We start from the raw sequence: 115,343 nt of genomic DNA on the forward strand, positions 1-115,343 counted from the left end.
CCAGCCACTCCACGCCGGAATCTTTCATCGGCACCGTCGGGTCGAGGCCTTTGATGACGGCGAGGGAGATCACGGCCTGGCGCTTTTCCTTGAGCAGTTCGATCAAACGCTGCTGCTCTTCGATCAGCGCATCCATACGGGCGGTTTCATGGTCGAGGAAGCGGGCGATTTGAGTTTGTTCGAATAGCTCGGGCGCTGCGATCTTAAAGTTATTAATCACATCAGTGGGCACCCGCTTAAGCCCCCCAGCACCGATCATGCTGGAGGTGCAAAAGCTCATATAGCTGCCTTCTTGCACGCGGTAAAAAAGATACTCCGTATTAACACCCTTAAAGGGTCTGAGTACGTTGATTTCGCTTGAGCCAAACCCAATGCCATTGGTCAACCCCTTGGCAATCGCAACATTCATGTTCTCGAAGCAAGGCGTGACCTTGGCCTGAAGTACGTCTCCGTCCTCGAAATAGGTGTAGCCGCCAATAACCTCTTCGATGGGGCGCTCTTCGTCCAGCTGAACAACACCAGTTTTCAGCTTCTCCATGGGCACAAAGCTGCATAGCTGCTTAGTATCACCAGCGAAACCTGATTTCCTCGGATTGAGTAATGCGAGATGCTTTATAGGCATCAACTTCCAATGCTCTGGCACCTCGCCTAGCCACTCCACCCCGGAATCCTTGTACGCCGGATACTTCAGAACCGCACTCAGGCTTTCCCTGCCCTCGCCCCGCGGGTCAACGGCTACGCCGTTGTACAAATGTGCTCCCGACAAATTTGTCATGCCGACAGCCCCTCAATCATCTGCTTGATACGGTCAGTGCAGGCTTTCAGTTCGCTATCGATCTCGGCCAGTGGGCGCGGCGGCTGGAACACATAGAAGTGGCGATTAAAGGGAATCTCGAAACCGACAATGCCGACTTCGCCGTCCAGCGCATCGGTCTTACTTTCGTCGATCCAGGCATCCGGTACATGGGGAATAACTTCGCGCTGGAAGTAGTCATATACCGATTCGCCCAGCGGCACGTTCTCGTTGTCGCGCAGGCCGGTGTCGGCTTCGGGCTGGCCCTTGGTGGTGCAGATATCCGCCTCGGGGTCGCGTTCGCTCAGGGCATTGAGCACGGCTTTTAGCTCCGAAGTGCCGAGGCTGACGCTATGCGCGGCAAGGGCTTTTTTCAGCTGTTTGCTGAACTGCTCGCGGTTGCGGTGGAGCACGCTGGCGTCCATCGCTTGCAGGGCTGTTAGCAATCGCTGCTGGGTGGTGGTGTCGAGTTTCTGCAGGGCTTTTTCTTCCAGCACTTTAGCAAGGCGCTCGGCGCTGGTTTGGAAGTTCAGGCGCAGCGGACGCTCGACGATGATACGCCGGTAGCCGAAGGCATCGATGGGGAAGATTTTGCTCTGCGCGGTTTGCTCGAAGCTGCCATACAGGCGTACCAGATCTATGATTTGATCTTCAGTGATGTACTGACGCTTGCTGCCCAGCGACTTGCGCATCTTGGCGTAGTGCTGGCTGCCGTCGATCAACTGCACTTTCCCCTGGCGCGCAGCGGCCTTGTGGTTGCTGAGTATCCAGACATAGGTGGCGATGCCGGTGTTGTAGAACATGTCAGTCGGCAGCGCGACGATGGCTTCGACCAGATCGTTCTGCAGCAGGTAGCGGCGAATCTCCGACTCACCCGAACCCGCACCGCCGGTAAACAGTGGCGAGCCGTTGAGGATGATGCCGACGCGCGAGCCACCGTCGCGTGGGTCACGCATCTTGCTGACCAGGTGCAAGAGGAACAGCAGCGAACCGTCAGACACACGCGGCAGGCCTGGGCCGAAGCGGCCGTCGAAGCCTTTGTGGCTGTGCTCGTCGGTGATCTGCTTCTGCACCTTCTTCCACTCCACGCCGAACGGCGGGTTGCTGAGCATAAAGTCGAAGCGCTTGTCGGCCAACTGGTCGTTGGACAGGGTGTTGCCGAGCTTGATGCTGGCCACGTCCTGGCCCTTGATCAGCATGTCCGCCTTGCAGATGGCGTAGGACTCCGGGTTGAGTTCCTGGCCGTGCAGCGACACGCTGACCTTCTCGCTGATGGACTGGATGTACTCATCACCCTCAGACAGAAAGCCGCCGGTGCCAGCGGTTGGGTCATAGATGGTGACGATGCTGTTGGGCGCGAGCTTGTGGTCCTGATCGGTGATCACCAGCGAGGTGGTGAGGTGCACGATATCGCGCGGGGTGAAGTGCTCCCCGGCGGTTTCGTTGGAGCTTTCCGCAAACTTGCGGATCAGCTCTTCGAAGATGATGCCCATACCAAAGTTGCTGATGAACTCGGGGCTCAGATCCGTGGCGGCGAATCGCTGCACCACCTGATACAGCAGGTTGGCGGTTTCCAGTTGCTGAACGAAATCTTCAAAGTGGAAATGCTCAAAAATCTCGCGAGCATCCTTACTGAACGCCTGTACGTAGCTCATCAGATCGGCGGCGGTCTGGGTATCGGACAGCGTCCCAAGGGTCAGCGGCGAGCCATTGAAGAACTGCTGACCGGCAGCGCGGAGCAGAATCATCTCACGCACTTGGTCCGGACGGCCTTCCTGAGCGAAGGTTTGTTTGATCACCTCATCCTTGGTCGATGCGAGCACGCACTCCATGCGCCGTAACAGGGTGAATGGCAGGATGATGCGACCGTATTGCGATTGTTTGAAGTCACCGCGCAGCAGATCGGCAATGGACCATAGAAACGCTGCCGTCTGGGAATGATTTTCCGTGTTCACGCAATAACTCCTTGGAGTACGGGCAAAAACGCAAGTTTACCCCGTAGTGCTGGCAGCCGGTCACAGAACCGACGGCCTATTTTCACTCTGCTCCCAACAATCAAAAATGCTCAAACCGCACTCGAACGTGTCGCAAGCAACGACATGTCTGGCGCAACGTGGCCTCGAAATCGGTTTTTTGCAGCCTATGCAGTGGTTAGCCAGCAAGAAATTGATTCGCCAGCCTAACCATTTGAGTAGCGAGTTCTAAAGCAACTCATCGTCGTCATCTGTTGCGCATTCATTACTCGCGCCCTTTCGCTGGCCGGGAGAGTCGTCATTGCCCACCATGTGTTGTCACAGCGCGCGCCTGACGAATACCTCCTAGTGCTCAGTTGTCATCTGCTGTCGTTCTAACGCTGCCGCCATAGCACATTATGAACTGTGGAGACCCTGTACCCATCAAGCGGCAGCGACGACACCTACTCACGACACCTCTTCACAACGCCAACTATCTTGTACAAAGCTCGTGAAAGACCTGAAACCCAGTATTCATGCGGGTTACAGAGACAACACCCCTTCACGACACCCCTTCACAACGCCAATTATCTTGTACAACGCTCGTGAAAGACCTGAAACCCAGTATTCATGCGGGTTAAAGGGACAACACCGCTTCACGACACCCCTTCACAACGCCAATTATCTTGTACAAAGCTCGTGAAAGACCTGAAACCCAGTATTCATGCGGGTTACAGAGACAACACCCCTTCACGACACCCCTTCGCTCAGATCGGCAGATCACTCTATGGGAGGTGAACCGTCAGACTCCCATAAGTAATAGATGGGAAGTGAGCATGTTTTTTTTGAAACGTGTCGCGGAGCGGATATGAGCGGTGCGCTGGTCGCTTTGGAACTTAGTCCCCCAAGAGCCGACGGAACGCATTTCAGGAGGATAAAGTCCTTGGGATTGGCACGGCAGATGAGAAGCTATATTCAGTGCAAATTTTCAGCCCAGAAGGAGCAAGACATGGACTCAATTGAGCTACTGGTTTATGCGGTCATCGGCGTGGTCGGCACGCTGGGAGTGGCTGCGGTGATTGGCTACAAGATCGCAGATCATCTCGATAAGAAGCATCACACCGACTGATTTTGCTGCACATCGGCAGATGCGCATGGTGGTGGCTTGGGATTCACCAATGCTCGGGTAACGTTCAGGCATGTGCCAAGTCCAGCAGGTTCACGTCATGAGCAAAGTTAAATGCCAGTGCTGCAAGAAGATGATGGTTCCAAAGGTGGTCACTAGCGCGCCGTTCTACATCAATGGAATACCCGTGGGCGGCCGTGACCCGGAGTCGTCCGTATGCCCCTTCTGTCTGTCGCAGAAGTGGATGCTCACCGAACATCAGGCTCTGGCTGCCGGCAAAGCCAATGCCGAGTTCCACGGCATAATGGTGCTTGCCTTGGTGAATATCGTTGCGTTCGCCCGTTTCGGCGAACTGGTGGGCGGCATTACGCTTGCGGTGTCAGTCGCAAGCTTTCTCCTGCGCGCCAGAATTATCAGGGTATTGCTACGGCGCCTGGGCCGTTAGACGAGCCAGCACATTCCAGGCGACCGGAATGCTACCCAGGCGGCGAATACAGCCTGGGTAGAATTCGTAAAGGATGTCACTGCTGCTCGACAGTGCGCAAAACTTCGTCGCTACTTGGTCACTTCATCGCGGGTTAAGCGCAGTGGTGGTACTGAACCCTGTATGGCGAGCGGTTGCCCTGGCCAGCGCCAAGCAGTTCAGCAACGCGCTGATGTAGCCCTTTTCAGGCGGACCTTTTTAAACACCGGAAAATTTTACCCCTCCTAAGGGAAAGGTTGGCCGTTTGAACTGGCCCTGGGACACCATATAAATCAAGGCCTCCAGCAATTTATGTTTTTCTCGCTTAGCACTCATGGGTGCAGGGCGGGTGCAAGTGCTAGGGGCTTGGGCGTTTATCGACGCTTTTTTCGTTTCGGTTTCGGCGGGACTGGGCGGTTACTCCTTGGGCCAGGATCAAATTTTGATTTAAGGCCTTGTCGTGCCGCTGCAGTATCGGGGAACGCTGCCGTCATCAGATCCGTGGCTTTCTCTAGGGTATCTGCGCACAGGTCTAGCATCGTCGACAAATATCCTTTATCCGTGTCGTTTTCTAATCCCGTACCTCGTCCATTCGGTTCCATTCGGAAAAAAGAAATTGGTAGTACGTGTGCGTATTGAGACAAGAGATCCCAATATGCGTAAAACGTCGTCTTTTCCCAGCCAGCACGTACGAGCATTTCGTCTCTGGTTGGAATCATTAGGTTGTCACCTGACAAGCACCGTTTCTTAACCTGTGGGGTTAGGGTTTGGAACCACGGATTACTGTTTAATCTTTCTCTCAACTCCTCTGCTTGCTGTTGCAAGCCTTCGAGTCCTCCATCGGCTCCGATATTGCTCAGCATTTTTATTCTTCTCATGCAGTCGTTGAGATACATGACGTTAATTCGTACCGACCATTCCTCCCGGCTCTCTGGTTCCTCTACGATGTATAGAAATAGGAGATACCCTTCAATAATTGCTCGGCTATGACCAGCCGCAACCCCAAAATCCCATTGTTCAAAATCTGCTCGCACCCATCTTGAGCGGGGGACGGCCGAAATTATTGCGATCGCATGGTTACACAGCCTGGCGAAGACATAGGTTGAGTGGCCTAAATGCGGTTCTGCCATTTGCACGCCAATCGACTGGCTGACAGCAACGGCTTCACACGTCGCGAGGTCAAACTTCTTCAGGGAATCGTTGTACTGCTTATTGAGTTCAATCTTTTCTGCAGCGTTCAGCTCTGCGTCCATCGAAAAACCGTCCTTTTTCATGATGTTTTTGTGGCTACAAGCTGGCGATGTCGCGAATGCGAAGTACGGTGGTGGTGGAGCAGTTCGCGTGCCTTGCTGTGGCGCGGATGCCCAGACCCGCGCCAAGCAGCTCGGTCACGCGCTTGTGCAGGTCAGCGTCAACCGGACGGCCTTGATACTTACCAGCGGCTTTGGCCTTTTCAATGCCCTGGGCCTGGCGCTCGCGGCGCTGCTCATAGTCCTTGCGTGCGATCGCGGCCATCATCTCCACCAGCATCGAGTTGATCGCTCCCAGCATCCGCCCGGTGAACTCGTCGCCCTTGGTGTCCTGCATTCCCTGATGGCTGGTAGGCAGGTCGAGCGCAACGATGCGCAGGCCCTTTGAATCGATCGCAGCCTTGAGCTTTTGCCAGTCCTCCACCGGGAGGCGGGAGAGACGGTCTATCGACTCCACCAGCAACACGTCACCCTTGCGGGCATCCTTGAGCAGGCGCATTAGCTCAGGCCGGTCGGCTGTAGCACCGCTGGCGTTCTCCAGGTACAAACTTGCAATGACCTTGTTATGGTCGCTGGCGAACTGCTCAAGCGACGCCCGGGCACGGCCGGCGTCTTGCTCTTCGGTGGAGGCTCGGAGGTATGCGCGGATAAACATGATGGGTGCCTGTATCAGTTAGGGCGTTCTACTAATACTGTTGCACTATGGGTGTTACTTATCAAGCGAAAAGCACGGAAAAGGCAAAACAAGCCTGTATCTGGATAGGCATACCCAAAAAAGCCGCAGGTAAGCGATCTGCCACGGCGATACAGTCCTGCAGATCTATTTCCCTACAAAGTAGAGCGCCCTGCCCTCATTAAAGATTGCCGCAGGGATCGAGTTTTTCCTCAGCCGCTGGCCAGGGTGGTAGATGTAGATCCACTCAGGCAGGTGTTGCGATGCAAGCAGCATGGCTTGCGAAGTCGTCATGTCGTTCTTGTAAGCATCAAGGGTGAACTGGTTGTCACGTACGAAGATCGGCCCGAAGCTAAGTGGCGATTTCAGAAAGCTCGGCGATTTAGCAACCTCATCACTATATGGAATCGGACGCTCAGCATAGCTCTCTGCCAGGGATGCATAGGCGAGATGATGACCATCAGGATATTTACCGGTTTGCATTGGCAGCTTCGATAAACCATTGGCAAAAACTCTCTTGCGAGCTTCTTCGACCTTACGCAATACGAGAGCAGATGCCTCCTCCGGCGAGCTTGCCTGGTCAACTGGCACCCACGCGACAATCTGGGTTGCGCGCGCCGGATTACTCGTCCCACCCAACAACATTAACCCCATGCCAATTCCCGCTGCTGAGCCACCACTCAGTCCTTTAGGTGGTAACACGAGGCCAACAGCGATTAACCCGGCGTCCCCAACTACAGCTCTAGGACTGCCAGCAGGACTCACCCCGCGGGCTGCCCCTGACAAACTGAGCGGAACGTCACGCTGACCAGAAATACCCATGGCGGTCAGAACGTGCATGGCATCCGACCACTTATCCCTCGGCACATCTTTCGGTTCAAGGAGCACGCCCGTTGCCTCCGGCGTGCTGGAACAGCCAACCAGAAAAGCCACTGCTCCTGCCAGCAAACCGACTCGGATCGTTTTTGATCTATTACCCATGGCGCCACTCCCTGTTCTGATTGCCACAGCTTACGAAGGCTTTTAGGAAACCCAATGGCATAAGCCTACGAGCTATGCCGACTTGGGATTTCCATGCCCTGGCATAGCGTGTCATGCAACCCCATGCATGCGGAGCACCACCATGGAATTTCGTCACCTCGAAAACGGATTTACGTTCCCACCTATAGCACCGAACGGCCGGACTTACGCCGTACCTGTCACACAGGAAAACCAAGTAGAAATTTTCTGCCTGACATCTGAAGGCATTGTTGCGCGAGGCGTTAAGGCCAGCTGGGATGCGATTACGGGCGTCTATTACGACGACGAGTGCTGGGAAATCATCATGCCGAATTACATCGGGAGGGAAATGCATTTTCGTCGGAGCGCGCCCTGCGGAATCGTCGAAGACGGCTGCGAAACCCTCAAAACAAATATCCAAGGATTTGCAATTTCAGTTTGCGTAATGAACCGCATTTTATACGAGCAGAAAAAACTGCAGCAGCGCTGAGGTAACACTCAAGTTTTTCAGGGCTGCTGGAATCGCATCATATTGAAGATGCCCGTCTCCTTGGGAGGGATTTTTCGCCTTTTTGATTTCCGGCGCTTTTGTTGCGTGAAAGCGAAACACACAGCTAGTAACCACCCGTAGCCTATCCGAGTAGCTCAAAGGAACTCGGAAAATGAAGCACCAAATAATTAAACGCTGCGTGTACATGTACGAACTCACCGACAAGTCGAAAGACAACGATTTTCCAGCAAGCCGGAGTAGACGAGCGGTTGCGCCCCATTGGCGGCAATCGCAAACCCTGACCAGTCAGAAATAACGTCACATGCGCTACGTGACCGTCAGGAAATTCGCCAGCGAGTCTGGCTACACAGAAGACGCGATCCGCTCAAAGATCCGTGATGGTGTTTGGCGGCTCGGTGAGATATGGATCAAGGCGCCGGATGGCCGGACGCTTCTCGATGTAGAGGGATATGAATCATGGGTAGAGGCGGGAGGGGAGTTCGGGCGGTCTCCGATACGAGTATCGAAATCACGTTCATGTATCGGGGCGTCAGGTGCCGCGAGCGGATCACGCTCAAGCCCACCGCCACTAACATGAAGAAAGCCGAGCAGCATAAGGCGGCGATTGAGCACGCAATATCGATCGGCACATTCGACTACTCCGTGACGTTTCCGGGATCTCCCCGGGCGGCGAAGTTTGCGCCCGAGGCATCCCGCGAGACTATCAACGGCTTCTTGACCAGGTGGCTAACAGCGAAGGAGAAGCACGTCGCCAGCAGCACCTTCGATGGGTATCGGAAGCTGGTCACGCTGCGGCTGATCCCGGCCATTGGCGACACGATGCTGGTTGATCTGAAGCGAAAGGCCGTGCGCGACTGGCTCGACACCCTGGAGGTGAGCAACAAGACGCTCAGCAATATCCAGAGCTGCCTGCGCTCTGCGCTGAACGATGCCACCGAAGAGGAATTGATCGAGTTGAACCCGCTGGCGGGTTGGACCTACTCACGCAAGGCCGCACCACTGAAAGACAATGATGTCGATCCATTTAGCCCAGAGGAGCAGCAGGCTGTGCTGGGCGCCCTCTCCGGACAGGCGCGTAATATGATTCAGTTCGCCCTGTGGAGCGGCCTTCGCACTAGCGAACTGGTAGCACTGGACTGGGGCGATATCGACTGGCTGCGTGAAGAGGTGATGGTGAGCCGCGCAATGACTCAGGCCGGCAAAGGGAAAATCGAGACCACCAAGACTGCCGCCGGACGCAGAAGCGTGAAGTTGCTCCGGCCCGCATTGGAGGCGCTGAAAGCGCAAAAGGCACACACATTCCTAGCAGACAACGAGGTCTTTCAGAACCCCCGCACCCTGGAGCGATGGGCCGGCGATGGGCCGATTCGGAAAACGATGTGGGTTCCGGCGATGAAGAAGGTCGGCGTTCGATATCGACGCCCGTATCAAACCCGCCACACCTACGCGTCCATGATGTTGTCGGCAGGCGAGCATCCGATGTGGGTGGCCAAGCAGATGGGACACACGGATTGGACAATGATCGCGCGGGTGTACGGGCGATGGATGCCATCGGCTGACTCAGCAGCAGGAAGCAAAGCAGAAAAACTGTGGAGTGCTGCTGAAAGTGAATTAATTTTGACATTCAAACCATAAACGCTGTAGCGTAAAAGGCCGAATATGGTGGTCCCGAAAGGACTGTCAATTGCAATGAAACTGCATAAAGAGAAACTTAATGAACTACTCGAAATTCTTCCATACCGAATATGATGAACAAGCGCCAGTTGGAAAAATTGGGCGCGGCTCTCACTACTCAGTCCTCAGTACGCTACAGCTCCGTGACGAACACCTCAACTTTTTGGACGAAACCAAAGTCCAGCGCATTGGCGTGATTTGGGATGAAGATCACGACACACGAATCATCGAAGTTTTAGAGCGCGCCTTAGTTACCGGAATTCTTTCCCCTGTGCAATTTATTGGGGAAAGAAAGGGTGGCGTAACTATTATTGTAGACAAGAATAACGCTCAAGCTAAAGGTGCAGACTTTCTCCGCAAATGGGAGAAAATATGCATGAGTGTTGACTGTGACTCTTGGGCATTCAATGTTGAGACAATTGAAAGCGACACCGGAATGATCATTCATACGTCTAACGAGCGGATCAAAACCTACTTGACCAACATTGATAACTTGTGGTCCATAGGGCTTTCTGATCATTACTATGACCCTCAAGTGCCTCCAATGGTCCTAGAATAGTAAAAATTTCGGCTGCTGAAGTGAAGACTCAAAAATTCAACTCAGAAATCGTAACGTTTAAAGGCCAAAACAAAGAAGCCCAGCACAGTTAGCTGGGCTTCTTTTTATCCTTGGCAGCTACTTTTCCTTCCTGCTTAGGCTTGCCGTACAGCCAGTATGCAGCAATACCGTATAGCCCCAAAACCGTTGCAGTGGTGGAGGTAATAAAAGCAATAACAACAGTATCAGAAAGCTTAAAGGGTATGTATTTATAGCCATCATAAAGAGGAGTAAACCATTGCCCGAATCCCTGCAATAGCACGACCGCTAATATAACAAAAATCCACGCAAGCGCCAGAGCGAGAAGAAACTTCGAATGAGACATCCGCATGCCATGAATATCATCATCATGCTTACGCTTCTGATCTTGATCTTCGTTATTAGCAAAAGCCTGCGCCTCACCGGCAATAGTAGGGTCAAGAAGTGGGGATTGGGATGGCGTAGAAGATGGGAGAAATTCACTTTTCCCTTGGTCTTCGTTCTCAGCAAAAGCTAGTGCTTCACCAATAATATTTGGGTCAAGCAGTGGAGATTCAGAAGATGTTGAAGATGGCAGGAATTCGCTCGATGACACTTTAGGCGAACTCCCGCCTGTATCGTCTTGACTCATAGCATAGAGTGGGTTGGCTGAGCCAAGATCCAACGATAGAACCCTTCAATCATATCGTTAGAGATCACAGCGTTTTGCCCTTGATTACTCCAAGTTACGCTCCAAGGCGTACCAGGTTTATGAGTAGCAGCCGACAATGTCACTCCGTCTGCCCGGCCATATATACCAGCGACTTGTTTCATTATGGCCCGCTCTGTCGGATCGAAATTCTCGACAGGAGCAGACGGAACATGCGTTACTGGCGAAGAGCGGAAATCTCTAACAGCCTGATAAACGCTGCGCACTACTGGGCCGTACTGCCAAGCCTGTACGGGCTCGTTTATCAACGGCACACCATGCTTACCAAGCATATAACCGTGCGCTATGTAGACGAGCTTCAGTAGCTGCATAGGCGTTACAGCAGGATCCCCAGCCTCGCGGCATTCGTTAAGGATTTGCTGGGCAACTGCACGCGCATCTCTACTCATCGTTTTGCCCTCCTTGTGGTCTAGCTAGATATCAAAATGAGGCGCGAGTCTGCCGAAGTCAAGCGAGAATGTCAATTTCTCCTTGACACCTTCAGCATGGCTCGTTCCTGCCTAGAATTATAACAAAATACTGTACATACAGCCAGCACTATCTTTCCAACAACGCCATCAGAATAGGTTACGAACGGTTTTGTAATGGCAGCAAAATGACAGCTTTAGCGCTATAAGCTACGGAATACGAGAGCTAGACGGGGGTTCAAATCCCCCCGGCCCACCAATTCGAAGCATCGACAAAACCCGAGTGCGGGTTTTGTTGTTTCTAGGGTTTGGAAAGCCCGACAGGACGGACCTTCGGAATTTTCCTTCAAGCTATCGCGCCATTGATGAACTGGCGCAACCCGCGCCACAACGTTAATTTTCTCGAGTCGCTGCTCATCAGCGACCGGCTTTGACAGGCCGAAAAGTGTAACCTTTCACCCCGCTTGATAAGACGGCATGCTTGACGCATTCCGCCTAGTTCATGGCGGCTGTGCGTGGGGCATCTTCGGGTGCGCCGGGTTCCTACACTTCCGGTCTGTCAACCCGCGTACAGCTGCCTCCCATTCCTGTTTGACAGCAGAGGGCGGTAGCTCCTTAAACAGTGTGGGAGCTTCATCATGAAAAAGATCACCCCCAATCCCCCCTCCGCAACCCTCTTCACAATCGCTCCGGATATCACCTCCGAAACCCTGCTGATCCAAGCCAGCGAAACCCTCGCGTCACTCAACGCCATGACCACCGATCTGGCCTTCGAACTCGACGGCGCCCACCGTCACAAGCTGCTGGCCACCCAGCAGCTGATCATGCTGGGCGAGTTGTTGGTCGAGCGCGTGCTGGTCCTCACCCAAGACACACAAACATTCCAGTAATAAAAAGGCCGAGACGCGTTCAGCGACTCGGCCTATTGCTGTCCGTCTGGAATCCGCCCGCACTTCCCATTACCCTGACCGCCTCTATCAGACAACCGGAAGTCCGATACCCGTGCTGAAGCCCCTCGTCGTTCTCACCCTCGCCTGCGCCCCAGTGCTTGCAACCGCCGCCGACCTCGCTGGCGTCTGGACGGGCACTTTGGGCAAATCCGCGATCACCGTCTGTTTCAACGGCGCCCACGGCGCCAATGGCAGTTACTACTACCAACGTATTCTCACGCCCATTCAGCTGACTCAGGCCAATGCCAGTGAGCCGTGGGTGGAAGAAGGGCAAACCGGCTTCTGGCAGTTGGACGACCCGCAAGACGACTCGCTGACCGGCACCTGGAGCAAATCACTGGCTGGTAAAAGCCTGGCGTTGGTGTTGAAACGCGCGGACGCCGACGGGTGCGCGAGCGACACCTACAACCTTCCTCTTGAAGCCGCGCCGCCTGCGGTAAAGGTCGAGAAGAAGACCTTCGCCGAGCATGCCTATCAAGTAAAGACCCAAGGTGGGCAGGTCATCCTGAAACTTGAAGGCGACGGGGAAGCGATCGATAAGATCAACCGCGACCTCGCGCGCATGGCCATCAATCCAGAGGGCCAGACCGACTTCTACCGGGAGCGACGCAACTCACTGGACCAGAATGGCGGCACCACGACCAGCGAGATCACGGTGGAGCCGTCGTACTGGTCAGCGCACTGGATCACTGTGCGTTTCTATCGCTGGTCGGCGGGCTACGGGCGCGGTGGAATCAGTTGGGGCCTGCACAGCTGGAACCTGCAAACCGGCGAAAAGGTCGACCCGTGGACGTGGCTGGGAGGCCGCGAGCAATGGGACAACCCCTACTCGGGCCAAGTCAAACTGCCTGCCCACTTCAGCGCGTGGCTGGCCAAACAGACCACCACCGACGAAGGGTGCCCGGCGGTGACCAGCTATTCCACGTTCGATTTGAGCTTCAACACCCAGGGCCTGCAACTCTCGACACCCGCCCAAGGCGACGGCTGTGACAACGAGCTGAGCTTTACCTGGGAGCAACTGGAGCCGGTGCTCTCGGCGCAAGGCAAGGCCGCAGTCCCCAGTTTGAAGGCCCCGTGAGGGTCTGGGTGCACTTTAAAAAAATCCGACACTCGTTCACGAAATATTCAGAAACGCCGACGGATACTAGCCAATTGCAATGACCGTTCCCCCGGACGGTCCTCCTGCCTTGGTAGCCAGAACCCATGACGCGTCCCGCTCCTTTGCTGTTGCTGCTTGCTGGTCTGTTGTTCTTCTTTGCCTTGGGCAACCATGAGTTGCAAGGCTCCACCGAAGCTCGTGTGGCCGGGATCGCCATGGCCATGCACCTGGACAACAACTGGGTGGTGCCGCAGTTGTTTCGCGAGCCCTTCCTGGAGAAACCTCCGCTGAGCCTGTGGATCGACGCCGGGGCGATTCGCCTGTTTGGCGGGACCACCTGGGCGGTGCGCCTGGCTTCGGCCTTTGCCGGGTTGTTCAGCGTGATGCTGCTCTACGGCATGCTGCGCACGTTCGGGCGGCCGAAGACGCTGGCGTTCAGTGCCGCCTTGATCCTCGCGACCATGGCCAGTTACTGGGGCAATGTGCGCGGCGTGGGTGAGGACTCGTTACTGACCCTGGGCGTCACCACCGCGCTGCTGGCGTTCTATCAGGCGATGCGGCCCGAATCCGAGCGTCAAGGCGGCAACGCCTGGCCCTGGGCCCTGTTTACCGTGGGGATGGTCATCGCCACCTTGAGCAAGGGCGTGCTGGGCCTGGCGATGCCGGGTATCGTGATCTTCGTGTACCTGGCCAGCACCAGCCTGATGGACAAACGCCTGCGCATAGGCGACTGGCTCAAGCCGGCCTTCTTCACTTTGCTGGCGCTGATACCGTTGATGATCTGGCTGGGGTTCCTGTTCCAGCGCGGCGGCATGCAGGCGGTGGGAGAAGTGTTGTGGACCAACAGCGTCGGGCGCTTCAGCGGCTCGTTTGTCGAGGCGGGGCACTATGAGCCGATTTACTACTACATCGCGAAGCTGCCCGAGGCGTTCCTGCCCTGGAACATCCTGGTGTACCTGGGGCTGTGGCATTTCCGTAAAAGCCTGGTGCGCAACCGTTACCGCCTGTTCTTCAGCGTGTGGCTGGTGGCGCAGTTCACCCTGCTGACCTTCGCGTCGAGCAAACGCACGGTGTACTTGATGGCGCTCACGCCAGCCGCCGCCGTATTGGCGGCAGAATATGCAAGGGTCCTGCTGGAATGGCTCAAGACCCACAAACCGGGGTTGTATAAACACCACACCAGGCTGGTGGGCGGCGTGTTCACCCTGGCCGTCGCCTGCTACCTGATAGCCGCCTTCTGGTTCGCGCCCAAAGCCGACGTGCGCCAGTCGTTCGTGCCGCTGATCAGTCAGATCCAGGCACTGCAAGCCGAAGGCAAGGAGGTGGTGTTGTTTCAGCCCAATGAGCGGATTGCCGGCGCCAGCGTGTTCTACACCCAGGCCTACCTGCCGATCCTGCAGACCGAAGCCGAGCTTCAGCGCTTTTTGACCGCCAGGCCCGGCAACGTTGCGCTGCTGGACCACACCAACGATTTAACCACCAAGGTCACGGTCATCAAGGAGATGGCGATCAACCGCCAGCCTTACTACTTCATCGAGCAGTAAGGCCGGCGCGGGGCATCAGTGCTTGGTGACCTTGTCCAGGTAACCCATGGCAAACGCCGAGACCACGAAGGTCATGTGGATGATCACGTACCACATCAGGTGTTGCGGATCGACGTTCTTGGCGTCCATGAAGATGCGCAGCAGGTGGATGGAGGAAATCGCCACGATGGACGCCGCGACTTTCATCTTCAGCGACGAAGAGTCCATGGTGCCCAGCCAGTTGAGCTTTTCCTTGTTGTCGTCGATGTCCAGCTGCGAGACGAAGTTCTCGTAGCCGGAAATCATCACCATCACCAGCAAGCCACCGACCAGGGCCATGTCGATCAACGACAGCAGCACCAGGATCAGCTCGGACTCCGCCATCGAGAACACGCTCGGCAGCAAGTGAATCACTTCCTGGAAAAATTTCAGCGCCAGCGCCAGCAACCCGAGGGACAAGCCGAAATAGATCGGCGCCAGCAGCCAGCGCGAGGCGTACATAGCATTTTCGATAAAGCGTTCCATTGGATCTCACACAGCTTGGCTAAAAATGGCGGCGAGTATACCAGCCGCTACCAAACACCTGTAACCGCGAGAAAACTGACCTGTGCGGCATCTGTAAGAGAATTTTTCTGCTAGTGTCGAGCCCATCAACTCGGCTCCATGACGTCGGACAGGAAGAATTCAGATGATGGATGTGCGATCCCCCTTGGCCAGTCTCGGCCTGTGCGTGGCATTGCTGCTGGCCAGCGGCTGCTCCCCCAGCGATGAGCAGAAGCAGACCACCCTCGAAGAGAAAACCGCAAAATTCGAACACTCCCTCGACAGCATCCAGGACCCCAAACTGCGCGATGCCATCGCCGACCTCGGCGGTTCGCTGCTGTTGCTGGAACGGGCGCGGGTCAAACTCGCGACCAAGCCCATCGAAGCCGAATACGGCGAAGACAGCCTGGCCCTGCTCAAGCATTACCCCACGCCACAGGCGCTGGTGGACACCTACATCAATGGCCTGTTCGTGCTGCGCAAGGCCTCGCACTCCGACTATCTGACGGATCTGCAGCCGGTCTTCCCGTTCAATTTCAACACCCCCGAGCAATTCCCCTTTCCCCATGGCCTGGAGTGGCAGTCGGTCACCTTGAGCAACAACAAGGTCGTGCCGTTTCAGCCCGAATGGTCGGAAACCGATCCAGGCATCCAGCTGAGCCCCAGCAGCTCCAACCTGACCAACCCGGATGACCTGACGGTGACCTACCCGTTCATCGATGGCATCGAGACAGAAAACAAAAGTCAGCCGCAGCCGGTCCGCCTCAAAGGTACGGTGGAAGTGGTTGCGCCGGGCAAAGTGCTGACGTTCGACCTGTCGAAAAAGGACGTGGGCCACAAGCGCACCGAAGGCAATATCACGGTCAACCTGGTGCTTCTGGAAAAAAACTACGCCGAGATCGAGCTGACCAACAGCCAACCGCTGGCGCCGGAAGTCGGCGACGAGTCGCCCAACCCCCTGCTGGTGCAGGCACGCGACAGCACCGGGCAATTCCTCACACGCTCCGGCTCAATCAACGAAAGCGCCGCGCAAGTCGAGTTCTATGAGAAGCAACTGGCCGAGATGCAAAAGCAGAAGGCCTGGTCGGATGCGTTTGAAAAACAGCTGACCGACGAGCAGAAAGCCTTCGAACACAAGCAGACCAGCCATTACGCCAAGGTGTATTTCAACGGCCTGATCGACAACCTGCAGATCAACGTGCTGGATTTCTCCACGGCCACGCTCACTCGCAAGGACCTCGACCTGCCGGTTCAGCGCTTCGACAAGAACAGCCTGGAAAAGACCGTCCAAGCCTTGCCCATGCCGGTCACCGTGTATGACGACGGTGCCGCCAGCTGGCTCAAGGACGCGACCATGACTGAGGATCAACTGAAAAACAGCGTCACCATCAGCCAGTCCGTCGAAGACGCCAGCGCCGCACATATCGTGTTCGACCATCCGTTCACGTTCAATGACGACCTGGTCGGCAGCGAGCGTAACAGCAGCGAATCACCGGTAACTTTCTTCACCGCTGACGACAAAGGTGAACGCGGCGAGCCGATCGAGTTGCCTACCGAAGCGTTTGAACTGAACCCGGCGCGCGGCACCCTCACCTACGACCTCAACCTGTTCCCGGAAAACCCGGCGTACGTGGTGGGCTCGATTCCGCTGTTTTTGGCCACCATCCAAAAGGCTGAGATTGACGTCGCCAAGCTGCCCAAGGGGCTGTCGCTCAAGGACAACGCGCTGATTGTCGACCAGAAGGAATTCCCCGCCGACAGCTGGCGTTTCTACGCCAAGGACGCGAGCGGCAACTACCTCAAGGAAATTCTCGGCGTGAGCCACCGCGCCGAGGAATACGGCACGGCGATGTTTGACGTGCATTACTTCTACGGCCAGCCCACTGCGCTGGAAAGCTACCAGCGTACCGACCTGAGCACCGTGCAGTACGGCTTTGAGGTCAAGTTGGACAAGCCCGAGAGCAAGTAACCCGGCTAGAGCGCCAGGCGCTCGTGCCCACCGTTGAGTTGCCGCAGATGGGCCTGCAGGTGCAGGCACCAGATCTGCGGGTCATCCGCCAGTTCATAGCCGTGCAGGGTCAGGCTTTCGACAATCGATTGCAGAATGGTTTCGGCGACGAAGGGCCCATGAAACGGGCCCTGGGACTTGATGGTGGAGGGCTGCTCGCCAGTCATTCCGGCAGCAAACAGCAGGATCCACATCCCGTTATCCCCCGCGAGAGGGCGAATGGAGCATTCGATACGGGTGACCAGGCCCAGGCATTGGCGGGTAAGGCAAAGGTTGCGCGGCATGGCGGCGACCCTCGGTAGATCGGTGTTCAACCTCAGCCGATGGCGAGGCTGTTTCTATCCAGCGACTCCTGTGGATATCCCTTGATCAGAGAATAGAATAAAACCAGTGCAAACCAAGGTTGTAGGGACCAACGGGCGTTGGGCCTCTATAGACGAGTCAAAAATGTGGCGATTTTATCGGTGTCCCAAGGCACCGTTGTTCCCATGAGGAAGCTAGTGTCGAGCTTTAGCGAGGCTGCGAAGGCGGTGGTATTGCTGGCATTTTCTGCGCCTGAGACATCGCTTTCGCAGCCTCGCTAAAGCTCGACAGCTCCTACAGGGGGTTGGCGGTGTCGGCCTGATTTCAATCCCCTGTGTGATCGCAATATCCGACGCGACGAAGCCCAAGTGTAGGAGCTGTCGAGCCCCGGCGAGGCTGCGAAGGCGGCGGTATTGCTGACATTTTCTTCGCCTGAGACACCGCTTTCGCAGCCTCGCTAAAGCTCGACAGCTCCTACAGGGGATTGGCAGTGTCGGCCTGATTTCAATCCCCTGGGTGATCGCAATATCCGGCGCGACGCAGCCCAAGTGTAGGAGCTGTCGAGCCCCAGCGAGGCTGCGAAGGCGGCGGCATGGCTGGCATTTTTCTTCGCCAGGCACACCGCTTTCGCAGCCTCGCTAAAGCTCGACAGCTCCTACAGGGGATTGGCGGTGTCGGCGTGATTTCAATCCACTGGGTGATCGCAATATCCGACACGACGCAGCCCAAGTGTGGGAGTTGTCGAGCCCCAGCGAGGCTGCGAAGGCGGCGGCATTGCTGGCATTTTCTGCGCCTGAAACACCGCTTTCGCAGCCTCGCTAAAGCTCGACAGCTCCTACAGGGGATTGGCGGTGTCGCTCTTACTTCAATCCCCTGGGTGATCGCAATATCCGGCGCGACGCAGCCCAAGTGTAGGAGCTGTCGAGCCCCGGCGAGGCTGCAAAGGCGGCGGTATTGCTGGCATTTTTCTTCGCCAGGCACACCGCTTTCGCAGCCTCGCTAAAGCTCGACAGCTCCTACAGGGGATTGGCAGTGCCGGCCTTATTTCAATCCCCTGTGTGATCGCAATATCCGACGCGACGCAGCCCAAGTGTAGGAGTTGTCGAGCCCCGGCGAGGCTGCGAAGGCGGCGGCATTGCTGGCATTTTCTGCGCCTGGCACACCGCTTTCGCAGCCTCGCTAAAGCTCGACAGCTCCTACAGGGGATTTGCGGTGTCGCCCTTACTTCAATCCCCTGGGTGATCGCAATATCCGGCGCGACGCAGCCCAAGTGTGGGAGTTGTCGAGCCCCAGCGAGGCTGCGAAGGCGGCAGCATTGCTAGCATTTTCTTCGCCAGGCACACCGCCATCGCAGGCAAGCCAGCCCCCACATTAATCGCGCGCCAACAGGACAATCAGGTCGGCTTGGCTTCGGCCAAGGCCTGTTGCGCCAACTCCTTCTCCGCTTCTTTCAAGTCGTCTTCACTGATCATCTCGGCAATCGCACGCAACCGCTCGACCACGCGCGCATTGACCGTACCTTCCGGGAACTGGCCTTCTGTGTCCGGCTCACCGGCGTCCTCGCCCACCAGCAGGCTCAGCGCTTCATCCGCCTGGCGCACTGCATAGATGTGGAATTGCCCATCGCGCACGGCCTGCAAGACCTTCTCGTCGAGCATCAGCGTGGCGACGTTGGCCTGGGGAATGATCGCGCCCTGTTCGCCGGTCAAGCCGCGGGCTTCGCACAGGCGGAAGAAGCCTTCGATCTTCTCGTTGACCCCACCCACCGCCTGCACTTCACCGAACTGGTTGATCGAGCCGGTGATCGCAAAGCACTGCTTGAGCGGCGTCTTCGACAACGCCGAAATCAAGGTGCAGGCCTCGCCCAGCGACGCGCTGTCACCGTCCACGTAACCGTAGGACTGCTCCAGCGCGATACTCGCGGAGATCGCCAGCGGGAATTCCTGGGCATAACGGCTGCCCAGGTAACCGGTGAGGATCATCACGCCCTTGGAGTGGATCGGCTGCCCGAGGTTGACCTCACGCTCGATGTCGACAATGCCGCTGCCGCCCGGGTACACCGTGGCGGAAATCCGCGCCGGCACGCCGAATGCCGAATCCCCCACTTCCAGGACCGTCAGCCCGTTGCACTTGCCGACCGCCGCGCCAGCGGTGTCGATCAGGATCACCCCGGCGAGCATGTCGTCGAGAATCCGCGCCGACACACGTCCCGTCCGCGTGGCCTTGGCCTTGAGCGCACGTTCGATGTGGCCGGCATCCGTCATCTCGTCGCCGGCCAGGTGCCGGATAAAGTCCGCCTCGCTGACCAACTGGAACAAGTCGCCAATCCGCGCCGACAAGCGCCCCTGGTGTTCGGCCAGTCGGGCGCTGTAGGTGGCCAGGCGCGCAACCGCGTCGGAGGTCAGCGGCGCCATGCCCTCTTCCGAGGTGCGGGTCTTGAGCAACTGGGCAAACTGCTCCAGGCTCTCGTCGACCATCGGGATGTCCTCGTCGAAATCCACCAGTACCCGGAACATCTCCTGGAAGTCCGGATCGGCGTCCTGCAGCGCGTAGTACAACTGGCGCGAACCGATGATGATCACCTTGACCTGCAACGGGATCATTTGCGGGTTGAGGGTCACGGTGGCCAGGCGCCCCAGCTCGCCCAACGGCGATTCCATCTTCAGCTTGCGCGACTGCAGCGAACGCTTGAGGGCGTCCCATACAAACGGCTCGCCGAGCATTTTCTCGGCTTCCAGGATCAGGAAGCCGCCGTTGGCCCGGTGCAAGGCGCCCGGGCGCAGCTGGCGATAAGTCGTGTACAACGCGCCCTGGTCGGTGCTGTATTCGATACGGCCGAACAGGTTGTCGTAGGTCGGGTGCGGCTCGAATACCACCGGCGCGCCGCCGTTGACCGGATGGCCGACCACCAGGCTTGGGCAGTACTGCTCTTCCAGCAGTTTGCGCGCCTGGGCGTCGGTCTTCGCGTCGTCGACCAACTGCTCGACCACGGTTTTGAGCAGGTACACCTGCATGGCTTGCAGGTAACCGCAGACCGCGGCGTTTTCCGCGTACTTTTCCGACAGCGGTGCGAGCAAAGGCTGCAGCGCCAGGGTGATGGTTTCTTCGTTGAACTGGCGCAGCTGGTTATTGGACTCGCGCTTCCACTGCGGCAGGCTCGCGAGTTCTTCGTTGAGGCGCTCCTCCAGCTCGGAAATATCCGTGTGGAAGCGCTCGCGATCGGCTTCCGGCAACTGCGAAAACTCCGCCTCGTCCAGCGCCTTGCCGTCGAGCATCGGGGTAAACGCAATGTTGGTGCTGTCACGGTACAGCGCCACGTCCTTTTCCAGGGCCAGGCGCTCGATCACGTCCAGGGCCTTGTCGTAGCGCTGGTTGAAGGCACGGTCGATGGCGCTTTTGCGCTGTTGATAAGTCGGGTGCTCGAACACCGCCGGGAAGGTCGCGACCAGGTTATCCACCAGGCCATTGATATCGGCAATGAACGCAGCCGCCGCGCCGCCTGGCAATTCCAGGGCACGCGGTTCGCGCGGCTCATCGAAATTATTCACGTAGACCCAGTCCGCCGGGGTCTGCAGGCGCTTGCCTTCGGCTTTCAGGTAGCGTTTGACGAACGAAAAGCGGCCGGTGCCCGGCTCGCCCATGACAAACACGTTGTAACCGGGGCGTGGCATGGCCACACCGAACTGCAAGGCTTCAACCGCACGTTCCTGGCCAAGCACACCGCGAAAGGGCTCCAAATCATTGGTGGTCGAGAAGCTGAACTGTTCAGCGGAGAAAGGGCGAGTCAGCGCTTCGGGCGCTAGACGCAAGCTGGCAGCAACAGGATCAGGCATCGGGCTTCCTTACATCAGGCGGGGCAGATGACGGCATTCTGGCTCCCGGTTACGCGCTATGGCAAGGCGCGCCTGTGGGAAAGCATAGACGCGGGATGCGTCCTACAAAAAAATCGCGACAACGCTGATTGTTTTATAAAAACACACGGAACCCTTGGAACGTGCCTAAACTCCAAACTGCGCGGGTTGGACTAATAACCGATCCCTAGGGCGCTACGAAGTGCCTGAACCCTTGTCCATTGGTTTGCACACAAAGAGAACAAAGCTATGAAACGGATCCTTCTTGGTACTCTCTTCACCGTTGTCTCCCTCAATGCCATGGCTGAAGCACCAGGTGGCCCGAACTGCGGTTGGGGCAACATGCTGTTTGAAGGCCAGCGCGGTACTCCAGCGCACTTCCTGGCTTCCACCACCAACGGTACCTCCGGTAACGCCACCTTCGGCATGACCTCGGGCACCAACGGTTGCAGCACCAACAGCGCCCTGACCTACGGCGGCAAATCGTGGATTGCCATGAATGGCATGATGAACGAGCTGTCCGAAGACATGGCCAAAGGCAATGGCGAAGCACTGACCACCTACGCGGTGGTACTGGGCGTTGCACCGGAAGATCGCGAGCACTTCGCGGCCGTTACCCATGAGCACTTCCAGCAGATCTTCAGCAAAGCTGACGTGACCGCTGACGACGTGCACAACAACACCCTGGCTGTACTGAAAAGCGATGCCCGTCTGGCGAAATACGCAACTCAGGCTTAAGCTCGACCCGCCCGCGCCTCTCGAGGCGCGGGTTTTAATTTTTGGACCCGCCCCCCTTTGGGTCTCACTTTATCCGACTTAAGTTGCCCCTATGCTCAAACGCTTTGCCTGGCTGGCACTCTTCGCTTGCGCCCCGCTGTTCGCGGCCCCGCATCTTGATGATCAACGTTTGCAGCAATTGGCCAACGACCCGTTCTGGTTGTCCCTGGGCCACTACGAAGCCGGCAAGATCAGCGGCTGGCGCAGCTATGTCAGCGACAAGAAGTTCTTCCTCGCCCCCGATGGTGCCCACCACCCGGACGCGGAACTCAAGGCCACCGTCGAAGCGCTGTACCTGCCGGCCAGCCTCGGTGAGAAACACGCCCAATGCGTTTACCCCGCACGTACCCGCTGGCTCAAGGATCAATTGCACCTGACCGACCTGCCCGCCGTGGACTGCAAAGAATTCAAGCAATGGTTCAAGGACGTCGCGCCCCACAGCGCGGTCATGATCTTTCCGGCGGCGTACCTCAACAGCCCGTCGTCGATGTTCGGCCACACCCTGCTGCGCATCGACCAGGCGGATGTGCAAAGCAACAACACCGCCCTGCTCAGCTACGCGATCAACTTCGGCGCCTACATCGAAGGCTCGGACAACAGCATCCTCTACGCCTGGAAAGGCCTGATGGGCGGCTACCCCGGCCTGTTCGCCCTGGTGCCCTACCAGGAAAAACTCTCCGAGTACCGTAGCCTGGAGAACCGTGACCTGTGGGAGTACCGTCTGAACCTGACCCAGGTCGAGACCGAGCGCATGGTCGAACATGTGTGGGAACTCAAGCAGATCCAGTTCGACTACTTCTTCTTCGACGAAAACTGCTCCTATCGCCTGCTGGAACTGCTGCAAGTGGCGCGCCCTGGCCTGCGCCTGACCGAGCAATTCCCGCTCACGGCCATCCCCACCGACACGGTCAAAGCGGTAAAAGATGCGGGCCTGGTCGAGAAAATCGACTATCGCCCCTCCCGTGAACGTGAACTGCTGGAGCGCGCCAAGCCGCTGGACAGCGACGAGCAGCAATGGGTATTGAAGGTCAGCGACGACCAGAAACAATTGCAGGAGCCCGCCTTCAAAGCCCTGCCCCGTGACCGACAAGCCTTGATCATCGACGCCGCCTATCGCCTCGGCCGCTACCGTGCCAACGGCCTGGAACGCGACACCGAACGCTCCCAGCGCAGCTTCGAACTGCTGCGGGCGATCAACCAGAACCCCGCGCCCGACCTGAAAATCGTCCCGCCTGGCTTGCCGGAAAACGGCCATGAATCGCGCACCTGGCAAGCCGGTATCGGCACCCGTGGCGACAAGGCGTTCGGTGAATACGGCCTGCGCATGGCCTACCACGACCTCAATGACAACGCCGAGGGCTTCCCCCTTGGCGCGCAGATCGAGATCCTGCAGATGAAACTGCGCCAGTACGAAGGCAATCACTGGCAACTGCAGCAACTGGACCTGGCGACCATTCGCTCGCTGACACCGCGCAATGCCTTGCTGCAGCCGTGGTCATGGCAAGTCACCGGCGGCCTGGAACGCGTCCCCGGCAAGCACGACGACGAAACCCTGGTCGCCCACGTCAACGGCGGCGCCGGCGGCACCTGGCAACTGAGCGACGACATGCTCGGCTTCGCCCTCGGCACCGTGCGCGTGGAACACAACAACGACTTCAGCGAAGCCATCTCCCCGGCAGCCGGTTTCAACACCGGCGTACTGTGGAAAAACCCGCTGGGCAACCTGAGCCTGGAAGCCAAGGGCGATTTCTTCACCAACGGTGAAGTGCGCCGCAGCCTCAGCCTAAACCAGCAGTGGGAACTGTCCCGCAACCTCGGCCTGCGCCTGAGCGCCCAGCGCGAGTACAGCCACCTGTCGACGCCGGTCAATGAAGTGATGCTCGAAGTGAAGTGGTATCACTACTGACCAGAAGCTGGCGATGATCAAAATGTGGCAGCCGGGCTTGCCCGCGATAGCGGTGTATCAGCAACGGCCCGGCTGACTGACCCACCGTCATCGCCGGCACGTTTTGGATTCGCCCACGTCTTTCTCACCTCCCTTTCACACCTCCCCGACAAATCCCCTTCTAGACTCTCCCTATCAGCCGTGAAACGGCCAGGGAGTACGCCATGTGGCGGTATGCGCTAATGCTGTGTGCGGTGGTGTGGCTGGCGGGTTGCCAATCCACTCATCAGGAGTTGTTGGCCAAGGGTTATCCACCGGCGTTTGCCGACGGTTTTGATGATGGCTGCAGCAGTGGTCGCCAGGCCGCTGGGGTGATCACCGGGGAGTTTCGCAAGAATGTGCCGCGCTACTTGAAAGACCGCCAATACGCCGAAGGCTGGGAGGATGGTTTTCGTCAGTGCAAGGCCATGCGAGAGAACGAAGAGTTGCGCGACTACAAGGACAATCACTGGGATGACCGCGAACGTGCGTGGCAGCAGGAGAAAGACAAAGACGCAGCCAGGGCGTATCGCTCGCAATAGGTCTGCGTCGACCTTACCGGCGGATACGCAGAGCGTGGGAACGATCGTGCGGCGAACATGGCCCAAACTCCATAGGAGGAGCATGTCATGAGCCGAGCTTTCGTAAACGAAGATAACGCTGCCGCCCAGGCCGACCAGCCGGTGGAGCGCCAGATCAGCGAGCAACCCAATCGCCTCACCGCGCAAGGGTTGGCGCAGTTACAGGCCAAAGTCGCGCAGTTGCAGCACGAATACAGCCTCGAATCTGCCAAAGACGATAAGCAGCGCCAGGCGGATCTCGAGCGCGATCTGCGCTACTTCAATCAGCGCGTGCAGAGCGCCCAAGTGGTGCCACCGGCCAAGTCTACCGACAAGGTGCAGATCGGCAATTGGGTCACCTTTGCCAACGAGCAGGACGAGCAGCAGCGCATCCAATTAGTCGGTGAAGACCAGGCCGACGCCACCGCCAACCTGATCAACTGGGGCTCGCCGCTGGGCCGCGCGTTACTCGGTGCCCAGGTCGGCGACGAAGTGCTGTGGAAGCGCCCCGTCGGTGACCAGTTGATCGAAGTGCTGGTGATCGAACCCGAGGCCTAGACGATGCCTTGCGCGAGCATCGCATCGGCGACTTTGACGAAGCCCGCGATGTTCGCGCCCTTCACATAGTTGATCCGACCGTTTTCCTCGCCGTAATGCACGCAGGCATGGTGGATCGACTGCATGATGTTGTGCAGCTTGCTGTCCACTTCACCGGCAGTCCACAGCAGGCGCATGGCGTTCTGCGACATTTCCAGGCCGCTGACGGCCACGCCGCCGGCATTGGACGCCTTGCCCGGCGCGAACAGAATGCCCGCCTCGATGAAGATATCCACCGCCGCCAACGTGGTCGGCATGTTGGCGCCTTCGGCCACGCAGATGCAGCCGTTGCGCAGCAGGGTGCGGGCCGCTTCGGCGTCGAGTTCGTTCTGCGTGGCGCAGGGCAGCGCGATATCGCAGGCCAGCTCCCAAGGGGTCTTGCCTTTGCGGAACTCCAGGCCAAAACGCTCGGCCAGCTCGCTGATACGGCCGCGCTGTACGTTTTTCAGTTCGAGCAGGGCTGACCATTGCTCTTCGGTCAAACCGCTTTCGGCGTACAAGGTGCCTTCGGAATCGGACAGCGAAACCACCTTGCCGCCCAGATCCATCACCTTGCGCGCCGCGTATTGCGCCACGTTGCCGGAGCCGGAAACGGCCACGCGCTTGCCTTCGACCCGCTGGCCATTGCGCTTGAGCATTTCCTCAGCGAAGTACACACAGCCGAACCCGGTGGCTTCCGGGCGGATCAGGCTGCCGCCGTAGGTCATGCCCTTGCCGGTCAGTACCGAGGTGAACTGGTTGCTCAGGCGCTTGTACTGCCCAAACAGAAAACCGATTTCACGGGCGCCCACGCCAATATCGCCGGCCGGCACGTCCACGTCGGCGCCGATATGGCGGTACAACTCACTCATGAAGGCCTGGCAAAAGCGCATGACTTCGGCGTCGCTCTTGCCCTTGGGATCGAAGTCCGAACCGCCCTTGCCGCCGCCCATGGGCAAGGAGGTCAGGGAATTCTTGAAGGTCTGCTCGAAGGCGAGGAATTTGAGTACGCCCAGGTTCACCGACGGGTGGAAGCGCAGGCCGCCCTTGTAGGGGCCGATGGCGCTGTTCATCTGGATGCGAAACCCGCGATTGACCTGGACCTTGCCATGATCATCCACCCACGAGACCCGGAAGGTAATCGCGCGCTCCGGCTCGCAGATGCGCTCCAGGATGCCCGAGGTCAGGTAGTGGGGGTTGGCTTCAAGAAACGGCCACAAGCTGCGTAGGACTTCTTCTACCGCCTGGTGGAATTCCGGCTGGTCGGGGTCGCGTTTCTTGAGGCGCGAAAGGAAGGATTCGACAGATTCGATCATGGAGAAGTCTCGGCAAATTGATTGTTTTTAAGGGAGATTGAGCCGGACATTAGCAATTCATGCTGCACCTGAAAAGCGCAAGATGTCGCTTTTGTGAATTTAAATGGTGCATTGGATATAAATAAATCGGCTTTTTTGCACCAAGAAAGGGATTTCAACCTGAAGCATGCACCAGCCTTTAAACCGCTATCGCAGGCAAGCCAGCTCCCACATTTGACATGTGTTCCCACTTTGGAATGCGGTCGAATGTGGGAGCGGGCTTGCTCGCGAATGAATTCAACTCGGTGTGCCTGAGTAACACGCAAAAAAAACGGAGCCCGAAGGCTCCGTTTTTTTAAACCAACCCGAATCAGGCCAGTTTTTTGTGCCGTACACGGTGCGGCTGGGCAGCAGCATCGCCCAAGCGCTTTTTACGGTCGGCTTCGTACTCGGTGTAGTTGCCTTCGAAGAACACCGCTTGGGAGTCGTCTTCGTACGCCAGGATGTGAGTGGCCACACGGTCAAGGAACCACCGATCGTGAGAGATCACAATGGCGGCGCCCGGGAAGTCCAGCAGGGCTTCTTCCAGGGAACGCAGGGTTTCAACGTCGAGGTCGTTGGACGGTTCGTCGAGCAGCAGGACGTTGCCGCCCTCTTTCAGGGTCAGGGCCAGGTGCAAGCGACCACGCTCACCACCGGACAGGTCCTTGACGAACTTCTGCTGGTCGCCGCCCTTGAAGTTGAAACGACCGACGTAGGTACGCGACGGGATTTCATAGTTGCCGATGCGGATCTGGTCGGAACCGTCGGAAATCTGCTGGAACACCGTCTTGCTGCCGTCGAGGTCGTCGCGGCTCTGGTCAACGCAGGCCAGCTGCACGGTTTCACCGATCTCGATGCTGCCGGAGTCCGGGGTTTCCTTGCCCATCAGCATGCGGAACAGCGTAGATTTACCCGCACCGTTACCACCGATAACGCCGACGATCGCGCCTTTTGGCATCGAGAACGACAGGTTGTCGATCAGCACGCGGTCGCCATAGCCTTTGGAAACGTTCTTGAACTCGATGACCTTGTCACCCAGGCGCGGACCGGCCGGGATGTAGATCTCGTTGGTTTCGCTGCGCTTCTGGAATTCCTGCGATTGCATTTCTTCGAAGCGTTGCAGACGTGCCTTGGATTTGGACTGGCGGGCCTTGGCGCCTTTGCGCACCCACTCCAGTTCTTCCTTCATGGCTTTTTCGTGGGCCGATTGCTGCTTGGATTCGGCCGCCAGACGGTCGGACTTGGCTTCCAGCCAACCGGAGTAGTTGCCCTCGTAAGGGATACCGGCGCCACGGTCGAGCTCGAGGATCCAGCCGGCGACGTTGTCCAGGAAGTACCGGTCGTGCGTGATCGCAACCACGGTGCCCGGGAAATCGTGAAGGAAGTGTTCCAGCCAGGCGACGGAATCGGCGTCCAGGTGGTTGGTCGGTTCGTCGAGCAGCAGCATGTCGGGAGCCGACAGCAGCAGGCGGCACAGGGCCACACGGCGCTTCTCACCACCGGACAGGTGTTCGACCTTGGCGTCCCACGCCGGCAGGCGCAGCGCATCGGCGGCGACTTCCAGCTGGCGCTCCAGGTTGTGACCGTCGCCGGCCTGCAGGATGGCTTCGAGCTTGGCCTGTTCGGCGGCGAGCTTGTCGAAGTCGGCATCCGGTTCAGCGTAGGCGGCGTAGACCTCATCCAGGCGCGCCTGGGCGTCCTTGATCACGCTGACGGCCTCTTCGACCACTTCACGCACGGTCTTGGCCGGGTCCAGCTGCGGCTCCTGCGGCAGGTAGCCGATGTTCAGTTCGGGCATCGGGCGAGCTTCGCCTTCGAACTCGGTGTCGACGCCGGCCATGATTTTCAACAGCGTGGACTTACCCGAACCGTTGAGGCCGAGCACGCCGATCTTGGCGCCGGGGAAGAAGGACAGCGAAATGTTTTTCAGGATTTCCCGCTTCGGCGGAACAACTTTTCCCAGCCGATGCATGGTGAAGACGTATTGAGCCATGGTGAACCTAGCGTCAGTGACTGATGAATTGAGCGGGCGAAGCCCGTGCCAGGCCATGCGCCGCGCGGGCCGTTGACGGTAATCAATGCCTGCGTGCGGAAAAAGCCTGAATGTCTGGGGCTGGAACGCCCCCGCGTAACCGGCAAAGCTACCTGAATGCGCTGGGCCAGTCCAGCCAGGCGGGGCTGGCACTTTGCCACAAGTCAAGGCATGCTAGCCGCCCTCCGGGCGTCCGGCTTATAGTGCACGTCGCGCGCCAGTCCAGCCAAACCGCAGGATCACAGCTTGTCCAAAGTCACGCCGCCCACTCCCCTGCGCGCCGCTCATATAGCGCCGGGAGCGCCCCTGCACGGCACCCTCAAAGGCGCGTTGGCGACGCTTGTCCTCATGTTGCTCGCATTATTGTTCTGGCAACTGCTGGACCAGTTGCAGCAGAACCAGAAGAACCAGCAGCAATACACCATCGACTACAGCGCCGACCTGGCTGAGCAGATCAGTCTGAATATGGGCCTGAGCGCAAAAATCGCCCTGAACCTGCTGCCGATGGTCGAGCCACCGCGCGACAGCGAACAGCAACAGGCATTGATGCGCACCCTGCAACGTTCGCTGCCGGAACTGCGCAGCATCGCCCTGCTCGCCCCCAGCGGCGCGATGATCAGTGACAGCGCCAATGACAGCCAGGACGGTCCCTGGCTCGAAGAACTGGTGCAGCGCAGCCACGCCCAGTCCTACTACCTGAGCAACAACAACGACGGCGCCATCATCTATCTATTGCTGCACCAGCCCAGCGGCGGTTCCAGGATGTACTGGGTGCTGCGCCTGGCACCCAATTACCTGACCAGCCTCACGCGCCAGGACGGCCAGGGCCAGCGCCCCATGTGGGCCATCGAGAACCGCATCAACCACCGTGTCATCAGTCGCGACAGCGGCATGCCGGCCCAGTGGGCCAGCGCCCTCACCCCCGACGAGTTGAATAAAAGCGTGCTGGTCACGCCCCTGAGCAAAAGCGACTGGCAATTGCGCGGGCTGTTCGACCGCACCGCCGTGCTGGAACAACTGCTGCCGGCGTTCATCGGCAAATGCCTGCTGGGCCTGGCGTTTTCCCTGATCCCGGTGATCGTGCTGCTGAACATGCGCCGCCGCCAGCGCCAGGTGCATGAGGGCCGGCGGCGCTACCAGGATATTTTCGAAGGCACCGGCGTGGCCTTGTGCGTGCTGGACCTGTCGGGCCTGAATGCCTGCTTCGACCGGGCGCAGCTGCAGACCCGCGAGCAGCTCAAGGCCTGGCTGCAGGACAACCCGCTCGAACGCCAGCAACTGCTCAAGGAACTGCGCATCACCGAGGTCAATCAGGTCGCGGTGCGCCTGTTGAATGTCGGCTCCTGCGAAGAAGCCTGGGAGCGGCTGGTCGATGATTGCCCGCGCAACGCCACCTCCATCGGCTACCAGATACTCGAGGCCGTGCTCACCCAACAGCACCAGCTGGAGCTGGAAATCCAGCTCAAGGACGTGGCCGGCAACGAGCAATACCTGTGGCTGGTGATGCGCCTGCCCGAGCAACAGGATGATTTCAAGGCAGTGATCCTAAGCATCAGCGATATCACCAGCCGCAAGCTGATCGAATTGTCGCTGGTGGAGCGTGAAAGCTTTTGGTCGGACGTGGTGCGCACCGTGCCCGACCACCTGTATGTGCAGGATGTGATCAGCCAGCGCATGATTTTCAGCAACCACCACCTGGGCCACACCCTCGGCTATAACAAGGCCGAACTGCAGCAAATGGGCGAGTACTTCTGGGAAATCCTGCTGCACCCCGAGGACGCCGAGCATTACCACGACTTGCGCCAGCAACAACGCGAGATCGGCTACACCACCCAACTGCAATGCCAGCTGCGCTTTCGCCATCGCAATAACCAGTGGCGACGCTTTGATATCCGCGAGCAGGCCCTGGCCCGGGACAAGACCGCGCTGGTCACGCGCATCATCGGCGTGGCCAAGGACATCACCGACCAGATCGAAGCCAGCGAATCCCTGCGCGACAGCGAACAACGCTACCGCATGCTGGCCGAAAGCATCAGCGACGTGATCTGCTCCACCGACAGCCAATTGGCCCTCAACTACATCAGCCCGTCGGTCAACGCCGTGCTCGGTTACGACGTGGAATGGGTGTTCAAGAACGGCTGGCAATCGATCATCGCCAACCCGCAGCAATTGACCGGCATCTACAGCCTGGTGGAACAGGTCAGCCGCGCGCTCGGCGATCCCGAGGCGCTGAACCGGCTGCGTGATGAAATACAGACCCAGCTGTTCCTGTTCGACTGCCTGCGCGCCGACGGTCGCAAAGTGCCGATCGAACTGCGCCTGGTGCTGGTATGGGACGAGCACGGCGCCTTCGAGGGCATCCTCGGCGTGGGCCGTGATATCAGCCAGCAACGCCGCGCCGAAAAAGACCTGCGCATGGCCGCCACGGTATTCGAGCACTCCACCTCGGCGATCCTGATCACCGACCCGGCCGGCTATATCGTGCAGGCCAACGAGGCGTTCAGCCGGGTCAGCGGCTACGCGGTGACGGATGTCCTCGATCAGTTGCCGAACATGCTCACCGTCGACGAGCAACAGGAAGCCCACCTGCGCTACGTGCTCAAGCAACTGCACCAGCACAGCACCTGGGAAGGCGAAGTCTGGCTCAAGCGCCGTAACGGCGAGCATTACCCGGCCTGGGTCGGCATCACGGCGGTGTTCGACGACGAAGGCGACCTGGCCAGCTACGTGTGCTTCTTCAGTGACATCAGCGAGCGCAAGGCCAGCGAACAGCGTATCCACCGCCTGGCGTACTACGACGCCCTGACCCACCTGCCCAACCGCACGCTGTTCCAGGACCGCCTGCACACTGCGCTGCAGTCGGCCGAGCGGCAGAAGTCGTGGGTGGTGTTGATGTTCCTCGACCTCGACCGCTTCAAACCGATCAACGACTCCCTGGGCCACGCCGCCGGCGACCGCATGCTCAAGGAAATGGCGACCCGCCTGCTCGGCTGCGTGGCCGAAGACGACACCGTGGCACGCATGGGCGGCGACGAGTTCACCTTGCTCCTGCAACCACGGGTCAACCGCGAAATGGCGCTGAACCGCGCGATCCACGTGGCCGAGCAGATCCTCGCCAGCCTGGTCAAGCCGTTCGTGCTGGAAGGCCGCGAGTTCTTCGTGACCGCGAGTATCGGCATCGCCTTGAGCCCGCAGGACGGCAACGAACTGAGCCAACTGATGAAGAACGCCGACACGGCGATGTATCACGCCAAGGAGCGCGGTAAAAACAACTTCCAGTTCTACCAGGCCGACATGAACGCCAGCGCCCTGGAGCGCCTGGAGCTGGAAAGTGATCTGCGCCATGCGCTGGACCAGAACGAATTCGTGCTCTATTACCAGCCGCAGTTCAGCGGCGACGGCAAACGCCTGACCGGCGCCGAGGCCCTGCTGCGCTGGCGCCATCCGCGTCGCGGGCTGGTGCCACCGGGCGACTTCATCCCGGTGCTGGAGGAATTGGGCCTGGTGGTCGACGTGGGCGACTGGGTGATCAGCGAGGCGTGCCGCCAGCTCAAGACCTGGCACCAGAACAAGGTCCGCGTGCCGAAAGTCTCGGTGAACATCTCCGCGCGGCAGTTCTCCGACGGCCAACTGGGCACGCGCATCGCCACCATCCTCAAGGACACCGGCCTGCCGCCGGCGTGCCTGGAGCTGGAGCTGACCGAAAGTATCCTGATGCGCGAAGTCAACGAAGCCATGCACATCCTCGACAGCCTGAAAAACCTCGGCCTGAGCATTGCGGTAGACGACTTCGGTACTGGCTATTCGTCGCTCAACTACCTCAAGCAATTTCCCATCGACGTGTTGAAAATCGACCGTACCTTCGTCGATGGCCTGCCGTCCGGCGAGCAGGACGCACAGATCGCCCGGGCGATTATTGCCATGGCCCACAGCCTGAACCTGGCAGTGATCGCCGAAGGCGTGGAAACCCATGAGCAACTGGATTTCCTGCGTGAGCACGGCTGTGACGAGGTGCAGGGCTACCTGTTCGGGCGGCCGATGCCGGCGAATCGGTTCGAGGCGCAATTCAGCAATGATGCGCTGTTCATGTTCGACTGAAACCCTCAGGTGATGCGGATGGCCTCTTCGCGAGCAAGCCCGCTCCCACATTCGACCGTATTCCACCTGAAGGAACCCGATTGAATGTGGGAGCGGGCTTGCTCGCGAAGGCGCCCGAACAAACACCACCTATCCCCAGATGAGCCCCGCTTGTCCGCGACATGATGTCCTTTCATATGCCATCTAAAACCCATTGGGTTAGAATGCCCTCCTTTTCTGCCCCCGATCCTTGAGGACCGCCATGTTCAGCCGTGATTTGACTATTGCCAAGTACGACGCCGATCTCTTCGCCGCCATGGAGCAAGAAGCCGTGCGCCAGGAAGAGCACATTGAGCTGATCGCTTCGGAAAACTACACCAGCCCTGCGGTGATGGAGGCTCAAGGCTCGGTTCTGACCAACAAGTACGCCGAAGGCTACCCAGGCAAGCGCTACTACGGCGGTTGCGAGTACGTCGACGTGGTTGAGCAATTGGCCATCGACCGTGCCAAGGAACTGTTCGGCGCCGATTACGCCAACGTCCAGCCACACGCCGGCTCCCAGGCCAACAGCGCCGTGTACCTGGCCCTGCTGCAAGGCGGCGACACCATCCTGGGCATGAGCCTGGCCCACGGCGGTCACCTGACCCACGGCGCCAGCGTTTCCTCCTCGGGCAAGCTGTACAACGCCGTTCAATACGGTATCGATGCCAACGGCCTGATCGACTACGACGAAGTCGAGCGCCTGGCGGTCGAGCACAAGCCAAAAATGATCGTGGCCGGTTTCTCTGCCTACTCGCAGATCCTGGATTTCCCACGCTTCCGTGAGATCGCTGACAAAGTCGGCGCCTACCTGTTCGTCGACATGGCTCACGTAGCCGGTCTGGTCGCCGCTGGCGTCTACCCGAACCCAGTGCCTTACGCTGACGTCGTGACCACCACCACGCACAAGACCCTGCGCGGTCCACGTGGCGGCCTGATCCTGGCGCGCGCCAACGCCGACATCGAGAAGAAGCTGAACTCCGCCGTATTCCCGGGCGCCCAGGGTGGCCCGCTGGAGCACGTGATCGCAGCTAAAGCGATCTGCTTCAAGGAAGCGCTGCAGCCTGAGTTCAAGACTTACCAGCAACAAGTGGTGAAGAACGCCCAGACCATGGCCAGCGTGTTTATCGAACGCGGCTTCGACGTGGTTTCCGGCGGTACTGAGAACCACCTGTTCCTGCTGTCGCTGATCAAGCAGGACATCTCCGGTAAAGATGCTGACGCTGCCCTGGGCAAAGCCTTCATCACCGTGAACAAAAACTCCGTGCCGAACGACCCACGTTCGCCGTTCGTCACCTCCGGCCTGCGCTTCGGTACTCCGGCGGTGACCACTCGTGGCTTTAAAGAAGCAGAGTGCAAGGAACTGGCCGGCTGGATCTGCGACATCCTGGCAGACCTGAACAACGAAGCCGTGATCGACGCGGTCCGTGAGAAGGTCAAGGCCATCTGCAAGAAGCTGCCGGTCTACGGCGCTTGATTGCAGTTGCTTGAATGAAAAAGCCCGGCTCAAGAGCCGGGCTTTTTTGTGGCTGATCGTTCCCACGCTCCGCGTGGGAATGCCTCTTGTGACGCTCTGCGTCACGCTTTGGGACGCGGAGCGTCCTGACCCGCATTCCCACGCAGAGCGTGGGAACGATCAGGATTGGTAAACCCGTGCAAACCCTTCGCGGATTTTGTCTTCGGGCAACTCATCGGCAATAAACACAATCACACTCTCGCGCACCTCGCCCTCGGCCCACTCGGTGTCCCAATCGAACCCGTAGAGCTTCAGCACGCCCTGGAACACCATGCGCCGGTCCTCTCCGGCAATGTTCAGCACGCCCTTGTAGCGCAGCAGCTGCTTGCCGTGGTCTTCCAGCAGCTCATTCATGAACTCACTGAGGCGGTCGATATCCAGCGGATGCTCGGTGCGCAGCACCAGGCTGGAGATACGGTCGATGGACGGCGCCGCACTCACCGGGCGCAGGCTCATGCCGGCGTTGAGGTTGAAGCCGCGGACATCGAGCAACTCGGCCAGGTCGATGGCGCCATGGTCCACCACACGAATCGGCGCGCGGCGGTTGATGCGGGTCAGGCGCTCGCTGAGGGCCTCGAAGGTGGCGTCGTCCACCAGGTCACGCTTGCTCACCAGCAGGCGGTCGGCAAAACCGATCTGGGCCTGGGCGATGGTCTGGGTCAGGTGGTGCTCGGCATGCGCCGCGTCCACCAGGGTGATGATGCCGTCGAGGATATAGCGCTCGCGCAGTTCTTCATCGATAAAAAAGGTCTGCGCCACCGGCGCCGGATCGGCCAGGCCGGTGCACTCGATCACCAGGCGGTCGAAGACGATCTCGCCACTGTCCAGGCGTTCCAGCAGCAGGTACAGGGCTTTGGTCAGGTCGGTGTGGATGGTGCAGCACACGCAACCGTTGGACAGGGTCATGACTTGCACCGGTTCTGTACCCAACAGCTGGGTATCGATTCCGGCGTCACTGAATTCGTTTTCGATCACGGCGATTTTCAAGCCGTGCTCGGCCTTGAGCAGATGGCGCAGCAAAGTGGTCTTGCCGGCGCCGAGGAAGCCGCTGAGGACGGTGACGGGGATGGGAGAGGACAAAGACAGTTCTCCTGATAACTGAAAGAACACAAAACAAATGTGGGAGCGGGCTTGCTCGCGAAGGCGGTGTATCAGTCGAAGTATGCATCAACTGACAGACCGCCTTCGCGAGCAAGCCCGCTCCCACATGGAGTCACCGCCAACCCGGGTACCGGGTTAGCAGCACTTAGGCCCACCCTTGCCACCGTAACGGGCTTCCTGGCGCTCCCGGAAGAACGCCTTGTAGTCCATCACCGGTTTGTCCGGGTGTTTGGTTTGCATATGCTCGACGTAGGTGTCGTAGTCGGGCATGCCGACCATCAGGCGCGCGGCCTGACCGAGGTATTTACCGAGGCGACTGATGTCATTGAACATGGCTGCAATCCTCGTTTACGCGTCCGGTACGGCCTGGAACGGGGCTTCTTTATCCGTACGTTCCTTGTTGCCCCAGGCGGCGACGCCGACCTTGAGCGCATAGAACAGGATGCTGAATACCACGAACAGGAACAGTGCTGTCAGCGTTGCGTTGGTGTAGGCGTTCCAGATCACGTGCTGCATCTGGTCGACGCTCTTGGCCGGGGCCAGGATCTGGCCGTTGGCCAGCGCATCACTGTACTTCTTCGCCAGCGACAGGAAGCCGATCGCCGGGTTGGCGTCGAACAGCTTGATGAAGCCCGCGGTGGTGGTGCAGATCAGCAGCCATACGGCCGGAAGCATGGTCACCCAGATGTAGCGTTGGCGTTTCATTTTGATCAGTACAACGGTCGCCAGCATCAGCGCGATACCCGCCAGCATCTGGTTGGAGATACCGAACAGCGGCCACAAGGTGTTGATGCCGCCCAGTGGGTCGATCACGCCCTGGTACAGCAGGTACCCCCACATCGCCACACAACCGGCGGTGGCAATCAGGTTGGCTGTCCACGACTCGGTGCGCTTGAGCGACGGCACGAACGAACCCAGCAGGTCCTGCAGCATGAAGCGACCGGCACGGGTGCCGGCGTCGACTGCCGTGAGGATGAACAACGCCTCGAACAGGATTGCAAAGTGGTACCAGAACGCCATGGTGTTTTCACCCGGCAGCACACTGTGCAGGATCTGCGCGATACCCACGGCCAGCGTCGGTGCACCGCCGGCACGCGCCAGGATGGTGGTCTCGCCGATGTCATGGGCCACGGCCTGCAACGCCTCAGGCGTTATCGCAAAGCCCCAGCTGCTGACGGTTTGCGCCACGGTCATCACGTCACCGCCGACCACAGCGGCCGGGCTGTTCATGGCGAAGTACACGCCAGGCTCAATCACGGAAGCCGCGACCATGGCCATGATGGCCACGAACGACTCCATCAGCATCGCGCCGTAGCCGATGTAACGGGCGTTGACTTCGTTATCCAGCAGCTTGGGCGTGGTGCCCGAGGAAATCAGCGCGTGGAAACCCGAGACCGCGCCACAGGCGATGGTGATGAACAGGAACGGGAACAGGCCGCCCTTCCACACCGGGCCGGTGCCGTCGATGAACTGGGTCAGGGCCGGCATTTTCAGCTCTGGCATGGTGACCAGGATGCCGATCGCCAGGGCGATGATGGTGCCGATCTTGAGGAACGTGGAGAGGTAGTCACGCGGCGCCAGGATCAGCCATACCGGCAGTACCGCCGCGACGAAACCGTAGCCGATCAGCATCCAGGTGATCTGGATCCCGGTGAAGGTGAAGGCTTTGGCCCAGGTCGGGTCAGCGGCAATCTGCCCGCCCAGCCAGATCGAGCCCAGCAGCAACAGCACGCCGATGATCGAGATCTCACCGATGCGGCCCGGGCGGATGTAGCGCATGTATACGCCCATGAACATCGCGATCGGGATGGTCGCCATGACCGTGAAGATGCCCCATGGGCTCTCGGCCAGGGCCTTGACCACGATCAGCGCCAGCACCGCGAGGATGATGATCATGATCAGGAAGCAGCCGAACAGCGCGATAGTCCCCGGAATGCGGCCCATCTCTTCGCGAACCATATCCCCCAGGGAACGGCCGTTGCGACGGGTGGACAGGAACAGGACCATGAAGTCCTGCACCGCACCGGCCAGCACCACCCCGGCAATCAGCCACAGGGTGCCCGGCAGATAGCCCATTTGCGCCGCCAATACCGGGCCGACCAGCGGACCTGCACCGGCAATCGCCGCAAAGTGGTGACCGAAAAGGATGTGTTTGTTGGTCGGCACATAGTCCAGACCGTCGTTGTTGAGCACTGCGGGGGTGGCCCGCCGTGGATCGAGTTGCATCACATTGTTAGCGATGAACAGACTGTAGTAACGGTATGCAACCAGGTAGATGGCCACAGCAGCGACCACAATCCACAAGGCGTTGATCGCCTCGCCGCGGCGCAAGGCCACTACGCCCAGGGCGCACGCTCCTACAATTGCCAGCACCAGCCAGGGTAGGTGGCGTAGCAGGCTATTATTATTTTTCATTTTTATATTCCAGCCAGGGTGGACAGAAAGGACAGCCATCCCGAGTTTAGCGCTGTTGGCCTCAAAGACCACCCCCCTACATTGGTCTAGAGCCTTGCAACGGCAAAAAAAGCACAAATAAAAGCCCAATGATGGCGCAGGGCTACAATCCCCTTATCCACAGAGGGTTTGACCATGAGTGAACAGCCGTCAGATCGCCGCCGTTTCCGGCGTATTGCCTTCGATGCCAGGACCACCATTGCACAGGCCGGCTGGAATTGGCCGGTGCAACTGGTGGATTTGTCGCTCAAAGGTTTGTTGGTGCAACGCCCTGATGACTGGCGGGGCAATCGCGCAGAGCCGTTCGACGTCGAGATTCGCCTCGATCCACAGGCGCATATAAAGATGCAGGTCAGGCTGGCCCATGACGATCACGGGCAGTTGGGGTTTGTGTGCGAGCACATTGACCTTGATTCGATCAGCCACCTGCGGCGGCTGATCGAGTTGAACCTCGGTGATGAGGAGGAACTGCACCGCGAGTTGGCGGCACTGCTGGAAACCTGACCGTTCGTGCAGACCTGCATAACGGAGTGTCTGCTAATGATATGCAAGCTGATGCACCGCTATCGCAGGCAAGCCAGCTCCTACATTGAACAGGGTTGCCAGTGGGGTCAGTGCTTACTCGAACAACGCATCCAACGCCTGTTCCAGTCGGGTCACGCCGATCACCTGCAATCCTGGCGGCATCTCCTTCGGGGCATTGCCCTTGGGCACGATGGCGCGCTTGAAGCCGTGCTTGGCGGCCTCCTTCAAACGCTCCTGGCCACTGGGCACCGGGCGAACCTCGCCCGACAGCCCGACTTCACCAAACACCAGCAGGTCATGGGGCAATGGCCGATTGCGCAGACTCGACATCACCGCCGCCATCAACGCCAGGTCGGACGCTGTCTCCAGCACCTTGACCCCACCGACCACGTTGAGGAACACGTCCTGGTCGTGGGTCGGAATGCCGCCATGACGGTGCAAGACCGCCAGCAGCATCGCCAGGCGGTTCTGGTCCAGGCCGAGCGTGACGCGACGGGGGTTGGCCAGGTGGCTGTCATCCACCAAGGCCTGGACTTCGACCAGCATCGGTCGAGTGCCTTCCCACGTGGCCATCACCACACTGCCAGGGACTTCTTCCTGGGCACGGGTCAGAAAAATCGCCGATGGGTTGGAGACTTCTTTCAGCCCGCGGTCAGTCATGGCGAACACGCCCAGCTCATTCACCGCGCCGAAGCGGTTTTTCACTGCCCGCAGCAAGCGCAGGCGACCGTCGGATTCGCCTTCGAAATACAGCACGGTATCGACCATGTGCTCCAGCACCCGTGGCCCGGCCAGGGCGCCTTCCTTGGTTACGTGGCCGACCAGGAAGATCGCCGTGCCGCTTTGCTTGGCATAACGCACCAGCAGCGCCGCACTTTCGCGCACCTGGGATACACCACCCGGCGCTGATTGCAGTTGCTCGGTGAAAATCGTCTGGATCGAGTCAATCACCATGACCTTGGGTTTTTCGATGCGGGCCGTGGCGATGATGCTTTCGATGCAGGTTTCGGTCATGACCCGCAGTTGGTCCTGGGGCAACCCAAGGCGGCGGGCGCGCATGGCCACTTGCTGCTGGGATTCTTCACCCGTGACGTACAGCGCCGGCATGCGGCTGGCGATGCTGCACAGGGTTTGCAACAGGATGGTGGATTTGCCGATGCCCGGGTCACCGCCGATCAGCACCACCGAGCCATCCACCAGGCCGCCGCCAAGTACGCGGTCGAGCTCGCCGGACGCCGTGGAGAAACGCGGGATTTCCTCGACGCTGACTTCGGCCAGGGTCTTGATCTGTGCCTGCTGCCCAGTCCAGCCGGCGCGGCCGGTGGGGGCTGCGGCGCCGCCGCTTTCGATCATGGTTTCCGTCAGGGTGTTCCACGCACCGCACTCGGTGCACTGGCCGGCCCACTTGGGAAAGGTCGCGCCGCACTCGGTGCAGCCGTACATGCGCTTGGCCTTTGCCATTTGAGAACCTCCAACCGAAAAACCGCGATGATAGCTCAGCGCGACGCCGGGGTCCGGATTTCACCGCTGGCCAATCGTGAAGCACTGTTGCCGGCCGGGTCTTCGGCGTCGAGGTTGGCGCCCTTGGCCTTCAAGGCATCCAGCAGCTCGACGCGCTTGAACAGCCCGGCATACATGGCCGCCGTCTGCCCGGCGCCGTTGCGTTGATCGGGATTGCAGTCGGTGGCCAGCAGGCGCTGGGCAATTTTCAGCTCACCCTTGAAGATCGCGCCCATCAACGCGGTATTGCCACGTTTGTCCTGCACGCAGGCATCGGCGCCGGCCGCGAGCAGGCGCTCCACGTAGGCGCTTTCGCCGTGGTAGGCCGCCAGGATCAGCGCGGTGTAGCCCTTTTCATCCTGGGTGTTGAGGCTGTAGCCGGAATCGATAAAGGTGTCGAGCATGTCGAGGTCGCCACGGCGGGCAGCGTCGAAATAGTAATCCTGCAGCTGCGCCTGGAGCGCGACGGGATCATTGGCGGCGGGCTGCTCGGCCAACACGTTCAGCGACCAGCAGGCCAGCAGAGCCCATAAGAAGGTACGCATCATTCAATCCTCTGCGTAACCCTGCAGGCGCCGGCTTGCCGGTGATGGCGGCGTTGAATACGCCATCGCCGGCAAGCCGGCGCCTACGGGGGGGTGCGTGGTTAGTCGGTGAGTTTTTCCGCCAGCGCCTTCACGCGTGCCAGGTCACCCTTGGCAACTTTGGCCACACCCGTGCCGTACTCCGGGTCGGCCTTGTAGAGGAACGACAGGATGATGTGCTTGCTCTCGTCATCGGTGGTGGCCAGGGAGCCGCCGAAGTTCTCGATCAGGTCCTGGCGCTCTTTCTTGCTGTAGGAGCGATACAGGTCGCCGGCTTGCTTGAAGTTCTGCTCACGCTGGATCTTCGCCTGCTGGGTGCTGCCCGACAGGGCCGACTGGCTGTAGCGCGCGGCTTGCGGTTCTTCACGTGGCAGCAGGCGGCTTGGCTGGTAGTTCACGCCCGTGGAGGTCTTGCCGGCATTCATTGCGCCGTCCTGGTTGCCGTTGTTGACGGTGACCCGTGGCGCGTTGATCGGCAATTGCAGGGCATTGGCGCCCAGGCGGTACATCTGTGTGTCAGCGTAGGAGAACACCCGGCCTTGCAGCAGGCGGTCCTCTGACGGCTCGATGCCCGGCACCAGGTTGGACGGGGCCATGGCCACCTGCTCGGTTTCCTGGAAGACATTGGCCGGGTTGCGGTTCAGCACCATCTGCCCGACTTTGCGCTCCGGTACGCCCGGCCAGATCTTGGTGGCATCCAGCGGGTCGAAATCGAACTTGGCCAGGTCCTCAGGCTTGAGCACCTGCACGTACAGGTCCCACTTGGGGAAATCCCCTTTGTTGATATGGGTGACCAGGTCATGGGTCATGTGGCTGTAGTCACGGCCCTGCACGTCGACGACCTGCTTGGGATCAAGGTTCTTGAGGCCCTGCTGGCTCTTCCAGTGGAACTTGACGTAGTGCACTTCGCCCTTGGCGTTGATCAGCTTGTAGGCGTGCACGCCATTGCCGTCCATTTCCCGGTAGCTGGCCGGGGTGCCCGAGTCGGAATACAGCTCGGTCAGCGTGCGCGTGGACTCTGGCACATGGGAGAAGAAGTCGAAGCGGCGAGAATCGTCATCGAGGTTGGTGCGCGGGTCCGGCTTGAAGGCGTGGACCATGTCCGGGAACTTGATGGCATCGCGGATAAAGAACGTCGGGAAGTTATTGCCAACGAGGTCCCAATTGCCCTCGGCGGTGTAGAACTTGGTGGCGAAACCGCGCGGGTCGCGCAGGGTTTCCGGGGAGTGGTTGCCGTGCACCACAGAGGAAAAACGCACGAACACCGGGGTGCTTTCGCCAGCGGCGAAGACCTTGGCCTTGCTCAGGTCGCTGAGATTGTCGGTCACCGTGAAGGTGCCGTGGGCGCCCGTGCCACGGGCATGCACGACGCGCTCGGGGATGCGCTCGCGGTCAAAGCGTTGCAGCTTCTGGATCAACTGCACGTCCTGCAGCAGCACCGGGCCATTGGCGCCGGCGGTCTGCGAGTTCTGGTTGTCGCCAACGGCAGCACCGTTGTCGCGGGTCAGGTTGGCGGCTTGCACTGACAGCGAAAGCAGGCTGGCGGTCGCGACTACCAGCGCATATCGCGCCGATAGAGGCCGGCGGCTCATTGAGTTCTTCATCGAGGTGTCCTCTGGTTTTTTTGATGCACATTCAGTTGTGCTTGCCAGAGGCTAGTGACCCGAGCACCAGAAGATAAATAGAAAAGCCGCACTAACCCGATTGAAAAAATAGTGTGGTAAGCCACTGATTTGGCGAGTATTTCGCGCGCGATTGGTGGCACTTTGCAAACTATTTGCGATTTAATGTGTCGATAAAAACTAACAGTGTTAACGGTTGTGTCAGGCAAGCCCGCTATGACTGACTTACACTGGGTTCCACCCTTCTCATCTGTAACAAGGAATAACCTATGGGCGTGATCAGTGAGTTCAAGGCCTTCGCGGTCAAAGGTAATGTGGTCGATATGGCCGTCGGTATTATCATCGGCGCCGCCTTCGGCAAAATTGTTTCCTCGTTTGTAGGCGACGTGGTGATGCCGCCACTGGGCCTGTTGATCGGCGGCGTGGACTTCGGTGATCTGGCGATAACGCTCAAGGCTGCGCAGGGTGACGTCCCCGCGGTGGTACTGGCCTATGGCAAGTTCATCCAGAGCGTGGTCGACTTCCTGATCGTTGCGTTTGCGATCTTCATGGGCGTAAAGGCGATCAATCGCCTGAAACGTGAAGAGGCCGTGGCACCAAGCCTGCCGCCGACGCCTACCAAGGAAGAGGTCTTGCTGGGCGAGATCCGTGACCTGCTCAAGGCACAGAACGACAAGCCGCTTTAACCGATAAGGGCTGTGTCAGAGGCGCCTGTTGCAGGCGCCTTTTTTATTACCAGTAGTTTTCCACTGCCACCTGGCCCGGGCGCCGGCTCAAGCTCAATTGCAGGTCGCGCTGCTTGAGCAACTGGCGAGTGTCATCGACCATCTGCGGGTTGCCGCAAATCAGTACACGGGAATGCTCAGGCGTCAGCTCGACCCCGGCCGCGCGCTCCAACTCGCCGTTTTCGATCAGCGTGGTAATGCGCGCGTTCAAGGCGCCGGGATGCGGCTCGCGGGTCACGATCGGAAGGTAGGTCAGTTTGTGCGCGTACTCGGCGAGGTACTCACGCTCGCCCAGTTCGGAGATCAGCACCTGATAGGCCAGCTCCTTGGCCTCACGCGCGCTGTACACCAGAATGATGCGCTCGAATTTCTCCCAGACTTCGAAATCCTGCAGGATCGACAAAAACGGCGCCACCCCGGTGCCGGTCCCCAACATCCACAAATCACGGCCATCGACAAAACGGTTCAACGTCAGGAAACCCGTGGCCTGGCGCTCGACCATCAGGGTATCGCCCACTCGCAGGCGGCTCAGTTCACTGGTGAATTCCCCGCCAGGCACCACAATCGAGAAGAAATCCAGGTGCTCATCGAACGGCGAAGACACCACGGAATAGGCGCGCCACACCGTGCTGCCGTCGGCCTTGGTCACCCCCAGACGTACGAACTGACCCGCCGTGAAGCGGAATCCCGGGTCGCGTGTGGTGCGCAGCGTAAACAGGCTGGGGGTCAGCGATTGCACGTCGAGCAAGGTCTGGCGGGTAAATTTCTCAGCACTGGCCGTCATGGGAGGCTCCGTTCTACAGGAGCCCTAGTGTCCCTCAAAGTCGCGCGCGGAAACACCGGTGGTTTGTAGTGGAATCCCATGCGCACGCAAGTATGGCTATCTAATAGCATCACTAATCAATTGGCTATTAAGCCCTTTCCCGACGTTACAAACGCACCACAACTTGTGCGTGACACAATCTTCAACCCACTAAAAAACCGCAAGAAATTTATTCAGCGCTGGGAATGAGTTGCAATAATCGAATAAAAAATCTCAAGCACCGCCCGTCAATAACCAAATTTTCATCTTGCCTTGCAGGCCATGTCCTACACTCATTTCCTGCGGCGTAGGGAGTCCAGGACGTATCCCCAGTCGCGCAGAACCTCATGGAGATTCACCAATGGTTAACTGGCGTAATTCAAGACTTCCCAAGCTGGAAGGCGAGAGCGAAACCACCAGTCTTTTTGACCTAGCCGTCAATCACACCTACGCACTCGGCTTTCAGTACTGCTCATTTACCATGACTTCGCAACGACCTGACACTCAGGCGAAGCCCATTTGCATCAACAACTATCCGGAGGAATGGAACAAACTGTATAACCAGGCCCGCTTCTTTGAAGTTGATCCGGTCGTTAAACATTGCAAAACTTGTGTATTGCCCCTGGTCTGGGAGGAAAAAACCTTCAAGGATTCCCCCTCCCTCTGGTCCCTGGCCCAGACATGTGGCGTGAACCTGGGCTGGACTCAAGCCGTGCATGATTTCCAGGGCGTGTTCAGCATGCTCACCCTGGGCCGCGGCAAAGGTGCGGTCAGCCCGGAAGAATTGTATGAAAAGGCCGGCCAGGTACTCTGGCTGTGCCATGCGCTCCACACGGTCGTAGCACAGACCTACACCGACACCGCAACCAGCAGCCCTGCGAGCAAACTGACCCCACGGGAAACCGAAATCCTCAAGTGGTCGGCCATGGGCAAGACCGCCGCGGATATCGCTACCATCCTGTGCCTGTCCGAACGCACGGTAGGCTTTCATATTTGCAGTTGCTTCAAGAAGCTGGGCGTCAACAACAAGATTGCCGCCGTGCTCTGCGCTTCGAAAGCGGGGTTGTTTTAAGCGCGGCTGAGACTACGCATGTAATCCCCCCTGAAAAAAGTAACATTTGCGGCAAATGTCTGAGTGCTGAGCGACCCTGCCGGGGTCCTGCCCGCCGTTCACTCAGACCGTTGTGCAGGCCACTGCCCGACGCCCATCGATTACCCAGAGCCTCCCCGCCATGCCCCTGCTCGACACGCCCTTCGCCCAGCTCGATCTGATTCGCCAGCCAGAACAGCACAACGATCCGCTGCAAGCCTTCGACGCGGCCGACGAGTACCTCCTCAGCTACCTGGCCGAACAGCAACCCGGCGCCGCGACCCGCGTGCTGGTACTCAATGACAGCTTCGGCGCCTTGGCCGCCAGCCTTGAAGGCCAGGTGCAAGTGACCTCCAGCGGCGACTCTTTCCTCGCGGCCCAGGGCCTCGGGAAAAACCTGGTGCGCAACGCCAAGGCCTTCGATGCGGTGCCGTTCATCCCCGCCAGCCAGCTGCCAGCAGGGCCCTTCGATCGCGTGCTGATCCGTGTACCCAAGACCCTCGCCTTGCTGGAAGAGCAACTGATCCGCCTGCAGGGTCAACTGGCGCCGGGCGCCGAAGTGATCGCCGGGGCGATGGTCAAGCACCTGCCACGCGCGGCCGGGGAAATGCTTGAGCGTTATATCGGCCCCATGCACGCCTCGCTGGCCGTCAAGAAAGCCCGGCTGTTGATCGCCACCGTTGCGGAGCGTCCGACAGCAGTCTCGCCCTACCCCACCCGCTACACCGTGGATGCGCCGGCGATTGAACTGCTGAACCACGCCAACGTGTTCTGCCGCGAAAGCCTGGACATCGGCACCCGCGCTTTCCTGCCGCACCTGCCGAAAAGCCTCGGCAGTGCCCGCGTCGCAGACCTGGGCTGCGGCAATGGCGTATTGGCCATCGCCAGCGCACTGCAAAACCCTGACGCGCAGTACACCTTGGTGGACGAGTCCTACATGGCCGTGCAGTCGGCGCTGGAGAACTGGCGCGCCGCCCTCGGCGAGCGCGACGTCAACGTCCGCGCCGGTGATGGCCTCGCTGGCCAGGAACCGCAGTCCCTGGATGTGGTGCTGTGCAACCCGCCGTTTCACCAGCAGCAGGTGGTGGGTGACTTCCTGGCCTGGCGCATGTTCCAGCAGGCGCGCGAGGCACTGGTGGTCGGCGGCGCCCTTTATATAGTCGGCAACCGTCATCTGGGTTACCACAGCAAGTTGGCGCGGCTGTTCAGGGGTGTCGAGCAAGTGGCGGCGACCCCGAAATTCGTGATCCTCAAGGCGCGCAAATAAAAAAACCCTGCCGATCTCGCGATGGGCAGGGTTGAAAGCCGGGCCGCAAGGCCCGGATCGGGATGTCAGTGGGTGGTCAGGCCGGCCGCATTCATGAACATGCGCATCAGGCTGGCCACGACAAACAGGGCCAGCACGCTGCCGGTCCAGATCATCGCCAACCACCCCAGGCGCCGCCACAGCGGCTGTTTCTCGGCCTGTTCAATCTCGTGCAACGAAGGCTTGCCGGACATTAAACGCCCCTCCTAGTGATAACCGTCTTCGTGGGTGACCTTGCCGCGGAACACGTAGTAGCTCCAGAAGGTGTAGCCCAGGATGAACGGGATGATGAACAACGTGCCGACCAGCATGAAGCCCTGGCTCTGCGGCGGTGCAGCGGCATCCCAGATCGAGACCGACGGCGGGATGATGTTCGGCCACAGGCTGATCCCCAAGCCGCTGTAGCCGAGGAAGATCAGCACCAGCGTGAGCAGGAACGGCGTGTAGTGCGCATTACGCGCCACCGCACGGATCAGGCCGTACATGGTCACCAACACCAGGATCGGCACCGGCAGGAACCAGAACAGGTTCGGCAGGGTGAACCAGCGCGAAGCTATTTCCGGGTGCGCCAGCGGCGTCCACAGGCTGACGATACCGATCACCGCCAGCACCACGAACGCCAGCGGCCGCGCCAGGTTGTGCATCTGTTCCTGCAACTTGCCTTCGGTCTTCATGATCAGCCAGGTGCAGCCGAGCAAGGCATAGGCCACGATCAGCGCCACACCGCAGAACATCGTGAACGGTGTCAGCCAGTCCAGCGAGCCGCCGGCAAACTGGCGATCCACCACCGGGATACCGTCGATAAAGGCGCCCAGCGCCACGCCCTGGAAGAACGTCGCGGCCAGCGAGCCACCGATGAAGGCCTTGTCCCACAGGTGACGCTTGTGGTCCTTGGCCTTGAAGCGGAACTCGAAGGCCACGCCCCGGAAGATCAGCCCGATCAGCATCAGGATCAGCGGCAGGTACAGCGCGGAGAGCACCACCGAATAGGCCAGCGGGAACGCGCCGAACAACGCCGCGCCGCCAAGTACCAGCCAGGTTTCATTGCCGTCCCAGACCGGGGCGACGGTGTTCATCATCACGTCACGGTCGACTTTGCCGGGGATAAACGGAAAGAGGATGCCGATACCCAGGTCGAAGCCGTCCATGACCACGTACATCATGATGCCGAAAATGATGATCACGGCCCAGATCAGCGGAAGATCAATACCCATCTCAATTCCCCTTGTGCTGGATGTGGGCGTGGTCGTCATCGCTGCCATCATCGGCGGCAGACAACGGACGGGCCGGTGTGCGTTTCTGGCCAGGCCCACCGTGGGTCGGCTCGGTGCCTTCGTGGGTCACAGGGCCCTTGCGCACCAGGCGCATCATGTAGCCCAGGCCCGCGCCGAACAGCGCGAAATACACCACCACGAACAACACCAGGGTAATGGTCATCTGCGCCAGGCTATGCCCGGAGGACGCATCCGCCGTGCGCATCAAGCCGTAGACGACCCACGGCTGACGGCCGATTTCGGTGGTGAACCAACCGGCGAGAATCGCGATCAGCCCGGACGGGCCCATCCACAGCGCCAGGTACAGGAACGGCTTGGACGTGTACATCTTGTCGCCACGGCGCAGCCACAGGCTGAACAGCCCGGTGAAGATCATCAGGAAGCCCAGGCCGACCATGACCCGGAACGACCAGAACACAATGGTCGAATTGGGGCGATCCTCAGGCGGAAACTCCTTGAGCGCCGGTACCTGCTTATCCAGGGAGTGGGTCAGGATCAGGCTGCCCAGATAGGGAATCTCGACCGCGTACTTGGTTTTCTCGGCCTTCATGTCCGGCCAGCCGAACAGGATCAGCGGCGTCGGTTCGTTGCCGATATTCTCCCAGTGGCCTTCAATCGCAGCGATTTTCGCCGGTTGATGCTTGAGGGTGTTGAGGCCATGGAAGTCACCGATCACTGCCTGGATCGGCGCGACGATCAGCGCCATCCACATTGCCATCGACAACATGGTGCGGATCGCCGGGTTGTCCTTGCCGCGCAGCAAATGCCAGGCCGCCGAGGAGCCGACGAAGAACGCCGTGGCCACGAAGGCCGCCGTGGCCATGTGCATCAGGCGGTAGGGGAAGGACGGGTTGAAGATCACCGCCAGCCAATCGGTGGGGATCACGCGGCCGTCGATGATTTCAAAGCCCTGCGGCGTCTGCATCCAGCTGTTGGAGGCGAGAATCCAGAACGTCGAGATCAACGTACCGACGGCCACCATCACCGTGGAGAAAAAGTGCAGCTTGCGCCCCACCTTGTTCCAGCCGAACAGCATCACGCCGAGGAAACCGGCTTCGAGGAAGAACGCCGTGAGCACTTCATACGTCAGCAGCGGGCCGGTGACGGCGCCGGCGAAGTCCGAGAAGCGGCTCCAGTTGGTGCCGAACTGGTAGGCCATCACCAGGCCGGAGACCACGCCCATGCCGAAGTTGACGGCAAAGATCTTCGACCAGAAATGGTAGAGGTCACGGTAGGTGTCGTTATGGGTCTTGAGCCACAAGCCTTCCAGCACCGCAAGGTAACTGGCCAGGCCGATGGTGATCGCCGGGAACAGGATGTGGAACGAGATGGTGAATGCGAATTGAATTCGGGCGAGATCTAGCGCCTCCAAACCGAACATAAGTCTTCCTCTGTCAGGTAATACCGGCTGCTGGCGGGAGCCTGCACCCACTGCCCCCACGGATATGGAGTCTGGCGAATTTCAATTCGTTTCTTTTTTTAACCAACCACGCAGGGAATCTGGCCTTGCGGCCGCCAGACCGATGCCCGGGCGGACATTGATCTGGATCAAGCATTGCTGAAAGAGTAGTCCCATTTTGAGGATTGAACTGTGTGGTCTTTTGCCGCGTGACAGACTGCCTCAGCGCAGTTCCTGCAACCATCTGTTACAACTTGATGATAATCTCGGCCCTCCCCCGGCCCTGACCAGAATTCCCGATGCCTAGTGAACCCGCGTTGCTGTTGCGTCACCACCGCCCTTTCATCGCGTTCTGGCTGGCACGGATCTTTACCGCCAGCGGTTTCCAGATGCTCACCGTGGCCATCGGCTGGAACCTCTACCAGCTGACCGGCAATGTGCTGGACCTGGGTCTGGTCGGGCTGGTCGAGTTCGTACCACGCGTGCTGTTCATGCTGCATACCGGGCATGTGGCCGACCGCTATGAGCGGCGCAAGGTCGCCGCCATCTGCCAGACCGTGCAGGCGTTGATCGCCCTGTCCCTGGCCATCGGTGGCCTGACCGGCAACGTCACCCGCGAGATGATCTTTATCCTCGCCTTTCTGCTCGGCGCCGCACGCTCCTTTGAAATGCCCACCACCCAGGCACTGCTGCCGAGCATCGTGCCCAGCGCACTGTTCCCGCGCGCCGTGGCCTCGTCGCAATCGGCCCAGCAACTGGCGACCATCGTCGCGCCGGCCCTCGGCGGTTTGCTCTACGCGTTGGGCAGCGTGTGGGTGTATGGCCCTACCGTGGCCCTGTACCTGATTGCCTGTGTGCTGACCCTCAACCTGCCCGCCCGCCAGACCCCGCTCAACAAGGGCAAGGCCACCCTCGATTCGCTGCTGGCCGGCATCCGCTTTATCCGCAGCCGCCCGGACATTCTCGGGGCAATTTCCCTGGACCTGTTTGCCGTGCTGCTGGGCGGCGCCACCGCTTTGCTGCCGGTGTTCGCCAAGGACATCCTGCTGACCGGAGCCTGGGGCCTGGGCCTGCTGCGCTCGGCACCGGCGGTGGGCGCGTTGTTGATGTCGCTGTGGCTGGCACGGTTTTCGGTGGATCGGCATGTGGGCCGCGTGATGTTCACTGCCGTCGGCGTATTCGGCGTGGCGACCATCGCGTTCGGCCTGTCCACTTCGTTCTGGTTCTCGCTGGCAGTGCTGGTGGTCCTGGGCGCGGCGGACATGATCAGCATGGTGATCCGCGCCTCCTTCGTGCAGCTGGAAACCCCGGATGAAATGCGCGGCCGCGTGAGTGCCGTCAACGGCCTGTTCATCGGCGCATCGAATCAACTGGGCGAGTTCGAATCGGGCATCACCGCCCACTGGTTCGGCACCGTGCCCGCCGTGGTCATGGGCGGGGTCGGCACGCTGGTGGTGACGGGGACGTGGATCAAACTGTTCCCGACCCTGGCCAACCGCGACCGCATGCATGTGCCGGTGGAGGAAACCAAGCCATAAGCCGGTTGAAAAACCGTCAATGTCGGCGCTGGCTTGCCTGCGATGGCGGTGTCTCAGCCACTATATGATGGGCTGACAGATAGCTATCGCAGGCAAACCAGCTCCCACATTTGCTCTTCTGTGGTCCGAAGACCGGGTTACAGCACCTTGTCCAACGTGATGGGAAACTCCCGCACTCGCTTGCCGGTGGCATGGTAGATCGCATTCGCGACCGCCGCCGCCACGCCGACAATGCCGATCTCACCGACGCCCTTGGACCCCAGCGCGTTGACGATCTCGTCGTGTTCTTCGACGAATATCACCTCAATCTCGCCAATATCGGCATTCACCGGAATGTGGTACTCGGCCAGGCTGTGGTTCATGTAGCGCCCCAGTTGATGGTCGACCTGGGTTTCTTCATGCAGGGCCATGCCGATGCCCCATACCACGCCACCGAGTATCTGGCTGCGCGCCATTTTTGGATTGACCACGCGCCCGGCCGCAATCGCACTGACCACGCGGCTGACCTTGATAGTGCCGAGGTCTTCATCCACGCGCACCTCGACGAACACCGCCGAATGCGTGGCAGTGCTGTAGCCCTCACGTTTTTTGTCCGGCTCACTGTCGACCTGGGCTTCCAACGCCGCTTCGCCACTGTCCTTGACCAACTGCGCCAACGACACGCTCACGTCACCGGCGTGCAGTTGACCGTCTTCAAACCGCACCGACTGCGCCTGCGTGAATACCGGGTAGGTCTGCCGGGCGATGGCCAGCAACTGGGCATTCAAGGCTTCGCACGCTTGCTGCACCGCAGTGCCCACCGAGGACACGGTAAACGAGCCGCCCTGCAACGGCGCCGTCGGCAATGAAGAATCACCGAGCAGAAAACGCACGTCGTCCATCGCCACGCCGCTGGCCTGCGCCGCGATCTGGGTCATGACCGTGTACGTACCCGTGCCGATATCAGTGGTGGCGCTGCTGACCGTCAGCTTGCCCTCGGCATCGAGGCGGGCCTTGGCGCTGGCCTTCATCTGCAGGGCCTCCCACACGCCACCGGCCATGCCCCAGCCGATCAACTGGCGGCCATCGCGCATGCTGCGCGGTTCCGGGTTGCGCTGGCTCCAGCCAAAACGCTCGGCGCCATCACGGTAACATTCGCGCAGGGCTTTGCTTGACCAGGGTTTGTCGTCGTTCTGATTGCGCTCGGCGTAGTTGATCAGCCGCAGCTTCACCGGGTCCATGCCCAAGGCGCACGCCAGTTCGTCCATGGCGCACTCCAGGCCGATCACGCCCAGAGCCGCGCCAGGTGCGCGCATGTCCAGCGGGGTGAATACGTCCAGTGGCACCAACTGGTAGGTCAATTGCACGTTGTCGCAGTGATAAAGCATGCCGCTCCACTCCACCACGTGCTCGCTGAAGTCTTCGAAACGTGAGGTCTGGCCAATCGCCGTATGCCCCAGCGCCATCAGGCGGCCATCTGCCGCCGCGCCCATCTGCAAACGCTGCAAGGTGCGTGGGCGGTAGCCGAAGGTGAACATTTGCTGACGCGTCAGCGTGACGCGCACCGAGCGCTTGAGCGCCAGGGACGCCATCACCGCCAGCGGCAACTGGTACTGCGGGCGCAGGCCGGATCCAAAGGCACCACCGACGAACGCGGCAAAGATGCGCACTTGGCTCTTGTCCAGGCCGAAGACTTTTTGCACATAGGCCTGGCAGTTCTGCGGGCCCTGGGTCTTGTCGTGGATATGCAGGGTGCCGTCCGGCTGATACAGCACGGTGCTGGCGTGCGGCTCCATCGGGTTGTGGTGTTCGATGGGGGTGCTGTAGTGCAGGTCAAGGCTCACGGCGGCGCCGGTCCATTCGGCCTGGAAATTACCGCGTGGCTTGGGCGGGGTTTGCGGTGACGGATGGGCCTGCTCCTGCTGGGCCAACAAGTCGGTTTCGAAGGTTTCGCTGGCGTACTCGATCTGCACCAGCGAGCCGGCATGCCGCGCCAGTTCGAGGTTGTCGGCGATCACCAGGGCCAGCGGCTGGCCGCTGTAGAGCACACGGTCGTTGTACAGCGGACGAAACGGCGAGCCATCGGCGGCATCATCGTCGGCGAAGGCATCGTCATAGCTGGCGAGTCTGGGCCGGTTGCGGTGATCGAGCACCATGACCACGCCCGGCAGCGCCAAGGCTTTGGAGGCGTCGATGTTGACCACGCGTCCTTTGGCGATGGTGCTGGAGACCACACTGCCATGCAGCAGGCCAGCCTCGGGAAACTCGCCGGCATAGCGCGCCTGGCCGGTGACCTTGAGCAGACCGTCGACACGGTCCAGGGGTTTGCCGAGAGCGGTCATGGGCGTTCTCCGGCGACGGCGGCGTCGCTCAGGGCGCGGATGATTGCACGGCGCGCCAATTTGATCTTGAAGCCGTTGTGTTCCAACGGCTCGGCGTCTTGCAGCAGGGCATCGGCGGCGTTGCTGAAGGTTTCGCGGCTGACCGCCTGGCCGATCAACGCAGCTTCCACCGCGCGATCCCGCCACGGTTTATGGGCCACACCGCCGAGGGCCAGGCGCGCGTCGACGATCCGGTCACCGTCCAACTCCAGGGCTGCGGCGACCGAGACCAGCGCGAAAGCGTAGGACGCACGGTCGCGGATTTTCAGGTAGTGACTGTGACGCGCCAGGTGGTCGGCGGGCAGCTCAATGGCGGTGATCAGTTCATCATCGGCCAATTGGTTATCACGCTGCGGCGCATCGCCGGGCAGGCGGTGGAAGTCGGCAAACTCGATGACCCGCGCGCCGCCACGCCCCTCCACATGCACCCGTGCCTCCAATGCCGCGAGGGCCACGCACATGTCCGACGGGTGGGTGGCCACGCACTGGTCGCTGGCGCCGAGGATCGCATGGATACGGTTCAAGCCGGTGCGCGCCGGGCAACCGCTGCCGGGCTCGCGCTTGTTGCAGGGCACGGCGGCGTCATAGAAGTAATAGCACCGGGTGCGCTGCAGCAGGTTGCCGCCAGTGCTGGCCATATTGCGCAATTGCGGCGAGGCACCGGCGAGGATCGCCTGCGACAGCAACGGGTAGCGCGCCTCGACCAGCGGGTGCCAGGCCAGGTCGGCGTTGCTGACCAGCGCGCCGATGCGCAGGCCGCCTTCTGCGGTTTCTTCAACACCCTGCAACGGCAGGCCGGTGATGTCGATCAGGTGCTCGGGGCGCGTGAGGTTTTCTTTCATCAAGTCCAGCAGGTTGGTGCCGCCGGCGATAAAGCGCGATGCGGCGCTGCTCAGGTGCACGGCCTCGTGCACATCCGCAGGCTTGCTGTAATGGAAGGGGTTCATGACTGATCTCCCCCGGCGCGGCAGCGGGGCAACGCGTCTTCGATGGCATCGCGAATATTGGTGTAGGCGCCGCAACGGCACAGGTTGCCGCTCATCAGTTCCTGGATCTGCGCGGTGTCGTGGGCACGGCCTTCATTGGCCAGGCCGACAGCGGAACAGATCTGGCCAGGGGTGCAGTAGCCGCACTGGAAGGCATCGTGCTGGATGAACGCTTGCTGCATCGGGTGGAGCTGGTCGCCGTCGGCCAGGCCTTCGATAGTGGTCAGCTCGGCGCCGTCGCACATCACCGCCAGGGTCAGGCAGGCGTTTACGCGTTTGCCGTCGCGCAACACGGTGCAGGCGCCGCATTGGCCGTGGTCGCAACCCTTTTTGCTGCCGACCAGATCCAGTTGCTCACGCAACAGGTCGAGCAAGGTGGTCCAGGGCAACACGTCCAGCTGGCGGTCCTGGCCATTGAGGCTCAGGCGTATGGAGTGGCTGGCGAACGGTTGGGCCGCCGCGCCATTGGGGTTCGCGCTCATAAACACCTCACGGGTTGGTGTACATCCGCGGCGTTCAGGAAAGTCGCCGTCTCAGGGGTACGACTTCCCGGGGTATTGAGCGTTCAAGGCAATTGATAGGTGGCGATCAGCGAATGCTGAGGGTGGTAACCAGTTGGTTGCGCGGCGGATTGATCGACGTGTTGCTGTACTGGAAGGTGCCACCCGCGGTGATATTCAGCTGGAACGCATAGATGTAGCCCATCACCGTGCCCGCGCCGCTGCACGCCTGGCTGATGGAGCCCACCTGGCAGATCGCGGTGCTGCTGCCGGAAACCGGCGCACCATCGAAGAACGCCTGGGAGCTGTTGCCCAAGCCGACTTCCATCACGTACACCAGCGTTTGCCCACGGTGCGTGCACATCTGGGTGCTGGCCGCGCGTTCAGGGATGGTTTCAGTACAACCTTTCGACTGCACCTTGAACACCCGCACCTCGCTCAACGCCGGTGCAGTCGCGCCCCACGCCGGTGCCGCACTGAGCCAAAGGCCGATTATGGCGAACAGAGCTAGACTGCTGGCGTTGGCTTTTTTCATGCTGGCGATGACCCTGGATTAAACGTCGGCGCAGTATGCCTCAAGGCCACGCTTCAGAATACGCAGCCTATACGCCACACGGCCTCGGCTGCTGGTATGATGCGCCGCTTTTTCCGATCCTCTCTGGAACCACAGGCGCTTGGCGCAGTTTGTGCTTTGACTTAGAGGTCAACAAATCACGACGCAAAATAGCGTCACAGGGAGCAGGCATGCTGGAAAAGCTGTTTCAACTCAAGGCACACAACACCAACGTGCGCACCGAGATCCTCGCGGGCATCACGACATTCCTGGCCATGGCCTACATCCTGTTCGTCAACCCGAGCATCCTCGGCGAGACCGGCATGGACAAGGGCGCAGTATTTGTCGCGACCTGCCTGGCGGCCGCCATCGGTTCGACCGTGATGGGCCTGATCGCCAACTACCCGATCGCACTGGCGCCGGGCATGGGCCTCAATGCCTTCTTTACCTACACCGTGGTCCTGCATATGGGCCATACCTGGCAGGTTGCGCTGGGCGCGGTGTTCATCTCGGCGGTGCTGTTCTTCCTGCTGTCGATCTTCCGTATCCGTGAGTGGATCATCAACAGCATCCCGCTGCCCCTGCGCTCGGCAATTGCCGCCGGTATCGGCCTGTTCCTGGCGCTGATCGCCCTGCACAACGCTGGCATCGTGGTCAGCAACCCGGCCACCATGGTCGGCCTGGGCGACCTCAAGCAACCGGCGCCGATCCTCGCCACCCTCGGTTTCGCGCTGATCGTGGCGCTGGAAGCCCTGGCCGTGCGCGGTGCAGTGCTGATCGGCATCCTGGCGGTGACCATCGTGTCCATCGTCATGGGCTTCACTCCGTTCGGCGGCGTGACCTCGATGCCGCCATCGCTGGCCCCGACTTTCCTGCAGCTGGATATCAAAGGCGCACTGGACATCGGCCTGGTCAGCGTGATCTTCGCCTTCCTGTTCGTCGACCTGTTCGACAACTCCGGCACCCTGATCGGCGTCGCCAAGCGCGCCGGCCTGATGGGCAAGGACGGCCACATGCCGAAGATGGGCCGCGCCCTGATCGCCGACAGCACCGCCGCCATGGCCGGTTCGCTGCTGGGCACGTCGACCACCACCAGCTACATCGAATCCGCCGCCGGCGTGAGTGCCGGTGGCCGTACCGGTCTGACGGCGATCGTGGTTGCGATCCTGTTCCTGCTGGCGCTGTTCTTCTCGCCACTGGCGGCCAGCGTTCCCGCGTTCGCCACCGCGCCGGCACTGCTGTTCGTCGCCGTGCTGATGACCTCGGGCCTGGCCGAAATCGACTGGGATGACATTACCGTTGCAGCGCCGGTGGTGATCACCGCCCTGGCGATGCCCTTCACTTACTCCATCGCCAACGGCATCGCCTTCGGTTTCATCGCCTGGACCGCCATCAAGCTGCTTTCGGGCCGCTACCGTGAGCTGAACCCGGCACTGGTGATTCTGTCGATTCTGTTTGTGATCAAGCTGGGCTGGTTCAACGCATGACTTTTGACGCCGCACGCTACACCGCTCAACTGCAAGACAAGGTCACGCGCTTGCGTGACCTGCTGGCACCGTTCGACGCGCCGGAGCCACAGGTCTTCGATTCGCCGCTGCAGCACTTTCGCCTGCGTGCGGAGTTCCGCCTGTGGCGCGAAGGCGGTGAACGCCACTACGCGATGTTCTCCCAGGACGACAAACGCACACCGATCCTGATCGAAGAATTCCCCATCGCCAGCCAGCGCATCAACCAGTTGATGCCGCAGCTCAAGGCCGCCTGGCAAGCCAGTGCTGCGCTGAGCCACAAGCTGTTCCAGGTGGAGTTCCTCACCACCTTGGCCGGCGACGCAATGATCACGCTGTGCTACCACCGCCCGCTGGACGAGCATTGGCACACCGCCGCGAACCAGCTGGCTGCCGACTTGAACGTGAGCATCATCGGCCGTTCGAAAGGCAAGCGCGACGTGATCGGCCATGACTATGTGGTGGAAAAGCTCGAGGTCGGCGGTCGCACGTTCAGCTACCGCCAGCCTGAAGGCGCGTTCACCCAGCCCAACGGCACGGTGAACCAGAAGATGCTCAACTGGGCGTACGAAGCCCTGGGCGATCGCCCGGATGATTTGCTCGAGTTGTACTGCGGCAACGGCAATTTCACCCTGCCCCTGGCAACCCGCGCGCGCAAAGTGCTGGCCACCGAAATCAGCAAGACCTCGGTGAATGCCGCGCTGAGCAACCTTGATGAAAACGCGGTGGATAACGTCACCTTGGTGCGCCTGTCTGCCGAGGAACTCACCGAGGCGCTCAACGAAGTGCGCCCGTTCCGTCGCCTGCACGGCATCGACCTGAAGAGCTACGAATTCGGCAGCGTGTTCGTCGACCCGCCCCGCGCCGGCATGGACCCGGACACCTGCGAACTGACCCGGCGTTTCGACAACATCCTGTACATCTCCTGCAACCCGGAGACCCTGGCGGCGAACATCGCGCAACTGCATGACACCCACCGCATCACCAAGTGCGCCCTGTTTGACCAGTTTCCGTGGACGCACCATATGGAATCCGGGGTGCTGCTGACCCGCCGATAAGTCGGCAGGACAGCGTAGATCGCCTGTGGGGGTTGGTTTGCCTATGGGGGGTGTCAGTTGATAGATGTGTTGACTGAGCCACCGCCTTCGCGGGCCCCCTCCCACAGGGGTATGCATTTCAAGGCAAAGGTGGGGCTGGCTTGCCTGCGATGGCGGGGTGTCAGTTGGTATATGGGTTGGCTGAACCACCGCCTTCGCTGCCTCGCTCTGGCTCGAGAGCTCCCACATCCGAGCAGCAGGTTCGACCTGCATGCAATCGCACAGCGCACACCTATCCCCTGTGGGAGCTGGCTTGCCTGCGAAGGCGGAGGGTCAGTCGGTATATCTGTTGACTGACACAACGCCTTCGCGAGCAAGCCCGCTCCCACAGGGGAATGCATTTCAAGGCAAAGGTGGGGGCTGGCTTGCCTGCGATGACGCAGGTTCAGTTGGTATATGGGTTGGCTGAACCACCGCCATCGCTGCCTCGCTCTGGCTCGAGAGCTCCCACATCCGAGCAGCAGGTTCGACCTGCATGCAATCGCGCAGCGCACACATATCCCCTGTGGGAGCTGGCTTGCCTGCGAAGGCGGGGTGTCAGTCGGTATATGTGTTGACTGACACAACGCCTTCGCGAGCAAGCCCGCTCCCACAGGGGGCATGCATTTCAAGGCGAAGGTGGGGGCTGGCTTGCCTGCGAAGGCGCAGGGTCCGTTGGTATATGGGTTGGCTGAACCACCGCCATCGCTGCCTCGCTCTGGCTCGAGAGTTCCCACATCCGAGCAACAGGTTCGAACTGCATGCAATCGCACAGCGTACACCTATCCCCTGTGGGAGCTGGCTTGCCTGCGAAGGCGGGGTGTCAGTCGGTATATGTGTTGACTGACACAACGCCTTCGCGAGCAAGCCCGCTCCCACAGGGGTATGCATTTCAAGGCAAAGGTGGGGGCTGGCTTGATTGCGATGACTCAGGGTCAGTTGGTATATGGGTTGGCTGAACCACCGCCATCGCTGCCTCGCTCTGGCTCGAGAGCTCCCACATCCGAGCAGCAGGTTCGAGCTGCATGCAATCGCACAGCGCACACCTATCCCCTGTGGGAGCTGGCTTGCCTGCGATGGCGGAGGGTCAGTCGGTATATGGCTTGACTGACACAACGCCTTCGCGAGCAAGCCCGCTCCCACAGGGGTATGCATTTCAAGGCAAAGGTGGGGGCTGGCTTGCCTGCGATGGCGGGGTGTCAGTTGGTGTATGGGTTGGCTGAGCCACCGCCTTCGCTGCCTCGCTCTGGCTCGAGAGCTCCCACATCCGAGCAGCAGGTTCGAGCCGCATGCAATCGCACAGCGCACACCTATCCCCTGTGGGAGCTGGCTTGCCTGCGAAGGCGGGGTGTCAGTCGGTATATGTGTTGACTGACACAACGCCTTCGCGAGCAAGCCCGCTCCCACAGGGGGCATGCATTTCAAGGCAAAGGTGGCGGCTGGAAATACCCTGCCAACGCCTGCAAGTCCTGCTCGTTGAGCAACCCTGCGTAATACTTCAATTGAATCCGCGCCAGCAGATACGCATGCCGTGCGTTCGCCAGGTCGCGGCGGGCGGTGTAAAGCTGTTGTTCGGCGTCGAGCACGTCGAGGTTGACGCGCTCGCCGCCGCTGACGCTCTTTTGGGTCGCGGTGACCAAGGCGGTGGCGGAGCTGACGGCCATTTCGTAGGCACGCACTTTCGCCGCGCCGCTGGTGTTGAGGTTGAATTGCTTGCGCAGCTCCACGAGGGTCGCCGAGGTTTGCGCATCCAGTTCGTATTGGGCCTGGGACAGTTGGTGCGCCGCCTGGCGGGTGGACGCCGACACGCCGCCACCGGCGAACAGCGGCAGGCTGACCTGGATGCCGACACTGTTGGTGTCGTACTTCTGGTTGTAGCTGCTTTCGGAGTCGGAGCTGGTCTGGCGGCTGCTGGCGTAGAGGCTGACCTTGGGCATGTGGCCGGCGCGTTTACGCTCTACTTCATATTCGGCAACGTCCAACGCGTGGTGCTGGGATTTCAGCTCCGGGTTGTTGGCCATCGCCAGTTCGCGCCAGGTGTCGAAACGGTTGGGCTCCAGCGGCGGAATCGCGAACTGGCGAGCCAGCGGTGCCAGTTCTTCGATCTGCAACGGTTGGCCGACGATGGCTTCCAGCTCGCGCAGGGCACTGTCCTGGGTGTCCAGCGCCTCGATTTCCTCGGCGTGGGCCAGGCTCAGGCGGGCCTGGGTTTCCAGCACGTCGGTGCGCGTGCCTTCCCCGCCCTTGAGCAGGCGGTCATTGAGTTGCAGGCGTTCGGCAAACGCGCGTTTCTGTGCGCGGCTCAGCTCGATACGCTCCTGGGCCAGCAACGCCTGGCTGTAGGCACTGAGTACGCGCACCGCGAGTTCCTGGCTCTTGCCGCGAAACCGTTCATCGGCCATCAGCGCCTGGGCAGTGCCCTGGCGAAAGCGCGCATAGGCTTCGTAATCCAGCAGCGGTTGCTGCAAGGTCAGGGTCGACGCATAGCTGCGGTAATCGCGGTCGCTGGTGACATTGCCCACCGCGGTGCTCTGGGTTACTTCGGATTCATTGCGCGAATTGTTATAGCTCCAGGACAAGTTCGGCAGCAGCCCGGCGCGGCTGATCGCACGATTCTCCTCGCCGGCCTCGCGCTCCTGGATCGCGGCCTGGAAGGTCGGGTCATTGCGCAGGGCCAGGTCGTACGCATCCAACAAACCCAGGGCCTGCGCCGCCGGTGCGCAACTGAAACACAGGGTGAACAACAACGCCTTCATTCTTCCACCAGGGCCATGTGGGTGCGATCCAGCAACGGTTTGAACAGGTAGTTGAGCATCGAACGCTCACCGGTCTTGACGAAGGTTTCCACCGGCATGCCGGGGCGGATCTGCACGCCGTCCAGTTGCTGCATGCCGGCCGCGCTGACCTGCGCGCGCAGCGTGTAGTAAGGCTCGTCGGTGCGCTCATCGACCTGGCGATCCGCCGACACCAGCGTGACCTCGCCGGCCACCCGTGGCGTGGTGGATTGGTTGAAGGCCGAGAACATCAACTCCACCGGCAAGCCGGGGTGCACCTTGTCGACCATCTGCACCGGCACTCGCGCCTCCACCAGCAGCGGCTCGCCCTGGGGCACGATGTCCATCAATGCCTGGCCAGGCTTGATCACCCCGCCTTCGGTAAACACATCCAGGCCGACCACCACACCGCTCGCGGGCGCACGCACCAGGCTGTTGGCCAGCTCAAACTCGGCCGAGGCCAGGCGATTGCGCAGGTCATCACTGCGAGTACGGGTATCGGCCAATTGGCCGCGCAGATCTTTCTGGAAGTCTTCACCGAGCTGGCGGATGCGCAGGCGCAGCTCCAGGACCTGGCGCTGCAATTGGCCAATACGGCCGTAGTCCTCGGCGATGGTGCCGTCGATCTGGGCATACAGCCGCTCGCTGTCGAGCAGGCGATTGCGCGGGATGTAACCGTCGCGCGCCAACTCGCGCAGGCCCTGCAGTTGCTCGCTCAGCGCTGCACGTTGCTGGACCTTGCTGGCCTGCGAGTCGCGCGTGCCACGTAGCTGCGCCTCGATCCCGGCGATGGTTTCGCGCAGGCCTTGCTGCTCGGTCGCCAGCGCCTGGGCGCGACTGCTGAACAGCTGGCGTTGCAGGTCCAGGGTGTTGGCAGCCTCGGGATCGTCAAGCAGCTCGGGGCCAAAGGTGACCGCCGCCAACCCTTCGCTTTCCGCACTCAAGCGCGCTTCGCTGGCCAGGGACGCAAGGTACTGGCTGCGCAGGGACTGCATCTGCCCACGCAACGGGGTTTCCTTCAAACGCAGCAGCACCTGGCCGGCGTTGACCACGTCACCGTCGCGCACTTCGATGCGCTCGACGATACCGCCCGCCGGATGCTGCACCGTCTTGCGATGACCCGAGACCATGACCTTGCCCGGCACCGCCACGCCCTTGTCCAACGGCGCCAATGCCGCCCAACCGAGGAAGCCGGCGAAGCCACCCAGCACCAGCCACCAGCCCAGGCGCGAGTATTTTTTGTCATCCAGCGCCAGCACATTGTTCGGCTGATCACTGACCAACACCGGTTTACTGCTGCTCATGCCTGTTTTCCTTCACCGAGGCGGTAACTCATGCTCATGGTCGACACCGGCTTGGGCGCCGCAGGTTTCTGCCGCGCTTCCAGCACCCGCGCCGTCGGGCCAAAGGCTTGCAACTGGCCGTCCTTGAGGATCAGCAACTGGTCGGTCAGCGTCAGCACGTTGGGCTTGTGGGTAATCAGGATCAGCGTGCGGCGCTGCTGCTTGAGCTGGGTGATCGCCTGCAGCAGGGCCTGCTCGCCCACCTCGTCGAGATTGGCGTTGGGCTCATCCAGCACGATCAGCGCGGGCAAGCCGTACAGCGCGCGGGCCAGGGCCACTCGCTGTTTCTGGCCACCGGACAGGCCGGCACCGCCCTCCCCCAGTGGGGTGTCGTAGCCCTGGGGCAGTTGCAGGATCAAGTCATGCACGCCCGCCATTTGTGCGGCGGCGAGGACTTTGTCGGCGTCCACCGCCTCAAAACGCGCGATGTTTTGCGCGATGCTGCCAGCGAACAGCTGGATGTCCTGGGGCAGGTAACCGATGTGCGGACCCAGTTGCTGCTTGTCCCAGTGACTCAGGTCGGCGCCGTCCAGCCGCACCTTGCCGGCCAGCGGCGCCCAGGCCCCCACCAGCACCCGCGCCAGGGTGGACTTGCCGCACCCCGACGGGCCGATCACGCCGAGCACTTCGCCTGCCGGCAGGTTGAAGCCGAGGTTGGCCAGCGCCGGGCGCCGACTGCCTGGAGCGCAGGCGCTGATCTGCTCGACACTCAGTTGCCCCTTGGGCACCGGCAAGCTCATGCGCTCGGGGCGCGCCGGGTTGGCCTCAAGCATCTGCGACAGGCGCTCGTAGGCCAGGCGCGCCGAGCCCCATTGCTTCCAGACGCCGATCAGTTGGTCGATGGGGCTCAGCACGCGGCCCATCAGGATCGACCCGGCAATCATCATCCCTGGCGTGATCTCGCCCTGCACCGCCAGCAACGCGCCGAGGCCCAGCACCAGCGACTGCAACGCCAGGCGCACGCCCTTGGACCAGGCCGTGACGGCCGCGGTCTTTTCACTGGCCAGGTTCTGCTGCGCAAGAAACGCCTGGTGCTGGCGGAACCAACGCCCGCGCAAGGTGGCGAGCATGCCCATGGCCTCGATGGTGTCGGCATTGCGCAGGTTCGCCGTGGCCTGCTGGCTGGCGCTGATCGACAGTTGGCTGGCCAGGGCCATTGGCGCCTGGCTGACGCGGTGGTTGAGCCAGGCCAGCGCGATCAGCATCACCGCGCCGCCCAGGGCCAGCAGGCCGAGCCAGGGGTGGAACAGGAAAATCACCAGCAGGTACACCGGAAACCACGGCGCATCGAAAAACGCGAACAGCGCCTGGCCAGTGGCGAACTGGCGCAGGGTGGTCAGGTCATGCAGCGCCTGCCCCGCCGCCTGGGTGCCGCCCTTGAGTTGCGCTTCGAACGCGGCGTCGTACACCCGCTGGTTCAGGCGCATGTCCATCTGCGTGCCGAGGCGGATCACCACCTGGCTACGCACCCACTCCAATGCGCCCATCAGGCCGAACAGGCCGAGGATCATCAGCGTCAGCATGAGCAGGGTCATCTGATTGCCCGAGGCCAGCACCCGGTCGTACACCTGCAGCATGTACAGCGCCGGGGCCAGCATCAGCAGGTTGATCACCGCCGAGAACAGGCCGATGTTGAAGAAGCCACTTTTATAAGCCGCGAGGGCGGCCAGGGTTTCGTTGCCGGCGTGGCGCATCTGGGGATTCTCAAAGGGTTGAGCGGGCAGCGTCGTTGCGTTGACAGGCCATGCGACGCTGCGCAGAATTCGGCACCGCCGTCGCTTGAAGAGTTAGAAGGCTTGGCGACAGCGGTGTAATGCGGCGAATGGGAGAGCGATCTTCCATTCGCTTTTTTCATGGCATCAGGCTGCCAGGGCGAAGTCCTGAGGCACATCCTGGACGCCCACCAGCGCCACATCGGCAGCGGCGACCGACGCCGAGTCGACATGAGCAACACCGGCTGCCGCCAGTTGATCGAAGGTGGAGTTGACCGACAGGCTTGGGTCGATGTCCTTGAGCAGGGAGTCGATCGCCGAGGCCAGTGCCGTGCTGTCGCCGCTCATCAGGCCGTAGATGATCTGGTGCACCTGGCCGTCACGGCCCTCGGACTGCAGGCTCGACAGGCCCAGGTTGGTGAAGCTGACTTCCTGCTCGGTGAGGGTGTAGCCACCGCTGCTGGCGCCGCCCGACAGGATAGTGCCCAGGTTCAGGGAGTCGATCGAACCCCACAAGGTGTGCGACGGCGGGTTGAACAAGGTGTAGTGCAGGTCACCGTTGGCGACCACCGCCGCGTTGCTGACCGTGCTCGACACACCATATTGGGTGCCGTCGAACGGGCCAGGATTGAAACCACCGGTGTTCGAACCTTCTTTGACCGAACCTTCGCGGTGGTTCAGGTCACCAAAGTAAGCGGACCAGTCGCTCAGGTACTCGGCAACCGTGTTGGCGGCATAGGTCGTGCTGTATGAAATAGAAATGCTCATGCAAAACTCCAAGTCATGGGGTGGTATCTCCACAGCAAGCCAGTGCCTGCTGTGGTTTTGCCCGTCACTGGGCAAAATCGGTCAGAACTGGTATTCAACGGTGCCCTGCAACGTGCGCCCACGCCCGAGGGTAAAGGCCAACACGTCGCCCAGCGGCACCAGATAGGCGCGGTCGGTGACGTTTTCCATGGCCAGTCGCAGGGTCAGTTGGTCGGTGGCGCGGTAGCTGCTGTAAAGGTCGTAGACGGTGTAGGGCTTCCAGTCGGCCGGATAAACGCCGGTTTGCGACGTGGTCACGCCGACGCCGCCTTTTACGTAGTAACCGCCGCTGTAGCGGGCGCGAACGCCCACATCCAATTTGCGCTCGAAGAAGCGTGCACCCAGCGTCGCGGTGCCGCGGTCCATCGGCATGTGTTCGGAGGAGCCCAGGATTGCGCTGCAGCTCTGCCCCGCATTGGCCACGTCGTCCGGCACCATCGCGTCTACAGGTGCACGGCTACCCGGGCCTTTCTGGATCTTGGTGACACCGCCCAGCCATGCGGTCTTGCTGCAGAACTTGTTGCTGCCGAGCATCCGTGTGTAGTTGAACTGGCCATAGGCAAACCCGGCGTCGTAGTCCAACTGGTATTCGAGACCGCGAAAACGCGTGGTCTCCAGGTTGTTCACATACGCCGCATTGCCGATATTGGCGATGCCATAACCGGGCGGCTGCACGCCCAGGGCCATGTAGGAGAAGTCGTCGACGCGGGTGTTGAAGTAGGACACCTTCATGCCCACGCGGTCATCGGCGAACACCAGGTCTTCCTTCAGCACGTTGAAGCCGACTTCCCAGGCGGTAGACGTCTCCGGTTTCAAGAAGGGATTGGGGAAAATCGACTCCGAGCCCCCGCCATGGGGCCGGCCGCTGACCAGGCTTTCGGTGACTGCCGGCGGGCGCCAGCCCTTGCCGTACGTGGCGAAGAGTTGCAACCAATCCACGCCAGGCTTGATCGACAGGCCGAAGGTCGGCGAGAAATGCCCCTCTTCCCGGTCCACGTCGTAGGTCATGGGCAAGCCGACCTGCCGGGTGGTTCCAATAATGAAGGTACGCGTGTTCAAGCCGGTTTCGCCGCGCAGCCGATAGCGGTCGTAACGCAAGCCGGCATTGAGGCTCAGCCAGTTGTCATAGTCGTAATCCAGGCGCGCGAACAGGCTGCCGAGTGCCCGGTCCCCCTCGGGGGTGATGCTTTCCGCCGCAGAAGCGGTCACCGCCGAGCCTGCCTCCACCATTTGGTTGGAGTCCGGGCGGACTTTGTCGTAGAAGAACTCCAGCCCATAGTTGGCCTTGAGCACGGACAGCTCGCCCAAGGCAAAGGTCGAGATGTTCTGGGCCTGCAAACCGTAGGTGTTGGTCTGGTAGGTGACCTCGTACCCCTTGCTGCTGCCACGGGTCAGGGTGCTCTGGTCATTGCGGGTATCGACGTAGTAGAGCTTGGCCTTGAAATCGATCAGCGGGTTGTCCGGCGTGTAGCTGTAGTCCAGCGCGAAGTTCTGCGCCGTGACATTGCTGCTGCCGAGCTTTTCCCATAACTGGGCTTTTTCGGCGGTCATCATGTTCACGTCGTCGTAGCCAACCTCGGTGGTCAGGTAGCTCAGTTGCAAGCGCTGGTCCACCGGCAGATTGATACCGAGCTTGAGCAGGCGCGAACGCATCACCGAGCCCGAATAAGCGACGGGGGTGTTCTTGATCCGTTCCTGACTGTTCGGCAGGAAGGAGCTGCCGGTGCGCAGATCGCCGATGCTGCCTTGGGTGCCAGGTTTGTAATCACCGAGGTGGCGCTCACTGGCGGCCACCAGCATGTCCCACACGTCGGTCCCCACGGCAAACGCCGAGCTGCCGATAAAGTGCGTGCCGTTGCTGCGCCCGCCCAGCCCCGTGGTGAGCCGAATGCGCCCGCCGATTTCCTTGCCGTCCTTGAGCAGGTCAGCCGCCTCCACGGTACGGAAATTGGCAACCCCGCCAATCACGCCCGCACCGCCCATGGTGGAGGTAGCGCCCTTTTCGATGACGACTTCGGACAACAACTCCGGGTCGACATACAGGGTGCCATTGCGTTGCTGGTGACCACTTTGCTGATAGTTCTGGCGCATGCCGTCGACCGACATGTTGACGCGGCCGTAGTCCTGGATCCCGCGAATATTCACCGACAGGCCAGGGTCCTGCTGACTGACCGCCGAGTAGACGCCTGGCGCCTCCTCGAGCATTTCGGCGGCATGGCGCGGCGGGTTGCGATCCAGCTGTTCACGCCCGACCACACTGACCGAGCGTGGCGAGGAGTACACCCAATCCTGGGCGTGCTGGCCGGTGATGGTGGTGGTTGCCAGCGACAATGCCGGGGTGCTCGGCTGCTCGACGCGGGTCAGGGTGACCTGGCGCTCGCCGGTAAAGCGGTAGTCCACCGGGGCGGCGCCGAGCAGGCGGCCGAGGCCTTCCTGCACCCCGAAGCTGCCCTGCAGCGCGGTGCTGTTCAAGCCTTGCAGGCGCTGGCTGTCGAACAACACCTGCAGGCCGGCCTGATCGGCGAAGGCCAATACCGCACTGCCAAGCGCTTGCGCGGGAATATTGAACGTCAGCACTGCAGGCTGGGCCGCTGCCACTTGCGGCTGTGCGGCGAACACCGGCGCCGCTGCCGCGAACAGGCCCAGGTGAATGGCCAGGGCTAACCGGGTACCGGTGATACGCCCCTTGTTGAGTGCTGACATTTGTGTTTTTCCCTGCGTAAGCGTTTTTGTTTATGCGAATGCTTCTCACCTAGCAAGACGTGCGACGCGCAGGAAGTCAGTAAGATTTTTTTCAAAGTTTTTTAAATGAAGGGGATTGGCAGGCAAAGACACGCGCAGGAGCCGGCTTGCCGGCGATGGCGTGGGAAAGATCTCGCGGGCGCCACCACCAGCAGGGGTGTTAATAGATCAGGCTGAGGCCTGCCAGGTCCAGGCGTTGCACTTGCAATTCCTGGGTCAGGGTACCGAGGGCGGTGTCGAGCATGTCGAGGCGGAAGACCCCGCTGACTTCGCGATCGCCCAGGTCCGCGCTGGTCAACACCACGCGCCCCGGGCGGTAGCGGTTGAGTTGTTCGATGACTTTGGCCAGGGGCTGGCGATCAAAGATCAACACGCCGCGACGCCAACTGGTGGCGCGCTCCACATCGAACTGATCCAAGGGCTCGATGCCCTCCTGGAGGCTGTAGCGCGCGGCCTGGCCTTCCTGGAGCACACGGTCGCTGGGGCCTTTTTTCGGCGAGGCTTGCAAGGACACCGCAACGCTGTGCTGCAACACGCCCACCCAGGCCTGGCTGCTCTCCTCGCGGTCCACCACAAACCGCGTACCCAGCGCGCGGGTCTGCCCGCCGGCGCTTTGCACCACGAATGGCCGGGTCTCCTTGCCGACCATCGGCGCCACATCGAAGATCGCCGAGCCCTGGAGCAGGCTGATGCGCCGTTGAACGCCGTCGTAATCCAGGCGAATCGCACTGGCGGAATCCAGCTGCACCGTGCTGCCATCGGCCAGGTGCACGGTGCGCACCTCGCCTTTCTGGGTGACATAGTCGGCCTGCAGGCGTAGCCAGGCTTCCGGCCCGCGCACCCAGCCGACACCCGCCGCCACCACGACCAGCGCGACGGCCGCCGCCCGCTGCCACGGCCTTCGCCGCGACGACCGGCGCACCGGCAGCACCGCCGCAGAGGGCCGCTGGCGGTGTACCGCCTCATCCTTATGCACCTCGCCCAACGCCGCCCAGGTCTGCTCGGCAAAGCGCAGCGCCGCTTCGTGGCGACTGTCACAGGCGATCCAATGGCGCAGCTCGGCCTGCTCCTGGTCGGTCAGGGCACCGGCGTGCAGGCGCACCGCCCACTCGGCGGCCACCTCGGTAATGCTGTGCTGTTGCGGACCCTGGCTATTCACGTGTGAATCTCGAATTTTTCGTTATATAACGCTGTGACGACTGACCTGGCGTTTTTCGGTAATTCATTCGTCGGATGGCGCCACCTCGCCGTCCTGCAGGCGCTGCATCACGTAGGCCAAGGCCTTGGCCAGATGCTTTTGCACGGAGCTGTCGGAGATGTCCAGGTGCCGGGCAACCTGGGCGTGGGTCATGCCCTCGATGCGGTTCAAGCGGAAAATCTGCTGGGTGCGCTCCGGCAACTCCGCCAGTGCCTGCTTCAATGCCTGTCGCTGTTGCTGCGCCATTGCCTGAGCCTCCAACCCGGCCACTTCATCTTCAATCTCGGCCAGCGCCTCGTGGGGCACGGAGTCTGTCTTGCGCCGCGCTTCCTGGCGAATATGGTCGATCAGCAGATTGCTCGCCGTTCGATAGAGATAGCCCTGGGAGTTGTCGATGCGCTCGCCGGCCGGCTTTTCCGCCAGGCGCAGGAAGCTCTCCTGCACCAGGTCCGCGGCCAACTGCGGGTCCCGTACCTTGCGCGCCAGATACCCGCGCAGGGTATCGGCGTGCTTGAGAAACAGGCCTTTGAGATCCACGTCCGACAAACCGACTCCCTGGAATGTTAAGGAAACAGGCGGGCATCTTAAGCGTTGTCGAGAATGATTTTCAATTGATATCTAATCTGATCCGTCGCGCCTCAAGGTCTGATTAACGGTTCGGTAATCGAACACATCCGCTGCCATCAATTGACCAAATTAACCATCCAGTACATTTTGTCCGCACAACTAACAATAAGTGTGGAGACACCCCTTATGCCGCCCATCGTGCTGGTGCTCAACGGCCCCAACCTCAACCTGCTCGGCACCCGCGAGCCGACCACCTACGGCCATGAAACCCTCGCCGATGTCGCCGCCCTGTGCGGCCGCAGCGCTGAGCAACTGGGGCTGAAAATCGAATTTCGCCAGACCAACCACGAAGGCGAGCTGCTGGACTGGATCCACGGCGCCCGCGCCCGCTGCGCCGGGATCGTGATCAACCCGGCAGCCTGGACCCACACGTCAGTGGCGATTCGCGACGCGCTGGTGGCCAGTGAAGTACCAGTGATCGAAGTGCATTTATCCAACGTGCATGCGCGCGAGGCGTTTCGGCACCACTCGTTTGTGTCGCCCATCGCCAAGGCCGTGCTTGCCGGGTTCGGCAGCCATGGTTACCACTTGGCCCTGGAGCATTTCAGCCAGTTGCTGAAGGGATCGACGCAATGAAATCGCGCATCCTCGCCGGCCTGATCGGCGCCGGCATCCAGGCTTCCCGTACGCCGGCCCTGCATGAGCACGAAGGTGACGCCCAAGGCTTGCGCTACCTGTATCGGCTGATCGACCTGGAACCGCTGAAGCTGGACCTCAACGCCCTCCCCGACTTGCTCGATGCCGCCGAGCTGATGCACTTCACAGGCCTGAACATTACCTACCCGTGCAAGCAGGCGATCCTGCCCTTGCTCGATGAATTATCCGACGAGGCCCGCGGCATTGGGGCGGTCAATACGGTGGTGTTCAAGGACGGCAAACGCATCGGCCACAACACCGACTGCCTGGGCTTTGCCGAAGGGTTTCGGCGAAACCTGAGTGATGTTTCCCGCCAGCGCGTAGTGCAAATGGGCGCCGGCGGCGCGGGCGCGGCAGTGGCCCACGCGCTGCTGGCCGAAGGCGTGGAGCAATTAAGTGTGTTCGATGTGGACACCAGCCGCGCCCGCGACCTTGTGGATAACCTCACGCAGCGCTTCGGCGCCGGTCGCGCCCAAGTCGGCCATGACCTGGAAAACGCCATGGCCGAAGCGGATGGCCTGGTCAACACCACACCCATGGGCATGGCCAAGCTACCGGGCACACCGGTGCCCGCTGCGCTGTTGCGAGCGCAACTGTGGGTGGCAGAAATTGTGTATTTCCCCCTGGAAACCGAGCTGCTGCGCGACGCCCGCGCCTTGGGTTGCCGCACCCTGGATGGCGGCAACATGGCAGTGTTTCAAGCGGTCAAGGCGTTTGAATTGTTCAGCGGCGAGGTGCCGAATGCGCAGCGCATGCTGGCGCACTTCCAGCGCATGAATAGCAGACTGTCGAAACACGATCAACTGTAGGAGCCGGCTTGCCGGGGATAGCGGTTTGCCAGCCGATAGCTGTCTACCCGACGCACCGCCATCGCGGGCAAGCCCGCTCCCACAGTTTTGATCGCTGTTCGGGCTTGGGATTCGGGGTACTGCACCGGCATCTGAGCGGGCGGTACACACCCGGTTCCAACCTCGAAATACATCCCAAAGGTGGGAGCGGGCTTGCCCGCGAAGGCGCCAGATCAGTCCCCCCCTGCAGCGACTGACCCACCGCTTTCGCGAGCAAGCCCGCTCCCACAGTTTTGATCGCTGTTCGGGCTTGGGATTCGGGGTGCTGCGGCATCTGAGCGGGAGGTACAACTCGGCTCCAACCTTGAAATACATCCCAAAGGTGGGAGCGGGCTTGCTCGCGAAGGCGCCAGGTCAGTCCCCCCCTGCAGCGACTGACCCACCGCTTTCGCGAGCAAGCCCGCTCCCACAGTTTTGATCGCTGTTCGGGCTTGGGATTCGGGGTGCTGCATCGGCATTTGAGCAGGCGGCACAACCCGATTCCAACCTTGAAATACATCCCAAATGTGGGAGCGGGCTTGCTCGCGAATGCGCTAGACCAGCCACCCTCTTCAGCGACTGACCCACCGCTTTCGCGAGCAAGCCCGCTCCCACAGTTTTGATCGCTGTTCGGGCTTGGGATTCGGGGTGCTGCGGCATTTGAGCAGGCGGCACAACTCGGCTCTAACCTTGAAATACACTCCAAATGTGGGAGCGGGCTTGCCCGCGAAGGCGCCAGATCAGTCACCTCCTGCAGCGACTGACCCACCGCTTTCGCGAGCAAGCCCGCTCCCACAGTTTTGATCGCTGTTCGGGCTCGGGATTCGGGGTACTGCGGCATTTGAGCAGGCGGCACAACCCAATTCCAACCTTGAAATACATCCCAAATGTGGGAGCGGGCTTGCCCGCGAAGGCGCCAGATCAGTAACCCCCTGCAGCCACTGACCCACCGCTTTCGCGAGCAAGCCCGCCCCCACAGTTTTGATCGCTGTTCGGGCTTGGGATTCGGGGTGCTGCATCGGCATTTGAGCAGGCGGCACAACTCGGCTTTAACCTTGAAATACATTCCAAATGTGGGAGCGGGCTTGCTCGCGAATGCGCTAGACCAGCCACCCTCTTCAGCGACTGACCCACCGCTTTCGCGAGCAAGCCCGCTCCCACAGTTTTGATCGCTGTTCGGGCTTGGGATTCGGAGTGCTGCGGCATTTGAGCGGGCGGTACAACTCAGCTTTAACCTTGAAATACATCCCAAATGTGGGAGCGGGCTTGCTCGCGAAGGCGCCAGATCAGCCACCCCTGCAGCGACTGACCCACCGCTTTCGCAAGCAAGTCCCACAGGGACTGCATTCCTTCCCAATAGTGCGCGTAATCAGGCCTGCAAGTACCGCATCACCGAATCGCAAATCATCTCGCGATGCCGCTGTTTGATCGCCTCATCCGACAGTTCGATCTGAAAAATCTCACTGAACGTATGGCGGTTGGACACGCGGTAAAAGCTGAATGAGTTGATCAGCAAATGCACGTCCAGCGGGTTCAGCCCTTGGCGGAACACGCCCAACTCAGCCCCGCGCTGCAAGGTGGCGCCCAACCCTTCGAGGATGTTGCTGTTCATCGCCTTGATCGAATCGGAGCGCTTCACGTATTCGGCGTTGTTGATGTTTTCGATGCTGACGATGCGCACGAAATCCACGTTCTGGTCGTGGTGATCAAAGGTGAACTCCACCAGTCGGCGGATTGCTTCGCGCGGTTCCAGCGCGGTGAGGTTCATCCGCGTTTCGGTGTTGCGGATATCGCCGTAGAGCTTCTCCAGCACCTCGACGTACAACTGCTCCTTGCTGCCGAAGTAGTAATAGATCATGCGTTTGGAGGTGTGGATGCGCTCGGCGATCGCATCCACGCGAGCGCCGGACAGGCCCTGCTGGACAAACTCGACGATGGCTTCCTGGAGAATGTTTTCGCGGGTCTTTTCCGGATTGTTCTTGCGACTCTTGCGCGGTGCGTCTGACACCGCGGGGAGTTCGGGACTCGAGGTCATGGTGCGCTCACGGCCATTGTTATGCAGGCAGTGATTATGGGCCGCGGCGCTCCCCGAAGGAAGCACCTGGCCCGCCGTCATAAGCGTGCCTGACGCACTGCACCGCTGCGCGATTTGGCCATCGCCGCCAGGCGCACCGCCACGTTGGCCGCGCCATAGCCGGCATAGCCGTTCTTGCGCTGGATGATCTCGAAGAAAAACCGCCCCTCGAACGGTTCGGTGTACACGTGAAACAACTCACCGCCCTGCGCGTCGCGGTCGTACAGCACGTTGTAGTACGCCAGTTCGCTGAGGAACTCGTCGTCAAAATCGAAACGCGCCGCGAGGTCGTCGTAATAGTTCAGCGGAATATCCAGCAGCGGCACCCCGGCCTCTTTCGCGCGGCGTACCTCGACGAAAATGTCCGCACAGTCGAAGGCAATGTGGTGCACGCCCGAGCCGCGATAGCTCGACAGGGCGTGGGAAATCGCGGTGTTGCGGTTCTCGGAGATATTCAGCGGCAGGCGAATCGAGCTGCAGCGGCTGCGCAGTGCGCGACTTTTCACCAGGCCATACGGGTCGGGCAGTACCACTTCGTCATCGGCTTCGAAATCCAGCAGGCTCTTGTAGAACAGCACCCAACTGTCGAGGCTGTCGGCCGGCAGCGCCATGGCCATATGGTCGATGCGCAGCAAGCCACCGCTGGCGGCAGTGGCCGGTTGCAGGTTGAAGTCGGTGTCGTAGAGACCGCCCTCGCTCGGATCCACCAGGTAAATCAGGCTGCCATCCGGCGCGCGCACGGCGGCCAGTTCCAGCTCGTTCGGGCCCACGAGGCCGCGATAGGGCTGGCCCTTGTAGGCCACTGCCCGCTGCAGGGCCTTGGCGCTGTCCTTGACCCGAATCGCCGTGGCACACAACGACGGACCATGGGCTTCGAAAAAGTTATGCGCGAAGGAATACGGCTCGCAGTTGAGGATCAGGTTGATATCGCCCTGGCGCAACAGGCTGACACTCTTGGACCGGTGCTGGCCGGCCTTGACGAAACCCAGGCGCTCCAGCCAGTGAGTCAGCTTGGCGCCGAGGCTTTCATCCACCGCAAACTCGAGGAACTCGATGCCGTCGTATTCGCTGGCCGCCGGGGTTTCGAAAAGGATCTCCACCGGCACCGCAGGTTGCTCCTGCGCCAGGCGCTGGCGGGTCTTCTCCTCCAGGTACAGCAGCGACCGCAAGCCATCCGCCGCATTCGCACGAGTGGGCGCGGCGCGGAAGCCGTCGTTGAAAATCTCCAGGGACAACGGCCCGGTGTAGCCGCTTTTTATGACCGGTGCGAGAAACCCCGCCAGGTCGAATTCGCCTTGGCCGGGGAAGCAGCGGAAATGCCGGCTCCACTCCAGCACGTCCATGGCCAGGATCGGCGCGTCGGCCATCTGTACAAAGAAAATCTTGTCGCCGGGAATCTCGGCGATGCCACTCGGGTCGCCCTTCAGCGACAAGGTGTGAAAGCTGTCGAGCAATACGCCGAGGCTGGGGTGATCAATCTGGCGGACCAGGTTCCACACCTGCTGCCAGGTGTTCACGTGCTTGCCCCAGGCCAGCGCTTCATAGCCGATGCGCAAGCCACGCCGGCCAGCGTGTTCGGCCAGCAGGCTCAAGTCATCCAGCAGGATGCGTTCATCACCGATGCAATCGGCCGAGGCGTTGCTGCACACCAGCACCAGGTCGGTGCCCAGTTCCTGCATCAAGTCGAATTTGCGCTCGGCGCGCTCCAGGTTGCGCGCCAGGCGGTCGCGGCGGCAGCCTTCAAAGTCGCGAAAGGGCTGGAACAGGGTGATGGCAATGCCCAGGTCGGCACACATTTGCCTAACTTCCCGAGGACTGCCGTCGTAATACAGCAGATCGTTTTCGAAGATTTCTACGCCATCAAACCCGGCAGCCGCGATGGCTTCGAGTTTTTCCGGCAGGGTTCCGCTCAAGGAAACGGTGGCAATAGAGCGTTGCATGGGGCGACTCCCGGCATTTGAGGCTCGTCTTATTTACGGCAAATTATTCGCCGCTAAACTGTTCACAGCAATTGAAATGTACGAACCGGTTAGTTTTCAGTGCGATTATCGAACACAATGGCTGTTGACGAATTGACGATTTTTTAACCGCTGCGCACCATCGATTCCGTATCAAGACCCAGAACACACCATAAAAATTTCAAAAAACGGGTACGACCTCATGCCTTCGCAAAACTCCGTCCTGGCCGCGCGCCCGGGCAACCCGCACGCCGGCATCGGCGACAAGATTCGCGGCGCCCTGGCCGTGGGTAAAACTCGCTGGGGCATGCTGGCCCTGGTGTTCTTCGCCACCACCCTCAACTACATCGACCGCGCCGCCCTGGGCGTGATGCAGCCAATCCTCGCCAAGGAGATGAGCTGGACGGCGATGGACTACGCCAATATCAACTTCTGGTTCCAGGTCGGCTACGCCATCGGCTTTGTGCTGCAAGGGCGCTTGATCGACCGCGTCGGCGTGAAGCGCGTGTTCTTCTGCGCGGTGCTGCTGTGGAGCCTGGCCACCGGCGCCCACGGCCTGGCGACCTCGGCCGTCGGCTTTATGGTCTGCCGCTTTATCCTCGGGCTGACCGAAGCCGCCAACTACCCGGCCTGCGTCAAGACCACCCGCCTGTGGTTCCCGGCCGGCGAGCGCGCGGTGGCCACCGGCATCTTCAACGCCGGCACCAACGTCGGCGCGATGATGACGCCGATGTTGCTGCCGTTGATCCTGCACGTGTGGGGCTGGCAGGCGGCGTTCCTGTGCATGTCGGCACTCGGCGGCATCTGGCTGCTGTTCTGGGGCTTGAAGTACTACAACCCGGAAGACCATCCGACGGTTAAACAGTCCGAATTGGACTACGTGCAACAGGAAGTCGAACCGGAACAACCGCGCGTACCGTTCAGCCGCATCCTGCGCATGCGCGGCACCTGGGCCTTCGCCCTCGCCTACTCGATGACCGCGCCGGTGTTCTGGTTCTACCTGTATTGGCTGCCGCCGTTCCTGAACCAGCAATACAACCTGGGCATCAACGTGACGCAGATGGGCATCCCGCTGATCATCATCTATCTGACCGCCGACTTCGGCAGTGTGGGTGGGGGGATTCTCTCGTCGTTCCTGATCGGCCGTGGGATGAACTCGATCAAGGCGCGGTTGCTGTCGATGCTGCTGTTTGCCTGCTGCATCGTCGGCGTGATCATGGCGGCCGGCTCCAGCCAGCTGTGGGTCGCGGTGTTTGCCATCTCCCTGGCCATCGGCGCGCATCAGGCCTGGACCGCGAATATCTGGAGCCTGGTGATGGACTACACGCCCAAGCACATGATGAGCACGGTGTTCGGCTTTGGCGGGATGTGCGCGGCCATCGGCGGCATGTTCATGACCCAGATCGTCGGGCATATCCTCACGGTGACCAACAACAACTACACGGTGTTGTTCACCCTGATCCCGGCGATGTACTTCATTGCGCTGACCTGGATGTACTTCATGGCGCCGCGCAAGATTCCCACCGTAGACGTCTGATCACCTGCGCCGCTGCTGCCAGGCAGCGGCCAACCCGCTCATGCAGATCACCCCGATGCCGACCACCGTGGTCACATCGGGGGTATGGCTGAACACCAGCCAGCCCAACAACCCCGCAAAGACGATCTGGCAATAGCCGAACGGCGCCAGCAAGGCCGGCGCCGCAAAGCGGAACGCCTGGGTCAGCATCAAGTGGGCGGTCATCCCGCAGGTGCCCAGCGCCAGCATCAACGCACCATGCCACAGCGTCGGAACCTGCCAGAAGAACGGCACCAGCGCACTCATCACCAGGGTATTGCACAACCCGGCAAAAAAGTTGCTGGTGGTGGGCGTGTCGTATTGGCTGAGGATGCGCGTGAGCAATTGGTAGAAGCAGAAGAACAGCGCCGAACACAGCGGCAGCAGCACCGCCGGGGTGAACAGCTCGCCGCCGGGGTGGATGATGATCAGTACCCCGACAAACCCGCAGATCACCGCCAGCCACTGGCCTCGGGTCACGTGCTCGCCGAGCAGCGGCACCGAGAGTGCGGTCACCAGGATCGGCGCGAGGAAGTTCACCGCCGTGGCTTCCGCCAGCGGGATGTAATGCAGCGCCGCAGTGAAAAACAAACTCGTGCCCAACAGGCACAACGCCCGCACCACCTGCATCCCCGGCCGCTTGCTGCGCAGCACGCGCAAGCCGGATTGCGGCAGGAAAATCCCGGCCATCAACACGGTATGCACCAGGTAACGCGCCCACACCACCATCACGATCGGGTAGAACCCGGCCAGGTATTTGGACAACGCGTCGTGGCTGGAAAACAGGAACGTCGCCAGCACAATCAGCAGGATGCCTTTGAAAGGATGGTTGACGCCGGAAAGGGGGGTGCTGACAGTCATTGAATTCTCTTGCGTGGCGAGCTGAACGCGGTGGCACTCAACCCGGTAATCTAGCAGCCGGGCATGCGTCTGCCCGCAGAGCATAACCAAACACCGTGCGAACAGCGCACTAAATCACGGGATTCGAGTCCAACGCTGCACCTCAGTCCCAGCGTTGCACACTTTTTAACCAAGGCCTTGCTGCTATGAAAAAAACCCTCTTTATTCTTTCTGCCCTCGCCCTGCTGACCGCCTGCAACCAGGAGTCCAAGGAGGCACCCAAGCCTGCGCCACCGTCTGTGCAAGCCACGCTGGTGCCCGAAACCCCACCCACCGATAAGTGGGTCGGCAAGTGGATCGGCGTCGAAGGCCTGAACCTGACCATCGCCAAGGACGACAGCGTCGGCCGTGGTCACTACATCCTCACCATGCAATACGGCCTCGACGCCGACGACTCCGGCACCTTCAAAGGTGAAGCCGCCGAAGACGGCATCGCCTTCACCCGCCCCGATGGTCCGCAACTGCTGCGCGCCGGCAACGGCGAGGCCACCGGGCTGAAATGGCTGGCGGAGAAAAAGGACTGCCTGGTGGTTGATAGCGGTGAAGGCTACTGCCGCGATTGAGCCGTCCAACCTGACACAACTTTCATCTGGCGCCCCTGCCAGCACGGGCTGAGAGCAGCGATACTACGCAGCTCTCGAACCTGTCGGACAGCCGGGCTGGCGCCATTCCCACGCACCAACAACACTGTTTCAGAGTTCATCGAGAGGATTGCCCCATGCTATGGAAAAAAGGCCGACGCAGCGACAACGTGGTGGATGCCCGCGATGACAGTAGTGGCGGCGGTGGCGGCATGCGGTTTGGTGGCGGCAAGGGCCTGAGCCTGACGGCAATTGTGCTGATCGTCGGCATCGGTTGGTTGACCGGCCAGGACCCGCTGCAGATCCTCGGCCAGTTGACCGGCCAGATGGAACAGGCGCCCTCGGTGAGCACGCAGCCACGCCAGGCACCGCCGGCCAACGATGAGCAAGCGGACTTTGTGCGCGCGGTGCTGGGTGATACCGAAGACACCTGGGCCCAGGTCTTTCAGGAAAATGGCCTGGCCTACAAGAATCCGAAACTGATTCTGTTCCGTGGTCGGGTCAATTCGGCCTGTGGTGGCGCCACCTCGGCCAGCGGCCCGTTCTATTGCCCGGCCGACCAACAGGTGTACCTGGACCTGGATTTCTTCCGGGAAATGTCCCAACGCTTCAAGGCCGCCGGTGATTTCGCCCAGGCCTACGTGATCGCCCACGAAGTCGGGCACCACGTGCAGACGCTGCTCGGCATCTCGGCCAAGATCCAGGCCGCGCGCCAGCAGGGCCGGCAACTGCAAGGCGATGGCGGCCTGCTGGTGCGCCAGGAATTGCAGGCCGACTGTTTCGCCGGGGTCTGGGCCAACCGCGCGCAAAAGCGCCTGAACTGGCTGGAGCCGGGTGATATTGAAGAAGCACTGAATGCGGCCAACGCCATCGGCGATGACCGTTTGCAGCAACAGGGTCAAGGGCGCGTCGTGCCGGACTCGTTTACCCACGGGACCTCGGCGCAGCGGGTTCGCTGGTTCAAGACCGGCTTTGCCCAGGGCCAGATCACTCAATGCGACACTTTTACCGCCAAGAGTCTTTAGATGAATAAACGATTGGGATTGCTGCTGGGCTTGTTGATTACCTGTTCCTCATCCACCTGGGCCGCCGAGAAAGAACATGGGGTCAAGGTGGTCAGTCCCGATCGTTTTCACCTGGATGCCGGCGACCTCAGCCTGGGCTTGAGCCAGGACTGGCGCCAGCCGCTGCCCCAGGTCACCCGCGCGCTGATCATCGTGCACGGCCGCCTGCGCAATGCGCAGACCTACCTGCAAAGCGGTGAAGACGCCGCCGAGCACGCGGGCCAGGCGACCAATACGCTGGTGATTGCGCCGCAGTTTCTGAATGAGTCCGACATCAAGCGCAACCACCTGGACAACCAGGTGCTGCGCTGGAACGGCAACGACTGGATGGCCGGCGAGCCATCCGTCGGCCCAGGCCAAGTCAGCTCCTACGGCGCCCTGGACCAGATCATCAAGCACCTGGGCAATCGCAAGTTGTTCCCGGCGCTGAAAGAGATCGTCGTCGCCGGCCATTCCGGCGGTGGCCAAGTGGTCCAGCGGTTTGCCCTGACCGGCCACGACCACCCGATGCTGCAGACCGAAGGCATCAGCCTGCGTTACGTGGTCGCCAACCCATCGTCCTACGCGTACTTCACGCCACAACGTCCGGTGAAGTTCGACACCGCTAGTTGCCCAGGCTTCAACGACTGGAAATACGGCATGCAAAACTTGCCGGATTACGCCAAGGGCCAGAGCGCCGAGCAGCTTGAGCAGGCCTACGTGTCACGCAACATCACCTACCTGCTGGGCCAGCAGGACACCGACCCGAACCACCCGGCGCTGGATAAAAGCTGCGCCGCCGAGACCCAAGGCGCCTATCGCCTGATTCGTGGGCACAACTATTTTGACTACCTCAAGCAGCGGCACCCGCAGTTGAGCCAGAAACTGGTGGAAGTGCCGGGCGTTGGGCATAACGGCGACGGCATGTTTACCTCGCCTGAAGGCCAGAAAGTACTCTTCCAATAACCCCACATCCCTGCAGGAACCGGCTTGCCGGCGATGGTGGTGGGCCAGCCAACCCTTCTATCGCCCATGCGGCCGCTTTCGCAGCCTCGCTGGGGCTCGACAACTCCCACAGGGGATCGCGGGGCTGCTTGTAAGATCTGTGGCGAGCCATTTTCTACCTGACAACCACGGTCAAAATGTGGGAGCTGGCTTGCCGGCGATGGCGTTGGGTCAGCCAACGCCTCTATCGCCCATGCGGCCGCCTTCGCAGCCTCGCTAAGGCTCGACAACTCCCACAGGGGATCGCAGGGTGGGCTGTGAGATCTGTGGCGAGCGATTTGCTCACTGACAACCACGGTCAAAATGTGGGAGCTGGCTTGCCGGCGATGGTGGTGGGTCAGCCAACGCCTCTATCGCCCATGCGGCCGCCTTCGCAGCCTCGCTAAGGCTCGACAACTCCCACAGGGGATCGGGGGGCTGCTAGTGAGATCTTTGGCGAGCGGTTTTCTACCTGACAACCACGGTCAAAATGTGGGAGCTGGCTTGCCTGCGAAAGCGGTGGGCCAGTTGAAAACAGATCGACTGACACGCCGCCATCCCCGGCTCAAGCTGGCTTCAACAGGGCTCAGGGCTGGATCATTTGGCGCAGCACTGCACAGTCTGTGGCATGCCAATCTGCCAATTCCGGCCACGGGTTCTGCGGCAAGTTAACCAACACCGTGCGCGTGCCCGCTGCGCGGCCGCAGTCGAGGTCGAAGCGGTAATCGCCGACCATCACCATCTCGCTCGGTACCACATCCCAGGCTGCGGCCAGTTTCAGCAGGCCGCCTGGATCGGGCTTGGGCGGTGCATCATCGCGACCCAGCACGTCGTCAACGGCAAAGCAGTCGGCCAGGCCAATCGCTTGCAGGGTGATATGCGCCAACTCCCGCGCATTGCGGGTAAGGATGCCGAGGCGATAACCGCGTCCCGCCAACTCCCGCACCAGCTCCACCGCACCCTCTGCTGCGACGGAACCCAGCGCCAGCTCGCGCTCATGCTCCAGCAACCAGGCATGCTTGGCCGCTGCCACGTCGGCAGGCAATGCAGCCAGGTGAGTGAGGATGTCGTCCTCGGGCGGAATCTCCAGGGCCACGCGAATGGCCGCAAAGTCATGCACGGCCACCGTGAGGGTGCCGTCCATGTCGAATACCCAATGCTTAACGTCCGTCAGGCTCATGCCCAATCCTTGCGATGGCGAATCAACCCTTCCTGGGTCACGGAAGCCACCAATTGCCCGGCACGGTTGTACACGCTGCCGCGCGAGAAACCCCGGGAGTTGCCGGCCCACGGGCTGTCCATGGCGTAGAGCAACCAGTCATCGGCACGCAGGTCGGCGTGGAACCACAGCGCGTGGTCAAGACTGGCGACTTGCATGTCTTTCTGCCAAACGGTCTTGCCGTGAGGCAGCAGCGAAGTGGTCAACAGGCCGAAGTCCGAGGCGTAGGCCAGCAAGTATTTGTGCAGCGCCGGCGCGTCAGCCAGGGCACCGTCGGCGCGAAACCACACGTACTTGACCGGGTCGGACGGCTGCGGGTTGAACGGGTCTTTCTCGGTCACCGGGCGCACTTCGATCGGCTTGGGGCACAGCAGCTTGTCGCGCATGTGCTCGGGGATCAGGTGCGCACGCTGCTGGGTCAGCTCCAGCTCCGACGGCAGGTTTTCCGGACCGACCACCACGGGCATGGTGGTCTGGTGTTCGAAGCCTTGTTCGTCGTACTGGAACGAGGTGGTGCAGGTGAAGATCGGGTGGCCCTTCTGGATCGCCGTCACGCGGCGCGTGCTGAAACTGCCGCCGTCACGCACGCGGTCCACCGAATACACCACTGGCAATTTCGCATCGCCGGGGCGCAGGAAGTAGCCATGCAATGAATGCACGTGCCGCGCTTCTTCGACCGTCTGGCTGGCGGCCGACAAGGACTGGCCGAGCACCTGGCCGCCGAACAGTTGGCGAAAACCCAGGTCCTGGCTGCGGCCGCGAAAGAGGTTTTCCTCGATCGGCTCCAGGGTCAGCAAGTCCACCAGATCTTCCAATACTTGGCTCATTCACACTCTCCTCAGAGCAATTCTTTTCTACTTGTAGGAGCCAGCTCCTACCCGTGCAGCGTGTCCAACCATTGGGCGCGGGTGATGCGGTACAAAACATGCGGGCGCAGCGGGTCATCGGCTGCGACCTTGGGGTGTTCGAAATCTGCCAGCGGATCGTAATGCATACCGATGGCCTGCATGACTTTTTGTGATGGCAGATTGGCCTCCGTGGTGAAGGCGACAATTTCATCCAGCTGCAAGCGGTCGAACCCACAGCGCAATGCCGTCCACGCCGCCTCGCTGGCATAGCCCAGCCCCCAGTGCTCGCGCGCCAGGCGCCAGCCGATTTCCACCGCCGGGGTGAAACCCGCCTCGAAGCTGACATTCTGCAGCCCGGTCAGGCCAATGAATTCGCCAGTGTCCTTGCGCTGCAAGGCCCACAGGCCAAAGCCGTATTCGGCGAAATGGCCACGAATCCGCCCGATCAGCGCAGCGCTTTCCAGGTGGCTCAATTTGGCCGGGAAATAGCGCATCACCTGCGAGTCGGCGCACATGCGTGCAAAGTCCGGCAGGTCGCTGTCACGCCATGGGCGCATCAGCAGGCGTGCACTTTCCAGTTCGAGTATCGGCTCCATGGGTCCCCTCCCTTGCCATGTGCGTGAGTGTACAGCGCTGTTAAGATCCTTCGCAGATTCCTGTCAGAAAATCCCATGCCTTTGCCATTGATCTACCACGATGACTACAGCCCCGAGTTCCCGGCGGACCACCGGTTCCCGATGGACAAGTTCCGTCTGTTGCGTGACCACCTGGTGGCCAGCGGCCTGACCGAGGACAGCCAACTGCTGCGCCCGCAGCTGTGTCCGGCAGATATTCTCGCCCTGGCTCATGAACCGGGTTATATCGAACGCTACATGAGTGGCGAGTTGTCGCACGAAGACCAGCGGCGCCTCGGTCTGCCCTGGAGCGAAGCCCTGGCCCGACGCACCGTGCGCGCGGTGGGCGGCTCGATCCTCGCGGCCGAGCAGGCACTCGAACATGGCCTTGCCTGCCACTTGGCGGGCGGCACCCATCACGCCCATTACGATTACCCGGCGGGCTTCTGCATCTTCAACGACCTGGCGGTGATCAGCCATTACCTGCTGGCCAGCGGCCGGGTCAACCGCGTACTGATCTTCGACTGCGACGTGCATCAGGGCGACGGCACCGCCCGCATCCTCCACGACACCCCGGATGCCATCACCGTGTCACTGCACTGCGAAAAGAACTTCCCGGCGCGCAAGGCCAAGAGCGATTGGGACATCCCACTGCCCATGGGCATGGGCGATGCCGACTACCTCAAGGTGGTCGATGACGCCCTCAACTACCTGCTGCCGCTGTACCAACCCGACCTGGTGCTGTACGACGCCGGCGTCGATGTGCATAAGGACGACGCCCTCGGTTACCTCAAGCTGACAGACACCGGCGTCGCCGCCCGCGATGAAGCCGTGATGCGCCACTGCCTGGGCCGCGACATCCCGGTGATGGGCGTGATCGGCGGCGGCTACAGCAAGGACCGCCCTGCCCTGGCGCGTCGTCACGGCATCCTGCATCACAGCGCGCAACGGGTATGGACGTCATCAGGCTGTCATTGAAGTGTGAGCGTTACCCACAATGCCTGTGGAACGGCCTGTGGATAACTTGAGCGTAAGCGTCTGAAAGCTAACCCACGCATGGCGTGTAGGAAACTGTACGTTTTCTGATCAGACACGCAGGCTTCCTTGTGGTGAGCGGGCTTGCACCCGCGTTGGGTTGCGTAGCAGCCCCTTTTTGGGGCGTCGCGTTCTGTCAGTTAGAACGGGGTTTAGGGTTTGGGGCTGCTTCGCAGCCCAACGCGGGGCAAGCCCGCTCGCCACAGGAAGCGCGTTTACCACAGGAAGCGCGGTCACTATGGGAAGGGTGCTCGCCATGGAAAGCGTGCTCACCGATCACAACGATCCTTCCCCCCCACAATTGCGCGCCATTGCTTACAATGGGCGCCCTTTCGTTTTCACCAGGCCTGCTGATGTCCGCTACTGCTCTCTCCCACGTTGCCATTATCGGCGGCGGCCCCGCCGGGCTGATGGCCGCCGAAGTTTTGAGCCAGGCAGGCGTGCGGGTCGACCTGTATGACGGCATGCCCTCCGTGGGGCGCAAGTTCCTGCTGGCGGGCGTGGGCGGCATGAACATCACCCATTCGGAGGCGTACCCGGCGTTCCTGTCGCGTTACGCCGAGCGCGCGCCGCAGATGGCGCCGTTACTGCGCGCGTTTGGCGCCGAGGCGTTGTGCGAGTGGATTCACGGCCTGGGCATCCAGACCTTTGTCGGCACCTCCGGTCGCGTGTTTCCGACCGACATGAAAGCCGCACCGCTGCTGCGTGCGTGGCTCAAGCGCCTGCGTGACCAGGGCGTGGTTATCCACACCCGCCATCGCTGGCTCGGCTGGAATGCCGAGGGCGACTTACTTATCCACAGCCCTGACGGCGAAAAAACTATCCACAGCGATGCCGTGCTACTGGCCCTGGGCGGCGGCAGCTGGTCGCGCCTGGGCTCCGATGGTGCGTGGCTCAAGTTGCTGGAAGACCGTGGCGTGCCCTACGCCCCGCTGCAACCGAGCAACTGCGGCTTCGAGGTGTTGGCCTGGAGCGATTTGATGGTGAGCAAATTCGCCGGCGCGCCGTTGAAAAACGTCGCTATCGGCGTGGCGGATGACAAGCCTCGACTGGGCGAGTGCGTGATCACCGCGACGGGCATCGAGGGCAGCCTGATCTACGCACTGTCGGCGCCGATTCGTGAAGCCATCAACCGTGACGGCGCGGCCACCGTGCATATCGATCTGCTGCCGAGCAAGCCGCTGGACAAGGTCCAGGCCGCCCTGGCCAAGCCACGTGGCTCGCGCTCGATGAGCAAGCATTTGCACAGTCAGTTGGGGTTGGATGGGGTGAAAGCGGCGCTGCTGCGCGAGTTGACCCCGGCGGAGCACTTTCATGATCCGGCGCAGTTGGCGGTTGATATCAAGGCGCTGCCACTGACCCTGGTGAAAACCCGGCCGATGGATGAGGCGATCAGCACCGCCGGTGGCGTGCCATTCGAGGCGTTGGATGAGCGGTTGATGCTCAAGCAATTGCCGGGGGTGTTTTGCGCAGGGGAGATGCTCGACTGGGAAGCGCCGACCGGCGGGTATTTGCTGACGGGGTGTTTTGCCAGCGGGCAAGCAGCCGGGCGCGGAATGTTGGAGTGGCTTGTGGCGAGCGGGCTTGCCCCGCGTTAGGCTGCGGAGCAGCCCCAATAAACCCGCTGGGTTTTAACAGATAAACCGCGCTTGCAGGTTTTAGGGCCGCTTCGCGGCCCAACGCGGGGCGAGCCCGCTCACCACAAAGGTCAGTTACTTCTTCTTGCGCGGCCCGGTATTAAAAACCGGGACCTTGCGCACCGGCTTGATCGACGGCTCCGCCGGCGCCACCTCACCACTGTCCACCCACTTGCCGAGGTTGCGCTTGCCGCCACCACCGGAAGTCTTGGGCTTCTTCGGTTTTTTCGGTTTCTTCACCACCTGCCCGCTGGCATCGGTATCCGGCACGCGATGTTCCGGTTCGAAATCCGGCTCCATCTTGCGGGTCAAGGTCTGACGGGTCAGCATCTCGATGGCCGACAGCATGTTCACTTCATCAGCGCACACCAGCGAAATCGCCTCGCCGGTGTTGCCCGCACGGCCGGTACGGCCAATGCGGTGGATGTAATCCTCAGCCACGATCGGCAGGTCGAAGTTGACCACCAGCGGCAGGTCTTCGATGTCCAGGCCACGGGCCGCCACGTCGGTGGCCACCAGGATCTGCACTTCGCTGGATTTGAAACGGTCCAGCGCGCGTTGGCGGGTCGCTTGGGGTTTATCACCATGGATGCCGTCGGCATTGATGCCCAGGCCTTGCAACTTATCCACCAGCGCATCCACGCCATTGCGGGTCTTGGCGAACACCAGCACCTGCTTCCAGCGGCCTTTGCGCATCAGGTGCACAAACAGCTCGGGCTTGCGCTTCTTGTCGACCGGCACCACCCATTGCTTCACGGTATTGGCGGCGACGTTGCGCGGGCTGACCTCGATGCTCAGCGGGTCGTTGAGCATCTGCCCGGCCAGCACGCGGATGTCATCGGAGAAGGTCGCCGAGAACAGCAGCGTCTGGCGCTTCTTCGGCAGCATGCGGTAGATGTTCGCCAGTTCTTCGGAGAAGCCCAGGTCAAGCATGCGGTCGGCTTCATCCAGCACCAGGGTCTGCAGCTGGTTGAGTTTCAGCGCGTTCTGGCGGAACAGGTCGATCAGCCGGCCCGGTGTGGCGACCAGGATGTCGACGCCCTTGCGCAGCTTCATCATCTGCGGGTTGATGCTCACGCCGCCGTACACCGCGTAGGTGGTCAGCGGCAGGTGTTGGGCGTACTCGGCAACGCTGGCGTGAACCTGCTCGGCCAGTTCACGGGTCGGGCACAGGATCAGTGCGCGGGCCGAGTTGGCAGCGACTTTGGGCCCTTCCATTGTCAGCAATTGCAGGAGCGGCACGGCGAAACCGGCGGTCTTGCCGGTGCCGGTCTGGGCCGCAGCCATCAGGTCGCGACCGGCCAGCACCGCCGGAATGGCTTGCGCCTGCACCGGCGTCGGGGTCTGGTAGCCAAGCGTCTCAAGGGCGCGCAGCAAGGGTTCGATCAGGCCAAGTGTGGCGAAAGTCATGTGTTTACCGTAGGAAAAATTCAGCGCAAGGGCGTAATGCGCGGCAGTTTACCTTATTTCCGGCTTGGGCTTGCGCCACTGGGGCAGGCTGATCAACAGCACCGCGCTGATAATCACCAGCATCGCCAGGGCTTCTTCCAGGCCGATGGTCTCGCCGATGAACACGATCCCCAGCAACACCGCCACCGCCGGGTTGACGTAGGCATAGCTGGTCGCCGCCGCCGGACGCACATGCTTGAGCAGGTACATATAGGCGTTGAAGGCGATGATGGAGCCGAACACGGCCAGGTACGCCAGGGCCAGCCAGCCTTCCAGCGGCGGCATGGCTTGCAGGTGCTCACCGGTGAGCGCGCTGGCGATCAACAGCGTCACGCCGGCCACCAGCATTTCCGCCGCACTGGCCATTGCCCCCGGCGGCAACGGCAGGCGCCGACTCCACACCGAACCGAACGCCCACGACGCCGCGGCAAACAACAATAAAGCCGCGCCCATCGGGCTCGACTGCAACGTGCTGCCCATGTTGAGCATGGCGATACCGATCATCCCCAGGATCACGCCCGCCCATTCCAGGCGGGTATTACGCGCGCCCCAGAAATAACCGCACAGCAAGGTGAACAGCGGCACGGTCGCCACCGCCAGCGCCGCCACACCGGACGAGACGCCGGTGTGCTCGGCCACACTCACCGCGCCATTGCCGAAGGTCAGCAGCAAAATGCCGATCTTGGCAGCTGCTTTCCATTGCTCCCAGGTCGGCGCTGGCGCCCCGCGCCAACGCAAGAAGCCATACATCACCGCCCCCGCCACCAGGAAGCGAATCCCACCCAGCATCAGCGGCGGCCAGAATTCCACGCCGATGCGGATCACCAGGTAGGTGGAGCCCCAAATCACATACAACGCAAAAAAAGCGGCGATCAACGGTAAGGGAAAGCGACGTGGGCCTGGCATTGGGCAGCTCTATGGCAGAAATGAGAGAGGCTTATTCTAAAAAGGCAGGCGCCTAAACATAAGTTACAAAACCTGTTTAATCCGCCAGTACACTTTTCAAAACATGGTTATCAGGGCTATAACCCCTACTTTCGAAAGCCAAGCGCTCCTGGAGCCTTATCATGGACAAATACGACCGCATGCTCCTCAGCGCCCTGCTCGAAGACGGCCGCGCTTCCTACGCGCAACTGGCGCGCACGGTAAATCTCTCCGCCCCCGCCGTCGCCGAACGCGTGGCCAAGCTGGAGGCCAGCGGCGTGATCACCGGGTATCAGGCCAAGGTGGACTTATCCAGAGTCGGCCTGCCGATTCAGTGCGTGATGGAACTGAGACTGACCAACCACGGCAGCCAGAAGGTCTACGACGCCCTGGCCGAAATCCCCGAACTGACCGAATGCCACCGGGTCACGGGCGATCCGTGCGTGATCATGCAGGCAGCGGTGGGCTCGATGCCGGAGTTGGAGAATTTGATCAACCGGGTAGCGAAGTTCGGGTTCAGCAAGACCTCGATCATCTTGTCGAGCGCGATAGAGCGGCGGGTGCCGTTGGGGCAGTTGGAGGGCAAAAATGGTGGATAAGCCCAGCAAGGTCTTCAGCCTCAGTCACCCGATCTCCCCGCGTATTCCGCTGTGGCCGGGGGACCCGCCGGTGGCGTTTGAAGACGTCGCGTCACGGGACAAGGACGGCTATTTCCTTCGGCGGTTCAGCATGGGTGAACATAGCGCCACGCATATGAATGCGCCGAATAGTTTTTATGCTGGTGGAATGGGGATTGATGGTTATCGACCCGAAGACTTGGTGCGGCCCGCCGTAGTGATCGATGTGCACGGTAAAACCCAGAGCAATCCAGACTACGAAATCTGCCCACTGGATATTGAAGCGTGGGAACGTCAGCACGGGCTTATCGAACCTGGCTCGGTGGTGCTGATGTACACCGGCTGGCAACACCTCTGGAACGACCCGATAGCGTTTTTTGGGCAGGACGCGCAAGGCTCACACTTCCCTGGGATTGGTGAAGCGGCGATTCGATTTTTGCTCGAACAGCGCCAGATTGCCGGGGTTGGCATTGATACCCACGGGGTTGATCCAGGGCAAAGCACCGCCTTCGCGACAAACCATGCCGTGTTGGCGGGAAACGGGATTGTGCTGGAGTGCCTGACCCACCTCGACCGGCTTCCGGCCAAGGGCGCCACGTTAGTGATAGGTGTACTAGGACTGGAAGGCGGTTCGGGATCACCAGCATCAGTGATGGCGTTTATTCCCTGACTTGCAGGTAGGCCCTACCGACGCCATCGCAGGCAAGCCAGCTCCCACACTAGACCGCATACAGTCCGGGCAACTCGGTCAACTGTGGGAGCTGGGCTTGCCCGCGATGACGTCAGTTGCTTCAACACAGCTGTGAGCGTTGAACAATCAAATCGACCACCTGCTCGATGGTGGTGATGTGATCCCAATCTTTCTGCGTCGCTTGCAAGTTGAATTGCCACTTGATCTGCATGACAAAGCAGGTCAAATCATCATCAATAATCTTGAAGTCATGGATGAAGTCCGTTTGCTCGGTGACCTGACTTCGGTCGATGAAACCGATGATATCGACGAATAGCTGAATCACCTTTTCGCTGATCTCGGCTCTAGTCGGGCTAGCTGCCATTTCTTGCCTCATAGGCGCACTTACCAATACTGATTAGATCAAAGACAGCCAACCCCGCAGCAACGAAAGGAATGCCCCGTCCAATAATGCCAAATACCCGGACGGTGCCAAACGTTGCTTTCGCCATTCTGGCCACCGTGGGTTGCCTGATCAATGTACGAGGGAAAAAGCGCATTCCGATGAGACTCGCCAGGTTCGTCGTTTTGCTAGAACCAACATGAACCCAAGTGCCCACGGCAATTTTGTTTATAGGTATGCCGGCGGCGCCAGTCAGAACCGTTGCCGCCGTCAAGCCATAGTGTTGCTGGGTACATTTCCAGAGTTCGTCAAACGTGGTGCTCGGCACCGAGGAGTCCGCATGAACGGGCTTGAGTAACTGGTAACTGGCGCCATGTGTCCAGCCTGGCGAATGAGGTAAAACCATGACTGCCGGGCAACTTGTCATCGTGTTTCCCAAATGAAACGCCATGCTTGAAGTTGAGCCGAAATCGATGCCGGTGCCTTGGAGCTCAAACTGGCTTCGCCTGATTGCTGTGTGAAGATCGCTTTCCTGCATGACGTAGTCCCTGTACGTAAATGACAGCCGGGATCTTAGGTCGCAGCGAAGGGGCATAGACGGGAGAAGGGAAAATCCAGAATGGTCCGACAGGACAGCAAGGCCAAGCCTACTGACTATTCAGAAAGCAGATAAGCGCCCCCAAAAAGAGCGGTTGCTTCAATGGCCAGCAAGACCACTCCCTTTCATTTGCGCGGCGGATGTGCTGCATTACGCGGTGGGCTCTGCGCACTCGTCGGGCAAAGCGATGGATGTGCAGCAGCGGGCGGTGATGCATTTGGTGGAGATGGCGAAGGGGGTGGTGGATCGGGCGCTGGAGTGTGTGCAGCCTCGATGAACACCGCCCCTCCCACATTTGAACGGCGTTGTTCTATCAGAACCCGCGATGTTTCTTCAGATGCTCATTGATCTTCGCCGCCGGCACTTTCTGCAAGGTGCACAGCAGGTCGTGGGACAGTTCGCGCAATCCGTGGGTGCGGCGCAGTTCCTGGGCCAGGTGCGCCGTGAGGTTGGCGGCCATTTCCGCATCCGCCAGCGCCCGGTGAGCCTGGCCGGTGTGGGGCAGCTTGGCGAAGGCGTTCAACGTGCCGAGTTTGTGGTTCGGCGCCGACGGCATCAGGCGGCGCGCCAGCAGCAGGGAGCAGGCGAATTTCTGCAGGCGGGTGCGGCGGATCAGGCCCAGTTCGTAATCCCAGAATTTCTGGTCGAACGCAGCGTTGTGCGCCATCAGCGGCGTGGTGCCGACGAATTCATTCACCTCGTTCATCACCCGCTCAGCCGGCGGCGCGCTGCGCAGCATGGCGTTGCTGATGCCGGTGAGCTGTTCGATAAAGCCGGGCACGCGCACGCCAGCGTTCATCAGGCTCTGGTAACGGTCCACGATCTGGCCACGTTCGAGGATGACCACGGCGATTTCCGTGGCCCGGCAGTGGCTGCTCGGGGTGATGCCGGTGGTTTCAAAGTCGATGACCGCTATACGTTCCAAACCTGTTCCAACTCCGTCTAACTATTTATTGCGCCGTAGCGCTTATTTGAGCAGCAACGCGCCTTCGATCGGCACGTAGCGGCTGGCAGCGCGTATCAACGAGTTGGCCGTCAGCCCCGGCACGCCATACGCCACGGCTTCGACGCCGTGCTTGTGGATGATGCGGTCGAGCAGCATGTCGAAGTCACCGTCGCCGGAGGCCAGCACGATTTCGTCGACGTGGTCGGCGGCGTCCATGATGTCGATGGTGATGCCCACGTCCCAGTCGCCCTTGGCCGAGCCGTCGCTGCGCTGGATATACGGCTTGAGTTTCACCGTGAAGCCCAGGTTGCGCAGGATCTGCTGGAACTGCTGCTGCTTGCTGTCGCCTCGGTCGATGGCATACGCATAGGCCTCGACGATCTGCCCGCGCGCGCTGATATCAGCCCACAGGGCGGCGTAGTTGAAATGGCAACCATAGGCCTGGCGGACGGTGTAATAGAGGTTTTGTACATCGGCGAACACTGCAATTTTCTTCACCGCACTTCCTCATGACAGCCAGGCGCCAGCGCCCGGAAAGGGTGCCAGTATGCCAGTCGCGAGAACGTTTCCGGGAAAAATCAGACCGGGGCGACACAGCGCCCCGGTTGAGTGCAGGTCAGACGAAGGAATCGTCGTCGCCAAAGGAAGAGGAGTCGTCGGAATAGTCGCTGTCGGCAAAACTGTCCGAGTTGTTGCTGCCCCAGCCGTCGCTGTCATTGCCGGCAAAGCGCTGGTCATCGTTGCCCCAGCCGCCCTGGTCGCTGGCCGGCGCCGGTTGCTCGATGATTTCTTCCACTACCTGCGGCTGCTGGTTGTGGTGGAACAGGCTGCTGATGCCCTCGGCCAGCATTACACCACCGGCCACGCCTGCAGCGGTTTTCAGTGCGCCGCCGAGGAAGCCGCTGCCGATCGGGGCTGCAGGCGCCTGCTGCGGTTGCTGGTAGTTCTGCTGGGGCGCGCCATAGTTCTGCTGCGGCGCAGGCTGGCCAAACGCAGGCCTGCCCGGTTCACGCCAGCCACCCGACGAAGCCGGGGCGCTCTGGCTTGGCTGCGGATCGCGGGAACCGCCGCCAAAGATGCTCGACAGGAAGCCGCCGCCGCTTGCAGGGGCTGCCTGCGACGACTTGGCGCGCTCTAGCTCCTCCTGCAATTGCTGGATCTGCTGCGCCTGCTGCTTGTTCTGCGCGTCGAGGCTCTTGAGCGCGTGTTCCTGCACCAGGATCGACTGGGTCATGTAATACCCGGCGGCCGGTTGGCGAGTCATGTGCTCCTTGATCCGCGCTTCTGCTTGCGCATCGCGGGGGGCTGAGTCCGTTTCGGCTTGCTGCAACCGTGAAAACAGTCCATCGATCAGGGTTTGCTCTTCGCTGTTCATGGCGACCTCGTTAGATTGCCGGTAGAAATCGTGGTCCTGCCTGTGATCAGGCCAGGTGCACTCTAGTTATGGGGCTGTTACCAGTTGTTTCAATGGTCTTTACTCAAGGTTTACGTTTGCGTCCCTGCAACCCTGATCGGTTAAAGTGTCGCCCTTGTTTCCAGGCCTGCGATGAACCTGATGAATCCGTTAGACGTATTGCGCGACTCTTTCCGTTTTACCCGGAACAACCTGGGTGCCATCGTTCAGCTATGCCTGCCGTTGGTCATCCTGGAGGCCCTGCTGCAACAGGTGCTCGACCACACGCTGGGCCCGGATGCCTTCCCCGGCTACAGCGTGGTGGTGGGATTGCTGGTGTACCCGCTGTACACCGGCGCCTTGATCCTGTTTCTCGACGCCCGCACCCGGGGCGAGTCGCCGCGCACCAAGGATGTGTGGGCGATGGCGCTGACCCTGTGGCCGCGCTTCGCCCTGCTGACGGCCATGAGCACCTTGCTGATTCTGCTTGGCCTGTCGCTGTATTTCCTGCCGGGCCTGTGGTTGATGGTGGTGCTGGCGTTTGCCGAGTACCTGCTGGTACTGCGCAGCATGCCGGCGCTGGAGGCAATGAAGGAAAGCTTCCGCCTGACCCGTGGGCATTTCTGGCGGATCCTGGTGTGCCTGTTGTGCGTGATGACACCGCTGTGGCTGCTCAAGGGCGCCAGTGTGGCGGCCTATCCCGAGCCTGCGCCGTTGCTCGGCGTGCTGATCGACAGCGCGCACAGCTTCCTGCAGCTGTTTACCAGTGTGGTGCTGTTTCGTTTATTCATGCTGATCGGTGGCGATGCCGACGCGCGGTGATATGCTCCGTGCCACTCCCGAAACGCTATAAGCCGAGCCGATGACCCGTTTATTGCGCATAACCTTGCTGGGCCTGTTGATCATTGCAGGCCTGCTGACGGCCCTGATCTACAGCCTGACCTGGCGCCCCGAGCCCAAGGAAATCCTGCCCGTGAGCTGTGTTGCGCCGCGTGCGCCGACCCTGTTGCCAGGGCAGGCGCTCAAGGTCATGACCTGGAACGTGCAATACCTGGCCGGCAAGAACTACGTGTTCTGGTACGACACCACCGACGGCAGCGGCCCCGACGACCGCCCCACCGTGGAAGACATGGCCGCCAGCCTCGACGAAGTGGCGCGGGTGATCCGCGACGAACAACCCGACATCCTGCTGCTGCAGGAACTCGACGAAAACGCCAAGCCCTCCCACTACCAGGACCAACTGGCCCTGCTCCAGGAACGCCTGGTCGACCTCTACCCCTGCAGCGCCCAGACCTTCGACTGGAAAGCCGACTTCGTCCCCGACCGGCATATCTTCGGCAGCGTCGGCCGCAAGCTGGCGACCCTGAGCCGCTACCAGATCGAACACGCCGAGCGCCTGCAATTGCCGGCGCCGGACGCCAACTTCATCAGCCGTCAGTTCCAGCCAAAGCCAGCCCTGCTGCTGACCTACTTGCCACTGAGTGATGGCGGCCAGCTGGCAGTGCTCAACACCCGCCTGGACGGCGACGCCCCGGGCCGCAGCGCGGTGCAGGCGCAGGTGCAAACCACGGTCAAGTTGCTGGATAAATTCGAAGGTCGCGGCACGCCCTGGTTGATCGGCGGCGATTTCAACCTGCTGCCCCTGGGGCAATTCCTGCGCCTGGACGCCGGCAAGCGCGGGCAATATTCGCCGGACAGCGAGCTGCACCTGCTGTGGGACAAGTACCCGATGATCCCGAGTAACAGCGAATCGAGCGGGATTGATCGTGAGAAATGGCTGACGCACTTCCCGAATGATCCCAGCATCGAAGGCCCGGATCGCACGCTCGATTACCTGTTCTACAGCCCACGGATTAAACGGGTGCAGGCCAAGGTGCGGCAGGAGGATACCTTGCGTATTTCCAACCATCTGCCGGTGATCGCACGATTCCTGCTGCCTACCGCGCAATAACCAACACTTGTAGGAGCCCGGCTTGCCGGCGATGCAAACGACGCGGTGTGTCGGCTGCACCGCAGTCGCAGGCAAGCCAGCTCCCACACTTGATCCAGGTGGTCGCTACTTTCTCGGCTTGATCCTGGCGGTCGCCTCCGCCACCAGCGGGTCATCCGGCCAATAGTGCTTGGGGTAACGGCCCTTCAGATCCTTCTTCACTTCGGCGTAGGTACTGCGCCAGAAGTTCGCCAGATCCTGGGTCACCTGCACCGGCCGCCGTGCCGGGGACAGCAGGTGCAGCTTCACCACTTGGCGCCCGCCGGCAATGCGCGGGGTGTCGGCCAGGCCGAACAATTCCTGCAGGCGCACCGCCAAAATCGGCGGCTGTTCGCTGTAGTCCAAACGCACTGACGAGCCCGATGGCACCTTCACATGTTGCGGCGCCAACTCGTCGAGCCGCTGGGGCAGCGGCCACGGCAACAGGTTATGCAGGAAGCTGGAAATATCCAGGTGGGCGAAATGGCTCAGGCGCGAGACTTTGCCCAGGTAGGGCATCAACCAGTGTTCGAGGCTGGCGAGCAAGGCGGTGTCGCTGATGTCTGGCCACTCGCTGGTTTTGCCGGCGTCCAGCTGGCGCAGCAGCATCACGCGGGACTGCCATTGGCGCAGCTCAGGCGTCCAGGGCAGCAACTCCAGGCCTTTGCGGCGCACCAGGTTGACCAGCGCCTGGCTGCGGGCGGACTCGTCCAGGCCGGTCAGCGGTTCACGGCTGAGCACCAGTTCGCCGACTTTGCGCTGGCGTTCGGCACGCAATACGCCTTCACGCTCGTCCCAATCCAGCTGGTCCACGGTGCGCACTTGCTCGGCCAGCACCGTGTCGAACAGTGCCGGATCAAAATCGGCCGCCAGGTAGATACGTTCTTCACGCTGGCCCTGGCGACTGCCGAGGTCGGCGATCACCAGCCAGGGCTGTTTCATCAGGCTGTCGGCCTCGGCGAACAAGGCCGCGCGGCCATTGGCCAGGCGATATTCGGCGCCACCGGGGCGACGTTGCTGGGCGACGCGGTCCGGGTAGGCCAGCGCCAGCAGGGCACCGAGCCAGCGTGGGTGGTCGGGATCGGCCACCGGCTGGGTGGCCTTGCCTCTTAGATAGCCACGGTATTGCCGCGCCAGTTGCTTGGCCCGCTGCACGCCGCCTTGGGTGCCGCGCGCGCGTTCTTCACCGGACAGCAACGCCAGGCGACTGTGCAAATCCGCGCCAGCGCCGCGCAAAATATCGCGCTCCCCCAAGAGCGCGGCGACCTCACACGCGGTCGCCGCGAGGCCCAGATCCTGGCCGCGCAACAGCAGATGGGCGATACGCGGATGGGCCGGCAGCTCGGCCATTTTCTGGCCATGCGCGGTCAGCGTGTCTTCATTCAAGGCCCCCAGGCGCTGCAGCAAATCCTGGGCCTGGGCATAGGCGGCGGTCGGCGGCACATCGAGCCACACCAGTTGCGTGGGTGTGACACCCCAACGCGCCAGTTGCAGCGCCAGGCCGGCGAGATCGGCGGCGAGAATTTCCGCACTGCCATACGCCGCCAGGCCTTCATGCTGGTCCTCGGACCACAAGCGATAACACACCCCCGGCTCCAGGCGCCCTGCCCGGCCGGCGCGTTGGGTGGCACTGGCGCGGGAGATGCGTTGGGTATCGAGGCGGGTCATGCCGCTGCCAGGGTCGAAACGCGGCACGCGCGCCAAGCCGGCGTCGATCACCACACGTACGCCATTGATGGTCAGGCTGGTCTCGGCGATGTTGGTGGCGAGTACCACTTTGCGTTTGCCGGGCGGGGCCGGGTCGATGGCGGCGCGCTGGGCGTTGAGGTCCAGCTCGCCATGCAGCGGGCACAGCAGCACATCGCTGCGGTCGCCCAGGGCGTCAGCCAGTTGTTGATGGACCCGACGAATCTCCGCCTGCCCCGGCAAAAACACCAGCACACTGCCGGACTCGTCGTGCAGGGCCTCGAGGAGAGTGTTCACCACACGCGGCTCGATGAATTCACCCGGCTGGTACGGCCGGCCCCAGCGCGTCTGCACCGGGAACATACGTCCCTCGCTGCGCAGGATCGGCGCGTCGTCCAGCAGGCTGGCCAGGCGCTCGCCTTCGAGGGTCGCGGACATCAGCAGGATTTTCAGCGGCTGCTCATCGCGAAACAGCTCGCGCCCGTTCAGGCTCAGGGCCAGCGCCAGGTCGGCGTCGAGGCTGCGTTCGTGGAATTCGTCGAAGATCAGCAGGCCCACGCCGTCAAGTGCCGGGTCATCCTGCAAGCGACGGGTGAGGATGCCTTCGGTGACCACTTCAATCCGTGTATTGGGGCCGACTTTGCTGTCGAGACGGATGCGATAGCCGACGGTGTCGCCGACCTTTTCGCCCAGTTCACTGGCCAGCCGTTCGGCGGCAGCACGCGCCGCCAGGCGCCTCGGTTCGAGCATCAGGATGGTCTGCCCGGCCAGCCAGGGCTCGTTCAACAAGGCCAAGGGCACACGTGTGGTTTTACCGGCGCCGGGCGGTGCTTCCAGCACGGCTTCATGGCGATTCGCCAAGGCGTCACGCAGGGCGGGTAAAACATCATCGATCGGCAACGAATTCATACTGGCTCCAAAGCAGAGCGGCGAGTATAACGGCGAACTGCCGGATGCCGGTGCTGGTCTCACAAGCACCCCGCCCTTTCGCGGTGGATGCGCTCAAAGGTGGGCGCTGGCTTATAGTTTCGTATCAACCGTGTTCAGGAGAGTCTTCATGCGTATCGCTTCCCGTGTCATTGGCGGTGTCCTCGCCGTCACCCTGCTGAGCCAGTTGACGGCCTGCGGCTCGATTTTCTACCCCGACCGCCGCGGCCAGATCGACGGCAAGATCGACCCGGCGATTGCCGTGCTCGACGCCGTGGGCCTGCTGTTCTATGTGATCCCTGGCCTGATCGCGTTCGGCGTGGACTTCGCCACCGGCGCGATCTACTTCGAACCGGGCAAGACTGCCCAGGTCGCCCCGGAAAAACTCCACGAGGCTATCGGTGCCGACGGCAAGGTCGACAACGCCAAGCTGCAAAGCATCATCCAGAAGGAAACCGGCCGCAGCCTGCCGCTGGATGACCCGCGCATGATCCAGTTCAAGGGCAGCGTGCAACAGCTTGCATCCCTGGGCCTGCAACCCGCTGCCTAAGGACTGCCCATGACCACCAGCCCCGAACACGCGCGGCTCCTGCGCCTGGCCACCCGCGCCTCGGTCGGCGTGGCCTGTGCGCTGATTATCACCAAGGCCATCGCCTGGTGGCTCAGTGGCTCGGTGAGCATGCTCGCCGGGTTGACCGACTCACTGCTCGACGGCGTGACCTCGCTGCTGAACCTGCTGGCCGTGCACTACGCCCTGCGCCCGGCCGATGACGATCATCGCTATGGTCATGGCAAGGCGGAATCGCTGTCAGGCATGGCCCAGGCGCTGTTTATCGGCGGCAGTGCGGTGCTGATCGCGTTCCAGGCCTACGAACGCCTGCAACACCCGGAGCCAGTGGGCGCGCCGTGGCTGAGCATTGGTGTGATTGTGTTTTCCCTGGTGCTGACCGTGGCCTTGCTGATGCTGCAACACCGGGTGGTGCGCGAAACCGGCTCCAACGCGGTACGCGCGGATTCTCTGCATTACCGTTCGGACCTGATGCTCAACGGCAGCATCCTGGTGGCACTGGTGCTGGCGGGCCTGGGTTTTCATCAGGTCGACGCCTGGTTCGGCCTGGGCATTGCCGCCTACATCTTGTGGAGTGCGATCCAGATCGCACGGGAAAGCTTCGCGGTATTGATGGACGAGGAGCTGCCGCCGGAGGTCAGCCAGCATATGTTGGAACTGGCGCGCGGCGTGCCCGGCGTGCTGGGTGCGCATGATTTGCGCACGCGGATTTCCGGCAGCCACTGGTTCGTGCAACTGCACCTGGAACTGCCGGGGGATTTGACCCTGTCAGTCGCCCACGGCATCAGCGACCAGGCCGCCGATGCCATTCACCAAGCCTACCCCCGTGCCGAAGTACTGGTACACGCGGACCCCGCAGATCAACCCCAAGAAGCCAGCTATAAGCTGTAAGCCTCAAGCCTCAAGCCTCAAGCGTGAAGCTTGCGGCTTATAGCTTGCAGCTTACCGCTGCTCAATACTGCACTTGATACCCGCGACTGCTCAGGCAGTTGCCCTGTGCCTGGCGGTAGGTTTGCACCACCGCCGGGTCGGGCGCGTAGGTGACGGCCTGCGGGTCGAAGCCGCTTTGCTGCACCGCCCAGCGATAACAGTCATAACCGTCCTGCTGCACCTGGGCCGGTGACTGGCCATTCGCGGGGTAGGCCACCACGTCATACCCGTTGCCTTGCGGCGCCGGCTGCGGCCCAGGCACTGCGGTCGGCGGTTGCACCACCACGTATTCCTGGGACGTGCTTTCGTAGGTGTAGTAGGCACCGGCCGCGAGGAAAAACAACGCGCTGCCCACCCACACTTCGCGCGCGTAGTCCGGCAGGTAGCGCACGCGGATCCCATACGGCGGCGTTACCACCACGTAGCGCGGGCCTTGCGGGCGATACCAGTAGCCGCCGGAGAAGAAGTAATCCTGGCCACGGTACGGCACGCGGTAATTGCGGTCGGGAAAACGGTCGACGGTATATCCGGGACGATATTGCGGGCCCGGGCCCCAACCATTGCCATGCCCGTCGGGGCGACCCGGCCAGCGGTTGTCATTCGGGTGACCGTTGTTGAAGCCACCACCCGGACGTGGGCCCGGACCATTGCCGGCCTGCCAATGCTGGTTGCCATCATTGCGACGTGGGATGTCTTGGTAGTTGCCCTGGCGCGGTTCCTGGGTCTGGCGCACGGTATCCGGACGCCCCTGGATCGGCAGGTTATTCGCCGGCTGCGGCGCCGGCCGAGGCTGTTCAGCCCCTTGCGGGCGACCCTGCCATTGCCCGCCACCGTGCGGTTGCTGCTCGGCGCGATCAAAATGCGGATTCTGGGGACGCGGCTGGTTGTTCTCGAAGTGCTGGTTCTGCGGACGCGGCTGAGTGTTTTCCGGCCGTGGTTGATTGTTCTGCGGGCGAGGCTGGTTGTTCTGCGGTCGCGGCTGTTCGTTACCTTGCCGACCGCCTTCCGGCCCTCGTTCATGCTGACCGCCGCCTTCAGGGCGCGGGTCGTCTGCCATCACTTGCGTGCCGATGGTCACCATCAGCAAACCTACACCTGCCATACGCCAGATGCGCTTCATGCTATTCCTCACTGCGGATAAGGGCCTAGAACGTCCGGCCTCATAGATAAGACTGGAAAAGCCGCGCCCGGTTCTGAGACAGGTTATCAGTCACGAGAACAATTTTCTCAAGGCAAAAGAAAAGGGGTGACCCGTCGGCCACCCCTTGAGAACTTCGTCCTGGCTCAACGCTTTTGACGTTGGCTCACCTCACGCCGTCTTGTGGACAGTGTGCAGCCTGGAGGCCAACTCAACCCTGCTGGGGTGGCGGCCGCAGCGGGCCTGATTGGGCGAGCTGCTGTGGACTGTTGTCCAGGCGGTGATTCTGTTGATAACGATACGCGCCAACGTCCGACAGATGATTGCGAAGATTGCGTCAATAAACAGTGCTTGCGCAATTTTTAACCCTTCATGGATAATTCACCGCAATAGTTACGACAAAGGCCAACCCAATGAGCAAGCTTGACCGATACGACCTGAGTATTTTGGCGGAATTGCAGCGCGACGCGAGGATCTCCAACCAGGAGTTGGCCGAGCGTATCGGCCTGTCGCCTTCGCCCTGCTCACGCCGGGTCAAGCAATTGGAGGACGACGGCTACATCGCACGCCAGGTCGCCCTGCTCGACCGCAAGATGCTCGGCCTGAGCCTGACCGCCTATGTGCTGATCGGCATGGATCGCCACACCCCGGAGCGTTTCGAGAATTTCGAAGCGGCCATCCGCACCCTGCCCCAAGTGCTGGAATGCAGCCTGGTGACCGGGATGGACGCCGACTATCAACTGAAAGTGGTGGTGCCGGACATGGATCACTACCAGAAGCTACTGCTGGGTCACCTGACCCGCATCGAAGGCGTGACCAGCGTGCGCTCCAGCTTCGTGCTGAACCAGGTGCTCAACAGCACCGAATTGCCGCTGACTCATTTACGGACCTGATTTCAACAACACTGAAAATCCCCTGTGGGAGCGGGCTTGCTCGCGAAAGCGCTGATTCAGTCAATACACGCGCTGACTGACACTGCGCCTTCGCGAGCAAACCGGCTCCCACATTTGGACCGTACCTCGATCCAAATCAATGTTGTGTTGAAGACGCTGCCTTATACTTGCCGCCTGCCCCGTCGGAAGAGCCCATGAACAACATCGATCCCGCCCTGTTTGAAGAATGGATGATGACTGGCCTGGTCACCATCCTGATCATTTTCATGGGCTTTATCGTCTGGGACCTGGCAAAGAAGTCCAAGGCCGGGCGCTTTGGCTCGTTCATCCTGTTCTTCGTGCTCGGCCTGGGCGTGGCTGCATTCATCATCAAGAGCGTGGTGATCGGCCTGATCGAGTCCGGCGCCTTATAAGCGCGCCGGCACTTCCTTCCACTGGCCTTGATCCAGGCCATCGATCGACCAATCGCCAATTCGCACGCGCACCAGGCGCAAGGTCGGCAACCCGACTGCGGCGGTCATGCGCCGAACCTGACGGTTACGCCCTTCTCGAATCACCAGTTCCAGCCAGTAAGTCGGTATGTTTTTGCGAAAGCGTACCGGCGGGTTGCGCGGCCATAACTCAGGCTCATCCAGCCGCCGGGCTTCGGCGGGCAGGGTCATGCCATCGTTGAGTTCCACGCCATTGCGCAGGCGTTGCAGGTGCTCCTCGGTCGGCTCGCCTTCGACTTGCACCCAGTAGGTCTTCGCCAGCTTGTGCTTGGGGTCGGCGATGCGTGCCTGCAACTGGCCATCGTTGGTCAGCAGCAACAGGCCTTCGCTGTCACGGTCCAGGCGGCCGGCCGGGTAGATGCCGGGGATATCGATAAAATCCTTGAGGGTCGCCCGCCCGCCTTCGTCGCTGAACTGGGTCAGCACATCAAAAGGCTTGTTGAACAGGATCAACTTCGGCTCCGCCGGTGGCGCCTTGGCGACTCGACGCGCAGCGGCATACGGGGGTTTCACGCCGGGGCGGCGCGAATCGGGACGGGCAGGACGGGACATGGCAAAAGGAACATCTAACGGTCAGGACCGACAATGCTAGTGGCCTGACCGCCAAATGACCATCCCAACCGCTTAGCGGAACGGCGGCTCGTCGAAGCTGCGCAGTTTGCGCGAGTGCAGCGAGTTGAGTTCGGTGCGCAACAGGTCGACCGCCTCGATGCCGATCTTCAAGTGCTGGCTGACCGCACGTTCATAGAACGCGTTGGCCGAACCTGGCAGCTTGATTTCGCTGTGCAGCGGTTTGTCCGACACACACAACAAGGTGCCGTACGGTACGCGCAAGCGATAACCCTGGGCGGCGATGGTGCCGCTTTCCATGTCCACGGCCACTGCGCGGGACAGGTTGATCAACGGGCGCTCCTGGGCCCAACGCAGTTCCCAGTTGCGGTCGTCGTAGGTCAGCACGGTGCCGGTGCGCAGGCGTTTTTTCAGCTCTTCGCCTTTTTCGCCGGTGACATTGGCCGCCGCTTGCTGCAAGGCCAGCTGCACTTCGGCCAGGGCCGGGATCGGGATATTCGGCGGTACCACGCGGTCGAGAATCCCATCGCGGCGCATATAGGCGTGGGCCAATACATAGTCACCGATGGTCTGCGATTGGCGCAGGCCGCCGCAGTGACCGATCATCAGCCAGCAATGCGGGCGCAGCACGGCCAGGTGGTCGGTGATGTTCTTGGCGTTGGACGGGCCGACGCCGATATTCACCAGGGTCACGCCGTGGCCATCAGTGGCCTGCAGGTGATAGGCCGGCATCTGGTAGCGATGCCACACCACGCCGGCGGCAATCGCCGATGCTTCACCGTGGTCCATGCTCTTGTCGATCACCACGTTGCCTGGCAGCACCATGCGGATGAAACGCGGGTCGCTGCGCAGTTGTTCCAGGCCATGCAAGATGAACTGGTCGACATAGCGATGGTAGTTGGTCAGCAGGATCCACGGCTGCACATGGCGCCAGTCACTGCCGGTGTAGTGCACCAGGCGGCGCAGGGAAAAGTCCACGCGCGCCGCGTCGAACAACGCCAGGGGCAGCGGGTCGGTGTTTTCCCAGTCGTACAGGCCATCGGCGATGCCATCGGTGGCGGCCGACAGGTCGGTGCTGGGGAACACTCGGGCGAGGGTCGCGGCCGTTACGCCGGAGCCGGCCAGTTCGTCGCCCTGCTCCACCACATACGGGTACGGGATGTTCTGTTGGCTGACGCCGACTTCCACCGTCACGGTAAAGTCATGCATCAGCGGCACCAGTTGTTCCAGCAGGTACTTACGGAACGCCGCCGGATGGGTGACGGTAACGCTGTAGGTACCCGGCAACTGGACTTTGGCATACGCCCGGGTGGTCTGTGGGACTTCGCCGTGGCAGTGGTAGGTCAAGCGCAGTTCCGGATAGCGAAACAGCGCGCGTTGTTCGGCGTCGGGTTCGACGCGGTCTTTGAGGTATTGCTTGAGGGCTTGGTTGAGGGCGCCGGTAGCACGCTCATGCAGAGCCGCCAGCCGATCCACGGCTTCTTCAGCGGTTTGAACGACAACAAAAGCTTCGGTCACGGTAAGCATCCTGTGTTCTGACGTGCAGGCCTTTATCTTGCCTGTATCCCGGCCACACCGAAACACCGATTTGGAAACACATTACCTTGCAAGAGCCGGCTTGCCGGCGATAAGGCCTTTGAATTCAATACATGTCTCAAGGCCGCTATCGCCGGCGAGCCGGCGCCTACACGGGACGGTGATCAGGTTTGCGGGGTTGAGCGCGCGACGATGGCCTCCACATCGACACCCCGCGGCAAGGTGCCATACACGCGGCCGGACGACTCACCCAGACGGCTGGCAATGAACCCATCGCTGACCGCCGCATTCCCGGCCTCCAGCAGCAGCTTGGCCTGCAGCGCCACGGCAATGTCCTCGGTCAGTTGCCGCGCGCGGTACTGGATGTCCTGGGTGTCCATGAACGCCGACTTCAGTTGCTCGATATGCCGCGCCAGTTGCCTGTCGCCGTGCCCGTCGCCCAATTCGACGAACAGCGCCTCGAGCACGCCCGGCTCTTTGGACAGGGCGCGCAGCACGTCCAGGCATTGCACGTTGCCGGAACCTTCCCACGTGGAATTCACCGGTGCCTCACGGTACAGGCGCGGCAGGATGCTGTCCTCCACATAGCCGGCACCGCCCATGCACTCGGCGGCTTCGTTGATCATCGCCGGCGCACGCTTGCAGATCCAATACTTGCCCACCGCCGTCACCAGCCGGGCGAACTTGGCTTCCTGCTCATTATCCAGATGATCCAGCGCCCGGCCCATGCGCATGCTCAAGGCCAGCGAGGCTTCGCTTTCCAAGGCCAGGTCGGCCAGCACGTTTTGCATCAGCGGTTGCTCGCTGAGCACACGCCCGCCCACGGAACGATGGGCACAATGATGGCTGGCCTGGGTCAACGCCTGGCGCATCAGGGCACTGGAGCCGACCATGCAGTCGAAGCGGGTCATGGCGACCATCTCGATGATGGTCGGTACGCCACGGCCCTCTTCGCCGATCATCCAGGCCAGGGCGCCGCGAAACTCGACTTCGCTGGAGGCGTTGGAGCAATTCCCGAGTTTGTTTTTCAGGCGCTGGATATAGAACTCGTTGCGCGTGTCATCCGGGCGGTGCCGAGGCAGTAGGAAACAGGTCAGGCCCTTGTCAGTCTGCGCCAGGGTCAGGAACGCATCGCACATCGGCGCCGAGCAGAACCACTTGTGCCCCACCAGCTCGTAGGCCTGTCCCGGGCCACCGGCGCCTACCGGGTAGGCGCGGGTGGTGTTGGCGCGCACGTCGGTGCCGCCTTGTTTCTCGGTCATGGCCATGCCGATGGTGGCACCGCCCTTGTGGGCGATGCCGACGTTGCGCGGGTCGTATTCGGTGCTGAGGACTTTCGGCAACCAGGTCTGCGCAAGATCCGGCTGCAGGCGCAGGGCCGGCACGCAGGCAAAGGTCATGGTCAACGGACAGCCGGTGCCGGCTTCGGCCTGGCTGTGCAGGTAGGTCATGGCCGCGCGGGCGACATGCGCGCCGGACTGCGGATGGGCCCACGGCAGCGACGGCAGGCCGTGTTCCACGGCGGTGCGCATCAGTTCGTGGTAGGCCGGATGAAACTCCACCAGGTCGATGCGATGCCCATAACGGTCATGGCTGTTGAACACCGGTTTGTTCTGGTTCGCCAGGAACCCGGCCGCCATCAACGGCCCGCCGGCCAGCTCCCCGTAGGCATCGATGCGCGTCTCGGCCCAGCCGGCACCGAAGCGGCGCGACCACTCTTGCAGGGGCAGGTCGATGCGGTAGAGGTTGGTGCCATCCAGGGATGGCGGCTGGTTGGTGACGTCGTGGGTTTCGGCGAACGAGTGCAGGTTCATGACGGGCCTCCTGGAAAAAAGGCCACGTCGATTTGAGGCCTGAATTTCAGTTAAGCACCGACACCGGGCTTAAAAAAGTGGCATACCCGCCGAATGTCCGGCGCTTTCGCCCTCTACTCGCCCCAACAATCGACGCTCCAGCACCGCCTGCAAAGCGTCGAAACGCACGGGCTTGGCCAGGCGCTCGGAGACGCCGATGCCATGGCAATGTTCGCGCTCGGACACATTCAGCGACGTACTCAAGGCAATCACCGGCAACTCAGCGCAGCCAGGCAGTGCACGAATCTGACAGCACAACGAGAAACCGCCTTCAGGTATATCCAACAATACTGCATCGAATGTCTCGGCCTGCAGGCTCGCCAATGCGGACGGCCCGTTGTCCACGGTTTTTACCCGATAACCGAGCTTGAGCAACATGCCGCGCACAGCCAACTGGCCCACGCTGTTGTCATCCACCAGCAGCACCGCGCAATCCTGAGGGCCACGCTGCCGATCGGGTGTCCGCTTTGGCTCCGGGGCGACCAGGCTGACCTGCATCTCCAACTGGAAGCGACTGCCCTTGCCCGGCTCGGAGTGATGGGTGAGGCGCCCGCCCAGCAGTTCGATCAACTGCCGGCAAATCGCCAGGCCAATCCCCAGGCCACCATATTCGCGGGTGGTCGAGCCATCGAGCTGGAAGAAACGCTGGTACAGCGTGGCCTCGTCGAGGAAGGCGAAGCCGATACCGGTGTCGGTGACGATAAAACTCAAGCGCACGCCACCGTCACTCTGCGGCACGCCCACCACTCGCAGGCGCACCGAGCCCTCATGGGTAAACTTGACAGCGTTGTCCAGCAGGCAATCCAGGCACTGCAGGAGTTTGTCGGCGTCGCCCATCACGCGGTCCGGCAACTCGTCCGCCACGTCGATGGAAAACGCCAGGCCTTTGCTCTGGGCGCTGGCATTGAATTGCTGGCGCAACCCGTCGAGCGCGCCGCGCAGGCTGAAGACCTTGGGCTGGGGAGTCAGGCGTCCGGCTTGCAATTCGGTCAGCGTCAGAATGCCGTTGACCATGCGCATCATGTCCCGCGCCGAACCGGCGGCGGTTTGCTGGTACTGCGCCAGGTCGTCGCCCAGCGGTACGGTTTGCATCAGTTCGAGGGAGCCGATCACGCCGTTCATCGGCGTGCGCAATTCATGGGTCAGGGTCGCAAGGAATTCATCCTTGAGCCGGTTGCTGCGGGCCAACTGCTGGTTGAGCACTTCAAGCTTCTGGCTGGCATCGAACAGGATCTGCGCCTGCTGCTCGCGCATGGAATTGATGCGGTCGGCCAACGCCAGGGACAACAGCGCCACTTCGATCGCCGAACCGATCTGGCTGGCGTACATGGTGAGAAACATATTCGGCAGGTAGCCCAGCACCATCAGGGTATTGATCACCCCACCGAGCAGGAACGCCGACCAGGCGATGATGAAATACCGCGCCATGCGCTGGCCGCAATACCAGGCCTTGATGGCAGCGACGAAGATGGTCACGGTAAACACCAGCGCCAGGCCAGTGGCCAGGCGCAAGGCCACCGCATAGCTGGTCAGCAGCGCCAGCGCCATGACGACCGCGCCGCACGCCGCCAGCCCCAGCAGGATGCGGTTGAGCCAGCGGCTGTGCTGCGCGGTGTGCAGGAAACTGCGGGCGAACAGGCTGCCGAACAGCGCCGCCGAGCCGATCAGGAACGGCACCGCCGCGTTCGCCCACCACGGGTTGTTCGGCCAGAAGTACTCCACCGCCACGCCATTGACCGACAGCTGGTAGAGGCCGAACGAGGCGATATAAAGGATGTAATAGAGGTAGCTGGTGTCGCGCACGCTCAGGTAGATGAACAGGTTGTAGACCAACATCCCCAGCAGCACGCCGTAGATCACCCCGAGCACAGACAGGCGCAGGGGTTGTTGTTCCAGATAAGCGGTGCCGGCCCACAGCGTCAAGGGCGCCTGGATCGAGCCTTCGCTTTGCAGGCGCAGGTAGACCGTCTGCCGTTGATCGGGCACAAAGTTGAGCTTGAACAGGTAGTTGCTCTGGCGTACTTCACGGCTGGAAAACGGCAATGCGCTGCCCGTGCGGGAGGTCAGCCGGTAGGTGCCGGTGCCGTCGTTCTGGTACAGGTCCAGGTGATTCAGCGGTGGGTAGGCCAACTCCAAAAACCAGGTGCGCGGCGCGCGCGGGTCCTTGGCCAGGTAATGCAGGTCGACCTTGAGCCAGAACACCGAGCGCGAATAGCCGGCGTTGAGGGTGGCTTTGTCATGGGGCTTGAATTGGGCGGCATAGGCAGGGGAAATGACGTCGGCGATGGTCAGCGCATCGGTGGGGTCTTCGAGCACTTGCATGACTCGGCCCAGCGGCAGGCTTCGCGTGTCCTGGTTGAACTCGATGGCGCTGGCGAGCATTGGCAGCCCGCACAACAATAAAATCAGCAAATAGCGCATAGAGCCCCAGCGTGGCGTGTCCGGTTATGTCAAAAGCCCCCCATTCCTTTTGAGAAGACGTACACCGGCGGTACATTAAGTTGTTTGGATCCACTTTAGCATAGCCGCTAAAGGCCATTGGACACCATTGAAATAATTTTTTGAAAGGCTCTAGGACGCGGGTTTCAGCGGGTTTTCTCGAGTGAAAAAGCGCCAAAAAAGCGTCACAACCACGGCAACATTCAACCCTCACCCGACAGCCACGCAAAAAGCGTTTGGTGGTAAGCTCGCGCACCATGAATATCTACAGCTCTCGCCCCGTTGTCCTCTGTCTCTCCGGCCATGATCCCAGTGGTGGCGCCGGCTTGCAGGCAGATATCGAAGCCCTGCTCGCCCAGGGCTGCCATGCGGCTCCGGCCGTCACCGCCCTGACCGTGCAGAACACCGTCAACGTCAGCGATTTCCGCGTGCTCGACCGCGAGTGGGTGCTGGCCCAGGCCAATGCCGTGCTCGGCGACTCCGAAGTGGCGGCGGTCAAGCTGGGCATGCTCGGTTCCACCGCGATGGTCGACACCGTGGTCGAACTGCTGCAGGCGCACCCGCACCTGCCGGTCGTCTGCGACCCGGTGCTGCGCGCCGGCGGCGGTGGCAGCCTGGGCAAGGACGAAGTCGGCTATGCCATGCGCGAGCGGCTGTTGCCGCTGTCGCTGATCGCCACGCCGAACCTGCCCGAAGCGCGCATCCTAGCCGAACTGCCCGAGGGCACGGCGGACGAATGCGCCGAAAAACTGCTGCCGTACATCAAGCACCTGCTGATCACCGGCGGGCATGGCGACGAGCATGAAGTGCACAACCGCCTCTACAGCCGTGACGGCACGCGCCAGACCTTCACCTGCCAGCGCTTGCCCGGCAGCTATCACGGTTCGGGCTGCACGCTTGCCAGTGCCCTGGCCGGCCGGATTGCCCAGGGCGAAGGGTTGGTCAGCGCGGTGCAATCGGCCCTCAACTACACTTGGCGCACCCTGCGTGACGCCGAACAACTCGGTCAGGGCCAGTTCGTGCCGCGTCGGTTGCCGCTGGATTTCTGCTCGTAACTTTTTCTGCTCGAAGGGGCCTGCCCGATGAAACTACGTGGCCTGTATGCCATTACCGACAGCCAACTGTTGGCTGGCAAGTTCCTCGCCTACGTCGAAGCGGCGCTGGACGGTGGCGTGACCCTGCTGCAGTACCGCGACAAAAGCAGCGACGAAGCCCGGCGCCTGCGTGAGGCCGAGAAGCTGCGCGAACTGTGCTCGCGCTACAAGACCCAACTGATCATCAACGACGACGCCGAGCTGGCCGCGCGCCTGGGCGTCGGCGTGCACCTGGGCCAGACCGACGGCCCGCTGACCCCGGCCCGCGCATTGCTGGGCTCCAAGGCGATCATCGGCGCGACCTGCCACAGCCAGATCGAGCTGGCCGAGCAGGCCGCCAAGGAAGGCGCCAGCTATGTCGCCTTCGGCCGCTTCTTCACGTCCAACACCAAGCCGGGCGCTTCTGCCGCCACCGTCACGATGCTGGCCCAGGCCCGTGCGCGCCTGCAGCTGCCGATCTGCGTGATCGGCGGCATCACCCTGGAGAACGCCGAACCGCTGGTGGCGCATGGCGCTGACCTGCTGGCCGTGGTGCACGGCCTGTTCGGTGCGGACAGCACCCAGGAAGTGACGCGTCGCGCCCGCGCCTTCAACGATCTTCTTAAATATTCAGTTTAGAGAGCCCGATCATGTCCCGTTCCGAAACCCTGTTTGCCAATGCCCAGAAACACATCCCCGGCGGTGTGAACTCCCCCGTGCGTGCGTTCAAGAGCGTGGGCGGCACGCCGCTGTTCTTCAAGCATGCCGAAGGCGCGTACGTCACTGACGAAGATGACAAGCGCTACGTCGACTACGTCGGCTCCTGGGGCCCGATGATCCTCGGCCACAGCCACCCGGACGTACTCGACGCGGTGCGCAAGCAGCTGGAACACGGCCTCTCCTACGGCGCGCCGACCGCCATGGAAACCGAGATGGCTGACCTGGTGTGCTCGATCGTGCCGTCGATGGAGATGGTGCGGATGGTCAGCTCCGGCACCGAAGCCACCATGAGCGCGATTCGCCTGGCCCGTGGTTTCACCGGCCGCGACAGCATCATCAAGTTTGAAGGCTGCTACCACGGCCACTCCGACAGCCTGCTGGTCAAAGCCGGTTCGGGCGCGCTGACCCAGGGCGTGCCAAGCTCGGCCGGCGTGCCTGCGGCGTTCGCCAAACACACCCTGACCCTGCCGTTCAACGACATCGCGGCCGTCGAGCAGATGCTCGATGAAGTCGGGCAAGACGTGGCGTGCATCATCGTCGAGCCGGTGGCCGGCAACATGAACTGCGTACCACCGGCGCCGGGCTTTCTCGAAGGCCTGCGCGAGCAGTGCGACAAGCACGGCGTGGTGCTGATTTTCGACGAGGTGATGACGGGTTTTCGCGTTGCACTCGGCGGCGCACAGGCGCACTACGGCGTTACGCCGGACCTGAGCACCTTCGGCAAGATCATCGGCGGCGGCATGCCGGTCGGCTGCTTCGGCGGCAAGCGCGAAATCATGCAGCACATCGCGCCGTTGGGCCCGGTGTACCAGGCAGGCACCTTGTCGGGTAACCCGCTGGCGATGGCTGCCGGCCTGACCACCCTGCGCCTGATCAGCCGCCCGGGCTTCCACGCCGAGCTGACCGACTACACCACCCGCCTGCTGGACGGCCTGCAACAGCGCGCCGATGCCGCCGGCATCCCGTTTGTGACGACCCAGGCGGGCGGCATGTTTGGCCTGTACTTCAGCGGCGCCGATGACATCGTCACCTTTGATGACGTGATGGGCAGCGATGCCGATCTGTTCAAGCGCTTCTTCCACCTGATGCTCGAAGGCGGCGTTTACCTGGCACCGAGCGCCTTCGAAGCCGGCTTCACCTCGATCGCCCATGGCGACGCCGAGCTGAAACTGACCCTCGATGCCGCCGAGCGCGCCTTCGCGGCCTTGAAATAAACGACGGAAAAAATCAGGCGCCGCCCCAGCGGTGTCTGATTTGCTACTTTGTTTACAGAGATTTCCGAGTTTTTTCGAGAAACCACCTGCAATCCGGCAGATAACTTGCCCAACCAGCAGAAAAACGAGTAAAGACTTTGTAAGCAGAGGCCTGCTTATTTCATAATGCGCGCTTATTGGATCCCCCGAGGATCCGCGCGCCCCGTCAGAGGTAAGTCGATTCCCATGAAACGCACCGGCCGCACCCTGGTTCTGGGCTGCCTGTTGCTCCTTCAGCCGCTGCTGGCACATGCACAAGCAGGCGGCAACTCGTTGTTAATCCCAGCGATGGGTCGTTGCACCCTCAATACCCAGCCAGACAGCCAGGCCGAAGCCCTGAGCGCGTGCCAGAAACAGGCCGACGGTGGGGATGCGCAGGCGCAATACGAGTTGGGCGAGTACTACCACGACAGCAAGAACCCCGCCCGCGACCTCAACAAAGCCTTGAGTTACTTCGAGAAAGCCTCGTTGCAGGGCCACGCGCAGGCGCAATTCCAGCTCGGCACCATGTTCTTCAAAGGTGAAGGTGTGCCGGCCAATAACGTTCAGGCGTATATCGTGCTGAAGATGGCGGCGGTCAACGGCGCCGAAGACGCGCTGGACACTGCCGACGAAGTCGCCGAGCACATGCAGCGCAATGAACTGGAAACCGCGACCCAGGTGCTGGGCCAGATTTTCCGCAACTACCTGCAGGAACTGCAGAGCGCAGATGGCAGCTCGCCATTCTCGCCGCTGCCCTGAGTTTTGTAGCGCCTTTACTGCCGCCTTCGCGAGCAAGCCCGCTCCCACACTCGACTGTATTCCAAAGGTGGAACTCGGTCGAATGTGGGAGCGGGCTTGCTCGCGAAGGGGTCGGCGCGGTCTTAAGCCTTACTTGTCAGGCATCGGCACCGGAAACGGCATGACATTGCTCACGCCCCGGGCTTCGCTGATTTTCGGCGTGCCCAGGCGCTCGACTTCATCGATGCGCACAATCGAATGCATCGGCACAAAACTGCGCACCACGCCTTCGAACTGCGCCTTGAGTTTTTCCTCGCCCGGGTCGACGACCAACTGGGTGCGCTCGCCAAAGACGAACTCTTCCACTTCCAGGAAGCCCCACAGATCACTTTGATAGATCTGCTTGGCGTACATTTCGAACACCTGGCCCTGGTTAAGGAAAATCACCTTATAGATTGGAGCTTCACGTTTGGTCATGGTGGGCGAATAACACATCGGGGATATAAAAGAGGGCGCGAACTATAGCATGGCACCCGATGCACAACGCTAGGAACCAATGGGCATGCCCCCTATAATGCGCGGTTCTTTACCACCAGTTGACGATCCCCATGGCCAAGAAGCTCTATATCGAAACCCACGGTTGCCAGATGAACGAGTACGACAGCTCGCGCATGGTCGATCTGCTGGGTGAACACCAGGCCCTGGAAGTCACCGCCCGCGCCGAAGATGCCGACGTGATCCTGCTCAATACCTGCTCGATACGCGAGCGAGCCCAGGACCGGGTGTACTCGCAGCTGGGCCGCTGGCGTGAATTGAAACTGGCCAACCCGGACATGGTGATCGCCGTCGGCGGTTGCGTGGCGAGCCAGGAAGGTGCGGCGATCCGCGACCGCGCGCCCTATGTGGACGTGGTGTTCGGCCCGCAAACCTTGCACCGCCTGCCGGAAATGATCGATGCCGCACGCTTCACCAAGCTGCCGCAGGTCGATGTCTCGTTCCCGGAAATCGAAAAGTTCGACCACTTGCCCGAGCCGCGCATCGATGGGCCGAGTGCCTACGTGTCGGTGATGGAAGGCTGCAGCAAGTACTGCACCTTCTGCGTGGTGCCCTACACCCGGGGTGAAGAAGTCAGCCGGCCGTTTGACGACGTGATGTCGGAAATCATCCACCTCGCCGAAAACGGCGTGCGCGAAGTGACCTTGCTGGGCCAGAACGTCAACGGCTATCGCGGCCTGACCCACGACGGGCGCCTGGCCGACCTGGCGGAGCTGATCCGGGTGGTCGCCGCCGTCGATGGCATCGAGCGTATTCGCTACACCACCTCGCACCCGCTGGAGTTCTCCGACAGCCTGATCCAGGCTCACGCCGAAGTGCCGGAACTGGTCAAACACCTGCATTTGCCGGTGCAATCAGGCTCGGACCGCATCCTCTCGGCGATGAAGCGCAACCACACCGCGCTGGAATACAAATCCAAACTGCGCAAGCTGCGCGCGGCGGTGCCGGGTATCTGCATCAGCTCGGACTTTATCGTCGGCTTCCCTGGCGAAACCGAAAAAGACTTCCAGCAGACCATGAAGCTGATCGAAGACGTCGGTTTCGACTTCTCCTACTCGTTCGTCTACAGCCAGCGCCCGGGCACCCCGGCGGCGGACCTGCTGGACGAAACCCCGGAAGAGCTGAAAAAAGAACGCCTGAATGCCCTGCAACATCGTTTGAACCAGCAGGGTTTCGAGATCAGCCGACAAATGGTCGGCTCAACCCAGCGCATCCTGGTCACCGACTACTCGAAAAAAGACCCGGGCGAATTGCAGGGCCGTACCGAGAACAACCGAATCGTCAACTTCCGCTGCGATAATCCCACGCTGATCGGCCAGTTTGCCGATGTGCACATCGATGCGGCGCAACCGCACTCGTTGCGCGGCTCGTTGATCAACTGAGTTCAGGACACACGAAGCTCAACTGTGGGTGCTGGCTTGCCGGCGATAGCGATGAAACAGGCGGCATCTCTTTTGGATGTGCCGCCCCTTCGCCGGCAAGCCAGCCCTCACAGGGATCGCCTTGGTTCCTGAGAGTGGGCCCCGCCTACATAAGTGCTTTCGCACACCGGCGGCTGGCGTTATCCTCTATTTCACCTAAACAGCCAAAGGGCGGCTAAAAGCAACCTTGAACGCACCCATAGCAGAACCCCATCGTTTTCTCCTCGAGCCGTTTGAGGCTCGCCGTTTCGCCAATCTGTGCGGACAGTTCGACGAGCACCTGCGCCTGATCGAACAACGCCTGAGCATCGAGATCCGCAACCGCGGCAATCAGTTCGAGCTCATTGGTGAACCCCAGCACACCACGTCCGCAGAAAACCTGCTGCGCCGTCTCTACCGTGAAACCAAGGGCAGTGAGCTGTCGCCGGAAACGGTGCACCTGTACCTGCAGGAATCGGCCGTGGAAGACCTGGCCAACAACCCTGTGGCCGAAGCCAGCGTGGCCCTGCGCACCAAAAAAGGCATGATTCGCCCGCGCGGCTTGAATCAGCAGCGCTACGTCAAGGAAATCCTCGGTAACGACATCAACTTCGGCATCGGCCCGGCCGGTACCGGCAAGACCTACCTGGCGGTAGCCTGCGCCGTTGACGCCCTGGAGCGTGAACAAGTGCGCCGCATCCTGCTGGTGCGACCGGCGGTCGAGGCCGGCGAAAAGCTTGGCTTCCTGCCCGGCGACCTGGCCCAGAAGATCGACCCGTACCTGCGCCCGCTCTACGACGCGCTGTACGAGATGCTCGGCTTTGAATACGTGGCCAAGCTGATCGAACGCCAAGTGATCGAGATCGCCCCGCTCGCCTACATGCGTGGTCGTACGCTGAACAACAGCTTCATCATCCTCGACGAAAGCCAGAACACCACGGTCGAGCAGATGAAGATGTTCCTCACCCGTATCGGTTTCGGCTCCACCGCCGTGATCACCGGCGACGTCACCCAGGTCGACCTGCCCAAGGGCACCAAGTCCGGCCTGGCCCAGGTGATCGAGGTGCTCAAGGACGTGCCGGGTATCAGCTTCACGCACTTCATGCCCAAGGACGTGGTCCGTCACCCGCTGGTGCAGCGCATCGTCGAAGCCTACGAGCGCTTCGATCATCGCGATGACGCACCCGCCAAGGACAGCCGCCGCGATGCTTGAGCTTGACCTGCAACTGGCCACCGAAGCGCCCGCCCCCAGCGAAGAACAGTTCCGTCAATGGTGCACCCTGGCCCTGCGCCAGCGCACCGCCGATTCGGAGCTGACCATCCGCCTGGTGGACGAGCCCGAAGGCCGCGAACTGAACCACACCTGGCGCCAGAAGGATTACGCGACCAACGTGCTGTCCTTTCCCGCCGACGTCCCCGACGAATTGCTGGATATCCCGCTGCTGGGCGACCTTGTGATCTGCGTCGAAGTGGTCGAGCGCGAGGCAAAGGAACAAGGCAAGGAACTTGAAGCCCATTGGGCCCATCTAGTCATCCACGGCTGCTTGCATCTCTTGGGTTACGACCATATAGACGATGACGAAGCCGAAGAAATGGAAGCACTGGAACGAACGTTGCTTGCAGAATTGGGTCACCGCGATCCGTATGCAGACGACGAAAACTGATCAACACTCAACTGAAACATCAAAGGATTTAGAGTAATCGCTATGAGCGAAGACCGATCGAGCAACGGGCAGAAGTCATGGCTGGGTAAACTGACCCAGGCTTTTGCCCACGAGCCGAAAAACCGCCAGGAGCTGCTGGAGCTGCTGCGCGAGGCCCATCAGAACAAGTTGCTGGACAGCGAAGCGCTGGCCATCGTCGAAGGCGCCATCCAGGTGGCTGACCTGCAGGTTCGGGACATCATGGTCCCGCGCTCGCAGATGATCAGCATCAAGGCGACCCAGACCCCGCGGGAATTCCTCCCGGCCGTGATCGACTCGGCGCACTCGCGCTACCCGGTGATCGGTGAAAGCCATGACGACGTCATGGGTGTCCTGCTGGCCAAGGACCTGTTGCCGCTGATCCTCAAGGAGAACGGCGACAACTTCAACATCAAGGACCTGCTGCGTCCTGCCACCTTCGTGCCCGAATCCAAGCGCCTGAATGTGCTGTTGCGCGAGTTCCGCGCCAACCACAATCACATGGCCATTGTGATCGACGAATACGGCGGTGTAGCGGGCCTGGTGACCATCGAAGACGTGCTGGAACAAATCGTCGGCGACATCGAAGACGAGCACGACGTCGAAGAAGACAGCTACATCAAGCCGCTGCCCAGCGGTGATTTCCTGGTCAAGGCGCTGACGCCGATCGAGAACTTCAACGAGTTCTTCGACAGCGAATTCTCCGACGATGAGTTCGACACCGTCGGCGGCCTGGTGATGAGTGCGTTTGGCCACTTGCCCAAGCGTAACGAGACCACCGAGATCGGCGCCTACCGCTTCCGCATCCTGAATGCCGACAGCCGCCGGATTCACTTGATTCGCCTGACACCTATTGCCCGTTAAGGACTGACATGCGCCGTATGATCGCACCCGGCTGGCCCGGTAACCTGCTGGCCGTGGCGGCCGGTGCCATCACCACCCTGGCGCTGGCGCCGTTCGATCTGTGGCCGTTTGCGCTACTGGCAGTCGGACTGTTCTATATCGGTCTGCGGGAGCTGACACCACGCCAGGCCTTGGGCCGTGGCTGGTGTTTCGGTTTCGGCCTGTTTGGCGCCGGCACCAGCTGGATCTACTACAGCATCCACCACTTCGGCGGTGCCTCGGTGTTGCTGGCAGGCTTCCTGATGCTGCTGTTCACTGCCGCCATCGCCTGGTTCTTCGCCTTGCCCGCCTGGTTGTGGGCGCGCTGGCTGCGTCGCAATGAAGCGCCACTGGCCGATGCCCTGACGTTTGCCGCGCTGTGGGTCGGCCAGGAAGCCTTTCGCGGCTGGTTCCTCACCGGCTTCCCGTGGCTGTATTCCGGGTATAGCCAACTCGACGGCCCGCTGACGGGCCTCGCCCCTGTCGGCGGGATCTGGCTGATCTCCTTTGCCCTGGCACTGACGGCGGCCCTGTTGTGCAACCTGCCACGCCTGCTGGCGAGCAAGCGCAATGCCTTTATCGGCGCGGGCATGGTCTTGCTGGTCGCCCCTTGGGCTATCGGCCTGGCCCTCAAGCATCACGCCTGGACTGCGCCTTCCGGCGCACCACTGAGCGTGGCCGCCATCCAGGGCAACGTCGAACAAAGCATGAAGTGGGACCCCGAGCAGCTCAATGCGCAGCTCGCGCTGTACCGCGACATGAGCTTCAGCTCCAAGCCCGTGGACTTGCTGGTGT

The 115,343-nt window shown here is 61.1% G+C and carries 100 protein-coding genes and 1 pseudogene (2 of these 101 only partly in view); 48 read left to right on the forward strand and 53 right to left on the reverse strand.

Annotated elements, in window-relative coordinates; genetic code table 11:
- Together JFU04_RS25380 and JFU04_RS25385 are read right to left on the reverse strand one after the other, a co-directional pair.
- Window positions 1-775, reverse strand: partial view of a restriction endonuclease subunit S gene (locus JFU04_RS25380; protein ID WP_242485930.1) — the 5' portion only. The gene continues 665 nt to the left of window position 1, outside the view; 775 of the gene's 1,440 nt are visible here — the first part of the coding sequence; it begins with the start codon at window positions 773-775; its stop codon lies off the left edge, out of view.
- The gene (locus JFU04_RS25385) at window positions 772-2,748 is read right to left on the reverse strand and encodes an N-6 DNA methylase (RefSeq protein WP_201145914.1); all 1,977 of its coding nucleotides are present in this window, start codon (window positions 2,746-2,748) and stop codon (window positions 772-774) included. The genes JFU04_RS25380 and JFU04_RS25385 overlap by 4 nt, the downstream gene beginning before the upstream one ends.
- An 865-nt stretch (window positions 2,749-3,613) precedes the next feature.
- Here JFU04_RS25385 and JFU04_RS25390 point away from each other — a divergent pair.
- Together JFU04_RS25390 and JFU04_RS25395 are read left to right on the forward strand one after the other, a co-directional pair.
- On the forward strand, window positions 3,614-3,874 hold the full coding sequence (locus tag JFU04_RS25390; RefSeq protein WP_201146464.1) for a hypothetical protein: 261 nt from the start codon (window positions 3,614-3,616) through the stop codon (window positions 3,872-3,874).
- A gap of 97 nt (window positions 3,875-3,971) precedes the next feature.
- Complete coding sequence (locus tag JFU04_RS25395) at window positions 3,972-4,316, forward strand: hypothetical protein (RefSeq protein WP_201145915.1); 345 nt, start codon at window positions 3,972-3,974, stop codon at window positions 4,314-4,316.
- A 392-nt stretch (window positions 4,317-4,708) separates the two neighbouring features.
- Here JFU04_RS25395 and JFU04_RS25400 read toward each other — a convergent pair whose 3' ends face one another.
- The 3 genes from JFU04_RS25400 to JFU04_RS25410 form a co-directional block, all read right to left on the reverse strand.
- A complete protein-coding gene (locus JFU04_RS25400; RefSeq protein ID WP_201145916.1) occupies window positions 4,709-5,608 on the reverse strand; it encodes a hypothetical protein in 900 nt (299 codons plus the stop codon).
- A 13-nt stretch (window positions 5,609-5,621) separates the two neighbouring features.
- Window positions 5,622-6,239 (reverse strand): recombinase family protein, encoded by a 618-nt coding sequence (locus JFU04_RS25405; protein ID WP_201145917.1) that lies wholly within the window; start codon window positions 6,237-6,239, stop codon window positions 5,622-5,624.
- A gap of 165 nt (window positions 6,240-6,404) precedes the next feature.
- Entirely contained in the window at window positions 6,405-7,238 is an 834-nt protein-coding gene (locus tag JFU04_RS25410; RefSeq protein ID WP_201145918.1) for a hypothetical protein, read from the reverse strand.
- A gap of 142 nt (window positions 7,239-7,380) precedes the next feature.
- Between JFU04_RS25410 and JFU04_RS25415 the strand changes: the two genes are divergently transcribed.
- The 3 genes from JFU04_RS25415 to JFU04_RS25425 all read left to right on the forward strand — a co-directional run bounded on the left by JFU04_RS25415 (window position 7,381) and on the right by JFU04_RS25425 (window position 10,000).
- Window positions 7,381-7,746, forward strand: a complete 366-nt coding sequence (locus JFU04_RS25415) for a hypothetical protein (protein ID WP_201145919.1) — start codon at window positions 7,381-7,383, stop codon at window positions 7,744-7,746.
- A gap of 477 nt (window positions 7,747-8,223) precedes the next feature.
- Window positions 8,224-9,402 (forward strand): Arm DNA-binding domain-containing protein, encoded by a 1,179-nt coding sequence (locus JFU04_RS25420; protein WP_201145920.1) that lies wholly within the window; start codon window positions 8,224-8,226, stop codon window positions 9,400-9,402.
- Between the two features lie 79 nt (window positions 9,403-9,481).
- The gene (locus tag JFU04_RS25425) at window positions 9,482-10,000 is read left to right on the forward strand and encodes a hypothetical protein (RefSeq protein ID WP_201145921.1); all 519 of its coding nucleotides are present in this window, start codon (window positions 9,482-9,484) and stop codon (window positions 9,998-10,000) included.
- 88 nt (window positions 10,001-10,088) lie between these two features.
- Here JFU04_RS25425 and JFU04_RS25430 read toward each other — a convergent pair whose 3' ends face one another.
- Complete coding sequence (locus JFU04_RS25430; RefSeq protein ID WP_201145922.1) at window positions 10,089-10,613, reverse strand: hypothetical protein; 525 nt, start codon at window positions 10,611-10,613, stop codon at window positions 10,089-10,091.
- A gap of 32 nt (window positions 10,614-10,645) precedes the next feature.
- Entirely contained in the window at window positions 10,646-11,116 is a 471-nt protein-coding gene (locus JFU04_RS30765) for a type II toxin-antitoxin system antitoxin SocA domain-containing protein (protein ID WP_201145923.1), read from the reverse strand.
- Window positions 11,117-11,772: 656 nt separating this feature from the next.
- Between JFU04_RS30765 and JFU04_RS25440 the strand changes: the two genes are divergently transcribed.
- The 3 genes from JFU04_RS25440 (at window position 11,773) to JFU04_RS25450 (ending at window position 14,727) form a co-directional block, all read left to right on the forward strand.
- A complete protein-coding gene (locus tag JFU04_RS25440) occupies window positions 11,773-12,024 on the forward strand; it encodes a DUF6124 family protein (protein ID WP_201145924.1) in 252 nt (83 codons plus the stop codon).
- Window positions 12,025-12,136: 112 nt separating this feature from the next.
- Window positions 12,137-13,162 (forward strand): hypothetical protein, encoded by a 1,026-nt coding sequence (locus JFU04_RS25445; protein ID WP_201145925.1) that lies wholly within the window; start codon window positions 12,137-12,139, stop codon window positions 13,160-13,162.
- Window positions 13,163-13,287: 125 nt separating this feature from the next.
- Window positions 13,288-14,727, forward strand: coding sequence for an ArnT family glycosyltransferase (locus JFU04_RS25450; RefSeq protein ID WP_106802591.1), 1,440 nt, complete (start codon window positions 13,288-13,290; stop codon window positions 14,725-14,727).
- Between the two features lie 15 nt (window positions 14,728-14,742).
- Here JFU04_RS25450 and JFU04_RS25455 read toward each other — a convergent pair whose 3' ends face one another.
- Entirely contained in the window at window positions 14,743-15,231 is a 489-nt protein-coding gene (locus JFU04_RS25455; RefSeq protein WP_010206662.1) for a TIGR00645 family protein, read from the reverse strand.
- A 163-nt stretch (window positions 15,232-15,394) separates the two neighbouring features.
- On the opposite strand from JFU04_RS25455, the gene JFU04_RS25460 reads away from it, so the two are divergent.
- Entirely contained in the window at window positions 15,395-17,218 is a 1,824-nt protein-coding gene (locus JFU04_RS25460) for a hypothetical protein (RefSeq protein WP_201145926.1), read from the forward strand.
- 5 nt (window positions 17,219-17,223) lie between these two features.
- Here JFU04_RS25460 and JFU04_RS25465 read toward each other — a convergent pair whose 3' ends face one another.
- Both JFU04_RS25465 and JFU04_RS25470 read right to left on the reverse strand, forming a co-directional pair.
- Window positions 17,224-17,541, reverse strand: coding sequence for a PA4575 family protein (locus JFU04_RS25465; protein ID WP_201145927.1), 318 nt, complete (start codon window positions 17,539-17,541; stop codon window positions 17,224-17,226).
- 1,413 nt (window positions 17,542-18,954) lie between these two features.
- A complete protein-coding gene (locus JFU04_RS25470) occupies window positions 18,955-21,393 on the reverse strand; it encodes a Lon protease family protein (protein WP_201145928.1) in 2,439 nt (812 codons plus the stop codon).
- Between the two features lie 267 nt (window positions 21,394-21,660).
- Between JFU04_RS25470 and JFU04_RS25475 the strand changes: the two genes are divergently transcribed.
- The 4 genes from JFU04_RS25475 to JFU04_RS25490 all read left to right on the forward strand — a co-directional run bounded on the left by JFU04_RS25475 (window position 21,661) and on the right by JFU04_RS25490 (window position 25,230).
- Complete coding sequence (locus JFU04_RS25475; RefSeq protein ID WP_016973832.1) at window positions 21,661-22,149, forward strand: DUF3015 domain-containing protein; 489 nt, start codon at window positions 21,661-21,663, stop codon at window positions 22,147-22,149.
- A 91-nt stretch (window positions 22,150-22,240) separates the two neighbouring features.
- Window positions 22,241-24,094 (forward strand): Lnb N-terminal periplasmic domain-containing protein, encoded by a 1,854-nt coding sequence (locus JFU04_RS25480; RefSeq protein WP_106802587.1) that lies wholly within the window; start codon window positions 22,241-22,243, stop codon window positions 24,092-24,094.
- A gap of 203 nt (window positions 24,095-24,297) precedes the next feature.
- Window positions 24,298-24,654 carry a hypothetical protein gene (locus JFU04_RS25485; RefSeq protein WP_120450011.1) on the forward strand — a complete coding sequence of 119 codons (357 nt, stop codon included), beginning with the start codon at window positions 24,298-24,300 and terminating at the stop codon, window positions 24,652-24,654.
- A gap of 87 nt (window positions 24,655-24,741) precedes the next feature.
- The gene (locus JFU04_RS25490) at window positions 24,742-25,230 is read left to right on the forward strand and encodes a GreA/GreB family elongation factor (RefSeq protein WP_201145929.1); all 489 of its coding nucleotides are present in this window, start codon (window positions 24,742-24,744) and stop codon (window positions 25,228-25,230) included.
- On the opposite strand, the gene gdhA is transcribed toward JFU04_RS25490, so the two are convergent.
- Complete coding sequence (gdhA, locus tag JFU04_RS25495) at window positions 25,227-26,564, reverse strand: NADP-specific glutamate dehydrogenase (protein WP_106802585.1); 1,338 nt, start codon at window positions 26,562-26,564, stop codon at window positions 25,227-25,229. The genes JFU04_RS25490 and gdhA overlap by 4 nt on opposite strands.
- Window positions 26,565-26,913: 349 nt before the next feature.
- Window positions 26,914-28,578, reverse strand: coding sequence for an energy-dependent translational throttle protein EttA (gene ettA, locus JFU04_RS25500; protein ID WP_025859215.1), 1,665 nt, complete (start codon window positions 28,576-28,578; stop codon window positions 26,914-26,916).
- A 285-nt stretch (window positions 28,579-28,863) separates the two neighbouring features.
- On the opposite strand from ettA, the gene JFU04_RS25505 reads away from it, so the two are divergent.
- Both JFU04_RS25505 and glyA read left to right on the forward strand, forming a co-directional pair.
- Window positions 28,864-32,715 carry a sensor domain-containing protein gene (locus JFU04_RS25505; RefSeq protein WP_065910205.1) on the forward strand — a complete coding sequence of 1,284 codons (3,852 nt, stop codon included), beginning with the start codon at window positions 28,864-28,866 and terminating at the stop codon, window positions 32,713-32,715.
- 241 nt (window positions 32,716-32,956) lie between these two features.
- Window positions 32,957-34,210, forward strand: coding sequence for a serine hydroxymethyltransferase (gene glyA, locus JFU04_RS25510; RefSeq protein ID WP_065910203.1), 1,254 nt, complete (start codon window positions 32,957-32,959; stop codon window positions 34,208-34,210).
- Window positions 34,211-34,369: 159 nt separating this feature from the next.
- Here glyA and yjiA read toward each other — a convergent pair whose 3' ends face one another.
- From yjiA to JFU04_RS25525, 3 genes are all read right to left on the reverse strand, one after another.
- Window positions 34,370-35,329 (reverse strand): GTPase, encoded by a 960-nt coding sequence (gene yjiA, locus JFU04_RS25515; RefSeq protein WP_201145930.1) that lies wholly within the window; start codon window positions 35,327-35,329, stop codon window positions 34,370-34,372.
- A 156-nt stretch (window positions 35,330-35,485) separates the two neighbouring features.
- Window positions 35,486-35,683 (reverse strand): YbdD/YjiX family protein, encoded by a 198-nt coding sequence (locus tag JFU04_RS25520; protein WP_003194308.1) that lies wholly within the window; start codon window positions 35,681-35,683, stop codon window positions 35,486-35,488.
- A gap of 15 nt (window positions 35,684-35,698) precedes the next feature.
- Window positions 35,699-37,765 carry a carbon starvation CstA family protein gene (locus JFU04_RS25525; protein WP_065910199.1) on the reverse strand — a complete coding sequence of 689 codons (2,067 nt, stop codon included), beginning with the start codon at window positions 37,763-37,765 and terminating at the stop codon, window positions 35,699-35,701.
- 174 nt (window positions 37,766-37,939) lie between these two features.
- Here JFU04_RS25525 and JFU04_RS25530 point away from each other — a divergent pair, with 174 nt between their 5' ends.
- On the forward strand, window positions 37,940-38,308 hold the full coding sequence (locus JFU04_RS25530; RefSeq protein ID WP_106802582.1) for a PilZ domain-containing protein: 369 nt from the start codon (window positions 37,940-37,942) through the stop codon (window positions 38,306-38,308).
- Window positions 38,309-38,422: 114 nt separating this feature from the next.
- On the opposite strand, the gene radA is transcribed toward JFU04_RS25530, so the two are convergent.
- The 3 genes from radA to katB form a co-directional block, all read right to left on the reverse strand.
- Entirely contained in the window at window positions 38,423-39,790 is a 1,368-nt protein-coding gene (gene radA / locus JFU04_RS25535) for a DNA repair protein RadA (RefSeq protein ID WP_053137919.1), read from the reverse strand.
- A gap of 35 nt (window positions 39,791-39,825) precedes the next feature.
- A complete protein-coding gene (locus JFU04_RS25540; RefSeq protein WP_120450021.1) occupies window positions 39,826-40,374 on the reverse strand; it encodes an ankyrin repeat domain-containing protein in 549 nt (182 codons plus the stop codon).
- A 101-nt stretch (window positions 40,375-40,475) separates the two neighbouring features.
- A complete protein-coding gene (gene katB, locus JFU04_RS25545) occupies window positions 40,476-42,017 on the reverse strand; it encodes a catalase KatB (RefSeq protein WP_106802580.1) in 1,542 nt (513 codons plus the stop codon).
- Between the two features lie 287 nt (window positions 42,018-42,304).
- Here katB and mscL point away from each other — a divergent pair, with 287 nt between their 5' ends.
- The gene (gene mscL, locus JFU04_RS25550; RefSeq protein WP_065910193.1) at window positions 42,305-42,721 is read left to right on the forward strand and encodes a large-conductance mechanosensitive channel protein MscL; all 417 of its coding nucleotides are present in this window, start codon (window positions 42,305-42,307) and stop codon (window positions 42,719-42,721) included.
- 46 nt (window positions 42,722-42,767) lie between these two features.
- On the opposite strand, the gene JFU04_RS25555 is transcribed toward mscL, so the two are convergent.
- On the reverse strand, window positions 42,768-43,544 hold the full coding sequence (locus tag JFU04_RS25555; protein ID WP_201145931.1) for a ferredoxin--NADP reductase: 777 nt from the start codon (window positions 43,542-43,544) through the stop codon (window positions 42,768-42,770).
- 379 nt (window positions 43,545-43,923) lie between these two features.
- Between JFU04_RS25555 and JFU04_RS25560 the strand changes: the two genes are divergently transcribed.
- Entirely contained in the window at window positions 43,924-44,634 is a 711-nt protein-coding gene (locus tag JFU04_RS25560; protein ID WP_106802578.1) for a helix-turn-helix transcriptional regulator, read from the forward strand.
- A gap of 160 nt (window positions 44,635-44,794) precedes the next feature.
- Window positions 44,795-45,919, forward strand: coding sequence for a methyltransferase (locus JFU04_RS25565; RefSeq protein WP_201145932.1), 1,125 nt, complete (start codon window positions 44,795-44,797; stop codon window positions 45,917-45,919).
- Window positions 45,920-45,984: 65 nt separating this feature from the next.
- On the opposite strand, the gene JFU04_RS25570 is transcribed toward JFU04_RS25565, so the two are convergent.
- The 3 genes from JFU04_RS25570 to JFU04_RS25580 are packed head-to-tail and all read right to left on the reverse strand — an operon-like array spanning window position 45,985 to window position 48,613.
- Window positions 45,985-46,152 carry a DUF2474 domain-containing protein gene (locus JFU04_RS25570; RefSeq protein WP_010206690.1) on the reverse strand — a complete coding sequence of 56 codons (168 nt, stop codon included), beginning with the start codon at window positions 46,150-46,152 and terminating at the stop codon, window positions 45,985-45,987.
- 12 nt (window positions 46,153-46,164) lie between these two features.
- Window positions 46,165-47,172, reverse strand: coding sequence for a cytochrome d ubiquinol oxidase subunit II (cydB, locus tag JFU04_RS25575; RefSeq protein WP_065910185.1), 1,008 nt, complete (start codon window positions 47,170-47,172; stop codon window positions 46,165-46,167).
- 1 nt (window position 47,173) lies between these two features.
- Entirely contained in the window at window positions 47,174-48,613 is a 1,440-nt protein-coding gene (locus JFU04_RS25580) for a cytochrome ubiquinol oxidase subunit I (RefSeq protein ID WP_065910184.1), read from the reverse strand.
- A gap of 317 nt (window positions 48,614-48,930) precedes the next feature.
- On the opposite strand from JFU04_RS25580, the gene JFU04_RS25585 reads away from it, so the two are divergent.
- Window positions 48,931-50,169, forward strand: coding sequence for an MFS transporter (locus JFU04_RS25585; RefSeq protein WP_201145933.1), 1,239 nt, complete (start codon window positions 48,931-48,933; stop codon window positions 50,167-50,169).
- Window positions 50,170-50,306: 137 nt separating this feature from the next.
- Here the strand turns inward: JFU04_RS25585 and JFU04_RS25590 are convergent, their stop codons facing one another.
- The 4 genes from JFU04_RS25590 to JFU04_RS25605 all read right to left on the reverse strand — a co-directional run bounded on the left by JFU04_RS25590 (window position 50,307) and on the right by JFU04_RS25605 (window position 54,550).
- Window positions 50,307-52,490, reverse strand: a complete 2,184-nt coding sequence (locus JFU04_RS25590; RefSeq protein WP_201145934.1) for a xanthine dehydrogenase family protein molybdopterin-binding subunit — start codon at window positions 52,488-52,490, stop codon at window positions 50,307-50,309.
- Complete coding sequence (locus JFU04_RS25595; protein WP_106802575.1) at window positions 52,487-53,476, reverse strand: FAD binding domain-containing protein; 990 nt, start codon at window positions 53,474-53,476, stop codon at window positions 52,487-52,489. Before JFU04_RS25595 ends, JFU04_RS25590 begins: the two co-directional genes overlap by 4 nt.
- Window positions 53,473-53,997 (reverse strand): (2Fe-2S)-binding protein, encoded by a 525-nt coding sequence (locus JFU04_RS25600; RefSeq protein ID WP_242485931.1) that lies wholly within the window; start codon window positions 53,995-53,997, stop codon window positions 53,473-53,475. The genes JFU04_RS25595 and JFU04_RS25600 overlap by 4 nt, the downstream gene beginning before the upstream one ends.
- Window positions 53,998-54,103: 106 nt before the next feature.
- Complete coding sequence (locus JFU04_RS25605; protein ID WP_201145935.1) at window positions 54,104-54,550, reverse strand: DUF4879 domain-containing protein; 447 nt, start codon at window positions 54,548-54,550, stop codon at window positions 54,104-54,106.
- A gap of 209 nt (window positions 54,551-54,759) precedes the next feature.
- Here JFU04_RS25605 and JFU04_RS25610 point away from each other — a divergent pair, with 209 nt between their 5' ends.
- Together JFU04_RS25610 and trmA are read left to right on the forward strand one after the other, a co-directional pair.
- A complete protein-coding gene (locus tag JFU04_RS25610) occupies window positions 54,760-56,055 on the forward strand; it encodes an NCS2 family permease (protein ID WP_034100857.1) in 1,296 nt (431 codons plus the stop codon).
- Window positions 56,052-57,131 carry a tRNA (uridine(54)-C5)-methyltransferase TrmA gene (gene trmA / locus JFU04_RS25615; protein WP_201145936.1) on the forward strand — a complete coding sequence of 360 codons (1,080 nt, stop codon included), beginning with the start codon at window positions 56,052-56,054 and terminating at the stop codon, window positions 57,129-57,131. The genes JFU04_RS25610 and trmA overlap by 4 nt, the downstream gene beginning before the upstream one ends.
- 1,439 nt (window positions 57,132-58,570) lie before the next feature.
- On the opposite strand, the gene JFU04_RS25620 is transcribed toward trmA, so the two are convergent.
- The 7 genes from JFU04_RS25620 to JFU04_RS25650 form a co-directional block, all read right to left on the reverse strand.
- Window positions 58,571-59,905 (reverse strand): TolC family outer membrane protein, encoded by a 1,335-nt coding sequence (locus JFU04_RS25620; RefSeq protein WP_201145937.1) that lies wholly within the window; start codon window positions 59,903-59,905, stop codon window positions 58,571-58,573.
- Window positions 59,902-61,227: an HlyD family type I secretion periplasmic adaptor subunit gene (locus JFU04_RS25625; protein ID WP_065910166.1), complete on the reverse strand. Its 1,326-nt coding sequence runs from the start codon at window positions 61,225-61,227 to the stop codon at window positions 59,902-59,904. Before JFU04_RS25625 ends, JFU04_RS25620 begins: the two co-directional genes overlap by 4 nt.
- Window positions 61,224-62,960 carry a type I secretion system permease/ATPase gene (locus JFU04_RS25630; protein ID WP_065910165.1) on the reverse strand — a complete coding sequence of 579 codons (1,737 nt, stop codon included), beginning with the start codon at window positions 62,958-62,960 and terminating at the stop codon, window positions 61,224-61,226. Before JFU04_RS25630 ends, JFU04_RS25625 begins: the two co-directional genes overlap by 4 nt.
- A gap of 165 nt (window positions 62,961-63,125) precedes the next feature.
- A complete protein-coding gene (locus JFU04_RS25635) occupies window positions 63,126-63,746 on the reverse strand; it encodes a heme acquisition protein HasA (RefSeq protein WP_065910164.1) in 621 nt (206 codons plus the stop codon).
- Window positions 63,747-63,827: 81 nt separating this feature from the next.
- Window positions 63,828-66,488 (reverse strand): TonB-dependent receptor, encoded by a 2,661-nt coding sequence (locus JFU04_RS25640; RefSeq protein ID WP_201145938.1) that lies wholly within the window; start codon window positions 66,486-66,488, stop codon window positions 63,828-63,830.
- Window positions 66,489-66,687: 199 nt separating this feature from the next.
- On the reverse strand, window positions 66,688-67,686 hold the full coding sequence (locus tag JFU04_RS25645) for a FecR domain-containing protein (protein WP_201145939.1): 999 nt from the start codon (window positions 67,684-67,686) through the stop codon (window positions 66,688-66,690).
- Window positions 67,687-67,749: 63 nt separating this feature from the next.
- The gene (locus JFU04_RS25650; RefSeq protein ID WP_028618031.1) at window positions 67,750-68,271 is read right to left on the reverse strand and encodes an RNA polymerase sigma factor; all 522 of its coding nucleotides are present in this window, start codon (window positions 68,269-68,271) and stop codon (window positions 67,750-67,752) included.
- A gap of 207 nt (window positions 68,272-68,478) precedes the next feature.
- On the opposite strand from JFU04_RS25650, the gene aroQ reads away from it, so the two are divergent.
- The gene (aroQ, locus tag JFU04_RS25655) at window positions 68,479-68,928 is read left to right on the forward strand and encodes a type II 3-dehydroquinate dehydratase (RefSeq protein WP_065910157.1); all 450 of its coding nucleotides are present in this window, start codon (window positions 68,479-68,481) and stop codon (window positions 68,926-68,928) included.
- A complete protein-coding gene (locus JFU04_RS25660; protein WP_207200684.1) occupies window positions 68,925-69,797 on the forward strand; it encodes a shikimate dehydrogenase in 873 nt (290 codons plus the stop codon). Before aroQ ends, JFU04_RS25660 begins: the two co-directional genes overlap by 4 nt.
- A 1,387-nt stretch (window positions 69,798-71,184) precedes the next feature.
- Here the strand turns inward: JFU04_RS25660 and JFU04_RS25665 are convergent.
- Together JFU04_RS25665 and quiC are read right to left on the reverse strand one after the other, a co-directional pair.
- The gene (locus JFU04_RS25665; protein WP_065910346.1) at window positions 71,185-71,850 is read right to left on the reverse strand and encodes a TetR/AcrR family transcriptional regulator; all 666 of its coding nucleotides are present in this window, start codon (window positions 71,848-71,850) and stop codon (window positions 71,185-71,187) included.
- A 77-nt stretch (window positions 71,851-71,927) separates the two neighbouring features.
- A complete protein-coding gene (gene quiC / locus JFU04_RS25670; RefSeq protein WP_201145940.1) occupies window positions 71,928-73,829 on the reverse strand; it encodes a 3-dehydroshikimate dehydratase QuiC in 1,902 nt (633 codons plus the stop codon).
- A gap of 220 nt (window positions 73,830-74,049) precedes the next feature.
- On the opposite strand from quiC, the gene JFU04_RS25675 reads away from it, so the two are divergent.
- Window positions 74,050-75,384, forward strand: coding sequence for an MFS transporter (locus JFU04_RS25675; RefSeq protein ID WP_065910151.1), 1,335 nt, complete (start codon window positions 74,050-74,052; stop codon window positions 75,382-75,384).
- On the opposite strand, the gene JFU04_RS25680 is transcribed toward JFU04_RS25675, so the two are convergent.
- Window positions 75,385-76,263 carry a DMT family transporter gene (locus JFU04_RS25680; protein ID WP_065910150.1) on the reverse strand — a complete coding sequence of 293 codons (879 nt, stop codon included), beginning with the start codon at window positions 76,261-76,263 and terminating at the stop codon, window positions 75,385-75,387.
- A gap of 185 nt (window positions 76,264-76,448) precedes the next feature.
- On the opposite strand from JFU04_RS25680, the gene JFU04_RS25685 reads away from it, so the two are divergent.
- The 3 genes from JFU04_RS25685 (at window position 76,449) to JFU04_RS25695 (ending at window position 78,892) form a co-directional block, all read left to right on the forward strand.
- Window positions 76,449-76,865, forward strand: a complete 417-nt coding sequence (locus JFU04_RS25685) for a membrane lipoprotein lipid attachment site-containing protein (protein WP_065910149.1) — start codon at window positions 76,449-76,451, stop codon at window positions 76,863-76,865.
- 155 nt (window positions 76,866-77,020) lie between these two features.
- Complete coding sequence (ypfJ, locus tag JFU04_RS25690; RefSeq protein WP_201145941.1) at window positions 77,021-77,908, forward strand: KPN_02809 family neutral zinc metallopeptidase; 888 nt, start codon at window positions 77,021-77,023, stop codon at window positions 77,906-77,908.
- Window positions 77,909-78,892: an alpha/beta hydrolase gene (locus JFU04_RS25695; protein WP_201145942.1), complete on the forward strand. Its 984-nt coding sequence runs from the start codon at window positions 77,909-77,911 to the stop codon at window positions 78,890-78,892.
- 604 nt (window positions 78,893-79,496) lie between these two features.
- Here the strand turns inward: JFU04_RS25695 and JFU04_RS25700 are convergent.
- The 3 genes from JFU04_RS25700 to JFU04_RS25710 are packed head-to-tail and all read right to left on the reverse strand — an operon-like array spanning window position 79,497 to window position 81,573.
- Window positions 79,497-80,090, reverse strand: a complete 594-nt coding sequence (locus JFU04_RS25700; protein WP_065910143.1) for an HAD family hydrolase — start codon at window positions 80,088-80,090, stop codon at window positions 79,497-79,499.
- The gene (gene tesB / locus JFU04_RS25705; protein ID WP_065910141.1) at window positions 80,087-80,956 is read right to left on the reverse strand and encodes an acyl-CoA thioesterase II; all 870 of its coding nucleotides are present in this window, start codon (window positions 80,954-80,956) and stop codon (window positions 80,087-80,089) included. The genes JFU04_RS25700 and tesB overlap by 4 nt, the downstream gene beginning before the upstream one ends.
- Before the next feature lie 47 nt (window positions 80,957-81,003).
- Window positions 81,004-81,573 carry a GNAT family N-acetyltransferase gene (locus JFU04_RS25710; protein ID WP_120450052.1) on the reverse strand — a complete coding sequence of 190 codons (570 nt, stop codon included), beginning with the start codon at window positions 81,571-81,573 and terminating at the stop codon, window positions 81,004-81,006.
- 75 nt (window positions 81,574-81,648) lie between these two features.
- Here JFU04_RS25710 and JFU04_RS25715 point away from each other — a divergent pair, with 75 nt between their 5' ends.
- Window positions 81,649-82,569, forward strand: a complete 921-nt coding sequence (locus JFU04_RS25715) for a histone deacetylase family protein (protein ID WP_201145943.1) — start codon at window positions 81,649-81,651, stop codon at window positions 82,567-82,569.
- 410 nt (window positions 82,570-82,979) lie between these two features.
- Entirely contained in the window at window positions 82,980-84,224 is a 1,245-nt protein-coding gene (locus JFU04_RS25720) for a TIGR03862 family flavoprotein (RefSeq protein WP_201145944.1), read from the forward strand.
- A gap of 114 nt (window positions 84,225-84,338) precedes the next feature.
- On the opposite strand, the gene JFU04_RS25725 is transcribed toward JFU04_RS25720, so the two are convergent.
- The gene (locus JFU04_RS25725) at window positions 84,339-85,673 is read right to left on the reverse strand and encodes a DEAD/DEAH box helicase (RefSeq protein ID WP_065910135.1); all 1,335 of its coding nucleotides are present in this window, start codon (window positions 85,671-85,673) and stop codon (window positions 84,339-84,341) included.
- 48 nt (window positions 85,674-85,721) lie between these two features.
- On the reverse strand, window positions 85,722-86,618 hold the full coding sequence (gene yedA, locus JFU04_RS25730; protein ID WP_201145945.1) for a drug/metabolite exporter YedA: 897 nt from the start codon (window positions 86,616-86,618) through the stop codon (window positions 85,722-85,724).
- A 161-nt stretch (window positions 86,619-86,779) separates the two neighbouring features.
- Between yedA and JFU04_RS25735 the strand changes: the two genes are divergently transcribed.
- On the forward strand, window positions 86,780-87,235 hold the full coding sequence (locus JFU04_RS25735; protein WP_201145946.1) for an Lrp/AsnC family transcriptional regulator: 456 nt from the start codon (window positions 86,780-86,782) through the stop codon (window positions 87,233-87,235).
- The gene (locus JFU04_RS25740; RefSeq protein ID WP_065910130.1) at window positions 87,225-87,923 is read left to right on the forward strand and encodes a cyclase family protein; all 699 of its coding nucleotides are present in this window, start codon (window positions 87,225-87,227) and stop codon (window positions 87,921-87,923) included. Before JFU04_RS25735 ends, JFU04_RS25740 begins: the two co-directional genes overlap by 11 nt.
- A gap of 121 nt (window positions 87,924-88,044) precedes the next feature.
- Here JFU04_RS25740 and JFU04_RS25745 read toward each other — a convergent pair whose 3' ends face one another.
- Entirely contained in the window at window positions 88,045-88,308 is a 264-nt protein-coding gene (locus JFU04_RS25745; protein ID WP_065910128.1) for a hypothetical protein, read from the reverse strand.
- Window positions 88,298-88,864: a hypothetical protein gene (locus tag JFU04_RS25750; protein WP_065910126.1), complete on the reverse strand. Its 567-nt coding sequence runs from the start codon at window positions 88,862-88,864 to the stop codon at window positions 88,298-88,300. Before JFU04_RS25750 ends, JFU04_RS25745 begins: the two co-directional genes overlap by 11 nt.
- Before the next feature lie 193 nt (window positions 88,865-89,057).
- Here JFU04_RS25750 and JFU04_RS30370 point away from each other — a divergent pair.
- Window positions 89,058-89,201 (forward strand): annotated as a pseudogene (locus JFU04_RS30370) (DUF3077 domain-containing protein); the annotation flags it as partial.
- 36 nt (window positions 89,202-89,237) lie between these two features.
- Here the strand turns inward: JFU04_RS30370 and JFU04_RS25755 are convergent.
- From JFU04_RS25755 to JFU04_RS25765, 3 genes are all read right to left on the reverse strand, one after another.
- Window positions 89,238-89,849 carry a 3'-5' exonuclease gene (locus tag JFU04_RS25755; protein WP_065910125.1) on the reverse strand — a complete coding sequence of 204 codons (612 nt, stop codon included), beginning with the start codon at window positions 89,847-89,849 and terminating at the stop codon, window positions 89,238-89,240.
- 42 nt (window positions 89,850-89,891) lie between these two features.
- On the reverse strand, window positions 89,892-90,368 hold the full coding sequence (locus tag JFU04_RS25760; protein WP_034117765.1) for a LabA-like NYN domain-containing protein: 477 nt from the start codon (window positions 90,366-90,368) through the stop codon (window positions 89,892-89,894).
- 118 nt (window positions 90,369-90,486) lie between these two features.
- Window positions 90,487-91,245 (reverse strand): DUF2076 domain-containing protein, encoded by a 759-nt coding sequence (locus JFU04_RS25765; RefSeq protein WP_201145947.1) that lies wholly within the window; start codon window positions 91,243-91,245, stop codon window positions 90,487-90,489.
- Between the two features lie 180 nt (window positions 91,246-91,425).
- On the opposite strand from JFU04_RS25765, the gene JFU04_RS25770 reads away from it, so the two are divergent.
- Both JFU04_RS25770 and JFU04_RS25775 read left to right on the forward strand, forming a co-directional pair.
- Window positions 91,426-92,085, forward strand: coding sequence for a YciC family protein (locus tag JFU04_RS25770; RefSeq protein ID WP_065910342.1), 660 nt, complete (start codon window positions 91,426-91,428; stop codon window positions 92,083-92,085).
- Window positions 92,086-92,125: 40 nt separating this feature from the next.
- Window positions 92,126-93,214 carry an endonuclease/exonuclease/phosphatase family protein gene (locus tag JFU04_RS25775; RefSeq protein ID WP_201145948.1) on the forward strand — a complete coding sequence of 363 codons (1,089 nt, stop codon included), beginning with the start codon at window positions 92,126-92,128 and terminating at the stop codon, window positions 93,212-93,214.
- A 105-nt stretch (window positions 93,215-93,319) separates the two neighbouring features.
- On the opposite strand, the gene hrpB is transcribed toward JFU04_RS25775, so the two are convergent.
- Complete coding sequence (hrpB, locus tag JFU04_RS25780; RefSeq protein ID WP_201145949.1) at window positions 93,320-95,827, reverse strand: ATP-dependent helicase HrpB; 2,508 nt, start codon at window positions 95,825-95,827, stop codon at window positions 93,320-93,322.
- Window positions 95,828-95,975: 148 nt separating this feature from the next.
- Here hrpB and JFU04_RS25785 point away from each other — a divergent pair, with 148 nt between their 5' ends.
- Both JFU04_RS25785 and JFU04_RS25790 read left to right on the forward strand, forming a co-directional pair.
- On the forward strand, window positions 95,976-96,395 hold the full coding sequence (locus JFU04_RS25785) for a polyribonucleotide nucleotidyltransferase (protein WP_106802549.1): 420 nt from the start codon (window positions 95,976-95,978) through the stop codon (window positions 96,393-96,395).
- 9 nt (window positions 96,396-96,404) lie between these two features.
- The gene (locus JFU04_RS25790) at window positions 96,405-97,304 is read left to right on the forward strand and encodes a cation diffusion facilitator family transporter (protein ID WP_201145950.1); all 900 of its coding nucleotides are present in this window, start codon (window positions 96,405-96,407) and stop codon (window positions 97,302-97,304) included.
- A gap of 61 nt (window positions 97,305-97,365) precedes the next feature.
- Here the strand turns inward: JFU04_RS25790 and JFU04_RS25795 are convergent, their stop codons facing one another.
- Window positions 97,366-98,463 carry a DUF6515 family protein gene (locus tag JFU04_RS25795; RefSeq protein WP_201145951.1) on the reverse strand — a complete coding sequence of 366 codons (1,098 nt, stop codon included), beginning with the start codon at window positions 98,461-98,463 and terminating at the stop codon, window positions 97,366-97,368.
- Window positions 98,464-98,894: 431 nt separating this feature from the next.
- Between JFU04_RS25795 and JFU04_RS25800 the strand changes: the two genes are divergently transcribed.
- Together JFU04_RS25800 and JFU04_RS25805 are read left to right on the forward strand one after the other, a co-directional pair.
- Entirely contained in the window at window positions 98,895-99,374 is a 480-nt protein-coding gene (locus JFU04_RS25800; protein ID WP_003194418.1) for an Lrp/AsnC family transcriptional regulator, read from the forward strand.
- Window positions 99,375-99,577: 203 nt separating this feature from the next.
- Window positions 99,578-99,787 (forward strand): DUF2788 domain-containing protein, encoded by a 210-nt coding sequence (locus tag JFU04_RS25805; protein WP_025999909.1) that lies wholly within the window; start codon window positions 99,578-99,580, stop codon window positions 99,785-99,787.
- On the opposite strand, the gene JFU04_RS25810 is transcribed toward JFU04_RS25805, so the two are convergent.
- The 4 genes from JFU04_RS25810 to JFU04_RS25825 form a co-directional block, all read right to left on the reverse strand.
- Window positions 99,782-100,417, reverse strand: coding sequence for a pseudouridine synthase (locus JFU04_RS25810; RefSeq protein ID WP_242485932.1), 636 nt, complete (start codon window positions 100,415-100,417; stop codon window positions 99,782-99,784). The two genes, JFU04_RS25805 and JFU04_RS25810, sit on opposite strands and share 6 nt — an antisense overlap.
- Window positions 100,418-100,489: 72 nt before the next feature.
- Window positions 100,490-101,962: an AMP nucleosidase gene (gene amn / locus JFU04_RS25815; protein WP_161630243.1), complete on the reverse strand. Its 1,473-nt coding sequence runs from the start codon at window positions 101,960-101,962 to the stop codon at window positions 100,490-100,492.
- Window positions 101,963-102,135: 173 nt separating this feature from the next.
- Entirely contained in the window at window positions 102,136-103,785 is a 1,650-nt protein-coding gene (locus JFU04_RS25820) for an acyl-CoA dehydrogenase family protein (protein WP_201145952.1), read from the reverse strand.
- Window positions 103,786-103,854: 69 nt separating this feature from the next.
- Window positions 103,855-106,245 carry a hybrid sensor histidine kinase/response regulator gene (locus tag JFU04_RS25825; protein WP_201145953.1) on the reverse strand — a complete coding sequence of 797 codons (2,391 nt, stop codon included), beginning with the start codon at window positions 106,243-106,245 and terminating at the stop codon, window positions 103,855-103,857.
- A 275-nt stretch (window positions 106,246-106,520) separates the two neighbouring features.
- On the opposite strand from JFU04_RS25825, the gene JFU04_RS25830 reads away from it, so the two are divergent.
- The 4 genes from JFU04_RS25830 to JFU04_RS25845 all read left to right on the forward strand — a co-directional run bounded on the left by JFU04_RS25830 (window position 106,521) and on the right by JFU04_RS25845 (window position 110,050).
- Window positions 106,521-107,318, forward strand: a complete 798-nt coding sequence (locus JFU04_RS25830; RefSeq protein WP_049711392.1) for a hydroxymethylpyrimidine/phosphomethylpyrimidine kinase — start codon at window positions 106,521-106,523, stop codon at window positions 107,316-107,318.
- A gap of 27 nt (window positions 107,319-107,345) precedes the next feature.
- The gene (thiE, locus tag JFU04_RS25835) at window positions 107,346-107,975 is read left to right on the forward strand and encodes a thiamine phosphate synthase (protein WP_120450075.1); all 630 of its coding nucleotides are present in this window, start codon (window positions 107,346-107,348) and stop codon (window positions 107,973-107,975) included.
- 11 nt (window positions 107,976-107,986) lie between these two features.
- Window positions 107,987-109,270, forward strand: coding sequence for a glutamate-1-semialdehyde 2,1-aminomutase (hemL, locus tag JFU04_RS25840; RefSeq protein ID WP_065910103.1), 1,284 nt, complete (start codon window positions 107,987-107,989; stop codon window positions 109,268-109,270).
- A gap of 225 nt (window positions 109,271-109,495) precedes the next feature.
- The gene (locus JFU04_RS25845) at window positions 109,496-110,050 is read left to right on the forward strand and encodes a tetratricopeptide repeat protein (protein WP_106802542.1); all 555 of its coding nucleotides are present in this window, start codon (window positions 109,496-109,498) and stop codon (window positions 110,048-110,050) included.
- Window positions 110,051-110,179: 129 nt separating this feature from the next.
- On the opposite strand, the gene JFU04_RS25850 is transcribed toward JFU04_RS25845, so the two are convergent.
- Window positions 110,180-110,506 carry a DUF1820 family protein gene (locus JFU04_RS25850; protein ID WP_201145954.1) on the reverse strand — a complete coding sequence of 109 codons (327 nt, stop codon included), beginning with the start codon at window positions 110,504-110,506 and terminating at the stop codon, window positions 110,180-110,182.
- Between the two features lie 131 nt (window positions 110,507-110,637).
- On the opposite strand from JFU04_RS25850, the gene miaB reads away from it, so the two are divergent.
- The 5 genes from miaB to lnt form a co-directional block, all read left to right on the forward strand.
- Entirely contained in the window at window positions 110,638-111,966 is a 1,329-nt protein-coding gene (gene miaB / locus JFU04_RS25855; RefSeq protein WP_065910099.1) for a tRNA (N6-isopentenyl adenosine(37)-C2)-methylthiotransferase MiaB, read from the forward strand.
- A gap of 226 nt (window positions 111,967-112,192) precedes the next feature.
- Window positions 112,193-113,197: a PhoH family protein gene (locus JFU04_RS25860; RefSeq protein WP_065910097.1), complete on the forward strand. Its 1,005-nt coding sequence runs from the start codon at window positions 112,193-112,195 to the stop codon at window positions 113,195-113,197.
- Window positions 113,190-113,648 carry an rRNA maturation RNase YbeY gene (gene ybeY / locus JFU04_RS25865; protein WP_120450077.1) on the forward strand — a complete coding sequence of 153 codons (459 nt, stop codon included), beginning with the start codon at window positions 113,190-113,192 and terminating at the stop codon, window positions 113,646-113,648. Before JFU04_RS25860 ends, ybeY begins: the two co-directional genes overlap by 8 nt.
- 42 nt (window positions 113,649-113,690) lie before the next feature.
- A complete protein-coding gene (locus JFU04_RS25870; protein ID WP_015373027.1) occupies window positions 113,691-114,530 on the forward strand; it encodes an HlyC/CorC family transporter in 840 nt (279 codons plus the stop codon).
- An 8-nt stretch (window positions 114,531-114,538) separates the two neighbouring features.
- Window positions 114,539-115,343, forward strand: the 5' portion of a protein-coding gene (gene lnt, locus JFU04_RS25875; protein ID WP_201145955.1) for an apolipoprotein N-acyltransferase. Its footprint extends 719 nt past the window's final position; the window shows 805 of its 1,524 coding nt (coding positions 1-805); it begins with the start codon at window positions 114,539-114,541; its stop codon lies beyond the right edge, outside the window.

The organism is Pseudomonas sp. TH21 (genome assembly GCF_016651025.1).
GTDB lineage: Bacteria > Pseudomonadota > Gammaproteobacteria > Pseudomonadales > Pseudomonadaceae > Aquipseudomonas > Aquipseudomonas aylmerensis.

Coding starts and splice junctions, on each gene's coding strand:
- JFU04_RS25390 (WP_201146464.1), top strand. CDS start 3,614: ATGAGCGGTGCGCTGGTCGCTTTGGAACTTAGTCCCCCAAGAGCCGAC.
- JFU04_RS25395 (WP_201145915.1), top strand. CDS start 3,972: ATGAGCAAAGTTAAATGCCAGTGCTGCAAGAAGATGATGGTTCCAAAG.
- JFU04_RS25400 (WP_201145916.1), bottom strand. CDS start 5,608: ATGAAAAAGGACGGTTTTTCGATGGACGCAGAGCTGAACGCTGCAGAA.
- JFU04_RS25405 (WP_201145917.1), bottom strand. CDS start 6,239: ATGTTTATCCGCGCATACCTCCGAGCCTCCACCGAAGAGCAAGACGCC.
- JFU04_RS25410 (WP_201145918.1), bottom strand. CDS start 7,238: ATGGGTAATAGATCAAAAACGATCCGAGTCGGTTTGCTGGCAGGAGCA.
- JFU04_RS25415 (WP_201145919.1), top strand. CDS start 7,381: ATGGAATTTCGTCACCTCGAAAACGGATTTACGTTCCCACCTATAGCA.
- JFU04_RS25420 (WP_201145920.1), top strand. CDS start 8,224: ATGGGTAGAGGCGGGAGGGGAGTTCGGGCGGTCTCCGATACGAGTATC.
- JFU04_RS25425 (WP_201145921.1), top strand. CDS start 9,482: ATGAACTACTCGAAATTCTTCCATACCGAATATGATGAACAAGCGCCA.
- JFU04_RS30765 (WP_201145923.1), bottom strand. CDS start 11,116: ATGAGTAGAGATGCGCGTGCAGTTGCCCAGCAAATCCTTAACGAATGC.
- JFU04_RS25440 (WP_201145924.1), top strand. CDS start 11,773: ATGAAAAAGATCACCCCCAATCCCCCCTCCGCAACCCTCTTCACAATC.
- JFU04_RS25450 (WP_106802591.1), top strand. CDS start 13,288: ATGACGCGTCCCGCTCCTTTGCTGTTGCTGCTTGCTGGTCTGTTGTTC.
- JFU04_RS25455 (WP_010206662.1), bottom strand. CDS start 15,231: ATGGAACGCTTTATCGAAAATGCTATGTACGCCTCGCGCTGGCTGCTG.
- JFU04_RS25460 (WP_201145926.1), top strand. CDS start 15,395: ATGATGGATGTGCGATCCCCCTTGGCCAGTCTCGGCCTGTGCGTGGCA.
- JFU04_RS25465 (WP_201145927.1), bottom strand. CDS start 17,541: ATGCCGCGCAACCTTTGCCTTACCCGCCAATGCCTGGGCCTGGTCACC.
- JFU04_RS25470 (WP_201145928.1), bottom strand. CDS start 21,393: ATGCCTGATCCTGTTGCTGCCAGCTTGCGTCTAGCGCCCGAAGCGCTG.
- JFU04_RS25475 (WP_016973832.1), top strand. CDS start 21,661: ATGAAACGGATCCTTCTTGGTACTCTCTTCACCGTTGTCTCCCTCAAT.
- JFU04_RS25480 (WP_106802587.1), top strand. CDS start 22,241: ATGCTCAAACGCTTTGCCTGGCTGGCACTCTTCGCTTGCGCCCCGCTG.
- JFU04_RS25485 (WP_120450011.1), top strand. CDS start 24,298: ATGTGGCGGTATGCGCTAATGCTGTGTGCGGTGGTGTGGCTGGCGGGT.
- JFU04_RS25490 (WP_201145929.1), top strand. CDS start 24,742: ATGAGCCGAGCTTTCGTAAACGAAGATAACGCTGCCGCCCAGGCCGAC.
- gdhA (WP_106802585.1), bottom strand. CDS start 26,564: ATGATCGAATCTGTCGAATCCTTCCTTTCGCGCCTCAAGAAACGCGAC.
- ettA (WP_025859215.1), bottom strand. CDS start 28,578: ATGGCTCAATACGTCTTCACCATGCATCGGCTGGGAAAAGTTGTTCCG.
- glyA (WP_065910203.1), top strand. CDS start 32,957: ATGTTCAGCCGTGATTTGACTATTGCCAAGTACGACGCCGATCTCTTC.
- JFU04_RS25520 (WP_003194308.1), bottom strand. CDS start 35,683: ATGTTCAATGACATCAGTCGCCTCGGTAAATACCTCGGTCAGGCCGCG.
- JFU04_RS25525 (WP_065910199.1), bottom strand. CDS start 37,765: ATGAAAAATAATAATAGCCTGCTACGCCACCTACCCTGGCTGGTGCTG.
- JFU04_RS25530 (WP_106802582.1), top strand. CDS start 37,940: ATGAGTGAACAGCCGTCAGATCGCCGCCGTTTCCGGCGTATTGCCTTC.
- radA (WP_053137919.1), bottom strand. CDS start 39,790: ATGGCAAAGGCCAAGCGCATGTACGGCTGCACCGAGTGCGGCGCGACC.
- JFU04_RS25540 (WP_120450021.1), bottom strand. CDS start 40,374: ATGCGTACCTTCTTATGGGCTCTGCTGGCCTGCTGGTCGCTGAACGTG.
- katB (WP_106802580.1), bottom strand. CDS start 42,017: ATGAAGAACTCAATGAGCCGCCGGCCTCTATCGGCGCGATATGCGCTG.
- mscL (WP_065910193.1), top strand. CDS start 42,305: ATGGGCGTGATCAGTGAGTTCAAGGCCTTCGCGGTCAAAGGTAATGTG.
- JFU04_RS25555 (WP_201145931.1), bottom strand. CDS start 43,544: ATGACGGCCAGTGCTGAGAAATTTACCCGCCAGACCTTGCTCGACGTG.
- JFU04_RS25560 (WP_106802578.1), top strand. CDS start 43,924: ATGGTTAACTGGCGTAATTCAAGACTTCCCAAGCTGGAAGGCGAGAGC.
- JFU04_RS25565 (WP_201145932.1), top strand. CDS start 44,795: ATGCCCCTGCTCGACACGCCCTTCGCCCAGCTCGATCTGATTCGCCAG.
- JFU04_RS25570 (WP_010206690.1), bottom strand. CDS start 46,152: ATGTCCGGCAAGCCTTCGTTGCACGAGATTGAACAGGCCGAGAAACAG.
- cydB (WP_065910185.1), bottom strand. CDS start 47,172: ATGGGTATTGATCTTCCGCTGATCTGGGCCGTGATCATCATTTTCGGC.
- JFU04_RS25580 (WP_065910184.1), bottom strand. CDS start 48,613: ATGTTCGGTTTGGAGGCGCTAGATCTCGCCCGAATTCAATTCGCATTC.
- JFU04_RS25585 (WP_201145933.1), top strand. CDS start 48,931: ATGCCTAGTGAACCCGCGTTGCTGTTGCGTCACCACCGCCCTTTCATC.
- JFU04_RS25590 (WP_201145934.1), bottom strand. CDS start 52,490: ATGACCGCTCTCGGCAAACCCCTGGACCGTGTCGACGGTCTGCTCAAG.
- JFU04_RS25595 (WP_106802575.1), bottom strand. CDS start 53,476: ATGAACCCCTTCCATTACAGCAAGCCTGCGGATGTGCACGAGGCCGTG.
- JFU04_RS25600 (WP_242485931.1), bottom strand. CDS start 53,997: ATGAGCGCGAACCCCAATGGCGCGGCGGCCCAACCGTTCGCCAGCCAC.
- JFU04_RS25605 (WP_201145935.1), bottom strand. CDS start 54,550: ATGAAAAAAGCCAACGCCAGCAGTCTAGCTCTGTTCGCCATAATCGGC.
- JFU04_RS25610 (WP_034100857.1), top strand. CDS start 54,760: ATGCTGGAAAAGCTGTTTCAACTCAAGGCACACAACACCAACGTGCGC.
- trmA (WP_201145936.1), top strand. CDS start 56,052: ATGACTTTTGACGCCGCACGCTACACCGCTCAACTGCAAGACAAGGTC.
- JFU04_RS25620 (WP_201145937.1), bottom strand. CDS start 59,905: ATGAAGGCGTTGTTGTTCACCCTGTGTTTCAGTTGCGCACCGGCGGCG.
- JFU04_RS25625 (WP_065910166.1), bottom strand. CDS start 61,227: ATGAGCAGCAGTAAACCGGTGTTGGTCAGTGATCAGCCGAACAATGTG.
- JFU04_RS25630 (WP_065910165.1), bottom strand. CDS start 62,960: ATGCGCCACGCCGGCAACGAAACCCTGGCCGCCCTCGCGGCTTATAAA.
- JFU04_RS25635 (WP_065910164.1), bottom strand. CDS start 63,746: ATGAGCATTTCTATTTCATACAGCACGACCTATGCCGCCAACACGGTT.
- JFU04_RS25640 (WP_201145938.1), bottom strand. CDS start 66,488: ATGTCAGCACTCAACAAGGGGCGTATCACCGGTACCCGGTTAGCCCTG.
- aroQ (WP_065910157.1), top strand. CDS start 68,479: ATGCCGCCCATCGTGCTGGTGCTCAACGGCCCCAACCTCAACCTGCTC.
- JFU04_RS25660 (WP_207200684.1), top strand. CDS start 68,925: ATGAAATCGCGCATCCTCGCCGGCCTGATCGGCGCCGGCATCCAGGCT.
- JFU04_RS25665 (WP_065910346.1), bottom strand. CDS start 71,850: ATGACCTCGAGTCCCGAACTCCCCGCGGTGTCAGACGCACCGCGCAAG.
- quiC (WP_201145940.1), bottom strand. CDS start 73,829: ATGCAACGCTCTATTGCCACCGTTTCCTTGAGCGGAACCCTGCCGGAA.
- JFU04_RS25675 (WP_065910151.1), top strand. CDS start 74,050: ATGCCTTCGCAAAACTCCGTCCTGGCCGCGCGCCCGGGCAACCCGCAC.
- JFU04_RS25680 (WP_065910150.1), bottom strand. CDS start 76,263: ATGACTGTCAGCACCCCCCTTTCCGGCGTCAACCATCCTTTCAAAGGC.
- JFU04_RS25685 (WP_065910149.1), top strand. CDS start 76,449: ATGAAAAAAACCCTCTTTATTCTTTCTGCCCTCGCCCTGCTGACCGCC.
- ypfJ (WP_201145941.1), top strand. CDS start 77,021: ATGCTATGGAAAAAAGGCCGACGCAGCGACAACGTGGTGGATGCCCGC.
- JFU04_RS25695 (WP_201145942.1), top strand. CDS start 77,909: ATGAATAAACGATTGGGATTGCTGCTGGGCTTGTTGATTACCTGTTCC.
- JFU04_RS25700 (WP_065910143.1), bottom strand. CDS start 80,090: ATGAGCCTGACGGACGTTAAGCATTGGGTATTCGACATGGACGGCACC.
- tesB (WP_065910141.1), bottom strand. CDS start 80,956: ATGAGCCAAGTATTGGAAGATCTGGTGGACTTGCTGACCCTGGAGCCG.
- JFU04_RS25710 (WP_120450052.1), bottom strand. CDS start 81,573: ATGGAGCCGATACTCGAACTGGAAAGTGCACGCCTGCTGATGCGCCCA.
- JFU04_RS25715 (WP_201145943.1), top strand. CDS start 81,649: ATGCCTTTGCCATTGATCTACCACGATGACTACAGCCCCGAGTTCCCG.
- JFU04_RS25720 (WP_201145944.1), top strand. CDS start 82,980: ATGTCCGCTACTGCTCTCTCCCACGTTGCCATTATCGGCGGCGGCCCC.
- JFU04_RS25725 (WP_065910135.1), bottom strand. CDS start 85,673: ATGACTTTCGCCACACTTGGCCTGATCGAACCCTTGCTGCGCGCCCTT.
- yedA (WP_201145945.1), bottom strand. CDS start 86,618: ATGCCAGGCCCACGTCGCTTTCCCTTACCGTTGATCGCCGCTTTTTTT.
- JFU04_RS25735 (WP_201145946.1), top strand. CDS start 86,780: ATGGACAAATACGACCGCATGCTCCTCAGCGCCCTGCTCGAAGACGGC.
- JFU04_RS25740 (WP_065910130.1), top strand. CDS start 87,225: ATGGTGGATAAGCCCAGCAAGGTCTTCAGCCTCAGTCACCCGATCTCC.
- JFU04_RS25745 (WP_065910128.1), bottom strand. CDS start 88,308: ATGGCAGCTAGCCCGACTAGAGCCGAGATCAGCGAAAAGGTGATTCAG.
- JFU04_RS25750 (WP_065910126.1), bottom strand. CDS start 88,864: ATGCAGGAAAGCGATCTTCACACAGCAATCAGGCGAAGCCAGTTTGAG.
- JFU04_RS25765 (WP_201145947.1), bottom strand. CDS start 91,245: ATGAACAGCGAAGAGCAAACCCTGATCGATGGACTGTTTTCACGGTTG.
- JFU04_RS25770 (WP_065910342.1), top strand. CDS start 91,426: ATGAATCCGTTAGACGTATTGCGCGACTCTTTCCGTTTTACCCGGAAC.
- JFU04_RS25775 (WP_201145948.1), top strand. CDS start 92,126: ATGACCCGTTTATTGCGCATAACCTTGCTGGGCCTGTTGATCATTGCA.
- hrpB (WP_201145949.1), bottom strand. CDS start 95,827: ATGAATTCGTTGCCGATCGATGATGTTTTACCCGCCCTGCGTGACGCC.
- JFU04_RS25785 (WP_106802549.1), top strand. CDS start 95,976: ATGCGTATCGCTTCCCGTGTCATTGGCGGTGTCCTCGCCGTCACCCTG.
- JFU04_RS25790 (WP_201145950.1), top strand. CDS start 96,405: ATGACCACCAGCCCCGAACACGCGCGGCTCCTGCGCCTGGCCACCCGC.
- JFU04_RS25795 (WP_201145951.1), bottom strand. CDS start 98,463: ATGAAGCGCATCTGGCGTATGGCAGGTGTAGGTTTGCTGATGGTGACC.
- JFU04_RS25800 (WP_003194418.1), top strand. CDS start 98,895: ATGAGCAAGCTTGACCGATACGACCTGAGTATTTTGGCGGAATTGCAG.
- JFU04_RS25810 (WP_242485932.1), bottom strand. CDS start 100,417: ATGTCCCGTCCTGCCCGTCCCGATTCGCGCCGCCCCGGCGTGAAACCC.
- amn (WP_161630243.1), bottom strand. CDS start 101,962: ATGCTTACCGTGACCGAAGCTTTTGTTGTCGTTCAAACCGCTGAAGAA.
- JFU04_RS25820 (WP_201145952.1), bottom strand. CDS start 103,785: ATGAACCTGCACTCGTTCGCCGAAACCCACGACGTCACCAACCAGCCG.
- JFU04_RS25825 (WP_201145953.1), bottom strand. CDS start 106,245: ATGCGCTATTTGCTGATTTTATTGTTGTGCGGGCTGCCAATGCTCGCC.
- JFU04_RS25830 (WP_049711392.1), top strand. CDS start 106,521: ATGAATATCTACAGCTCTCGCCCCGTTGTCCTCTGTCTCTCCGGCCAT.
- thiE (WP_120450075.1), top strand. CDS start 107,346: ATGAAACTACGTGGCCTGTATGCCATTACCGACAGCCAACTGTTGGCT.
- hemL (WP_065910103.1), top strand. CDS start 107,987: ATGTCCCGTTCCGAAACCCTGTTTGCCAATGCCCAGAAACACATCCCC.
- JFU04_RS25845 (WP_106802542.1), top strand. CDS start 109,496: ATGAAACGCACCGGCCGCACCCTGGTTCTGGGCTGCCTGTTGCTCCTT.
- JFU04_RS25850 (WP_201145954.1), bottom strand. CDS start 110,506: ATGACCAAACGTGAAGCTCCAATCTATAAGGTGATTTTCCTTAACCAG.
- miaB (WP_065910099.1), top strand. CDS start 110,638: ATGGCCAAGAAGCTCTATATCGAAACCCACGGTTGCCAGATGAACGAG.
- ybeY (WP_120450077.1), top strand. CDS start 113,190: ATGCTTGAGCTTGACCTGCAACTGGCCACCGAAGCGCCCGCCCCCAGC.
- JFU04_RS25870 (WP_015373027.1), top strand. CDS start 113,691: ATGAGCGAAGACCGATCGAGCAACGGGCAGAAGTCATGGCTGGGTAAA.